The sequence below is a fragment of the Mycolicibacter nonchromogenicus genome, from assembly GCF_002101775.1.
GTDB classification, from domain to species: domain Bacteria; phylum Actinomycetota; class Actinomycetes; order Mycobacteriales; family Mycobacteriaceae; genus Mycobacterium; species Mycobacterium nonchromogenicum.
Map to the genome: position 1 here is coordinate 1 of NZ_LQPI01000053.1, position 112,315 is coordinate 112,315.

Below are 112,315 nucleotides of genomic sequence, written 5' to 3' on the forward strand. Positions count from 1 at the left end.
AGATCACCCATCCAATCTGATTGGGTGGCCTACTTTTCAACCGTCGCGACTGGCCGGGTTCTCAACCGTCGTTAACACGATCTGTGTTGTGCACCCGCCGTGCTGGCCGCCGCATACGGCCACGCAAGGTTGTATCGCGACTTCCACGACGCTGCACGCTTCGCTGTCAAAGACGCCACCCGGATCCTGCGGTGGTGGGCCATCTCAGGCTCCGGGGCGCTGTCGGGGCACCCCACCGACGTCGACGCCTACATCACCGCCTATCCCGACCTGATCGACCTGGCCGGCATCCTCGCCGATGCGCGACAGCACATCTGGAGCCCCAATGCGGCGAGGCTGCCACGCAGTCGTACTGGGGAGGCTGTCTACACCCGCTGCGCCCAACGATTTCCGCAACATCGCGACCGCACCGGGCCCGTCGAGCAGTGGATCTATGACCAGCAACTGATCGCCGAACGCCGCAGCCTGGCCACAGGGACCGATGCTCAAATCAGCAGATGTTAGTCGGCTGGGACCGTCGATGCCTGGTGGTTGTCGAGGGCGCGCTACGCACGGGCTTCAAACCTGCTGCGGACGATCACTGCCGCACGGACCTGTCTGCGGCGCAGGGTCTGTAACTCAGTGACGACCAGCGCGGGCGAATACCCCAGCCAGCGCCTCCAGGGCGGCGGGCACCAGCCGGTAATAGGCCCATTTGCCGCGCTGTGTTCTTTCCAGCAAGCCAGCTTCGACCAGGGTCTTGAGGTGGTGTGACACCGTCGGTTGAGTCAGGCCCACCGGGGCGGTCAGGTCGCACACGCAGGCCTCGGCACCCTCATAGCCCGCGATCAGCGATACCAGCCGCAGCCGGGTCGGCTCAGCCACTGCCTTGAGCACCCCCGCCAGCCGCTCGGCGGTCGCTGTGTCCAACACGCCCTCTGTGAGCGGGCTGCAGCACGCTGCCACGTCGGCCGCCAGCAGCGGGACGGTAGTGGACGTGGTGACAGCGGGCATGATCACAGTATGCCATATGCATTGACAGTCATCGATGGGTCGTGCAGACTGCACCCATAGACATCTGTCGATGAATGGAAGTGAGACGAATGACCACCGAACACAACGAGTTACGTGATCAGGTGCGGGCGAGCTACGGTGCCGCCGCCGACGCGGTGCGCAGTGGCGACACCAACAGCGACGTGCTGAGCGCAGCGAGCTGCTGCGGGTCCAGCGATTCGGCCGATGTCGGTGTCATCTTCGGCGCCGGCCTCTACGGTTCCGATGAGCACTCCGAGCTGCCCATCACGGCCGTTGAGGCCAGCCTGGGCTGCGGCAACCCGACCGCGGTCGCCGACCTGCGCCCGGGCGAACGAGTACTCGACCTGGGGTCTGGTGGCGGCATCGACGTGCTTCTCTCGGCACGTCGGGTCGGCCCGCAGGGGTTCGCGTACGGCGTCGACATGACCGACGAAATGCTCGCCCTGGCCGAGGAGAACAAGATCAAGGCCGGCGCCACCAACGTCGAGTTCCGCAAGGGCACCATCGAGGACATCCCGCTGCCGGACTGCGCCGTCGACGTGGTGATCTCCAACTGCGTGATCAACCTATCGGCCGACAAACCGGCCGTGCTTGCTGAGATGTTCCGGGTACTGGTTCCCGGCGGACGGATCGGGATCTCCGACGTTGTCGCCGAAGACCACCTCAGCGCGGCTGAGCGCGCCGAACGCGGCTCCTACGTCGGCTGCATCGCCGGGGCACTGTCACGGCAGGAGTACCTCGACGGGCTGGCCGCAGTCGGATTCACCTACGCCACTGTCGAGTTCACTCACGAAATCGCCGAAGGAATGCACGGCGCGATCGTCCGCGCCACCAAAGCCGACGCAAGGTGCTGCGGATGAGCGACACCGCCATAGTGACTGCTGCATCCGCAGTGGCCGCCAAAATGTCGACACTGGACCGGTTTTTGCCGGTGTGGATCGGGCTAGCGATGGCCGCAGGCCTGACGCTGGGGCGGGTGGTGCCCGGCCTGGGCGAAGCGCTGGGCGCCGTTGAGATCGATGGGATCTCGTTGCCGATCGCGCTCGGACTGCTGGTGATGATGTACCCGCCGCTGGCCAAGGTCCGCTACGACCGACTAGGCGAGGTCACCGCTGACCGCAAACTGCTGGTGTCCTCGCTGGTGTTGAACTGGCTGGTCGGGCCGGCGTTGATGTTCGCGCTGGCGTGGACGCTGTTGCCCGATCTGCCCGAATATCGCACCGGGTTGATCATTGTCGGGTTGGCCCGTTGCATCGCCATGGTCATCATCTGGAATGACCTGGCGTGCGGGGACCGCGAAGCCGCCGCGGTGTTGGTCGCCTTGAACTCGGTCTTCCAGGTTGTCATGTTCGCCGTACTGGGCTGGTTCTATCTGTCGGTGCTGCCCGGCTGGCTGGGCTTGCCGCAGAGCGGGATCGACGTTTCCGTGTGGCAGATCGCCAAGTCCGTGCTGATCTTCCTCGGCATTCCACTGCTGGCCGGGTATTTGTCTCGCCGCTTCGGCGAACGCGCCAAAGGCCGCGATTGGTATGACTCGCGGTTCCTGCCCCGCATCGGCCCCTGGGCACTGTATGGGTTGCTGTTCACCATCGTCATCCTGTTCGCCCTGCAGGGCCATCAAATCACCTCCCGACCAGGGGATGTGGCCCGAATCGCGGTGCCATTGCTGGCCTACTTCGCTATCATGTGGGCAAGCGGCTACCTGCTCGGCGCTGCCCTAAAAATCGGCTACCCGCGCACCACCACACTGGCGTTCACCGCCGCCGGCAACAACTTCGAACTCGCGATCGCGGTGGCGATCGCCACCTACGGCGTCACCTCCGGGCAAGCCTTGGCTGGGGTCGTGGGACCGCTCATCGAAGTACCAGTGCTGGTCGGTCTGATCTACGTCTCCTTGGCCCTGCGCCGACGCTTCACCCAAATCGTGGCACCCTCGCTGCCGGCGCCGGCCAGGCAGGACCAACGATGACTGACCAGGCCGTCCCCACCGTGCTGTTCGTCTGCGTCGGCAACGCGGGTAAATCCGTGATGGCACAAGCCCTCATGCGCCATAGCGCCGGGTCGCGGGTCAATGCGCTCTCCGCGGGCACCCACGCCAAGACCGGTGTCAACCCACTGTCCGCAGAAGTCATCAACGAAATCGGTGTCGACATCACCGGCCACCAACCGACCCAGCTGACCGACAGCTTGATCCAGTCTGCCGACCTCGTGGTGGTCCTCGGAACCGAAGCCCAACTCGACCCCACCGTCACCACCCCGGTCGAAACCTGGGAAACCGACGAGCCCTCCCACCGCGGCATCGAGGGAATTGAACGTATGCGCCTCGTCCGCGACGACATTGCCAACCGTATCCAGGACCTGATCACCAAACTCGTGCCCAACGACACGAAACCATCGCCGGCATAGGTAATGCCGCCAACCAGGCCACCGCTACAAGCCGGTCTGCCTCAGATCAGGTGACAAAACCGACCCACCGGGATTGTCACCTGATCTGAGGCACCGCAGGTCAAGCGGCCACGGGCGCCTCAGGTAGAACGACAACGGACATGAGGATGCCGGAGCCGGCGCGGCGAGAGTGGAACCTGAATTTCGCGACGACGTTCGGGGTCCCGGCGCCCGCGATCTGTAGGCGCCGATTGACCGGCACTCCCCCTTCGTCAGGCGTATCGTCACAATACGTCACAGTGACGAATTGCTTTGTAGGCCTGCACAGTTCGGGCTGACATCGGAAATGCTCGACTTGAAGCACTTCACCGCGGCGTCTCGCCGGATCTGTCATCGGGGTCGTGTGCCGTGCTACCGCCCACCTGATCGGCCAACTCCAAACCCGCGCCCGCATAGACATTGAATGCGATGTCGACACCGTGCTCTTTGGCCCACTGGACCTCGTCGTCGTACCTGGCGACCGCGGCGACTTTGCCGCCGAATCCCGACTCACGCAGACACGCGAGCGCGGTCACGTTGGCGCCGTGACGCGGCATGGCCAGCACGGCGATGCGTACCGACTCCGAATTCCGCAACCGATGCCAGAAGTCCAGATCTGTGGCATCACCTTCGATGACGCGCAGGCCGTCGGCCGCAAGTCGTTCGACGCGTGGTCCGTCGTAATCGACCCCGACCGCCCGTAATCCGTAGTGTCCGGTCAGTCGTTCATAAGCCGCGAATCCCACCCGGCCCATGCCGATCACCACGACCTCTGCGTCGCCGGCGTCGGCAGGGCGTTCCTCCGGAACAAGGGTGCTCTCATCCTGCGCCGGCAGCCGCGCCGCGATCTTCTCGACCATCAGGTGCCCGCGACCGTTGACCAAAGCCGCGATGACGAAGCTCAATGCCACCGCAATCGACATCTCCACCAGCCATGCCGGTGCCAGCAGTCCGGCCGACACGCCGACCGATACCACGATCAAGCCGAACTCCGAGTAGTTCATCAGGCTCAGCGCGGCGAGTAGTGAGGTGCGATACCGCAGCTTCATGCGCGACAGCAGCAGTACGTACCAGGTGCCCTTGAAGGGCAGCAGCAGCACCATCAACAGGGCGACACCCACGGTGGGCAGATCCGGCAGCCCGGTGAGGCCGATCGACACAAAGAATCCGACGAGCAGTAGTTCCTTGATGTGGAACAACGAGCGTGCCAGCTCGGACGACGCTGAATGCGACGCCAAGAGCACGCCGACGATCAGCGCTCCGAGATCGCCCTTCAGCCCCACCGCCGAGAACAACGCGTACCCGGGCACAAATGCCATCACAATGCCGAACAGCGATTGCATCTCACCGTGGCCCAACCGACTCCAGATCCTGCGTGCGAATCGGGTCAGCGGCCACAGCAGCACCAACGCCAGCGCCCAGGGGCTGGGCAGGTGACCGCTGGTCGCGGTGAGGAAAACGACCGCGACGATGTCCTGCATGACCAGGATGCCGATGGCGACGCGCCCGTACAGTGCGTGAGATTCGCCGCGCTCCTCGAGGACCTTGACTACGAATACCGTGCTGGAGAACGACAAGGCGAAGGCGAGCAGGGCGATGGTTCGCACACTCTGGCCGGACAGCATCGCGACGCCGGCCACGGCGGCCAGCCACAAGGCGATGCTGCCCAGGACAACGCTGACCATCATGTGCACCGTTGTCGTCAACCACACCTCACGTCGCAGCAGGATGCCGGCGTTCAGCTTGAGGCCGATTGCGAAAAGCAGCAGCGTGACACCTAGATCGGCCAGCACATCTAACTGCGGCACGTGCTCGACGTGGAGGGCGTTGATGACGAAACCCGCCGTCAGGAACCCCACCAGAGGTGGCAGGCGCAGCGCCATCGCCAGCCCGCCGAGACCGAACGTGATGATGAGATAGATGGTGACTACTGTCACGCGCGGCCCCTCGCTTTAGGTGTCATGGTTCTCCCAGTATCCCGGCAGCCGGCGGAGTCTTCGTCGGAGAGTCCTCACCGACTCCCGAAGGCAGCGGCTCGCTGAATCACCTGTGCAGGCCCGAGTGACGTTTGACGCGCAGGAATTGGGGTACCCACGACTGCCGGTCGGCGTGGGCGGAAGGCGGCCCATCGGAGAGAAAGAGTTGCCATGGCGGACAACATTTTCGAGGCACTGCGGGAAAGCCACCAGATCCAACGGTCGTTGTGTGACAAGTTGCTGCGATCTGCGCCGCACACCGAGGAACGCGTCGCGCTGTTCACCGAACTGCGGGTGGAACTGGCGGCGCACGCCGCCGCCGAGGAGCGCTACCTCTATGCGCCTGTTCTCATGGCCGACGCCGGGTTGAATTCCTCACGCCATGCTCTGCACGAGCATCATGAGATCGACGAGCTCATCGAAGAGCTGCAAGTCGTCGACAAGAGCCGGGCCGGGTGGCTGAATCGGGCTCGGAAGTTGTCCGAGCAGGTTGATCATCACCTGAGTGAAGAAGAGAAGAAGTTCTTCCAAGTCTCTGGATCGATCCTCTCCGACGCGCAAAAACAGCGACTGGCCGGTCAGTATCGCCGCGATTACGCGCGGATGCGTAAGGTGCTCAACGGCGGCTGATCCAAGCCTGCAGAGGCCTGGATCAGGCGGCAAACAGTGGCGGCAGCACCAGCATCATGACCAACCCCCACACCAGATGAGTCAGAACCGGGGCCAGTACCCCACCGGTCGCGCGTCGCTCGAGGGCGCAGACGGTGCCCAGTACCACCGCAGCAATGCCCAGCGCCGCGTTGCCTGACACCGAGGTCGCCACGGTATAGAGCACGGTCGAATACAGCAGTGGCCGAGTATGTCCCAGCGCGCTGTAGAGCGCTCCGCGGAAGAACAGTTCTTCGGCCACCCCGTTGAGCACGGTGACGACCACCAGCATTCCCAGGTGACCGTCGTGTGCGTAGCTCAGCACGCGCCCGATCGGCTCTGCGATCACCTCGATCTCGCGGGCACCCAGCGATCCCGCGATGAACACTGCCCCAAGCGCTCCGCCGATCCCCACGCCCATCAGGATCGGACGGCGTCGGCGACCCGGAGCACTGACCCAACCCAGCCGCAGCGGCCCCGACACCAGGGCGCCCCCACCCCACACCACCGCCATCGCCGTGGTCAGCCAGTAAAAGCTCGGATCGCCGGGAACGCGGGTCAAGGACACCCCGAGTAACGCTGCCCCCAATACCAACACCACAACCACGATTCTGCGGCGGCGGCGCTGTACGGCAGGCGGTTCGACCGGCTCGCTCGGCCCAGACCTAAAAGCTGAAATCAGCGATGCCAACGCAGCGCCCGTCGAGGTACCGGGCCGGGGAACGTACCGATCATGCTGCCCAGCCTATCCCGGCTGCTCCCGTACAAGATCGAACGCCACTAACATTGTGGCAATGCTGCGTAAAGTGAACGGCCGCTGCGCGTTTTGAGGGTTTTCGCCCAGGTTCTGTTCCGGCTAGATGTGCTCGATCAGGCGCGACCAGACCCCCCGAATCGATTCCACCACTTGGGGCGACTCCCCTGGTGGCGCACCGTTGAGATCCTTGGCCGGTAGCGACAGTTCGATGTCCTCGGGCACCTGCGCGCCGGCGATTGCGAGAGACTTGCGGGCATCCGAATGCGCCCACTGCCCGCCGTAGCGTCCCAGTGCAGAACCGATCACCGCTGCGGGCTTGCCCTTGAGCGCGCTGTTGCCATACGGGCGCGAGAGCCAGTCGATTGCGTTCTTGAGCACGCCGGGCAGGCCACCGTTGTACTCAGGTGTGACCACGAGCAAGGCGTCGCTGGTGCCCACCTCGGAGCGAAGCGCGTGCACCACGGGATCGGCTTCGGCAGTGTCGAGATCTTCGTTGTAGTGCGGCAACTCGCTCAGCCGGTCGAACAGGATCGGCTCGACATGCGCAGGCGCGTGAGTGATAGCCGTCGCCGCCAGTTGGCGATTGAGGGATCCGGACCGCAGACTGCCCACCAGGATGAGAGTTCGCACTTGGGAGATTTCCTGGGTCATAGGTAGCCTTCACTGTTGAGTTGATCTTGATCGTAGCGTCCGTTCTGCACCGTGCGCTGACTCCCCCTGCGGCCCATGATCTCCCCGGTCAACGAAGCGCATCGACGACGTAGAGAACGGCGGTCACGACAGCAAGTGCGCCCAGCGTTGCTCGTAGTGCGGCTTCCGGTAACCGCGGCTGCAGCCGGGCACCGAGATAGCCGCCGGCGAGCCCGCCGGTCCCGGCGAGCAGTCCCGCTGTCCAATGCGGCGCGACCTGCAATCCTGACGTGACGAGCGCCAGGATCGCATAGGTCGCGGCCCCGGCCACCGAGGTGACGAACGTGCAGACCAATGTGGCCGGCGCGACGGTTGCCACCGGCGCACCGTAGCCGACCAGGATAGGGCTCAGCAGCGATCCACCCCCGATGCCGTAGATCCCGCCGATGACACCAACGGTGAACGCGATGGCGATGGTCAGGTTGCGGCCCAGCGGAGTGGCATGTGGCGCCCGCGGCAGGCGACGTCGTCCAAGGAAAAGCCAAATGCCAAGCGGAAGAAGAAAACCCGCCACCAAGAGCCGGAATACGTCAGGGCCGGGAATCAAGAACACCCGGACGCAGGCGCCGAACACGACGCCGGGGATCGTGCCGATGAGCATGGTCGCGGTCAACGCACTGTGTAAGGTCGCCTGGCTGCGGTAACGGGCCAGCGCCCCCGGGACCGCGACGATGTTGAACAGCAAGTTGGTTGGCGTGACGGCCGGGCTGGGAATCTGGAGAACACTGATCTGGATCGGCAGCAGGAACACCGCGCCGGACACACCGACCGGAGCGGTCACCAGTGCGACTGCCAGCCCCGCGACAAAGCTCAGCAGAACCAGATCGGACACGCTCACCCCAGCACTATCGCCGCAGCCTCGTGCCGTCGGCCAGGGTTTGAATCATCGTGCTTGCGTTGCGAACACGGCCCGCCGCTACGCGGAGCGCACCGCCGCAGGATGGCCACCGGTGTCGGGCGCGGCATCCACTAAGTCGTGGTCTATGCCATAGCGCTGTCGTTGATCGGCCATCAACTGCGGATAGTTGGCCAGGGCGCGGCGGGTTCGCAGTTCGTTGACGCCGGGAATACGCGCCAGTACCCGGTTGACCCCGCCGACCGCCGGGCCGATCACCCGCGGCAGGTATTTGAACGGCGTGTCGGCGACACCCAGGCGGCTGGCGTTGGCGTCGCCGAGAAAGGCCCGGGTCATGCCGTTGATGATGTGCACGCCCACGCGGTGCTTCCAGGATCCGCCGAAGGGCAGCAGCTCGGCGATCTCGGGCGCCAAGTAATCGTGCGTCAACGCGCGGACAAAATCACGGTCGTCCTCGTTGGGCTCCACCGCGGTCAGCGCATACAGCTCCGCGATGCGGATCTGATCGGCTTCGGTGGCCGGATTGAGTTCGTGTGCAACACCGTTGAGCAGGCCGACATAGCGCCAGAGGTGGTAGATGTCGTCGAGCTCTTCTCGCGTATAGCGAACCCCCAGCTGGTGCATCGCCGCCAGGGCGATCCGGCCGAACTCGACGATGGTGAACGCCATGTAGCTCTGCGGAATCGGGGTGCCCCACGCATCGCTGTCCCAGTCGGTGTCGGTCAGCAGATGGCGCCGGACGAACGCATGAATCATGCGGACCCGCACTGTCGTGGCCACACCGGCGCCGTAACGCCGCAGCCCGCCGGGAGTCAGGATCGACTGCAGCCACGCGCCGACCTCGATCGACCGGACAGCGGCCTGACTGGTGTAGCGGCCAGTCAGCACCAGCGGCATCCCGGCGACGGAGTTCATGGCCCCGGACGTCAACGACGCTGCCCCCAGGACAGTGCCGTAGGAGGCGGTGTGGCGCACCAGGTGCCCGGCCGCGCGATTCAGGCGGGCGTGGTCGAGCCAGTCCGGTTCGTGATCGATCTCGGCGAACAACGCCCGCAACGACTCTGGCGGCGAGTCGACGGAGGCGATGCCGTGCTGGAGTGCGGCCTGCAGCATGGCCATCCCCGCCCCGCGCGGCATGGTGGCGAAATCGGCGACGACGGCATCGGCGGTCGGATCGGCGAGGCGCGTCCCGGCGATCCAGTCGCGGCCGGCCTGGCCGTATCGTGCAACGGCCAGGTCGGCGTTGGGGATTGTGGGCGCATCTGCCATACAGCTATGGAAACATGAGAACCCCTCACTTACTACTCACTTTTGCGGAGGGCGCGATGTCGGCGCAGACCCGGTCGCGGCCGCAGCAGCAGCGGGCCCGCGAGATGCGCAGTCGCCTGCTCGACACCGCTCGCCAGCTGATTGCGCGCCGCGGTGTGGAATCACTGACCACCCAGATCATCGCCGACGCCGCGCACGTCAGTATCGGCACTGTCTACCGGTACTTTCCGGACCGCGGGGCCATCGTCGCGGAGTTGGTGGATGCCGCAACCCGCGACATCTCCTTCCAACTGGTGCGAAGCGTGGGCCAGGCCATTGACCTCGACGTGGACCAAGGGGCGTTACTGGTCGTCGACACCCTGACCACGGCCTACGAGCAGCACGCCCCGATCCTGCAGGCCGCGCTGACATCCTCATCTTTCGATCTGCCGCCCTACCTCAACCACACCGCGATGGACGAGATCGAACGCAGCCTGCTGCCGCTGGGCAGTGTGATCCCGAGCAGGTCGCGCCCAGACCTGTCGCCGGCAGAGCTGGACGACCTGGTGTTCGTGACCATGGGTGTGACGTCGAGCGCCTGCCTGCGCATCGCACTGCAGCGGCCGGCGAACGCGGATCGCGACGCGATGGTGCGCCTGACGGCGACCATGCTGGCCGCCGCGCTCAAGGCCCCCGGGGCCGCTTGAGCTGCTTTACAAATCTAGGCCAAACTGTCACGCTTGCGGCCGGACTACGGCGGACCCGATCCCATCGGAAGGTCCGCTGCTCCCCACGCATCGACGACAAGGAGTCAGCAGGTGACAGGCACCGAATTCTCCGGCCGCACCATGGTGGTGTCCGGCGCAAGCCGCGGTATCGGATTGGCCATCGGGCTGGGCGCGGCCCGACTGGGCGCCAACGTGGTGTTGCTGGCCAAGACGGCCGAGCCGCATCCACGCCTGCCCGGCACCGTGCACACCGCGGCCGCCGAGATCGAGGAAGCCGGGGGCAAGGCACTGGCGGTCGTGGGCGACGTGCGCAGCGAGGAGGACGTGCAGCGCGCCATCGACGCCGCGGTGGACCGATTCGGCGGCATCGACATCTGCGTCAACAATGCCAGCTCCATTGCCACCGAGCCGACAGAACAGTTGTCTGCCAAGAAGTTTGACCTGATGCAGGACATCAACGTGCGCGGGACGTTCCTGCTGACCAAGGCGTGCCTGCCGCATCTGCGGCGCTCAGCGGCGCCGCACGTGCTGACGATCGCTCCCCCGATCAACCTGAACCCGTACTGGCTGGGTGTGCACCCGTCCTACACGCTGTCCAAGTACGGCATGACGCTGTTGACGCTGGGCTGGGCTGCTGAATACGCCGATGCCGGAATTGCCTGCAACTGTCTGTGGCCGCAGACCTACATCGCCACCTCGGCGGTGGCCAACTCCCCCGACGGGGGTGAGTTACTGCAGAAGGCGCGCAGCCCGCAGATCATGGCGGATGCGGCGGTGGAGATCCTGCGACGCCCAGCCGCCGAGGCCAGCGGCCGGTGCTACATCGATGAAGACGTGCTCGCGGAGGCCGGCGTGACGGACTTCTCCGGTTATGGGGGTGGCCCGGAGCCGTTGCTGGACTTCTTCCTCGACCGGTAGACCGCGCGGCGTCTCCGCGCCGTCAGCGCAGGTATACCTCGGTACCTCTGGGGTAACCGCCGCCGGTGGTGGTGACGTGCACGTGGTCGTAGTGGCCGTAGCCGCCGCGCTGCGCTCCGCCGCCGGGCGTGTAGTAGACGCCGCGCCAGATGGCGTCCTGCAGGCCGAATCGGCCGGCGTTCTCCATCACGTACGCCACGATCGAGTCTCCGAGCGCGATGCCCTCGGCGCTGCCCGGGTTGGGAATCATCACGTCGAGCGCCAACCCGTTGGGGTGCCAGCGCAGCGAGTCGGCCCGTACGCCACCGATCTGCATGATCTGGGGGAAGGCGTCGCTGATGCTGCGAGCGGCCTGGATCGTCCGCACCTGCAGGCCCCGTTCGGGGGCGACTCCTTGGGGCAGGAACCGCGGCACCGTCCGCATTCGTGATGCCACGGCAAACCGCGCGGGGGCCCCCGTTTCCGGGGCTGCCACGGGTGCCGCGACCAGCTGCAATCCGCCTGGTGAATTGTCTTCAGCAACCACCGCAATGGCTTGTTTTGGCGCGGCAGGATTGGCGCTACCTCCCACAGCAAAGAACAATGCAGCTGGTGCGAGGACGGCAGCCATCAATACCGATGATCGTTTGCGCTGGCTGGCTAACTCGTGTCGGCCCACGGGTAGACACAATACGATAAACGTGGCTAATAGTCACAAATTTATAAAGCTCACAAAATTCTTATTGTCATACTCGTCACATCTGAATGGTCGACGGGCGCCGCGTTGCCTGCAATTCGCGCAGGTGAAGCGGCATCAGTCCCCCCGTCCCCGCTGCAAAGGAAGATCACCTAAGCAGATGGGTCTACACTGCATCTCATGAAATCGACGACCCTCGCCGCAGCGGTCCTGGGCTTGGCCGTGACCTTCGCAGCACCCGCTCACGCCGACCCCGACACCGATTTCGCCCGGGAACTGCACACCTACGGCATCTACGGTCCCCGGGACTACAACGCGTGGCTGGGCAAGATCGTGTGCGAACGCCTGGACAAGGGCGTCGACGGTGACGCGGCCAAGTCGGTCCGCTTCATCACCCCGAACCTGCAGAAGGGCACCAACCAGGCGCAGGCCTGGCAGTTCCTCGGCGCCTCGATCCACACCTACTGCCCGGACAAGCTGCCGGTGCTCGAGCGCGCGGCGCAGCAAGGCTGATTGAGGGGCCGTCTCCCCTGGCCCCGGCGGTGAACCCGCCCTAGGGTCGGTGATAACCGATCCGACCGGTGGGAGGGCCCGCAATGGCCGCAGACAAGTACCTCGACAGCTTCGGAACGCGGGGCCGACTCGGCGTCGAGGACACCACGTATCAGATCCGACGGCTCGACCGCGTCGATGGTTCGGCGCGACTCCCCTACAGTCTCAAGGTTCTGCTGGAGAACCTGCTCCGCAATGAAGACGGCCGGCTGGTCACTGCCGAGCAGGTCAACGCGCTAGCCGGGTGGGACCCGAGCGCCGCGCACGGCCGGGAGATCGCCTACACGCCGGCGCGGGTGTTGATGCAGGACTTCACCGGGGTGCCGTGCGTGGTCGACCTCGTCGCGATGCGCGACGCGATCCTCGAGCTGGGCGGTCAGACCTCCCGCATCAACCCGCTGTGCCCGACCGAGCTGGTGATCGACCATTCGGTGATCGCCGATGTCTTCGGCCGTGCCGACGCCTTCACCATCAACACCGAGCTGGAGTTCGAGCGCAACGCCGAGCGCTATCAGCTGCTGCGCTGGGGCCAACAGGCCTTCGATGACTTCTCCGTGGTCCCGCCGGGCACCGGCATCTGCCACCAGGTGAACCTGGAGTATCTGGCACGGGTGGTGTTCACCCGCGACGGTGCCGACGGACCAATGGCCTACCCGGACACCCTCGTGGGCACCGACTCGCACACCCCGATGGTCAACGGTCTGGGGGTTCTGGGCTGGGGTGTCGGAGGGATCGAGGCCGAGGCGGCCATGCTCGGACAACCGATGAGCATGCTGATCCCCCCGGTGGTCGGCCTGAAACTCACCGGTGAACTACAGCCCGGCGCCACCGCCACCGACCTGGTGCTCACCGTCGCCGAGCTGTTGCGCGCCACCGGCGTGGTCGGCAAGTTCGTCGAGTTCTTCGGCCCCGGGGTGGCCAACGTCCCGCTGGCAAATCGCGCCACGATCGGCAACATGAGCCCGGAGTACGGGGCCACCTGCGCGATCTTTCCGATCGACCAGGTCACCTGCGACTATCTGCGCCTGACCGGCCGCTCCGAGCATCAGATCAAGCTGGTGGAGGCCTACGCCAAAGAGCAGGGCATGTGGCACGACCCGGACCGCGACCCGATCTACTCGCAGACCCTGGAACTGGATCTGAGCCGGGTGGAGCCGTCGATCGCCGGCCCCAAACGCCCGCAGGACCGCATCCCGCTGCGGTTGGCCCCGCACACCGTCGCCGCGCTGCTCGACGGCGCCGAAACGACCGCCCAGGCATTGTCGGATCTGGACAAGGCCTCGGCGGACTCATTCCCGGCCAGCGACCCGATCGCCTTCGGGGAATCCCAATCGGAGGGAAAACCCCGGGCGCACTGGGACGGTGGAGACAAGCTCCCCTGGCGGACCGACGCCAAGCCGATCGAACTGGCCGACGGCACCCGCACCGAGATCGACAACGGCGATGTGGTGATCGCGGCGATCACCTCGTGCACCAACACCTCGAATCCCTCGGTGATGGTCGGGGCGGCATTGCTGGCGCGCAATGCCGTCGACAAGGGGCTGTCCCGCAAGCCATGGGTCAAGACCACCCTGGCGCCCGGGTCGCGGGTGGTGACCGATTACTACGAGCGGGCCGGCCTGACGCCCTACCTGGACAAGCTGGGCTTCAACCTGGTCGGTTACGGCTGCACCACCTGCATCGGCAACTCGGGGCCGCTGATCCCCGAGGTGAGCAAGGCCGTCATCGACAACGATCTGACGGTGTGCTCGGTGCTGTCGGGCAACCGGAACTTCGAGGGTCGCATCCACCCCGAAGTCCGAATGAACTTCTTGGCGTCGCCGCCGCTGGTGGTCGCTTACGCACTGGCCGGCACACTGCGGCTCAACCTGGTCACTGATCCGTTGGGCACCGGCAGCGACGGCGAACCGGTATACCTGCGCGACATCTGGCCCACCGCCGAGGAGATCGCCGCCGTGGTCGATGACAACCTGCAGGCCGAGATGTTCACCTCCAGCTACGCCGACGTCTTCACCGGCGATGACCGCTGGCGTTCCCTGGACGTCCCCGACACCGACACCTTCTCCTGGGCACCGGATTCCACCTACGTGCGCCGACCGCCGTACTTCGACGGCATGACCCGCGAGCCGGCGCCGCTCACCGACATCACCGGCGCCCGGGTGCTGGCCAAGCTCGGCGACTCGGTCACCACCGACCACATCAGTCCGGCCGGATCCATCCGATACGACTCGCCCGCGGGAAAGTACCTGTCGGAACATGGAATCGAGCGCAAGGACTTCAACTCCTACGGCTCGCGGCGCGGCAATCACGAGGTGATGATCCGCGGTACCTTCGCCAACGTCCGGCTGCGTAACCAATTGGCACCCGGAACCGAGGGCGGCTTCACCCGCGACTTCACCCGGCCCGACGGACCAGTCAGCACCATCTACGACGCGTCGGTGAACTACCTGTCCGCCGGAACTCCCCTGGTGATCCTGGCCGGCAAGGAGTACGGATCGGGCTCCTCACGCGACTGGGCCGCCAAGGGCACCGTGCTGCTCGGTGTGCGAGCCGTGCTGGCGGTCTCCTACGAACGCATCCACCGCTCCAACCTGATCGGCATGGGCGTGCTGCCGCTGCAGTTCCCCGACGGCGCCGACGCAGACTCGCTGGGCCTGACCGGTGAAGAGACCTTCGACATCACCGGTGTGACCGCACTGAGCGACAGCATCCCCGACACCGTGCATGTCCGGGCCGGCGACATCGAATTCGATGCGACCGTGCGCATCGACACCCCCGGCGAAGCCGACTACTACCGGCACGGCGGCATCATGCAGTACGTGTTGCGGCAACTGCTCGACTGAGGGCGCTCAGCCGATCCGGGCGCCGTCGGCGCCGAAGAAATGCAGATCGGAGAGGTCGAAGCCCAGTGCCAGCCGGGCGCCTCGGTCCACGTCGGTGTTACCGGGAACCCGGGCGACCACCGCGGTCTGCACATCGTCGGTGGTGCCGTACAGATAGGTGTCGGCACCCAGCTCTTCGACGAAGTCCACCGTGACGCCGATCCCGCGCTCGGCGATCCGCAGGTGCTCTGGCCTGATGCCGACCACCAGTTGCGTTGCCGCAGCAGATATCTCCCTCGGCACGTCGATAGGACAGCCGCCCAGCGACACCGTGCCGTCGACGGCCGAGAGCGTGAACAGGTTCATCGCCGGTGACCCGATGAACCCGGCGACGAACACGTTGGCCGGCCTGCGGTAGAGCTCACGCGGCGGGGCGCACTGCTGCAGCACCCCGTCGCGCAGCACCGCGACGCGATCGCCCATTGTCATGGCCTCCACCTGATCGTGGGTGACATAGACGGTGGTGATCCCCAGTCGCCGTTGCAGTTCGGCGATCTGGTTACGGGTCTGCACCCGCAGCATGGCGTCCAGGTTCGACAGCGGCTCGTCCATCAAGAACACCTGCGGACGTCGCACGATCGCGCGGCCCATCGCGACGCGTTGGCGTTCACCGCCGGACAGGTCCTTGGGCTTGCGCCCCAAGAGTTCGGCCAGACCCAGCAGCTGGGCGGCTTCGGCCACCCTGGCCCGGATCTCGGGCTTCGGGGTCTTGGCCACCTTGAGTGCGAACCCCATGTTCTGCGCCACGGTCATGTGCGGATACAGGGCGTAGTTCTGGACTACCATGGCGATGTCGCGATGGCCGGGGTCGGTGGTCGTGACGTCGTGATCGCCGATGTAGATCCGGCCGGCGTCAACCGGTTCCAGGCCGGCCAGCATTCGCAGCGTCGTCGTCTTGCCGCAACCCGACGGCCCGACCAGCACCATGAACTCGCCGTCGGCGACCGCCAGGTCCAACGCCGCCACGGCGGGACGCTCGGCGCCCGGATACTGCCGGGTCACCGAGTCGAAGGTCACTGACGCCATGGATTCTCCTGACTACCGTCCACCGAAGCCTGTGGCCGCGATCCCGCTGACGAAGGCCCGCTGGGCGATCGCGTAGACCACCACCAGCGGCGCCAGCATCAGCATGGCGGCCGCCATCAGCACCGGCCACTCGGCGACGTACTCCCCCTGCATCCACACCAGCCCGAGCGTCAGGGTGGCGATGTCCTTGTGCTGAATCATCAACAGCGGCCACAGGAAGTCATTCCAGACGTTGATCCAGGTCAATACCGCCAGCACCATCACCGCGGGTTTGGCGTGCGGCAACAGAATCCGCCAATAGATCACCCACGGTGAGCACCCGTCCAAGATCGCGGCCTCTTCCAGATCGACGGGCAGGGTGGCGAAGAACTGTCGCATCAGATAGGTGCCGAACGCGCTGCCGAACAGGCCGGGGATGATCATCGCCCACATGGTGTCGGTCCAGCCGAAAACCCGCATCAAGATGAACTGCGGAATCACCGTCACGGTCAACGGCACCATCAGAGTGGCCAGATAGAGCACGAACAGCGTGTCACGGCCGGTGAACGGCAGCCGGGCGAAGGCGTAACCGGCCAGCGAGCAGAAGAAGACCTGTCCGGCGGTCACGCAGCCGGCGTAGAGAACGGTGTTGAACAGCATCCGCCAGAACGGCATTCGGGTGAACACGTCGACGTAGTTCGACCACTGCGGGTGGGCCGGCAACAACATCGGCTGGCTGATCTCGGCTTGACGTTTCAGCGAGCCGGACAGCGCCCACAGGATGGGGAACAACGCGCAGGCGGTGACCGCGGCCAACCCCGCGTAGACGGCCAACAGCCCGGCAATGCGGTGGCGCGCGGGCGGGCCGGTCACTGGTCGACCGCATTTCTGCGTGACAGACGCAGTTGCAGGATGGTCAGCGCCAGCAATATGGCAAACATCACCCAGGCCAGCGCGGACGCATACCCGAAGTCCAAGAAGGCAAAGGCCTGCTGAAACAGCATGATGGCCAACACGTAGGTTCCGGTTTCGGGCCCGCCGCTGCTGCCGGTGAGCACGTACACCAGATCGAATGCCTGGAATGCGTTGATCACCGAGATCACCACCACGAACCACACGGCTCCGCGGATCATCGGCACGGTGATGGACACGAAGCGCCGCACCTCGCCGGCGCCGTCGATGCGGGCGGCCTCGTGCAGGGAGTCGGGCACACCCTGCATGGCCGCCAGCAGGATCACCGTCGCAAACGGCACGCTCTTCCAAACACTGACCAGACACAGCGACGCCATCGCCCAGTGTGGTTCGGTGAGCCACGGCACCGGTGCGATACCCAACCAGCCCAGCATGATGTTGAGCAGTCCGCTGTCGGTGTTGAACACGAACTGCCACACCACCGCGATCACCACCGAGGACACCGCCAACGGCATAAAGGCGATCGCCCGAAACAGGCCGATTCCCTTGATCTTGCGGTTCAGCAGGCCGGCCACCGCCAGGCTGATGAGCACCGTCGGAACCACGGTGCCGACCGTGAACACCGTCGTGTTGCGGACCGCGATGCCGAACAACGGGTCACCGGTGAACAGGTCGCGATAGTTCGCGGCGCCGACGAACTTTGGTGCGCTGAACAGGTCCCATCGCTGGAAGCTCATGTAGAGCGAAAAGGCCAGTGGGAAGGCCATGAACACCGCGACCGCCGCCAGATTCGGGGCGATAAACCATCGCCCGGCGCGTGCTCGTCTGCGGGTGGGATTCATGCGGTGGCCAACAGTTCGTCGATCTGCGGTGCCAGTCCGGTTTTCAGCGTGGTCGCGGACCGCTTGCCGCGCAGCACCGGGCCGATGGCGCGGTCCATCAGAGCGTGGACCTTCTGCCAGTCCGGGGAGATCGGCAGTCCCTCGGAATGTGCCGGGCCGCCGGTCAGCACGGCCAGGTTACGAATCCCGGTGTGGGCGGCGGTGAATCCGGGCGAGTCGATCGCCGAGCGCAGCACCGGCACGAACAGCCCGGACTCCCCGATCAGTGACTGCCCTGCCGGCCCGGCCGCGAATTTGAGGAACTCCCAGGCCTGCCAACGGTGACGGCTGTCCGCGGCGATGGCCAGACCGGTACTGCCGATGGCGGATCGAGCTGCCATGCCCTTGGCGGCGGCAGCCGGACCGGTCGGCAGCACCGCCACATCGAAATCCAGTTCCTCGGCTTGAGCGAAGGTCTGATAGCGCCAGTGCCCGCCGAGCGCCATCGCCGCCTTGCCCGCGGTGAACAGGCCCATCGTGGAGATCGACTGGGTGTCGGCGGCGGCGGGCGCCACCTTATGCACGTTCGCCAGATCCGCGTAGAACTGGATGCCGGCGAGAAAGTCGTCGTCGTCGTAGTTCAGGTGGGTCGGGTTGACTCGCGGCACCGCCCACGGCACGCCGTTGTTCATGCCGAACAGCGCTGCGGAGTAGGGCGGTGACCAGGTGTCGACGAAGCCCCACCGGGTGACCCGGCCATGGCCGTCCCGTTGGGTGAGTGCGGCGGCGGTGGCGAGGAACTCGTCGAACGTCCAGGGGGTGTCCCAGCGACCCGGCGGTGGCGGCACACCGGCCTCGGCGAAGATCCTGGTGTTGTAGAACAGGAACGCACCCGACCACTGCTCCGGGAACGCGTACTGGCCGCCGTTGAAGCCGAACGTCTCATAGAGTGCGGGGATGCTGTCGCCGCGCAACGCGGCGGCGAACTGCTGATCCCGATCCAGCAGGCCATTGAGGTCCAACAGCACACCGCGGTCGGCAAGTCCGGCGTAGTTGAACTCCCACGCCATCAACACATCCGGGCATTTCCCGCCGGCGCAGAACGTCGACATCTGCTGGGTGGGGTCGCCGCCGGCCAATATCGTGCGCACCCGAATGTCGGGGTGTTCGCGCTGGAACGCGTCGACGATCCGCATTCGGGCGTCGGCCTCTTCGGGGTTGGCCGCGAAGAAGAAGGTCAGTGCGTCATCGTCGCTGCCGCACGCCGATGTGGCGGGCAACAGTGTTGCCGCCCCGATCGCCCCGGCGCCGCGCAGCACGCTGCGGCGCGTGAGTGTTCGTGCAGCAGAGGCCCGCACCTGCGAAACCGTCAGACTTCGATCGGCGGGTAGAGGCGTTCGAGGGTGTACTGACGATCTCGCCGCGCAGCCCAGGAGCTGGCCGCCAAGGAGACCACCAGGATCCCGGCCAGGACGGCTACCGACGTCCACAGCCGCTCATCGATACCGCCGACGGTCAGCTGGCGCAGCCCGTTGACGGCGTAGGTCATCGGGTCATAGGGGTGCAAGATCTGGAACGGCTTCGCCGTCGTCTCCACCGGATACACCCCACCGGACGACACCAGCTGGAACATCAGGAACGCCAGGGTGAATACCCGGCCGACGGCCACACCGAGCACGGCGTTGAAGGCCTGGATCATCGCCAGGAATGAGGCGGCGATCAACGCCAGGAAGGCGATCGTGCCCGCGGCGTATCTGGCCTGCAGTCCCACCCCGAAGTGCACCACCGTGTACATCAGCAAGACCTGGCACACGCCCAGCAGCAGGGCCGGCCAGTAGGAGGCGAGCACCACCCGCAGCGCGCCCAGGCCGTTGACGATGGCGCGGGTCTGCAGCGGCGTCAACAACATCCACACGATCAGCGAGCCGATGAACAGTGCCAGCGGCAAGAAGAACGGCGCGAACCCGGTGCCGAAGGTGGCGGCGTGATGGGTGAAGTCCAAGTCGACCCCGACCGGGCTGGCCAGGATCGCCGACACGTCGACGCGTTGCTGGTCGGTGATGGTCGACGCGCGCTGGTCAGCCTCGCCCAGCCCCGAGGCCAACTCGGCGGTACCGTCTTTGAGCTGGTTGCTGCCGTCGGTCAGTTCGACGAGGCCGTCACTGAGCTTGGTGGCCCCGGACACCAATGCGTTGGCGCCGTCGCGCAGCGAGACCACATCCGACCGGAGGTCGCCGTCCAGCGCATGGGTCATGAAGGTGCGCAGCCCGCTGTTGGGATCGGCCAGATCGTTCTCCAACTTTTGGGTGTTGGCGCGCAGTTGGGCCAGGCCCTCGTCGGTGGCCGGATCCAGTCCTTGGACGTCGAGCAGTTTCTGAGCGCCGGCGAGGGTGTCGCCGAGCGCACGCACGGCTGGGTCGGGATTGGCACGCAAACCGTCCACCACCTGATTCACGATCCCGGCGGCCTGCTTGTAGTTGACGTTGAGGGACGCGATCCGGTCGCTGACGCTCTTGAGGTTGCCGCTGAGGCTGGCCGCGGCCGCGCCGGCGGCGTTCGGGTCGAATCCCATAGCGGCCAGGTCATCGGTGGCCTTGAGCAGCGGATCGGTGGCCTGTTGCACACCGTTGGCCAGCCGGCGCGCTCCGTCGGCGAGCGCCGCGGACCCATCGCGTGCGGTACCCATATTGTCGGCCAACGTCTTTGAGCCGTCCGCGAGCTGGCGGGCTCCGTCGGCTGCCTTGTTGACCTCGTCGGTCACCATGGTCAGCGCGGTGCCGATCACTTTTTGGCCGACCTTGGCGCTCACCTCGTTGAGCACCTCGCGCGCGGCGTTCTGTCCCATGACCGAGGCCAGGTAGTTGTTGGCGTCATTGAACCGGAACTGGATCTGCGCCTTTTGGGGGTGCGGGCCCGTCGGGGACACCACCGCCGCGCTGAAGTCGGACGGCAACGTGATGGAGAAATAATACGTTCCGTCGGAAACACCCTTAACAGCTTCGCTTTCCGACACCTGATGCAGATCGAGCTGGCCGGATTCGACCAACGCCCGGGTCACTTCGTCCCCGGCGTGCAACTGCTCGCCGGACACCACAGCGCCGGTGTCCTCGTTGACCAGGGCGACGGGGATCTTGTCGATCGCGGCGAACGGATTCCAGAACGCCCACAGGTACATCGCGCCATACAGCAGTGGCAGCACGATGATGGTGATCAGAGCCAGTCGCGGCATGGTGCCGCGCGAATAGCGTTTGAGGTCGGTTCCCAACGACATTCCGGCGAGCATGGTCAGCGGTTCCCCTTCTCGTGTCGGCCGGGAACGAGCTCGGCGCGTTCAAGATGGTCGACGGTGATCTGAGCGGTGAGCCCGAATCCGTCGGGAATCGGGTTGGCCGATGAGGTGATCACGGTCTGCTGCTCCCCCAGGGCGACCAGCCGAGTGAGTAGGCGGTCGCGATCGTCGCTGTTACGGATCTCGTCGATGCTGCCGACCACCAGTAGTGGCGGACGTGCGGTGTTGGCCAGCGCGATGCGCAACAACAGCCCGGTCAATTCGTCGAGGTGCTCGACGTAGTTGTGCAGCTCGGGCAGCGGGAGATCGCCGAAGACGGGGCCGCAGATCGCGTCGCGCTCGGCCGCACCGGCACGGCGGACCAACCGGTACCAGGGCGAATTCCAGCGGACCTGCTCGGTGATCAGGTCTGCGACCGTCACCGACTCGTAAATCGAGTCGAGCTGTTCGATTCCCGCCAGGGCGGCGATGCCGAAGATGTCACGGGCCCTGCTGTGGCCGAGCACGGTGAGTGTGCCCGACGACGGCTTCATCCGGCCCGCCAGGTTCATCATCAAGGCGGTGCGGCCCGACCCGGGCGGGCCGACCAGCACGGTGGTGCCACCGGCCGGGATGTCCAGATCGAGGGGTCCGAAGACACGTCCCCACGGCCCGGTCATCGTGATGCCGCGGGCCACCACTGCCGGCGGTGCCGGTGTGCTCTCGCCTCCCGGGGTGCTCTCCCCAGCGGCGGCAGACTCGTCTGACATGCAACGCCCCCTTCACTCATCGGTTCGCGTGACCCATCAAAGCAGAACCACCCTGCCCACAACGGCTGTGCGGTGCTGTTGCGGCGAATCAGAGCTCGGGCAGTTGCAGGACTGCGGTGCGCAGCCGCTCGCTATCACCCGCGATATCGATGGTGTGGATGCGCCCGTCGCCGCCGATTCCGATGCGCAGCAGGGCCAGCAGGCGGCCGGCGGGGGCGATCGCGATGCCCGGTGCGCCGTCGATGAGCAGGACGGCGCCGGCTCGTGCGCGCCGGGTGAAGTGCCGGGTCTCGGTGGCGACGTCGGCGGCACCACGCATCTCGGTGGGCACCCCGGCAGGTACCAACACGCGGTCCACCCGCCGCACCACGTCGGGCGCCAACAAGGTCAGCAATGCGGGGATGTCGCCGCCGCGCGAGGCGGCCAGGAACGCGTTGACAATCTCCAGATGCTCAGTGCGGCGTCGCGGCTGCTCGGCCGGCCCAGCCTGAAGCCGGGCTCGAGCGCGGCTGGCCAGTTTCTTGGCGGCGTCCGGCGAGCGGTCCAGTACTGTGCCGATCTGCTCGAACGGCACGTCGAACACGTCGTGCAGCACGAAGGCGACCCGCTGGGCAGGTGACAGCCGGTCCAGCACCACCAGCAGCGCACGACTGACCGCTTCGGAGCGCAGCACCTGTTCGTCGGCGGCCGGTGCAGCCAAGGCGGGGGTGCTGTCTGGCTCGGGTGCATCCGACAGTGACTGTTCGCCGCGACGCGAGCGTGCCCGCAGCTGGTCTATGGCGATGCGTGCGGTGATGGTGGTGAGCCATCCGGGCAGGTTGTCCACCGCCTCGAAGTCGGCGCTGCTGGCCTTCAGCCATGCAGATTGGACGGCATCGTCGGCGTCTGCCGACGAGCCGAGCAGATGAAACGCCACCGAATGCAGATGCCGGCGGTTGTCTTCGAACCGTTGCGCCAAGACGTCGGTGTTGCCCATGGGTCACCTTTCCCGATCGGGAGCCGTCACAGGGGTGGAGCCATATCCATCGACGACAGGAAAGAGCAACACCATGAGCGTACCGACCGTCTACCTGGTCACGGTCGCGATCACCGCGGCCATCACCATCGCTATCGCCATCGCCGACTTCGTTCCGGCGCAGTTCGTCCTGGCCAATTCCGCGCGGGTCGGTGTGCCGCGGTCCTGGCTGCCCCTGCTGGGCGGGCTGAAACTGGCCGGCGGCCTGGGGCTGCTCATCGGGTTGGCGGGAGTCCCGCTTATCGGTGTCGCGGCCGCCGCCGGACTGGTGGCCTTCTTCCTCGGGGCGATCGCCACGCATGTGCGCGCCGGGGTGCTGTCCAACATCGCGTTTCCGGCGTTGTTCCTGGCCGCGGCGACAGCATCGTTGGTGATGCTGGTCTGAGTCAGCCGAATTCGACGGTCGAGTCGGTGTGGCCGGCCGCACCGGCTCGTCGCGGCAGTTCCAGGGCGACGTTGGTGGCCTTGACCGACGCGACGACCAGGCTGCCGGGCTGCAGTTGCAGCTCGTCGGCGGCCTCCCTGCTGACCAGCGACACCAGCCGGAACGGACCGGCTTGGACCTCGACCTGTGCCATCACCGTGTCGCGGGTGACCTTGGTGACCAGCCCGACCATCCGATTGCGCGCCGACTGGCCCACCACCGGGTTGCGCGAGACCGGTTCGACCGCAGCGCGCTCTTGGGCGAACCGGGCCAGTTCGGCACCGTCGACGGTGCGGGGGCCACTGCCCGACGTCAGGGTCAGGCGACCGGAGTCGATCCACCGCCGAACGGTGTCGTCGCTGACCCCGAGGAGCTCGGCGACTTCGGCAATGCGAAAGCTCGGCACGTAGTGAGTTTATCGCCGCGGGCGCGCCGCAACAGCGTCCTGGGAATACCGGATCACCGTGCTCGGAGCCCCGCGGAGCTTGGCATCGCTCATCGGATCGTCTCGATCACCGTGACACCGGCGCTGCGCATCGCCTCCAGCGCCGCGGCTGTCGAGTCGGCCGACACACCCGCGGTCAAAGGCGACAATACGGTGGCGCAGAAGCCCTCGCGCACAGCGTCTTTGGCGGTGGCGGACACGCAGTGCTCGGTCGCGACACCGACCACGTCGACGTCGCTCACTCGGCGTTGCCGCAGCCAGTCGGCCAGGGCTGTGCCGTGGTCGTCGACCCCCTCGAAGCCGCTGTATCCGGCGCTGTAAGCGCCCTTCTTGAAGACCGTTTCGATCCGGTCGGTGTTCAGTGCCGGATGAAACTGCGCACCGGGGCTTTCCGCGACGCAGTGCGGTGGCCACTCGGAGAAGTGCGCGCCGGGGTCGATGTGCCAGTCCTGGGTGGCCACCACGTGCGCGTACCGGGTCGTGGCGGCCGGGCTTTCCAGGTAGCGGCTGATCTGTTGTGCGACGCCCACCGCGCCGGTGACCGGGATCGCCCCGCCGGCGCAGAAGTCGTTCTGCACATCGACGATGATCAGCGCCCGCATACGTTCACAGTATCGGCGGCGCCGCAGCGCTTCTCGCGCACACAGCGCCCAGGACCCGAGGACCGCCACCAGCACCGCGACCTCTATGGCGGTGCTCCACGCGGGTGGGTAGAGCACACCGGTCAGATAGTGGGCGATGAATCCGTCCGGCGGGAGCGCGGCCATTCCGGCGGCGGCACGTGCCCGTCGTTCCAGCCAGGTCAGCGGGCAGTCCAGATGCCCGGCAACGATCAATACCGCCCAGATCGCCGCCGCCCCATGCAGCCAGAGAGTGCGGGGCCAGCGCAGCGCGAGAAAGCCGCCGACCACGACATAGCCGACGAATGCAAGGTGCGACGAAACGATGAGCGCCACCAAGATCTGGTACATCGGTCCGCCGTTTCGCCCTCCGCAGAAACCGCTTCCGGCTCTGTTTGTCACGGTACATTGGCGAACATCCAACGTGGTCAGGAGCGAATCTGATGACAACCGGCGATTTCGGCCCCAACGGTCCTGGCTACGGCCCGGGTTATGGCCAGCCCGGCGGCTATCCGCCGCCGCAGGGCTGGGGACCGCAACCCGGAGGGCGACAGAAGCCCGGCGGGCTGGGCAGGCGCTTTTGGGCACGCGTGCTCGACGGCGTGCTGGTCGGCATCGTGGCGTTCTTCCTGTCGTTGTTCGTGTTCTCCGACGATTACCCGTTCCTGGTGACTGGTTTGTTCTCCGGGGCGCTGACCTTCGGCTACTTCGTGCTGTTCGAGGTGGCGCAGGGGGCCACCCCGGGCAAGCGGCTGCTGGGCCTGGCGGTGCACGGACCCGACGGGGTGTCGAGGCCGACGGCTTCGCAGTCCGCCGTGCGCAATTCGTTCACGCTGCTTGCCGTGGTCCCCTACCTCGGTCCGTTGCTGGCCTTCCTGGCCTACGTCGTGATCGCCGTGACGATCAGCGGCAGCCCCACCAAGCAGGGCAAGCACGACGAACTGGCCGGCGGGACCCGGGTGACGCGGGCCTGATTCAACTCGCCTTCAACTCGCCTTCAACGCGCGCGTTCAACTCGCGAACAGACGCGAAGGCCCCCCATTTGGGCAGTTTTAGGGGGCCTTCACGTCTGCTCGCGGGAGGTTTCGGCGGGTTAGCGGGGGCTAGCGGGGCCTCGCGGGAGGTTTCGGCGGGTTAGCGGGCTAACGAAAAGCCTTGCCAGGCCTTGCGTCGTTCGGGGGCCGGGTCATACTCCAGGCGGGTCCTGCGGTCGAACACCATGACGGCGCGCTGGTCGGCGGTGTAGGCCGGCCAGTTGTCGTCGGGTACCCCCGCCCGGCTGAAGGCTCCCCAGCGCCGCTGCACCTGCTTGCTGACGTGCAACGCCGTCCGGCGGTCCGCGCCGGCGGTGAGCAGCCGCCCGAGCCCGCCGGTGCGGTACACGTCGAACACCGCGAACAGCTCGGTGGCGTGCGTGGCGCCCATGCCCGACCAGCGCAGCATCCGGGGCGCGTAGTCGTAGCGGTAGACGTAGGTGGGGGCGTGCGCGCCATGGGCTTCGGCGATCTGCCACACCGCGGCGTTGAAGGCGAAATCGCCGCCGAGCTGGATGCAGGCCGCCCGCTTCGGGTAATCCGGATAGGCGGCGATGATGCGATCACGCACGTCGGCCTCGACGCCGGCCAGCACGGCCTCGACCGTCGGCTCGTCGACCGGCAGCATCCGCAGGACGCGGGTGAACAGACGTCCCTCGTCGGCGTTGCTGCCCACGATCAGCGGAACCCGGTGCGCTGCCCCCTCCCGCATGGCCTCCACCGGATCCACCGGAAGCACCTCGTCGCCGCAGACCGGGCCGATCGGGAAGGCACCCAGCATGTCCCGGTTGCCGTCGGCGATCAAACGGTTTTGCGCTGCCAGCAGTTCGGCCGGTGTCACCCGCAGCAACGCCTGCGCGCCATCGGAGGGGCGCACGCCGAGCAGCGTGGCGAATCGCTCGGCGAATGCGGCGGCGATGTCGGTGTTACGCACCAACCCCGCGGCCGGGCTTTCGGCGATCGCGCGGGCGAACAGGCCCTCTGCCGCGGGAACCGCCAAGAGAGTGGCCACGGCGTGCGCGCCCGCGCTTTCCCCGAAGATGGTGACATTGTCGGGGTCGCCGCCGAATGTCGCGATGTTCTCCTGCACCCAGCGCAGGGCGAGCACCAGGTCGCGCAGGTAAAGGTTGCTGTCCAAGGTGATCTCAGACGTCGACAGCGAGGACAGATCCAGGCATCCCAGCGCGCCCAGCCGGTAGTTGACCGACACGTACACGCAGCCGCGACGGGCCAGCGCCGCGCCGTCATAGATGGGTGTGGCCGAACTGCCCATGATGTAGCCGCCACCGTGGATGAAGACCATGACCGGCAGCGGGCCCGCCCCGGCGTCCTCCGGAGCCACCACGTTGAGCGTCAGGCAGTCCTCGCTGGTCGGCTGAAACCGGCCGGGGCCCATGGCGGTGTAGAACCGTTCCTGCGGTGCGCAATTGGCGAATCCGTGGCAATGGCGCACCCCCGACCAGGGCTCGGCCGGCTGAGGCGCCCGAAACCGCAACGGGCCGATCGGCGGGCGGGCATACGGGATGGATCGCCATCGGCGCACCCCGTCACGGATGAAGCCCTCCACCACGCCGGTGGTGATCCGGGCCTGCACAGGCTGGTTATGCATGAGCCGAACGGTAGCGAATCACCCGATGGTTAGCGACCCTAGGCGAAGGAGAGGCGCGGCTGGACCGCCGAATCAACCCGGCGGTTAGCAAGCCTCGAACGAAGGAGAGGCGCGGCTGGACCGCCGAATCAACCCGGCGGTTAGCAAGCCCCGACGAAGGAGAGGCGCGGCTGGACCGCCGCACAGACAGAGCCCGATAGCCTAACGGCATGCGTCTCACCGGGCTGATCGCCGTACTGCTGTTGGTAGCGGGATGTTCTGGCGCCAGGGTCGGTGAGCCCGAGCCCACGTCTGCACCGCCGGCCAGCTCAAGCGCAGCGCCGTCGACGTCGGTGACGTCCACCGCGTCGAAGCCGCCGGCTCCCCCGGCGGCCGGCGCGGCGATCGCCGACGTCATCGCCTGGATTGAAGCCGGACAGCCCGTCGATAGCGCCGAGTACCACAAGGTCACCCGCGACGGAGAGGTCACCGACCTCATCGACGATGTCGCCTTTACGGTGGCGGCCGGGCCGCGCCGTGCCACCACCTGCGTCACCGATTCGGATTCCCCCGACAGCGCTCTGGCCTGCGTGGTGGATCTGGCCAACCCGCCGGCGCAGCCCGCCGAGATCTACGGCGAGTGGAAGGGCGGTTGGGTCGACTTCGGTGGCAGCAGGCTGCGGGTGGGATCCGCGCACGGTGACCCGGGCCGGTTCGTGCACGGTGAGGGGGCGCAGCTGCCCGACGGGTCCACCCTGGCGTTCGGCGACTATCGCTGCCGGGCAGACCAGACAGGCCTGATCTGCGTGAACTACGCCCACCGCTCGGCGGTGCTGTTGCGTCCGGCGGGCATCGAAACCTTCGGCTGCCTGCATCCGGTGCCCCCCGCGGCCGACGCCGGCGAAGAGTACAGCTGCGCCAGCTGACGATCAGCGCCAGCGGTCGGCCGCATCGACGGCCTGCAGCAGGATGTCGCACAGCTGTCGCAGCTCGTCGTGGGGAGCGTCTTCGGACAGGGCGGTCGCGATGTCCTCGGCCGCGCATCGCACCTGATAGACCCGGTCGGACAGGGCGGTCGCCTCGTCGGCGGAGAGCACCACGGAGTCGGGCGTCAGGGCGGTCGTCTTTCCGCTGCTGATCAGCGCGCGCTGTTCGTAGGCGCGCTGCCGGCAGGACTGCCGGCAGTACTGCCGTCGCCGGCCGATCCCGGCATCCCCCACGTCACGGCCGCACCATCGGCACGGCTGGGGGCGGGGACTGCGAGCCACGTCGCACACCTTAGTCCGAGGACCGCGAAGATCCCGGTATCATGAGAGGTCGCGCCACCTGCGCCGGGAACTTCACAGGGCCCGCTCGCGTTGTCAATCGCGAGGCAATTTTTTCACCAATAGGCATAAGGAGTGTGGGTCATGGCTGATCGTGTTCTGCGGGGCAGTCGGCTGGGAGCCGTGAGCTACGAAACCGACCGCAACCACGACCTGGCGCCGCGCCGGATGGCGCGCTACCGCACCGAGAACGGTGAGGAGTTCGAGGTGCCCTTCGCCGACGACGCGGAGATCCCCGGCACCTGGATGTGCCGAAACGGTCTGGAAGGCACGCTGCTCGAGGGTGATCTGCCCGAGCCGAAGAAGGTCAAGCCGCCGCGCACCCACTGGGACATGCTGCTGGAGCGTCGCTCGATCGAAGAGCTCGAGGAGCTGCTCAAGGAGCGCCTGGAGCTCATCAAGACGAAGCGGCGCGGCTGAGCTTCGCCGCTGCCTGACGCCAGGCGCGGCCCCTCGGCCGGGCCTGGCGGGTGCGCCCGTGACTAGCCGCGGGCGCCCCGAAGCCGGTTCACCCGGCCGGCGATCCCCCACCGCGCGACCTTGACCATCGCTTCGCGGATGTTCGAGCCGCTCATCTTCGACACGCCCAGCTCACGTTCGGTGAACGTGATCGGCACCTCTTTAATGGTGAATCCGCTGTTCACCGCCCGCCAGGTGAGGTCGACCTGGAAGCAGTAGCCCTTCGATTCGACCGCGTCCAGACCGATCTTCTCCAGCACACCGCGGCGGTAGGCCCGGTAGCCGGCGGTGATGTCGTGGATTCCGACGCCGAGCAACAGACGCGCATACGTGTTGGCGGTCTTGGACAGCACCAGCCGGCGCACCGGCCAGTTTCGCACCGTCCCGCCGTCGACATAACGCGAGCCGATCGCCAGGTCGGCGCCGGCGTCGATGGCGTCCAGCAAACGGTAGAGCTGCTCGGGAGCGTGGCTGCCGTCGGCATCCATCTCCACGATCACCTCGTAGGGGCGCTCCAGCCCCCAGGCGAATCCGGCCAGGTAGGCCGCGCCCAACCCGGCCTTGGAGGTCCGGTGCATCACGTGAATACGCTCCGGGTCCTCGGCCGCGCGCTCATCGGCCAGCTTCCCGGTACCGTCCGGACTGCCGTCGTCGACGACGAGAACGTGCACCTCAGGGCGGGCCTGCTGTAGCCGGTCCAGGATGATCGGCAGGTTCTCCAACTCGTTGTAGGTGGGGATGACCACCAGAGTGTGCAGGCTGGGACGCTCACTCATCGGCGCCGCTCCTCCCGTTCTCCGCATCGGCGCCGGTGCGGCCCCGCTTGAAATGACGTCGCGTAATCCGACCGCGCATGAAGTTTCCATTTTGCCGTATGGCGACCAGCAGGGACGCAACGGCCGCTCCGAGCAACACCCATTGCAGTACCGGCCCCCACCGCGTCGCCGTGGTCAGCGTGGTCTTGAGGCGCACGTGGCTGTCAAGGTAGGCGGGCTCGAAGAAGTCGGTCCGAGCCAGCTCGCGGCCATCGGGGGCGATCACCGCACTGATTCCGGTGGTTCCGGCCACGACGACGTAGCGGTCGTGCTCGACTGCGCGCACCTTGGCAAACGCCAGCTGCTGGTCGCTCATGGTCTCGTCGAAGGTCGCGTTGTTGGTCGGTACCGCCAGGATCTGGGCGCCGGCGAGCACCGACTGACGCGGCGCGCGGTCGAAGATCACCTCCCAGCAGGTGGCCACCCCGACCGGAACGCCGGCCACATGCACCACCCCGTTGCCGCGGCCGGGAACGAAATACCCGGCCCGGTCGGCGTAGCCGGACAGGTGGCGGAAGAAACCGCGCCACGGCAGGTACTCGCCGAACGGCTGCACGATCCGCTTGTCGTGGCTCTCCCCCGGCCCGGTGCGCGGATCCCACACCAGCACCGAATTCGACGCGACCGGATTGTCGCGGCTCCAGCCGGGCGCCGTACGCACCGTGCCCACCAGGATCGGGGCGTCGACCGCTTGGGCGGCGACGGTGATCTGCTGCGCGGCATCGATGTTCGTCAACGGATCGATGTCCGAGGCGTTCTCCGGCCAGATCACGAACAGTGGCTTCGGGGCACGCCCGGTCGTGACATCCTCTGCCAACCGCAAGGTTTCACGGACGTGGTAGTCCAGCACCTCGCGGCGCTGGGCGTTGAAGTCGAGTCCCAGTCGCGGCACATTGCCCTGTACGGCGGCCACGGTGATCGACGGGTCGTCGCCGGCGCCCACCCCGGAGCGGCGGACCCCCGGCCACACCACGACGGCGGTCAGCATCACCAGGCAGATACACAGTCCGGGCACCAGCACCGCCGGCGGGCGGTCGCTCGCGCCGGGTGGCGGTGGATTCCGCAGCCACCGCACGATCTCGATCGACAGGGCGGCTCCGGCGCAACCGATCAGCACCACCCCGGTCGACAGCAACGGAACACCACCGAGCGCGACCAGTGGCAGCAGCGGTCCTGCGGTCTGTCCGTATCCCACTGCGCCCCAAGGGAACCCGCCGAAGGGGAAGATCGACTTCGCCCATTCCTGGGCCGCCCACAGCAGCGCAAACCAGATCGGCCAGCCGGCCAGGGACCGCACCGTCACCGCCGCCGCCCCGAACAGCGCGGGAAACAGTGCACACATCAGCGCCAGGATCAGCCAGGGCAGCGCGCCGACCAGACCGCCCACCCACGGCAGCAGCGGCACATAGAACGCCAGGCCGCACAGCAGGCCATACCCGAATCCTCCGGCAACGGTGGTCTCGCGGCGAATGAGCACCCAACTCAGCAGCCCGAAGGCGACAATCGCCGCCCACCACCAGTTAAGTGGGGGGAAGCTGGACCGCAACAGCATGCCCGCCACCACCGATGCGGCCAGCTGCGCCCAGCGATCCGCCGTGGCGATGCCCAGCCGCTCCAGCCGGTTCGGTCGGGGCGGGCCGGCGTCGGTGACGGTGACGGTGTCGGCAGCCGCTTCGGCGGGTGCGTCATCGGTCGAGTCGGCCGGTACGTCAGCAGGGTCCGCCGGTACGTCAGCAGGGTCGGCAGCCCCGTCACCGGCCGGGTCGTCGGTGGCGATTTCAGCTGCCGGTTCGTCGGTGGGCTCAACCATGCAGGACCACACCACGGTGCACAGTGCGTCGGCATTGGGGACTGACGCCGGACTCGAGCACCGGCAACGCCGGCACCCGGGCGCGCGGATCGGTCGACCACCGCTGCACGGAGTCGCGAGGCGCCTGGACGGCGAGATCGCCGGTCTCCCAGACCGCGTAGGACGCGGGTGCGCCGGCCACCAGGGTCCCGGTGAGGCCATCGTTGATTCCGGCGGCTCGCCAGCCGCCGCGCGTGGATGCGGCGAACGCCGCCCGCGTCGACACCGCGCTGCCGGGCGTGCGGTGGTGCGCGGCGGCGCGCACGGCGGCCCACGGATCCAAGGCGGCCACCGGGCTGTCAGAACCGAACGCGAGGGGCACGCCTTGGGATGCTAACAGCGCGAACGGGTTCAGCCCGGCGGCTCGTTTCGCGCCCAGGCGCTGGGCGTACATGCCGTCCTCGCCGCCCCACAGTGCGTCGAACACCGGCTGCATGCTGGCGATCACGCCCCAGGCACCCAGCTTGGCGGCCTGCTCGGCGGTGACCATCTCCAGGTGTTCCAGCCGGTGCCCGCAGCGCGCCACCGCGGGCACTCCGAACTTCTCCACCACCCGTTCCAGCGCCGCGACCACCGTGGCGACCGCGGCGTCGCCGATCACATGGAATCCGGCGGTCACCTCGGCCTCGGTGCAGGCCAACAGGTGGGCGGTGACCGCGTCGAGATCCAGGTGGCTCACCCCGGTACAACCGGGTGCATCGGCGTAGGGCTCGTGCAGCCACGCGGTGTGCGACCCCAGCGCCCCGTCGACGAACAGGTCGCCGCCGAGTCCGCGCGCACCGGTGTCGGCGATCAGTTCGCGTGCCCGGGCGGCGCTGGTGACCGCTTCGCCCCAGTAGCCGATGACCTCGACGCCGTGGCCGCCTTCGCCCAGGGCCCGCAATTCGCGCCAGTCATCGAGACCGCCGATGTCCGGGCCCGCGCATTCGTGAAGCGCGACGATCCCGGCCGCGGCCGCTGCGTCCAGCGCGGCCGCCCGGGCCTCCGCGCGCTGCCCGGCGGTGAGCAGCGTGCCTGCGGCTGCACGGACCCTGTGATGGGCATCGCCCGTCAGTGGGGTGGCCGCGTCGATCCCGGTGGGCAGTTCCGGCACCAGGTTGCGCAATGCGGTCGAGGCCAGCGCGGAGTGGACGTCGGCGCGAGACAGGTATGCGGGTCGATCGCCGACCACCGCATCAATGGCTGCGGTGTCCGGGGCACGGCCTTCGGGCCAGCCGGATTCGTCCCAGCCGTGTCCGCGGATCGGTTCGCCGGGATGGGCGGCGGCGTAGTCGGCGAGCAGTTGCAGGCAGTGCTGTGCCGACGTCGCCGGCCGAAGGTCCAAGCCGATGCGGCAGAGTCCCGTCTCGGTGATGTGGACGTGGCTGTCCACGAATGCCGGTGTCACCAGCGCGCCGTCGAGTTCGATCACCTCGGCCTGCGGGAACTGCTCACGGCCGACGTCGTCGCTGCCCAGCCAGGCCACCACCCCGTCGCGGACCGCCATCGCAGTGGCATCGGGATGGGTCGGGCTGTGGATTCGCCCACCGAGCAGCAAAGTGGCAGGCCTGGCGGTCACATCGGTCACGACGTAAAAAGTACGGGTTGCTACAGGCTGCCGGTCAGGCGACCGGAAGGGCGCGCTGCCCGGTGTCGGTGACGTCGACGAATTCCGCGTCGATGTAGTCGGCTGTCCGGCCCGTCGCGCGGCGGGTGCTGTACCACTGCCGACCGACCGTGGCCGCCGCCACCAGCGGGGCATGCCTGCCCAGCGCGGTGGCCGCCACCGTCGCCAGCAGCGGGCGGGCGGCGGCCCGAGTCGGGGGCGCCAGCAGCAGCAGACCCGCCAGCGACGTCACCGGCCCCGGAACGAGGACGAGCACGGCTCCGGCCGTGACCAGCCCGCTGTCGGCGAGAACACCCGGATCGGCGGGCTTGCGCAGGCGGCGGATCTGGTGCCTGATCTGTCCGCTTGCCAGCACCAGTCCGGCCGCGAAGATGCCCAGCAGCAGCAACGTCGTCCAACCGAAGCCGAACGCCCAGATCAACGCGGCAACCGCCGCCAGCTCGACCAGGGCGTAGAGACCGAAGATCCGCAGCACACCACTCACCATGCCACTCCAACGTTTGTGCCCCGGATGTGGTTCCAGCCAACCGCGGGGACACGTGGGGAGGGCAATACTGGTGCGATGACGACGATCCAGATCGAGACGCCCGCCGGCCCCATCGATGCGCTGCTGGACACCCCGGCGGGGTCTGGACCGTGGCCCGGTGTGGTGGTGATCCACGACGCGATCGGCTACGGCAGGGACATGCAGGCCATCTCCGAACGCGTCGCGGGCGCCGGTTACCTCGCGCTGTCGCCGAACCTGTACTCGCGAGGCGGGAGGGCGCGCTGTATCACCAGAGTGTTTCGGGAGCTGCTCACCCAGCGCGGCCGTGCCCTCGACGACATCCTGGCCGCCCGCGACCATCTGCTGGGGATGCCCGAATGCTCGGGTGCGGTCGGTATCGCCGGCTTCTGCATGGGTGGCCAGTTCGCACTGATTTTGGCGCCCAGAGGTTTCGGGGCCTCCGCGCCGTTCTACGGCGTGCCACTTCCCCGCCACCTGGAGCAGACCCTCGACGGCGCCTGCCCGATCGTGGCCAGCTTCGGAGCCCGCGATCCGCTCGGTCGCGGTGCCGCCGATCGGCTACGGCGCGTGGTCGAGGACAAGAACATTGCGCACGACATCAAGCTGTATCCGGGAGCCGGCCACAGCTTCGCCAACGAACTGCCGGCGCAGCCCCTGATCCGCATCGCCGGCTTCGGCTACGACGAGGCCGCGACCGCCGACGCCTGGGAACGCGTCTTCGGGTTCTTCGGCGAGCATCTGCACGCCCAGGCCTGAGGGCTCAGGCCGGACTTCCGGCCGCTGCGAGCACCCGCGGGAACAGCACGTTGTTCTCTTTGTGCACGTGCAGATGGATGTCGGACTCCAGGTCGGCCAGGCCCGCCAGCATGGCGGTGTAGCTGGCGCAGGCGTCCACCGGCACGGTGTAGCCGTCGGTGAGTTCGCGCAGTTCGGCCAGCAGGCGACCGGCATTGTCGTGCTCCTGCTGGTTCTCCGCCAGTTCGGTGCGCACCTCGTCGGGCAGTCCGCGCTCGGGGCGCCCCGCATGCAGGCTGATCTGAGGGAACAACAGGGTCTCTTCGGTACGCAGGTGCGGTTCCATGCCGTCGCGGAGCTGATGAAAGACCTCGCGGACCCGGAGCAGTTCGCCGTGCTTGGGACCGTGCACGCGTGCGACCTTGTCCACCAGCTCGGCCAGGCGCGGGAACTCGTCCCACAGGAACCGGTGGTGGGTACTGACAATGTGGGCGATCAGCGAGGTGTCGTCGTAGCCGGCCCAGTCCGCCGGCGCACCGGGTGCGGTGGCGTTGAGCGCGGCCAGCACCTCGTCGACATCGACTCCGTCGGCGGCGCACGCCGCGCCCAGGGTGCGCTGACCGTGGCAACAGAAGTCGATCCCGAACCGGCTCAGGACACGGGTGGACGACGGGTCGGCGGTGACGATGTCGCCCAGGATCTGGTCGGAAGTGACAGTGGCCACGACGGCTCCTAGAGGTGAGGGGGCAGATCCCACAATGCCTATTTCAATGAGCACAGTAAATTATATGTGACGCGCTCATCACGCCGGATCGGCCGGGGTCAAGGCCAACCCGACGTTGGTGTGCATACCGCCCCGCAACCTGCTGAAGAAGGTGAATACCGGGCCGATCAGTTTGTAGCGCTTGTTGATCGCCGCGTAGACAGCAGCATTATGCGACTTGTCCAAGACGGTGGCGACGGCCTCGATGGCCTCGCTCTTCGGCCGTCCGCGCATGTCGCAGATGGCTACGGTCACCCGCGGGGTGTTGCGGATTCGCTTGACCTTCCAGGATGACTCCTGGGTGATCACCAGCAGTCGGTCGCCGTCCGGTGCGGTCCACACCGGCGTCGGCTTGGGCCGCCCGTCCTTGGTGAACGTGGTCAGCAGCACATAGTCGGACTTGGCGATCTGGGCGAAAGTCGGGGCCATGCCCGCGAACCTACCTGCCCGCAGCCCCGACAGCGCGGGTGGTGTGAAACGCGCGCACCCCTACAGCGGCGGGCGGTTCGCGATGGGATGCAGGTCGGCGAGCTTGGGCAGCTCGGCTTTGGGCTGCTCGGCATCCACGAAGTCCGCTACGGCATCCATAGTGATCAGTCCGTAGCGCACCAGCAGATCAACCGCGTTCAGGCCGAAGTGCGTGGCAACCCGGATCAGGTTGTCCGCGGTGATCAGACGACCTTCGTGGGCCGCCTTGTAGTAGGCGGACTTGCGATAGCCGAAGGCTTCGTACACCTCGGTTGCGGGAAGCGGCCTGCCGACCAGGTATGGCAGCACGACCGACGGGTCCTTTTTACGATCGTCCATGGAATTACACACTAGTCCTGTCAGGCGGGACTACGTCAGAGATCTCTGTCGAAACTCTTCGTTAATTCCCACGAGCCGGGTAGGTCGGGTCACGACACATTCTACGTAGTTGCCGGTTCGAACCCCGGCGCGGGGGACCACTTTGTTAACGCGGCATCCGCCGCCACACCGATTGCGGCAACATCCTCAGCACGGCGAACATCGGGCGCAGCGCCCACGGCACCCATACGGTGCGGCGGCCCCTGCGCAGCGCCCGGTCCGCCGCGAGCGCCACCTGCTGCGGGGTGCTCGCCAACGGGGCGGGGTCCATTCCGGTGGTCATCCGGCCGATGACGAATCCCGGGCGGACGATCAACAGGTGCACACCGGTGCCGTGCAGGGCGTCGGCGAGACCGCTGGCGAAGCCCTCCAGGCCGGCTTTGGCCGACCCATAGACGTAGTTGGCTCGCCGCACCCGCACCCCCGCCACCGAGGAGAACACCACCATGCGGCCCCGGCCGGCGGTGCGCATCGCCGCGGCCAGGTGGGTGAGCAGACTGATCTGGGCGACGTAGTCGGTGTGCACGACCGCCACCGCATGGGCAGCATCGGACTCCGCGCGGGCCTGATCACCCAAGACCCCGAAGGCCAGCACGGCGGTGCCGATCGGTCCGTGCTCGGCGATCAACGCCGCCACCAGGGGGCCGTGGCCGGTCAGGTCGTCGGCATCGAACTCTTTCACGTGTACCGCGACCGCCCCCGCGTCGCGCACCGCGGCCACTTCGGCGGCGAGCCGATCGGCGGATCGCGCCGCCAACACGACCGTCGCCCCCGGGGCGAGCTGTCGCGCCAGTTCGACGCCGATCTCACTTCGCCCGCCGAAAATCACCACCGGGCCGTCCACCGTGTCGTTCACGGCTGAGATTATCGCCTGCGCTAGCGTGTGCGGTGATGGCGAACGCGACGACCCGACTCACCAGTGACGCGCTGGCGTTTCTCACCGAACGCCACCTGGCGATGCTGACCACCTTGCGCGCGGACGGTTCTCCGCATGTGGTCGCGGTCGGTTTCACCTTCGACCCGAAGACTCACATCGCGCGAGTGATCACCACCGGCGGGTCGCAGAAGGCAGTCAACGCCGAGCGGGCCGGAGTCGCCGTCCTGAGTCAAGTCGACGGGGCGCGCTGGCTCTCGCTGGAGGGAAGCGCCACCGTCAACGACGCCCCCGCAGCGGTGCGCGACGCCGAGCTGCGCTACGCCCAGCGCTACCGCACACCGCGGGTGAACCCGCAGCGCGTGGTGATCGAAGTCCAGGTGGAGCGGGTGCTGGGTTCTGCCGACCTGCTCGACCGCGGCAACCGCTAGTCAGCCGACTCCGTCACCGGCACCACCACCAGGTCGTGCGGCCGGCTGTTCAGTGATTCCGCGCCGTCGGCGGTGACGATCACGATGTCTTCGATGCGGGCGCCCCACTTGCCGGGAAAGTAGATGCCGGGCTCGACCGAGAACGCCATCCCGGCCCGCAGCGGCTCGTCATTGCCGGCAACGATGTAAGGCTCCTCGTGCACCGACAGGCCGATGCCGTGCCCGGTGCGGTGCACGAAGTAGTCGGCCAGGCCGGCCTCGGCCAGCACGTCGCGAGCCGCCGCGTCGACCTGCTGTGCCGTCACCCCCGGGCGAACACTGGCCACCGCGACACGCTGCGCCTCATGTAACACCGAATAATGTTGCACAACATCGGGATTCGGCTCCCCCAGGCTGTACGTTCGAGTCGAGTCGGAGTTGTAGCCCGGCTCCACCGGCCCGCCGATGTCGACGACCACGATGTCACCGGCCTGCAGCACCCGCTCGGAGCATTCGTGGTGCGGGTCGGCGCCGTGCGGGCCCGAACCCACGATGACGAAGGCCGCCTCCGTATGCCCTTCGGCCACGATCGCCGCGGTGATGTCGGCGGCGACGTCGGCCTCGGTGCGGCCCGGAACCAGGAACTCCGGCACCCGGGCGTGCACCCGGTCGATCGCCGCGCCGGCCCTGCGCAGCGCGTCGATCTCGCTGGGGTCCTTGATCATTCGCAGATCACGAAGGACGCCAGTTGCCAAAACGGGCGTCGTGCCGAGCACATCGGCCAGTGGCAACAGATGCAGTGCCGGCATCGAGTCGGTGACCGCGACCGCCGCCGAGGCTGTCCCCAGCGCCTCACCCACCATGCGATAGGGATCCTCGCCGTCTACCCAGTCCCGCACCGCCACCCCCAGATCGGCCACCGCGGATTCGCGCAGCGCCGCCAACTCCAGTCGCGGCACCACCATGGTGGGTGTGCCCGAGGCCGGCAGCACCAGCGCGGTGAGCCGCTCGAAAGTCTGGGCACGCGATCCGATCAGGTAGCGCAGGTCGTACCCGGGGGTGATCACCAGGCCGGCCAGGCCGGCGTTCCCGGCGGCATCGGCCGCGGCGGTCAGTCGGTGGGCATAGACACTGCTTTCGAACCGGGAAGTCACGCACATCAGGCTATCGGGCGGCAAATAGGCTGGCACCCATGACTGCTCCGGTGTTGCTTCTCGACGGTGCCAGCATGTGGTTCCGCTCCTACTTCGGGGTACCGTCCTCGATCACCGCACCCGACGGCCGGCCGGTCAATGCGGTGCGGGGCTTCTTCGACTCGGTGGCCACGCTGATCACCCGCCAGCGTCCCGGACGGCTGGTGGTCTGCCTGGACCTGGACTGGCGGCCCCAGTGGCGAGTGGACCTCATCCCCTCCTACAAGGCCCACCGCGTGGCCGAGGAGGTGCCCGACGATTCCGACGTCGAAGAGGTGCCCGACGAGCTGAGCCCTCAGGTGGAGATGATCGCCGAGCTGCTCGACGCGTTCGGCATCACCACCGGCGGGGCGCCCGACTTCGAGGCCGATGACGTACTGGGCACCTTGGCCGCCGCCGAACGCCGCGATCCGGTGATCGTCGTCAGCGGCGACCGCGACCTGCTGCAGGTGGTCGCCGATGAGCCCGTCGCCGTGTCGGTGCTCTATCTGGGGCAGGGTCTGGCCAAAGCGACACTGTTCGGCCCGGACGAGGTGGCGCAGCGTTACCGGCTGCCGGCCGAGCGGGCCGGCGCTGCCTACGCCGAAATGGCGTTGTTGCGCGGTGATCCCTCCGACGGGCTGCCGGGGGTGGCCGGGATCGGGGAAAAGACGGCGGCGGGTCTGCTGACCCAGTACGGCTCGCTGGCGGCGGTGCTGGCCGCCGCCGCCGACCCGGGATCGCCGATGGCCAAAGGAGTTCGGGCCAAGCTGCTGGCCGGGCAGGACTACATCGAGGCCGCCGAGCGGGTGGTGCGGGTGGCCACCGATGCCCCGGTCGCCCTGTCGACGCCGTCGGACACCCTGCCCCGGGTGGCCGCCGACCCGGCCCGCGTCGCCGAGCTGGCCGGGCGACTCGGTGTCGCGTCCCCGATTACTCGGCTGCAGCGGGCGCTCGACACGCTGCCTGACTAGCTGGCCTGAACGGACTACTTGGGCCGGCCGACCTCGTAGGTGCCCGAGTTGTCCTGGAAGGTGACGGTCACCTGACGCTTGGTCCCGTCGATGCTGACCTCGCAGTTGAAGGTGTCGCCCTGCTTGACCACCGGGCTCTGCCCGTTGTTGCAGCGGACGTCCTTGACATTCTTGGCGCCGTAGCCGTTGGTCTGGTCGGCCAGGATCTGCTGCACGCCTTCCTGCGCCTTGTCGATGTCGAGCTTGGTGGTCACGAAGAAACCGGGCTTCCAGAAGCCCAGCACCAGCACCGCCAGGACGATGATGCCCACGGTGCCGGCGAGCACAGAGCTGACCAGACTCGACGGGCGCTTGGTCTCGGTGCCCGGACCGGGGTACTGGGCCGGCTGACCGTACGGCGACGGCTGCCCGTACTGACCGGGCTGGCCGTACTGACCCGGCTGGCCGTACTGACCCGGCTGGCCGTACTGACCGGGCTGGCCGTACTGACCGGGCTGGCCGTACTGACCCGGCTGGCCGTACGGCGACGGCTGACCGTACTGCTCGGGCTGCGGGTAACCGGGGTATTGCTGCGGCGCCGAAGGATATGCGCCCTGCTGGGGGTATTGGGGGTACTGCTGCGGCGTGTAGGCCGGGGGCTGCCACTGCTGCTCGGCGCCCGGCACGGGACCCTGTCCGGTGCCCTGGTCCTCGGGCTGACCGGGCTGCTGAGGCTGCCACGGCTGCGTCGGGTCGTATCCCTGCGGTCCGCTCATCGTTGTTCCTCAAGTCCTCTCACATAGCGGGTGCTGATCACCGCCGGCTCTCCACCGTAGCGCCCGGACCAGCCTACCCGGCGTCAACGGCGACGACCCCGCGCAAAACCGTGTCGATCGCCTGTTTTGCTGTGGCACGCAACTCGGGACTGGGTGCGGCATTGCGCAACTGATCCAGCAGGTCGAGCACTTGACGGCACCAGCGCACGAAATCGCCCGCCGACAACGGTGTGCCCCCGCCGGCCGCATCGGAAGCCGCCAGTGCCGAGGCCAGATCGCCGCTGCGCGCCCACCGGTAGACCGCGGCGACAAACCCGTCGTCGGGTTCCCGGGTCGGGTTGATGCCGTGCCGGCGCTCGTCGGCTCGCAACGCCGACGAGAGCTTGCGGGTCTGCTGCAGTGCCCGGCGCACCGCCTCGGTGGGCGCCTGCAAAGTCGGCGGGCCACCGGGGCCGTCAGTGCCGCGCGTCTCGTAGAGCACCGCAGAGACCACCGCAGCCAATTCCGGCGGCTTGAGGCCCTCCCACGCGCCGGTGCGCAGGCACTCGGCAACCAGAAGGTCGCTCTCGCTGTAGATCCGAGCCAGCATCCTGCCGTCCTCGGTGACGCGGGGATCACCATCGGCCGGGGTGATCGCGTCGGTGCCTTCGCCGGCCCGGATGAAGCCGCGTTCGGTCAGCAGGCCGACGATGCGGTCGAAGGTGCGTGCCAGCGAGTTGGTGGCCGCCTCGACTTTCCTGCGCAACTGCGCATTGTCGGCTTCCACTCGCAGGTAGCGCTCGGCGAGGCGCACCTGGGCTTCGCGATCGGGGGCGTCGTGGACGGGATGGTCACGCATGCGCTGGCGCAGCGCGGTCAGCTCCGGATCCGCCGGAGCGTCATCTGCGTCGCCGCGGCGGCGCCGCCCGCTGGGAACGTCCAGGCCTGCAGCCGCGGAGCGCAGTGCCGAGGCCAGGTCGCGGCGAACGCGCGGCTGGCGGTGCTCCACCCGCTTGGGCAGGCTCATGGTGCCGATCGGCGGGACGGCACCCGAATAGTCCGCCGTGGAGATGCGGCCGGCCCAGCGATGCTCGGTGAGCACCAGTGGGCGTGGTTCATCGGAATCCCGATCGGCCTGCAGCACCACCGCCAGTCCGCCGCGACGGCCATGGCTGAGGTTGATGATGTCGCCGCGGCGCAGCGCCGCCAGTGCGTCACTGGCGGCGCGACGGCGTTGCAGCCGCGAGGCCCGCGCCTGGGCGCGTTCACGTTCGGAGATCTTCGCCCGCAACCGGGCGTAGTCGAGCACTGCCGAGTCGCGCCCACCGAACTCGGCGGCGATCTCGTCGAGGGTGCGTTCACCGCGCTCGGCGCTGCGCACCAGTCCGACCACAGAGCGGTCGGCCTGGTATTGCGCGAACGACTGCTCCAGCAGCTGGTGGGCCTGCTCGGGTCCCATGTGCTGCACCAGGTTGATCGTCATGTTGTAGGACGGCGCGAAGGAGCTGCGCAGCGGGAACGTGCGCGTGGATGCCAGTCCGGCTACCTGGTCGGGGTCGGCGGTGCTCTCCCCCGGGTGCCACAGCACCACCGCGTGGCCTTCGATGTCGATGCCGCGCCGGCCGGCCCGGCCGGTCAGCTGGGTGTACTCCCCCGGTGTGAGCGCGGCGTGCTGCTCACCGTTGAACTTCACCAGCCTCTCGAGCACCACGGTGCGGGCCGGCATGTTGATCCCGAGCGCCAGCGTTTCGGTGGCGAACACGGCTTTGACCAAGCCCGCGGCGAACAGTTCCTCGACGGTGTGGCGAAACACCGGCAGCAGCCCGGCGTGGTGGCCGGCCAAGCCCCGCAACAGCCCCTCGCGCCATTCGTAGTAGCCCAGCACGTCCAGGTCGTCGTCGGCCAGATCGCCGCAGCGGTGGTCGATCACCTCGGCGATGCGGGCCCGTTCGGATTCGGTGGTCAGCCGCAGGGGCGAGCGCAGGCACTGCTTGACCGCAGCGTCGCAGCCGGCCCGGGAGAACACGAAGGTGATCGCCGGCAGCAGACCCGCGGACTCCAGGACCGCGATCACGTCCGGGCGCATCGGCGGGCGATAGGTCGGCCGATCTGTGCGGCCGGTGCCACCGCGCCGCGGGCGCCGGTCGCTGCCCCAATCGGTGAGCCGGTCGGCTTCGCGGCGATGGGCGATGTGGCGCAGCAGCTGCGGGTCCACCCGCGGCCGGCCCCCCGCGGCGCCGGCACCCGAATCCGGCCGGGTCTCAAACAGATCGAAGAGCCGCCGACCGACCATCATGTGCTGCCACAGCGGTACCGGGCGATGTTCGTCGACCACGACAGCGGTGTCGCCGCGCACCGTTTGGATCCAGCCGCCGAATTCCTCGGCGTTGCTGACCGTCGCCGAGAGGCTGACCAGCCGCACCTCTTCGGGCAGGTGCAGGATGACCTCCTCCCACACCGCGCCGCGCATCCGGTCCGCCAGGAAGTGCACCTCGTCCATGACGACGTGGGAAAGACCATGCAGTGCTGAAGAATTCGCGTACAGCATGTTGCGCAGCACCTCGGTGGTCATCACCACCACCGGTGCATTCGAGTTGATCGACAGGTCACCGGTCAGAAGGCCCACCCGATCTTTGCCGTTCCGGGCCACCAGGTCGGTGTGCTTCTGGTTGCTCAGCGCCTTGATCGGCGTGGTGTAGAAGCACTTCCCGCCACCGGCCAGGGCGAGGTGCACCGCGAACTCGCCGACGACGGTCTTGCCCGCGCCGGTGGGAGCACACACCAGCACACCCCGGCCGTCCTGCAGGGCCTCGCAGGCCCGACGCTGGAAACCGTCCAGTCCGAACGGCAATTCGGCGATGAAGCGACTCAGCTCGGTCTGTCCGGGCGTCTCCGGCGGACTACTCATGCGGCGCGGTGACCGGGGTGGGCGCCTCGAGGGGCGAGGCTTGGTCGTCGGACAGCGCGGTGGCCGACTCCCGCTTGGCTTTGCGCTTGTCGTGCAACCGGGCGATCTGGATGGCGAACTCCTGCAGCAGGCTCAGCGTGCAGCCCAGCACGATCATCGAGAACGGGTCCGAGCCCGGGGTGAAGAACGCGGCGAACACGAACATCGCGAAGATCAGCCCGCGGCGCCACTCCTTGAGCCGCTCGTAGCTGATCACGCCGACCATGTTGAGCATCACGATCAGCAGCGGGAACTCGAAGCTGATCCCGAAAACCACCAGCAAATTGAGTAGGAACCCGAAATAGCGATCGCCCGATAGAGCGGTCACCTGGACGTCGCTGCCGACGGTCAGCAGGAATCCGAGCGCCTTGGACAGCACCAGGTAGGCCAGGATGGCGCCGGTGACGAACAGCATGGCCGCCGAGACGACGAACGCCACCGCGAAGCGCCGCTCCTTGCGGTACAGGCCCGGGGTGATGAACGCCCACAGTTGGTAGAACCAGACCGGGCAGGCCAGCACGATTCCGGCGGCCAGTCCCACCTTGAGTCGCAGCATGAACTGGTCGAACGGCGCGGTCGCCAGCAACCGGCACTGCCCGTCGTGAGCGATCTCCGCCCGCGACGAGGCCGGCAGCTCGCAGTAGGGATGACGCAGCCACTCGCCGAGGCTGTCCAGCCCGAAGAGCGGCTGGGTGTACCAGATGAAACCGACGATCGTGGTGAGCACGATCGCTGCCATGGAGATCAGCAACCGGGTGCGTAGCTCCCGCAGGTGATCGACGAGCGACATCGTCCCGTCGGGATTCGTGCGGCTACGCCGCTGACGGGGGTCGAGCCGCCGCAGAAATCCGAGCGTGCGCACAGTCGAATGGGGCGCGGTCGCCGCGACGGCGGGACCGGGTTACGCCGACTGGCCGCCGGCTGCCGGCGGATCGACCCGCTCGGACGCGACGGTGGTCGAGGTGGCAGTCGAATCCGGCTTGTTCTCGTTCTGCAGCTCGCGGACCTCGGACTTGAAGATGCGCAGCGACTTGCCGAGCGAGCGTGCCGCATCGGGCAGTCGCTTGGCGCCGAAAAGAATGATCACGGCGACGGCGAGGATCGCCAGGTGCGACGGTCCTAAAGCGTTCACTTTGGTTACCTCCAGACGTCGCCACGATGCTACCGCAGCTCGGGGGCCCGGCGGTTCAGCGAGGCTCGACGAAGGAGAGCCGGAGCTGGAACCGCCGCATGAACCGGGCGGTTCAGCGAGGCTCGACGAAGGAGAGCCGAAGCTGGAACTAACCCGGTGGGGCGTCCCGCGGCCGGGTCTCGTCGGTCCAGCTCTGGCCGTCGAAGTAGCGCAGCTGCTCGGCGTCAGACGGATCGGGATACCAGTCCGGAATCACGGGCAGCTGCTCAGCGCGCGTCACTCTGGCCTTGACCAGAAAAACGATGGCCACCACGATTCCCACCATCACGGCCAGAAAGACGAGGTCGGCCACGAGGGTTCCGGCGGTGTAGGCCGTCACGGGCTGACCTCATACATCGCCAGTGCGGCGGTTGACGCCTCACGCAGCCCGGTGACGACCGATTCCGGCGAGATCACCTGCACTTCATCGCCCATACCCAGCAGCAGCCGGATCAGCCACTCATCGGAGGCGTAGGTCAGACGGGCTTCGCGCCAGCCATCGGCGAGCTCGCTGAGATCCTGCATCGGGTAGTACTCGAACATCCACGCCGCCGACGGCGCCACCCGCACGATGGCGACCGGCAGCGACGGGTCGGCATCGAAGAGCGAGGTGTCGGTTTCGGCCTGCAGCGCCGGCTCCGGCGGTGCCGACGGCTCGTCGAGCAGTCGGACGTCGTCAATGCGGTCGAACCGGAACAACCGCACGCCCTGGGAGTCGCGGCACCACGCCTCCAGGTAACTGTGTGCGCCGATCAACACCACCCGGATCGGGTCCACGACCCGATGCGACATGCTGTCGCGGGACGCCGCGTAGTAGTCGATTGCCAGCGCTCGGTGCTGCTGGACGCCGTCGCGGACCAGGTCGGCGGCCGACGGGTCGTGGGTGACTGAGACGGGCCCTGCCGGTGCTGCGGCGCCGGCGGCCTCCTCGATCTTGGCGATCGCACTGCGGGCGGCCCGTGGGTCGACGATGCCGGGCATGTCGACCAGGGTGCGCAACGCCATCAGCAGGACCGTGGCCTCCCGCGACGTCAGCCGCAGTGGCCGATCGACTCCGGCAGATTGGAACACGTCCAGACGGTCCTCATAGAACGTCACGTCGATCAGATCGCCGGGGTCGTAGCCGGGCAGGCCGCACACGGCCAACTGCTCCAGGTCGCTCTGCAGCTGGCTGAGGCTCACGCCGAGTTCGGCGGCGGCCTGCTTCTTGGTGATCCCGGGGCGGGCCTGCAGGTACGGCACCATGTTCAGTAGCCGCACCAGGCGTTTCGACAGCTGGGTCACACCGGCACCTCCCCCGCGCGGGCGCTCAGGCGCGCCACCACGTCGTCACGTAGGGACGGCGGGTCCAGGACAACGGCATCAGCCCCGTAACCGGCGATCTCCCTGGCCAACCGGTCATAGGTTCCGATGTCGACGCCGATGATGTCGCCGTCACGGCCGGTGAGTGTCTGGCGGGCCAGCACGGTGCCGGCCCGGCGCAGCGCCACGGCCCGGCCATCGGCGACCCAGATGCGTGCCTGCAGCCCGCTGGGCGCATCGCCGACGGCCTCGGCGACGATCGCGCGCAGGTCGGCGTCGTCGGGCCGGGTGACGGCGCCGGCCGGCCCGATCGGCCGAACGTCCGGGCCGATCCTCGACATCCGGAAGGTGCGTACCGCGTTGCGGTCGCGATCGTGGCCGACCACGTACCAGCGGCCGGTGTGGGTGACCACGCCCCACGGTTCGAGGGTGCGGGTGACGTAGGGCTCGACCGGTGAGGGGCGGTGCTCGAACTGCACAGCCTGTCCCGCCTGGACGGCATCCATCAGCGCGCCCAGCGCCGGTTCGGCCCGGTGTATTCCCGGCAGCGCTGTCGGCGGCGCCACCAGCACGTCGGCCTGCTTCGCGTCCACGTCGATACCGGCGGCATGAAGTTTGGCGACGGCGCCCTCGGCGTTGGCGCGCAGCTCCGGTGACTGCCACAGCTGAACCGCGATCGCCACCGCGGCGGCCTCTTCGCGGGTCAGGTCGATGGCCGGCAGGGCGTAGGCGTCGGGGTTGATCCGGTATCCCTCCACCGTCTCGAACGCCGACACCTTGCCGGTCTCCAGCGGAATGCCGAGGTCCCGCAGCTCGTTCTTGTCACGCTCGAACATCCGGGAGAACGCCTCGTCGCTGGGGCTTTCGCCGTAGCCCTTCACGGTGGCGCGGATCTTCTCCGCGGTCAGATAGCGGCGGGTGGCCAGCAACGCGATGACGAGATTGAGTAGTCGCTCGACCTTCGCAGTTGGTGCCATGACAAGACAGAATAAGGCGCGCGGGTTACGCAGGTGTTTAGTTGCAGGTCTCGGGTCCGCTACATGCTGGCGATCAGGCGCTTGACCCGCTCGTCGACCGACCGGAAGGGGTCCTTGCACAGCACGGTGCGCTGGGCCTGGTCGTTGAGCTTGAGGTGCACCCAGTCGACGGTGAAGTCACGGCCGGCCGCCTGTGCGGCACTGATGAATTCACCGCGCAGTTTGGCACGGGTGGTCTGGGGCGGGGTGTCGACGGCCTCGTCGACTTCCTCGTCGGTGGTGACACGGGTGGCCAGTCCCTTGCGCTGCAGCAGATCGAACACGCCGCGGCCGCGCTTGATGTCGTGATAGGCCAGGTCCAGCTGGGCGATCTTGGGATCGGAGAGCTCCATGTTGTAGCGGTCCTGGTAGCGCTGGAACAGCTTTCGCTTGATCACCCAGTCGATCTCGGTGTCCACCTTGGCGAAGTCCTGCGTTTCCACGGCGTCGAGCTGGCGGCCCCACAGATCGATGACCTGCTCGAGCTGGGGGTTGCTGGCCCGGGTCTGCACGTACTCCACCGCCCGCCCGTAGTACTCGCGCTGGATGTCGAGAGCACCGGCCTGACGACCGCCGGCCAGGCGAACCGGCCGCCGGCCGGTGATGTCGTGACTGACCTCGCGGATCGCCCGGATCGGGTTGTCCAACGAGAAGTCCCGGAAGGACACCCCCGCTTCGATCATCTCCAGCACCAGTGCCGCACTGCCCACCTTGAGCAGAGTCGAGGTCTCGGACATGTTGGAGTCGCCGACGATGACGTGCAGGCGCCGGTACTTCTCGGCGTCGGCGTGCGGCTCGTCGCGGGTGTTGATGATCGGCCTGGACCGGGTGGTCGCGCTCGAGACGCCTTCCCAGATGTGCTCGGCACGCTGGGACAGGCAGAACGTGGCGGCTTTGGGGGTCTGCAGCACCTTGCCGGCGCCGCAGATCAGCTGGCGGGTCACCAGGAACGGCAGCAGCACGTCGGAGATCCGGGAGAATTCCCCGGCCCGCACGATCAGATAGTTCTCGTGGCAGCCGTAGGAGTTGCCCGCCGAATCGGTGTTGTTCTTGAACAGGTAGATGTCGCCGCCGATGCCCTCATCGGCCAGCCGCTGCTCGGCGTCGATCAGCAGGTCTTCCAGGACACGTTCGCCGGCGCGGTCGTGGGTGACCAGCTGAATCAGGTTGTCGCACTCGGCGGTGGCGTACTCAGGATGACTTCCGACATCGAGATACAACCGAGCTCCGTTGCGCAGGAACACATTCGAACTACGCCCCCACGACACCACCCGGCGGAACAGATAGCGCGCCACCTCGTCGGGCGACAACCTCCGATGGCCGTGGAAGGTGCAGGTGACACCGAACTCCGTCTCAATGCCCATGATTCTGCGCTGCACGCCATCGAGCGTACTGGTTGAACCAGCGCCGCGGGGCTCAGCTGCAGTTGGTGGCGTGGCGATCAGGCAGGCGGGTTGGCCGGGCTCGCGACGTTTTCCAGCACCACCTCGGCGACCTGGCGCATGGTGGTCCGCTTATCCATCGCGGCGCGCTGGATCCACTTGAAGGCCTCGGGTTCGGTCAGGCCGTGCACGGTCTGCAGCACGCCCTTGGCCCGCTCCACCAGCTTGCGGGTTTCCAGCTGCTCGGACAGGTTGGTGACCTCGCGCTCCAGGGCGGTGATCTCGTCGGCCCGGCTGACCGCCAGCTCGATGGCCGGTACCAGGTCGCCGGCGGTGAACGGCTTGACCAGATAGGCCATCGCCCCGGCATCACGGGCCCGTTCCACCAGGTCGCGCTGGCTGAACGCGGTCAGGATGACGATCGGTGCGATCCGCTTGGCGGCGATCTCGGACGCCGCGTCGATGCCGTCTCGGCGCGGCATCTTCACGTCGAGGATCACCAGGTCCGGTCGCAGCTGTTCGGCCAGCTCGACCGCTTCCTGCCCGTCGCCGGCCTCGCCCACCACCTCGTAGCCCTCTTCGCGCAACATCTCGGCGAGATCCAGCCGGATCAGCGCCTCATCCTCGGCGATCAGCACCCGCCGGGCTGGGCTCGGGCTGCTGTCGGACGTGGGGTTGGTCATACCCCTATTCTGTCGTGGCTGCCGGCTGGGGCAACCCTGAGGGTCATCGTCTAAGGTGGGAAGCCGCAGATACGCGCTGGCCCTCGTATCCCAACTGGCAGAGGAAACGGATTCAAAACCCGTGCAGTGTGAGTTCGAATCTCACCGAGGGCACCACGAATAAAGAGAGCCGCCCGGTCACGGGGCCGTCGGTCAGCATCTACCGTTCAGACCGATTGTTATTGCGCGCGCTGACCATCAGCCGGCTCACTGCGCGATGGTTTGCCATTAGCACCACCCAAGCTCCTTCGGAAACCTAGACTCGGCCACGCCGGGGTTACGGCAGCCGAGGAGGGCCATTGAGGAAGACCGTGCTGGGCGTACTCATTGCGCTGTTGGGCGTCTCGGTCGGCTTTCTCCTGTGGTCGTCGAACCACGCGTCGGACACCAAGCACGTGCCGGCCAAAGCTCGTGCGCAATACGCGGACGCATCACCCGGCCATGACGGCGGCATCGGTGGCAACCTGCTGCTACAGGGCGACCCGCTGCAAGAGCTCGCTGCCGCACCCAGTGACGACGAGGACTGCGAATCGTGCCAGCTGCCCTTTGTGCCGTTTTTCGGGACGCGGGCCGGCATCAACTGCGAAATCACTTACCGGCGAGCGGATCTGCCCGATTCGGCCTATTGCATGACGGTGAATCCGCCGCAGCACGTATCGATGGACAGCGACGGGGAGTTGTCGATCTGCTCGGACAGCGTCGAGTGCCTGTCCGATCCCCCGTACGACCAACCGATTCTTCCCTTCGGCCAGAGCGCGGATGCCGGCCCGTTCAACTGCCAGTCCGAAGCCACCGGCGTGACCTGCACTGTCGACTCATCCGGCCGCGGCTTCGTGATCTCAGGCGCGGGCATCGAACCGGTCGGCTGATGCGCCTCAGCGCGGCCAATACATGATCACGCCCACCCCGATCAGACAGATCAGCGCACCCAGCACGTCGGCCCGGTCGGGTCGGAATCCGTCGAACGCCATTCCCCAGGCCAGCGAGCCGGCGACGAACACCCCACCGTAGGCGGCCAGGATTCGCCCGAATTGGGCCTCGGGCTGCAGTGTTGCCACGAAGCCGTACAGCCCCAGCGCGATGACCCCGGCCCCAGCCCACAGCAGGCCCCGCTGTTCGCGCACCCCCTGCCACACCAGCCACGCCCCGCCGATTTCGGCGATGGCGGCCAACACGAACAGCGCGACGGATCGCATCACCATGAGGCCTGACCCTAGAGGCACAGCTCCCGGCCTGGTGAAACCGCCAACGGCCACGTCGGGCGGATTAGGCTGTCGGTTGTGTCCGTCAAGCGGTTCCTCGCGGTGCCTGCCGAGGCGCAGAGCCCCTACCGGCGCACACACTGCATACCGGCCCGCACTCGGCACTACGCGGCCCGGGTGTCGCAACGACTGCGGATCCTCAAGTTGTCTGCCGGGCTGGCCGCGCTCATCAGCGCGGGCTGGGGATTGCTGGAGATCTGGGTGGACCCCAAGTACTGGTGGATCGGCGCGATCAACCTCGTCGCCGCCGCCGCGCTGGCCCTGACCCCGCTGCTCTACCGCTACGGGGAGCTCATCGCTCCCCTGGCCTTTGTCGGAATCGCCTACCTGACCACCTCCGTCGTCTGCTGGGTGGTGGGAACCGGGTCGGGCATCCAGTTCTACTTCGTGGCGTCCGCCTCGATCAGCGTGTTGATCCTCGGGGTGGACCGAATCAAGCTGGCGGCGGTGGTGGCCGGTATCGGTGCGGCGCTGACGATCGCGCTGCAGTTCTTGGTGCCCCCCGACAACCTGCATCAGCCGCCGTGGCTGCACAACTTGTCGTTTGTGCTGGTTGTGGTCTCGGCGTGTTTCATGATGGTCGCCACCGTCTGGTTCGCGCTGCGCGAGATCGCCCACGCCGAATCGGCGATGGAAGCCGAATACGAGCGCTCCGAAGCCCTACTGGCCAACATCTTGCCCACGACGGTCGCCGACAGGCTGAAAAACCCGGCGGTGGACGTGATCGCCGACAGCTACCCGGACGCCTCGGTGTTGTTCGCCGACATCGCCGACTTCACCCGCCGGGCCAGCCAGACCGACCCCGGCCAGTTGGTCGAATTCCTCAACGAGCTCTACAGCGGGCTGGACCGTCTGGTCGATCAGCACGGCCTGGAGAAGATCAAGACCAGCGGCGACTCCTACATGGTGGTCAGCGGAGTGCCCGATCCACGACCGGATCACCTGCACGCGCTGGCGCGGCTGGCGCTCGACATCGCCGCCACCATCGCCGACCTGCGCGACCCACTGGGCCGGCCCGTGTCCTTGCGGATCGGGCTCGCCACCGGGCCGGTGGTGGCCGGAGTGGTCGGCAATCGCCGGTTCTTCTACGACGTATGGGGCGACGCGGTGAATCTGGCCTCCCGGATGGAATCGACCGGCGTCCCCAACCGCATCCAAGTACCGCAGGAGGTCCACGACCGGCTGCGCGACGACTTCGTGTTCGAGGAGCGCGGTGACATCGACGTCAAAGGCAAGGGCGTCATGCGCACCTGGTTTCTGGTCGACGCCCGTACCCCCGCCGCGCGCGGTCCCGCGGCCCGATCTCTGTCGGCGACCCCAGCGGGCTGACCCGGTGGTTCAGCGAGCCTCGACGCAGGAGAGGCGAAGCTGGGACCGCCGCACAGATCCGGTGGTTCAGCGAGCCTCGACGCAGGAGAGGCGAAGCTGGGACCGCCGCACAGATTCGCTGGTTCGGCCGGTTTCGGTAGGGTGCCGAATCAGGTCGTCCCACAAACGCTGAGGAGCGCAATGCGAAGGCTTTTGGCCGTGCTCGGTTCGCTGGCCGGTCTGGCCAACACCATCAACGGGTATCGCCCGCTGGCAAAGCGTGGATATCCCTCGTTGTACGCCTTCGCCTTCGGCCTGTTCGCCTCGGAGTTGCCGCTGGAGCTCATCGCCGGTCAGTCCGCGGCGTTGGCGGCGATCAGCCGGCGGCTGTCGCCACGGGCCCGGCGGGTCAGTTGGCTGTTGTCGGCGTTGTCGTGGCTGGGGCTTGCGGGGCTGAACTATGCGGGCCGTACCTCCAACAGGCCGTTGACCACGGCACTGGATGCCGAACTCGGTGCGGGACGGCGCACCGAAAGCCGGGATCTGTGGAAGCGGCCGGGGCCGAACGAAGAGATCGCCAAAGCGCCCCGCGGGGTGCGGATGATGCGGGTCTGGAAGGACTACGCCACCGACTCCGACATCCCCTACGGCGAATACGGTGGCCGCAACACCCTCGATGTGTGGCGGCATCGCGACCTTCCCCGCGACGGTCGCGCACCGGTGCTGCTGCAGATTCCCGGCGGCGCCTGGATGGTGGGAAGCAAACGCGGTCAAGCACATCCGCTGATGGCGCACCTGGTGGAACGCGGTTGGGTCTGTGTGTCGATCAACTATCGACTGAGCCCGCGGTCCACCTGGCCCGACCACATCGTGGATGTCAAGCGGGCACTGGCGTGGACCAAGGCGCACATCGCCGAATACGGCGGCGACCCGGACTGGGTCGCGGTGACTGGTGGCTCCGCGGGCGGGCATCTGTGCGCCCTGACTGCGTTGACCGCCAATGATCCCCGGTTTCAGCCGGGCTTCGCCGACGCCGATACCAGCGTGCGCGCGGCGATCCCGTTCTACGGGATCTATGACTTCACCGGCGAGACCGGATTGCACCCGCTGCTGACACCGGCGTTGGGCGCCTACATCTTCAAGCAGAGCCGGCGGCGCTTCCCGGAGACCTACCGCGACGCCTCCCCCATGACCTATATCGCCCCCGATGCACCACCGTTTTTCGTCCTGCACGGGACCAATGACTCGTTGGTGCCGGTGGAGCAGGGCCGCGAATTCGCCGACCGGCTACGAAAAGTCAGCACGAACCCGGTGGTCTATGCCGAGTTGCCCTTGGCCCAGCACGCTTTCGACATCTTCGGCTCGCCAAGAGCCGCACACACGGCGGTAGCCGTCGAGCACTTCCTCGCCGAAATCTATGCGAGGCAGACCACACAAGCCATCTCCGGTCACTGAACGCTGAAATCCCGGCCGCAGCGCGGCATCTGTGTCAGACTGCGGCCCATGGAAATGAACCTGCTGCCGAATCTGTGGAAGGCGACACTGGTTTCCGGTGTCGTGGCCGTCGTCTTGGGTGTACTGGTCCTGGCCTGGCCGGGCCGGACCATCCTTGCCGCCGCTGTGCTGTTCGGGGTGTACCTGGTCGTCACCGGAGTCGCGCAGGTGATCTCCGCTTTCAGCCTTCCCGTCATGTCCGCCGGCGGACGGGTGCTGCTGTTCCTCAGCGGTACCGCATCGGTGATTCTGGCGGTGCTGTGCTTCCGGCACTTCAAGTCGGACGAAGAAGCCCTGGCGGTACTGCTGCTGGCCATCTGGATCGCGGTCGGCTTCATCTTCCGTGGGGTGGCGACTGCCGTGGCGGCCATCAGCGACCCGGCGCTGCCCGGCCGCGGATGGCAGATCTTCACCGGCGCGGTCAGTCTGCTGGCCGGTCTGGTGACGCTGGCGTCGCCGTTCGCGTCGCTGTGGGTGCTGGCGGTGGTCGTCGGCAGCTGGCTGATCGTCATCGGCGCCGTGGAGATCGTCACCGCACTCAGGATTCGCGGCGCGTCCCGCAAGGTGGCCACCGCACTGTCGGCCGGGTAACCGGGGTCCCACAGTCCACGGCCGCCGCCGGCGGGCTGTCGCGGGTACCCTGAGTGCTGGTCCGTTTTCACAACTGCCTGAAGCTCTGATGTGGAGTCTGCTCAATGCCCGAGTCCGGCATGCCCTCGCTGTCGCCTGAGTCTCAGCCGTCCTGGCCCTCGCCCGGCGGTAGCTACCCCCCGCCGGGCTACCCGTACCCGTATCCGGCACCCGGGCAGTACCCCGGTTATCCCGCGCCAGGGGCGCCGGCGGTGCTCAAGAACGGCATGGGCATCGCAGCCCTGATCGTGGCGATTGCCGGCATCGTCACCGCGTTGTCGGTGGTCGGTGGCGTGGGACTGGGCCTGACGGCCATCGTGCTCGGGCTCATCGGCCGCGGCCGCGCCAAGCGAGGGGAAGCCGACAACGGCGGCGTCGCGCTCGCCGGGATCGTCCTGGGCGCGCTGGCGGTGATCGCCGGTATCGGCTGCATCTTCATCTACGTCGGTATTTGGCGGACCGCAGGCGCCGGCGACTACGTGGAGTGCATGAGCAAGGCCGGTTCGGACGCCGCCGCCCAGCAGCAGTGCACCGAGAAATTCCGCGAACACTTCGAAAACACCTTCGGCAGCGGGGCCGACGCCCCCAGGGTGCAGGAGGAGACGGACTCCACGCTGATGCCGGCCTGACGGCCTAGCGTTTGGCGCTCGGGAAGTACTTCAGCACGCCCTCTTGCGTGACGGTGGCCAGCAGCTGCCCGGACCGGTCGAAGAAGTGTCCGGTGCCCAACCCGCGGGAGTCCGCCGCCACCGGTGACGACGTCGAGTACAGCACCCAGTCGTCAAACCGTATCGGCCGGTGAAACCACAGCGTGTGGTTGGCGCTGGCCGCGAAGATCCGGTCGAACCCCCAGGACAGGCCATGGGTGGTGATGATCGAGTCGAGCACCGTGGTGTCCGACGAATAGACCATCATCGCTGCGTGCAGCACCGGGTCCTCGGGGATCGGCCCGTCGGCCTTCACCCAGACCCGGTTGTGGTCCAGCTGACCGCCCTTGTCGCGCATCACCCAGGCGGGGTCGTTGGTGTAGCGCCATTCGATCGGGTGCGGCGCCTTGACGAAGCCCGGGACCACTTCCTCGTAGCCGGTGAGCAGTTCACTCAACCGGGGCAAAGCCTCGGGCTCAGCGACCGTGGGAGCCTCGACGCTGTGTTCCAGCCCCGCCCCACCGGAGAGATAAGAGACCATCGACGTGGCGATCAGGGTGTCACCCTGCAGTGCGTCGACCCGGCGGTTGGCGAACCGGCGTTCATCGCGCAGTCGGTGCACCCGGAATTCGATGTCGCGCGTCGGATCGCCACCATTGATGAAGTGGACCGACAATGCGCCCGGCGGCAGATGCTCGGCGACGGTGCGGCTGGCCGCCACGAACGACTGGGCCATCAGTTGGCCGCCGAAGGTGCGCAACGGCGTCTTGCTCGGGTGCGATCCGACGAAGACGTCGTCGTCGGCATTCGTGAGGGCCAGTACGGCCAACAGCTCCTCGAGATCCGTATTCGGCTCGGACGACACTAGATGTCGTCCTCCCCGATCCGGTGCACGTGAATCATGTTGGTCGAGCCCTCCGTTCCCGGCGGGGCCCCCGCGACGATGACCATCAGATCGCCACGCTCGTAGCGGCCCAGATCGAGCAGTGCCTTGTCCACCTGGCGAATCATGCCGTCGGTGGAGTGTGCCTGCGGGACGATGAAAGTCTCTGTCCCCCAGGTCATCGCCAACTGGCTGCGGACCTCGGGCATCGCGGTGAACGCCAACAACGGCAGCGGGGTGTGCAGCCGAGCCAACCGGCGCACGGTGTCGCCCGACTGGGTGAACGCCACCAATGCCTTGGCGTCCAAGCGCTCACCGATCTCGCGTGCCGCGAAGGAGATCACGCCCCGCTTGGTGCGCGGCACGTGCGTCAACGGTGGTGCCGCCGTGGAATTCTGCTCCACCGCGCAGATGATCCGGCTCATGGTCCGCACCGCATCCAGGGGGTGCTTGCCCACCGCCGTCTCGCCGGACAACATCACCGCGTCGGCCCCGTCGAGCACCGCGTTGGCCACGTCGGACGCCTCCGCCCGGGTGGGCCGGAAGTTCTCGATCATCGACTCCAGCATCTGGGTGGCCACGATCACCGGGCGCGCGTTCTCACGTGCCACCTGGATGACCCGCTTCTGCACCAGCGGCACCTCTTCGAGTGCCAGCTCCACGCCCAGATCGCCGCGGGCCACCATGACGGCGTCGAACGCCAGGACCACGGCCTCAAGGTTCTCGATGGCCTCCGGCTTCTCCAACTTGGCGACCACCGGGACGCGGCGGCCGACCCGGTCCATCACCTCGTGCACCAGCTCCACGTCCGACGGCGAGCGCACGAACGACAGGGCCACGATGTCCACGCCGAGCGTCAGCGCGAACTCCAGGTCCTCGATGTCCTTTTCCGACAGCGCCGGAGCGGAGACCTTCATGCCCGGCAGTGACAGGCCCTTGTTATTGCTGACCGGACCACCATCGGTGACCGTGCAGACCACGTCGTCACCGTCGATGTGCTCCACCACCAGGCCGACCTTGCCGTCGTCGACCAGCACCCGGTCGCCCGGTGCTGCATCAGCGGCGAGCTGCTTGTAGGTGGTCGACACCCGATCGTGGTCGCCGGGGCAGTCGGCGACGGTGATCCGCACCGTCTCGCCGTTGGCCCAGTACACGGGGCCGTCAGCGAAACGTCCCAAGCGGATCTTGGGACCCTGCAGGTCGGCGAGGACACCGACCGCCCGCCCGGTCGCATCCGACGCGGCGCGCACCCACTCGTAGGACGCCTGATGGTCCTCGTGGTCACCGTGGCTGAAGTTCAGCCGGGCCACGTCCATGCCCGCGTCGACCAGAGCCCGGACCATCTCCGCGGAGTTGGTCACGGGACCAAGAGTGCAGACGATCTTTCCGCGTCTATTCACGTCGCCAGCATAGTCGGGCCGGCTGAGCTGAGTTCCTCAGGAATGGTTGCGGGTAACGAAAATCCATGTGACGCACGGGTGCGGCGCGCGGTCAGGTGCCGTCGCGCAGCGGTAGCCCCTGCTTGTCGTGCACGCGTCCGGTGAGCATCAGGATCGCGTCGATGACACCCCAGACGAACGGCACGGTGATGCCGAGCCCGTAGGTGGTGATGGTCGCCAGCACCCCGATCACCAGCTGCACCAGGCCAAGTCGGGTCTGGCCCAGGTAGATGCGGCCGAAGCCGAGGAAACCGAAGAACCCCAACAGCTGCAGCAGCGCGGCCGTGACTTTCGACTTCGACGAATACGGTTGCCCCGTCTTCGGATGACGGCCGTAAGGCGCCCACGCGTCCGGGTAGCCCGGATAGCCCGGCGGGGGGTAGGGCTGTCCCCCGCCCTGCGGCCCGGGCGGCGGCCACGATGGAACGCTCATGTCTGCAGCATGCCAGAAATGCCCGATACGGTGCCGGGCCCGCTGTCAGCGCTGGTCAGACTGGTCAGCGGCGTCCTGTTCGGCTGACTCGTCTTCCACAGACTCGTCGGCGCCGTCTGGTTCAGCCGCGTCGTCCGCTGCGGCTTCGGGTTCCTCGGTGGTCTCGTCAGGCTGGTCGGCTTCGGCGGTGTCTGAGGCTTCGGTCACGCTGTCGGGCTCGGCTTCGTCGTCGACGGCATCGACCGCCCCGTCCGGCTCGGCCGCCACGTCACTCAGTTCGTCCGCTTCCTGCTGCTCGGTGGCCTCTGGCTCGTCGGAACTCTCCGCGTCGCCGTCCCCGGCCTTGTCGACAGCCTCGTCGGGCGCCTCTTCAGGCGTCTCGTCAGGGGCCTCTTCAGGGACCTCAGCGTCGTCCTGGGCATCGGGCTCGGCGAGCAGCTCCTGCTCGTCGGACGGCTCAGGTTCCTCATCGATGTCGTGATCGGCCGATTCGGCGTCCCCGGTAAGCCTTTTCGGCACCCGAACCACCGTGCCGACACCCGCCACCAGTTCTTTGTCGTCCGAGCCGTCGTGCGCTGGCGGCTCGGCCTCAGACTCGGCCGGTGCGCCTGCGTCGCCGTCGGTGATCTCCGCAGGCTGCCAACCGCGACGGATGACTTCGGGATCCTCTCGCCCCTTGGTGGCAAGCAGGATGTACACCACCGCGCCAATGAACACGAAGGTCGATGTGAAGGAGTTGACCCGGATTCCGGCGATATGGGTCGCCGCGTCGTCACGGAGCAGCTCGATCCCGAAGCGGCCGATGCAGTAGCCGGCCACGTAGAGCGCGAACAACCGCCCATGCCCCATGCGGAACCGTCGGTCGGCGTAGATCAACACCAGGAACACCACGAGGTTCCACAACAATTCGTACAAGAACGTGGGCTGGACGATCTTGTAGAGCTCTCCGGTGGACACACCGTCGAGCAGATGCGGGTCGCGGACCCCGGCAGCGTCTTCGCGCCAGAAGATCTCCAGGCCCCATGGCAGGGTGGTCTCCCGGCCGTAGAGTTCCTGATTGAAGTAGTTGCCGATGCGCCCGATCGCCTGCGCCAACACGATCCCGGGGGCAATGGCGTCGCCGAACGCCGGCAGCGGGATCCCCCGGCGTCGACATCCGATCCACGCCCCGACCCCGCCGAGCGCCACCGCACCCCAGATCCCCAGGCCGCCGTCCCAGATCCGTGGCGTGGCCTCCCATCCGACGCCGCCCTCGCCGAAGTAGGTCCGCCAGTCGGTCATCAGGTGATAGAGCCGGCCACCGATCAGTCCGAACGGGACCGCCCACAGCGCGATGTCGTAGATGACGCCCGGTTCGCCGCCGCGAGCCCGCCACCGGCGATCACCGAGCAGCAGGGCGACAACGATGCCGAAGATGATGCACAGCGCGTAGGCCCGGATCGGCACCGGACCGAGGTGCCACACACCGCGCGCAGGACTGGGGAAATACGTGAGCCAATCCAACGTCATCGCGTGGAAACCTTTTGCCGCACACCGGAAGCCAACTCTTGTGTCAACGCCCGAAGCTCGGGCAGTCCGGCCGCGAGCGCGGTGACCAGCGCCGAGCCGACGATGACACCGTCGGTGTAGGCGCCGATCTCGGCGGCCTGCGCCCCCGAGCGCACACCCAGCCCCACCCCGACGGGGATGTCGGAGATCTCCCGCACCCTGGCCACCAGTTCCGGCGCCGCATTCGACACGGTGTTGCGGGCGCCGGTGACGCCCATGGTGGAAGCGGCGTAGACGAATCCGCTGGTCGCCTTGACGGTCTCGGACAGGCGCTGCGGTGTCGAGGAGGGCGCCACCAGGAAGATCCGATCCAACGCGTGCTGTTCGGAGGCGGCCAACCAGTCATCTGCTTCGTCGACGATCAGATCCGGGGTGATCAGACCCAGTCCACCGGCCGACGCCAGATCACGGGCGAACGCATCCACGCCGTAACGCAGCACCGGATTCCAGTAGGTCATGACCACGGCACGCCCGCCGGCGTTGGTGATGGCCTCGACCGCGGTCAGTGTGTCGCGCACCCGAACCCCGCCCTGCAAGGCGGTTTCGGTGGCGCGGGCGATGGTCGGGCCGTCCATTCCCGGATCGGAATAGGGCACTCCGACTTCGATGAGGTCACACCCGGATTCGACGAGGGCGGTCAACGCGGCGATGGAACCCGCTACGTCCGGGTAGCCGGTCGGCAGATAGCCGATCAGCGCAGCGCGGCCCTCGGCTCGGCACGCGGCGAACATCGGGGCCAGCCGGTCGCCGGCGTGATCGCTCACGACGCGTCTCCTGATTCGTCGAAGAGACCGAACCACTTGGCCGCCGTCTCCACGTCCTTGTCGCCACGACCGGACACGTTGACCACGATGACCTTGCCGGGTCCCAGCTCGGTCGCCAGCTTCAGCGCACCGGCCACTGCGTGTGCAGATTCGATTGCCGGAATGATTCCCTCAGTGCGGCAAAGGATTCCGAAAGCATCCATGGCCTCGGTGTCGGTGATCGGTCGGTACTCGGCGCGCCCGATCTCTCGAAGAAAGGCGTGCTCCGGGCCCACTCCCGGGTAATCCAGCCCGGCGGAGATCGAATGCGACTCGATGGTCTGACCGTCGTCGTCCTGCAGCAGGTAGGAGAACGATCCCTGGAAGGCGCCGGGTGATCCCCCGGCGAATGTCGCCGCGTGCCGGCCGGTGTCGACGCCGTCGCCGCCGGCTTCGAAGCCGATCAACCGGACCGTGGGGTCGTCGAGAAAGGCGTGGAAGATGCCGATGGCGTTCGATCCGCCACCCACGCATGCCACCACGGCGTCGGGCAGTCGGCCCGCCATCTGCTGGATCTGGACACGGGTCTCCAGGCCGACGATCCGCTGGAAGTCGCGCACCATGGTCGGAAACGGGTGGGGTCCAGCGGCCGTGCCGAAGCAGTAATAGGTGCGATCAGCGTTGGTCACCCAATCACGGAACGCCTCGTTGATGGCGTCCTTGAGGGTCTGCGAACCGGATTCGACCGAGACAACCTCGGCGCCCAGCAGTCGCATTCGTGCCACGTTGAGCGCCTGCCGGCGCGTGTCGACGGCACCCATGTAGATCACGCACTCCAGGCCGAGCAGGGCGCAGGCGGTGGCGGTGGCGACTCCGTGCTGACCGGCGCCGGTCTCGGCGATCACCCGGGTCTTGCCCATGTGACGGGCCAGCAGAGCCTGGCCGAGCACGTTGTTGATCTTGTGGGAACCGGTGTGGTTCAGGTCTTCTCGCTTCAAGAAGATGCGGGCCCCGCCGGCGTGCGCGGTCAGGCGCTCGGCCTCATACAGCGGCGAAGGACGGCCGGTGTAGTGCGTCTGCAGGTTGTCGAGGGTGTCCAAGAACTCCCGGTCGTTGCGCACCTTGTCGTAGGCGGCGGTGACCTCTTCGATGACGGCCATCAGTGCTTCGGCGACGTAACGGCCACCGTAGACACCGAAGTGCCCACGAGCATCCGGATCGTGTGCGGTCGGTTCAGCCACTCCGGCGCTGGCGCGCGGAAGACTCGGGGGCGAGGTGTCTGACATTTAGCGGGCCGGCTTCGGGCAGGACGGATGCTTACCCGCACTGACCAAATCGGCAACGGCCGCCCGCGGGTCGCCACTGGTGACCAGTCCCTCACCGACCAGGACGGCGTCCGCGCCGGCACCGGCGTAGCCCAGCAGGTCCGCGGTGCCCCGCACCCCGGACTCGGCGATCTTGACCACCTCGGTGGGCAGTCCGGGAGCGATCCGCGCGAAGCAGTCGCGGTCGACCTCCAGCGTGGTCAGGTCACGCGCATTGACGCCGATCACCTTGGCGCCGGCGGTCAACGCACGGTCAGCCTCTTCCTCGGTGTGCACCTCGACCAGTGCGGTCATGCCGAGTGACTCGGTGCGGTCCAGCATCGACTCCAGTGCCTGCTGCTCGAGCGCGGCCACAATCAGCAGCAGCATGTCTGCGCCGTGGGCCCGAGCCTCGTGAATCTGGTAGGGACTGACGATAAAGTCCTTGCGCAGCACCGGGACCGACACCGCAGCACGCACGGCGTCCAGATCGGCCAGCGAGCCGTTGAACCGGCGCTGTTCGGTCAGCACGCTGATCGCACGGGCTCCGCCGTCGGCGTAGGAACTGGCCAGTTCCGCCGGGTCGCCGATGGGTGCCAGCTGGCCCTTGGACGGACTGGCGCGCTTCACCTCGGCGATGACCGCGATGCCGGGCTCGCGCAGCGCCGCCATCACATCCAGTGGCGGCGGCATGGCTTCGGCCGCTGCCTTGACTTCCGCGAGCGGAACCAGGGCCTCCCGGGCGGCAAGGTCGGCGCAGACTCCCTCGATGATGGAATCGAGAACGGATGCCGAAGTCATGACTGCCGCTTCCTCTCCCGCGTCCGGTGGACCTTCGTCGAAGACCTTTATCGAAGGGTAACGACCGTCGCCGCCCGAGGTGTCACCGGCCCTCGACGTCCGGCTCGGCGGACCCGTTTTCGGGGTCCCCGGTGGGGTCGCGGCCCTCGTCGAGCGCGTCCCACATCATGCGTTCCGACAACTGCGAGCCGGCCGGGCCGCCGCGGTTGCCCGACTGCGGATCACGCGCAGCCGCCCGGCGCTCCGCAGGGGCCGAATATTTGGTGAGGCGGCCGGTGTTGTGTGCCGCCACGCGCATCAACAGCACCGCCGCAGCCAGGACAGCCAGGGCCGCGACCAGGCTCAACACGGCGCCGATGAACCGGCGCTCGGTGCCCAGCAGCGAAGTCAGCGGGATTTCGGCGATGTCCAGGGCCCTCAGGGTGATGTCGCGGGCAACCCACAGGCTGGTGGCCAGATATCCGCACGCCAGGCTCACCGCGGCCAGCACCACCGCCAGCACCCGTAGTTGCCATCCGCGCGCCGCCATCGCGGCGACGGCGGAGGCCAGGCACAGCAGCGCCAGGGGCAACAGCGCCGTCGACCAGGACGCGCCGGTGAGGGTGATCTGCTTGGGCTGCCCGAGCCCGTCGAACGAGCGGATCAGGACCCACGGCAGCCGAGCGGCGCCCCAGAGTCCCCCGGCGGCCGCCACCATCAGCAGTTGGGCCCCGCGCAGCGCGCGGGTGTCGTTGCGTTCCCGACCGTCAGCCATCGGACCCGGGCGGCGCCAGGGTCTCGGCGGCGGCGATCGCGGCCAACACTGCCCGGGCCTTGTTGGATGCCTCGGTGTATTCATAGGGGCCGTTGGAATCGGCCACCACCCCGCCGCCGGCCTGGACGTAGGCGGTGCCGTCGCGCATCAACGCGGTGCGGATCGCGATGGCGAAGTCGGCGTTGCCGGCGAAGTCCAGATAGCCGACGACGCCGCCGTAGAGGCCGCGCCGGGTCTTCTCGACCTCCTCGATCAGCTCCATGGCACGCACCTTGGGCGCTCCGGACAGGGTGCCGGCCGGGAAGCAGGCCGTCACCGCGTCCAGCGCGGTCCGGTCTTCGGCGAGCCCTCCGGTGACGGTGGACACCAGGTGCATGACGTGGCTGTAGCGCTCGATGTGGCTGTAGTCGCTGACCCGCACGCTGCCCGGAACGCACACTCGGCCCAGGTCGTTGCGGCCCAGATCGACCAGCATCAGGTGCTCGGCGCGTTCCTTCTCGTCGTTCAGCAGGTCCTTGGCCAGCAGCTGGTCTTCGTCCTCGGTCGCGCCACGCCACCGGGTTCCGGCGATCGGGTGGGTGGTCGCCCGGCCGTCCTGCACGGTCACCAGCGCCTCGGGGCTGGAGCCCACGATGGAAAAGGCCAATCCCCCGTCGTCGTCGGGCACCTGCAGCAGGTACATGTACGGGCTGGGATTGGACACCCGCAACATTCGGTAGACATCGAGCGGGTCGGCCGCGGTCGTCATCTCGAAGCGCTGCGACGGAACCACCTGAAACGCCTCGCCGGCCTCGATCTCGCCGACCAGGCGTTCGACGATCTCCCCGTATTCCTCTGGGGTGCGCTGGCCGCGGTAGACCGGGTCGGGCCGATCGAAAATGGCGACGCTGGACTCCAGCGGCTGACTCAGCGCCTTGGCCATCACCTCGAGGCGGGCGACCGCGTCGTCGTAGGCCTCATCGACGCGCTCGTCGGTGCCGTTCCAGTTGACCGCGTTGGCGATCAGCGTGATGGTGCCCTCGTGGTGGTCGACGGCGGCCATGTCGGTGGCCAGCAGCAGCAGCATGTCGGGCAGCGCCAGGTCATCGACGGCCAGCTCGGGAAGCCGCTCCAGGCGGCGCACCAGGTCGTAGGTGAAGAATCCCACCAGGCCACTGGACAGCGGGGGCAGGCCCGCGATGGCGGCGGTCTCCAGCAGGGTCAGCGTCTGGCGCAGCGCCTGCAAGGGGTCACCGCCGGTGGGGGCATCCTGCGGCGCAGCACCCAGCCACACCGCTTCGCCATCGCGCACCGTCAGCGCCGAGGTCGTGCCGGCGCCGATGAACGACCACCGCGACCACGACCGGCCGTTCTCGGCCGACTCCAGCAGGAAGGTTCCGGGGCGGTTGGCGGCCAGCTTGCGGTACGCCGACAGCGGGGTCTCGGCGTCGGCCAGCACCTTGCGGGTCACCGGGACCACACGGTGCTCAGCCGCCAGCGCCCGGAAGTCCGCCCGGGAGGTGACGCCGACCGTAGAGGTGCTCGTGGTTTGCACGCGCCCATCTTCCCAGACCCAACAGCGGCTCATCTGCGCCCACCACTATCGCCGCCGCGACACGCGCACCCGGAGTAGCCTAACCGCCATGAAAACCGGTGACACCGTGGCCGACTTCGAGCTCCCCGACCAGAGCGGGGCGCCGCGCCGGCTCAGCGACCTACTGGCCGACGGGCCGGTGGTGCTGTTCTTCTATCCGGCCGCCATGACGCCGGGATGCACCAAGGAGGCCTGCCACTTCCGCGACCTGGCCGGCGAGTTCGCCGCCGTCGGGGCCACCCGGGTGGGGATCAGTGCTGACGCGGTGGCCAAGCAGGCCAAGTTCGCCGACCAACAGGGCTTCGACTACCCGCTGCTGTCCGACACCGAAGGCACGGTGGCCAGCCAGTTCGGTGTCAAGCGCGGACTACTGGGCAAGCTCCTGCCGGTGAAACGCACCACGTTCGTCATCGACACCGACCGCACCGTGTTGGACGTCATCGCCAGCGAGTTCTCGATGGACACCCACGCCGACAAGGCGCTGGAGGTGCTTCGGGCCCGCTCGTCGGCCTAGCGGGAACTGCTAGCGCGGCGAAGCCGGGCGAAGCAGGTTCCCGCCATTGGCCCAGCGGGAAGCAGGTTGGTCCAGCGGCGAAGAGTCGCCCCCACCTCCGGCGGGTCAGGCGGGTTTGCGGAACGTGTAAACCCGGTACTGAAGAAGGCCGACCTTGGACAACCACTTCATCCATCGGGTGCCGACCATCATGGTCTTGCGGGTATCTGCTGAGCCGTGAGCCCGCAAGAACGTGAGCAGGAATGGGTAGGTGGGCATGGTGTTCTTCCGGATGTCGCGCTGGGTTTCCAGTTGTAGTCCCGCACGTGAGCCCATGGTCTTGTAGGACCGAAGTGGCACTTTGCCGAGCGTTCCGTAGGACTTGGCGATCCGGGCGCGGATAGCCATCCAGATCGGCGTCTTGCCGAAGAACATCATGATCGGCACAAAATCGGAAACAGCCAGGTAGCCACCGGGTTTGAGCACCCGCGACGCCTCCTCGAGGAAGCGCTCCCGGGATGGAAAGTGGAAAATGCACTCGACCGCCAGGACGCGATCGAAGGAGTTGTCCTCGAAGGGCAATTGGCAGGCGTCGGCTTCGACCCAGGACATCGCATTCCCGCGGGAAGGCGTGCTCTGCGTTTTGGCGATTGCGAGCTGGCGCGGGTCGATGTTCAGGCCCGTCAGATCCATCGCGTTATGCGTGGCATTGATCTGGCGGATGGTGCCGCCGAACCCGCAGCCGACATCCAGCAGTGTTTGCCCGTCGGCCACTTTTCCGGCGTCGAAAAGCAGCGCGTTCATCCGTTCCATGGCAGTGACGTAGTCGGCCAAGGTGCCGTCGGCGACCTCGGGGCTCTCCCAATAGCCCCAGTGCACCTGGTCCTCCCACAGCTGAGAGAGTTTGCCGCGGTTGGGGCGATCATCCATCAGCAGGTCAAAATAAGGCAGGTCAGGCATTCGCCGGACGCTATCACGGCTGGGGTTCGGGCGTGGAAGATTATTAGCCGGGGCGCCTACCTATCGCCGGGAGCCGGCGCGCTCGCTAGTCCGCGTCCTGCTGAGCTTCGGGGACGTCTGCGGCCTCAGCGGCAGGCTCATCGGGCAGATCGGCCATCGGGAGGCTGCCTCCGACCGTGGTATCGATCCAGTTCTTGATTTCGCTGAGGTGGGTGACGATCCCGGCCCGCTCGCGCTTGAGCAGTTCCACTTCGGCCGCCGTGCGCTCGGTGATCACCTTGGCTTCCCGCTTGGTGCCGGCGATCAAAGAGGAGGCCTCCAGGCGGGCCTCCTCGTCGAGCTTGGCGATGTTGGCCTCGGCCTGCTCCCACGCCGCCTTCATCTTCTGGTCCAGGCGGTGCTGGGCATCTCGGCGGTTGCGTTCGTCCTCTTCCCAGGCCAGCTTGATCTGTTCGTCGAGGGATTCCTGGGCCGCCCGGCGGTTGCGTTCGTCCTCTTCGGCCAGTCGCTGATACAGCTCGCGCCGGGAGCGTTCGGCCTCCTCGATCTCCCGAATGATCCGGCTGCGCTCCTCGTGCGCGAGCTGCAGGATCTGCTCGGCTTCCTGGGTCGCGGTTTCGAGGATCTTCGCCCGGCGGGCGTTGGTGGAGGCCTGGAACTCGGCAAGCGCCTCAGTGCCGGCGATCCGGTCGTATTTGGCGGCCTCAAGCTGTTCGCGGAGTTCTTCGGTCAGCGCTTCGGCGTCTTGGCGGGCCAGTTCCTTGGTGCGTCGCGCCTCCTCAGAGGCGATGCGCATCATCCGCGCGATGCGATCGGACATACCCTCGACAGAGTCCACCGGCCCGGTGACCTGCTCGAACTGCGAGCGCAGTTGGGCCAGCTCCGCAGTGAGACGCTGGCGTTCCGCCTCCGCTTCGGCGGTCATCCGCTTCACATCGTTGTGCAGTCGGGTGACTTCGGCGACGAGCTGTTCGCGGTCGATGAGCGTCTGCGCCTTGGACGCTTCGAGGGATTTGCTGCGGTCCGCCAACAGATCGATTTCGTGTTGCAGGCGGGCGATGTAGTCGGCGACTTCATTGCGATCGAATCCGCGTATCTGCGTTTCGAATTCGGGAATCTCTAGTGCCATCGGCGTACTCCTAAGCACCTGACGGTTTCGGTTTCGGTTCGACGAGCATCAGACCGACGTGTCATCGGCCTCGTAATGGGCAAATCCCCTTGAGCGCGGGCGCTTTTCACCATTGGGGGAATCTTGGGATCAAGGCGCCTAACGGGTATTGATCCAGTTCTTGATCAGCTTGAGGTCGGCGACCAGTTCGGTGCGCTCCTGCTCCAGCTGTTCGACTTCCGCCTGTGCACGCTCGTCGATCTCTTTGACTTCGTGTTGAGCGGCCGCAACCAGTGTGGTGGCCTCCCAGTGCGCCTCCGTGTCGAGCTTGGCGATGGCGGCTTCGGTCTGCTCCCACGCCGCCTTCAGGTTCTGGTCCAGCCGGCGTTGCGCCTCGCCGCGGTGGCGCTCGCTCTCCTCCCAGGCCGTCTTCAACAGCTCGTCGAGAGTCTCGTGCGCCGCCAATCGATGGCGCTCTTCTTCCTCGGCCAGGCGCTGGTACACCTCACGGCGGGTTCGCTCGGCCTCTGCGGTCTCGTCGGTGATGCGGTCGCGCTCCTCATGCGCCAGCCGGAGAATCTCCTCGGCCTGTTCGGTTGCGATCGCCAGGATTTTCTCCCGGCGAGCGTTGGCGGAGGCCTGCAATTCGGCCAGCTCCGCGGCGGCAGCCGCCCGGTCGGCTTTGGCGGCCATCAACTGCTTGCGCAGGTCCCCGCTCAGCGACTCCGCTTCCTGCTGGGCCAGCTCCTTGGTGCGCCGGGCCTCTTCCGAGGCGATGCGCATCATCCGCGCGATGCGGTCGGACATTCCTTCAACGGTGTCGACCGGCGCCGTGATCTGCTCGAACTGGCTGTGCAGTTGCGTCATTTCGGCGATCAGTTTCCGGCGCTGCTCCTCTGCGTCGGCAGTTCGCTGCGCGAGTTCATTCTGCAGCCGGGCCACCTCGGCGGTGAGTCGTTCACAGTCAGACCGAGCGTGCCCTCTGGCCGTGTCGAGCGATCTGGTTCGATCGCGCAGAAGCTCAACTTTATGGTGCAATCGCCCAAGGTAATCGAGGACCTCATTGCGATCGAAACCGCGAAGCTGAGTTTCAAACTCAGGAATGTTCAGCACCGGCGACTGACCCCTTCTCCCGACAAGACCTGGTCGTCTGCCGGGCATTACCCGGCTTCTGGCCGCAAAATCGCTGATGAAAGCAGGTCGGCTATACCAAGCCGCCGCGCGAGGAATCGTAGCAGAACTGCAGAAACGTGTCACCGATGAATCAAATGGCGACGCAAGCGTTCAGTACGGGCGATTTTCGCGAAACCAGGTTTCTCGGGCAGACAAAGCGGATTCACGAGCAGCCCCGCGTGAGGCGTTCGCGTGAGTGTCAGCGTTAACTTGTTTCGCGCGATTAACTTGACCCGTTGAGCGTTCTATCCGGCCCACAATTTTCACGCGCGCATCGACGAGTTCAGCCAGGCGGCGCTGGGCGTCGGCGACGTGACTGGTGCTGGCCTCGTTCATCTCGGTTAAGATCGCCGACGCATGGCTCTCGGCTTCCTTCATGATCTCGGCCGCACTCATGACGGCCTGTCGTCGCAGGTACACAGCCTGCGTCCGCAACTGCTGGTGCTGGGTTTCCAGCTCGGCCCGCAACTCCGCCGCCTCCCGGCGCTGGTCATCGGCGTCGGCGAGAATGGCGGCTTCGTTTTCGGCGGCGGCACTCGGCGAAGTGCTGCGCCGCCGCACGGATATCATCTGCTTCGGCAACCGCGCCGTTGAGGATTCCGGACAGCCGATCACTTAGATCGACGATATCGCCCGGAATGGCGGAGGCCACCTCATTGAACTTCGCCGATGCGGACTCCAGATTCGCCTGCGATTCACCGAGCTGGTTTGTCAGCGCTACTATCCGCCACCCCTGGGGGTTGCTCGGCCTCCAACCGGTACCGGTCGTCAGACTCGTCGGAGTCCACAGTCGGCCAGATACCGACACGCCGTTATGGGCGAATCAATCTGCGGGACCGAGCAACACGTCCGCGTCGAAGCAGCTGTGGTCTCCGGTATGGCAGGCACCGCCGGTCTGATCGACGGTCAGCAATACCGTGTCGCCGTCACAGTCCAGCCGTACCGCGTGCACGTACTGGGTGTGCCCGGAGGTGGCACCCTTGATCCACTGTTCGTTTCGTGATCGCGAAAAATACGTCGCTTCGCGGGTCGCCAGGGTGCGGGCCAATGCGTCGTCGTCCATCCACGCGACCATCAGTACGTCGCCGGTACCCCTCTCCTGCACCACCGCGGCGATCAGACCGTCGGCGTTGCGCTTGAGCCGGGCCGCGATCGCCGGATCCAATCCGCTCTCGGCACTCATCTGACCGTGATCCCCTCGGCCGCCATCGCGGCCTTGACCTGGCCGATGGTCAGTTCCCGGAAGTGAAACACGCTGGCCGCCAGCACGGCATCGGCACCCGCGGCGACCGCCGGTGCGAAATGCTCCACCGCACCGGCTCCGCCGCTGGCGATCACCGGCACACTCACCGCAGCCCGCACCGCATGGAGCATGGGCAGATCGAACCCGGCCTTGGTGCCGTCGGCGTCCATCGAATTCAGCAGGATCTCCCCCACACCGAGCTCCACGCCGCGCACAGCCCACTCGACTGCGTCGATACCGGTGCCCTGCCGGCCACCGTGGGTGGTGACCTCCCATCCCGAAGCGGTGGGCGGCGATCCGGCCGGGACGGTGCGGGCATCGACCGAGAGCACGATGCACTGGGAGCCGAATTGGCGGGACAACTCCGCCAGCAGTTCCGGGCGGGCGATGGCGGCGGTGTTCACCGACACCTTGTCGGCGCCGGCCCGCAGCAGAGCGTCGACATCGGCGACCGTGCGCACGCCGCCGCCGACGGTGAGCGGGATGAACACCTGATCGGCGGTGCGCGCGACGACCTCGAGCATGGTGGCCCGGCCCGACGACGACGCCGTCACGTCGAGGAAGGTCAGCTCGTCGGCGCCTTCGGCGTCATAGGCCGCGGCGAGCTCGACCGGGTCGCCCGCATCGCGCAGGTTCTCGAAGTTGACGCCCTTGACGACCCGGCCGCCGTCGACGTCCAGACACGGGATGACCCGTACCGCCACATCACTGTGCTTATGCATCGGTCCCAGCTTCGCCTCTCCTGCGTCGAGCCTCGCTGAACCGCTGTGCTTGTGCATCGGTCCCAGCTTCGCCTCTCCTGCGTCGAGCCTCGCTGAACCGCTGTGCTGTTCCATATCAGTAGTCCCCCGGTGCGCCGACTCGCTTGAGGATGTCGAGAATCTGCTCGTGCGCCCCCGGTGCGGCGACCAGCGCCCCCGTCGAGTGGGCGGTCCACGGTGCGCCGGCCAGGTCGGTGACGACGCCACCGGCCGCACGCACCATGGCCACACCGGCGGCGTGGTCCCAGATGTGGTCGCCGAAACTGATCGCACCACCGAGAGTTCCGTCGGCGACGTATGCCAGGTCGATTCCGGTGGCGCCGTGCATCCGCATCCGCGAGGTCACCCGGGTCAGGCCTTCGAACACCGCAAGCCGGTAGCGGCCGGGGAACCGGCCCCGCCACTCCACGTTGAAGGTGCCGATGCCGACCAACGAGTGGGCCAAGTCCACGGGCTGCAGTGGCGGCTGGGTCACCCCGTTGCGGATCAGCGGGCCGCCGGCGACCGCGGTGTAACGCTGGCCGACGAACGGCAGCCAGGTCAACCCGGCGACCGGTTCGCCGTCGCGCAGCAGTCCCAGCAGGATGGCGGACATCGGCGATCCGGCGGCGTAGTTGAAGGTCCCGTCGATGGGGTCGAGCACCCACACCAGAGGTGAATCGATCGGGGGCCCGCCGAACTCCTCGCCGTGCACCCCGATTCCGGTCTCCGCCACCAATGCCTCGGTGATCTGGCGTTCCAAGGCGAGGTCGACCTCGGTGGCGAAGTCGTTGGCGCCCTTGCGGACCGCGGAGTCGGCGCGGTGGCCGGCCAGGAAAGGCTCGGCGGCGACATCGAGGATCTTCGACGCCGCTGCGACCAGCGCGTCGAGATCCGCGGTGTCCAGCGCCATGTCGGAACTAGCCCCGCACCGTGGACAGCGCCTCGGGCAGCGTGAAGCGACCCGCGTAGAGGGCCTTGCCCACGATGGCGCCCTCGACGCCGCGACCGACCAGTGTGGCGATGGCCCGCAGGTCGTCCAGGCTCGACACTCCCCCGGAGGCGATCACCGGGGCGTCGGTGCGGTCGGCGACGGCGCCGAGCAGCTCCAGGTTGGGGCCGCCGAGTGTGCCGTCCTTGGTCACATCGGTGACCACGTAGCGTGAACAGCCTTCTCGGTCAAGACGTTCCAGAACCGGCCAGAGGTCACCGCCGTCGGTCTCCCAGCCACGGCCCCGCAGCCGGTGGATGCCCTCGGGGTGACTGGGATCGATCTGCACGTCCAGCCCGACCGCGATCTTCTCGCCGTGTTCGGCGATCGCCCGGGCGCACCACTGCGGGTTCTCCAGGGCCGCTGTGCCCAGGTTCACCCGGGCGCAGCCGGTGGCCAACGCCGCCGCCAGCGACTCGCCGTCGCGGATGCCACCGGAGAGTTCGACCTTCACGTCAAGGCGCCCAACGACATCGGCAAGCAGTTCGCGGTTGGATCCGCGCCCGAACGCGGCGTCCAGGTCGACCAGATGGATCCACTCCGCCCCGTCGCGCTGCCAGCCCAGAGCGGCATCCAGCGCCGAACCGTATTCGGTCTCGCTGCCGGCCTTGCCCTGTACCAGGCGTACCGCACGGCCGTCGACCACGTCGACCGCCGGCAGCAGAACCAACGCGTTGTTCACAGCAGTGCTCACAGTGCCTCCACCCAGTTACTCAACAGTGTCGCCCCGGCATCCCCACTCTTTTCGGGGTGAAACTGGGTGGCGGCCAACGGCCCATCCTCGACAGCCGCCACGAACGGTACCTGATGGGTCGCCCAGGTCACCAAAGCCTCCGGACGGCCCTCCCACCGCTGTGCGGCATAGGAGTGCACGAAGTAGAACCGGGTGTCGGCGTCCAGACCTGCGAACAGGGTGCTGCCGGGCGCGGCATCGACGAGGTTCCATCCCATGTGCGGGATCACCGGGGCGTCCAGCCGGGTGACCGCCCCCGGCCACTGGCCGCAACCGGCGGTGTCCACCCCGAACTCGACTCCGTGGGCGAACAGAATCTGCATCCCGACACAGACGCCGAGCACCGGCCGGCCGGCCTGCACGCGTTCGGCGATGATCTTGTCGCCGTTGACGTTGCGCAGCCCGGCCATGCACGCCGCGTACGCCCCGACCCCGGGCACCAGCAGACCGTCGGCGGCGGCGGCGGCACCGGCGTCGGCGGTCACCTCCACCTGGGCGCCGACCCGCTGCAGGGCCCGTTGAGCGGAACGCAGGTTACCCGAACCGTAGTCCAGGATCACCACTGTGGGAGAGCTGCTCACAAGGCTCCTTTGGTGGAAGGCACACCGGTCACCCGGGGGTCGGGCTCCACTGCCTGGCGCAGTGCACGCGCGACCGCCTTGTACTGGGCCTCGGTGATGTGGTGCGGGTCGCGCCCGTAGAGCACCCGCACATGCAGGGCGATGCGTGCGTTCGACGCCAGCGTCTCGAACACGTGCCGGTTGATCACCGTGTGATAGGGCGCCTGTGTGCCGGCGATCGTGGTGTGCGCCAGGTGATCCGGTTCCCCGGTGTGCACGCAGTACGGTCGGCCGGACACATCGACGGCGGCGTGGGCCAGCGTCTCGTCCATCGGGATGAACGCGTCACCGAATCGCCGAATGCCCTTCTTGTCGCCGAGCGCCTCGCCCAACGCCTGCCCGAGCACGATCGCGGTGTCCTCGACGGTGTGGTGGGCCTCGATCTCGACGTCGCCGCGCGCGCGCACCGTCAGATCGAAGCTGGCGTGACTGCCCAGGGCGGTCAGCATGTGATCGAAGAACGGCACGCCGGTCTCGATGTCGACGATGCCGGTGCCGTCCAGGTCGAGTTCGACGGTGATGTCGGATTCGCGGGTGGCGCGTTGCACCCTGGCGCGGCGGGTCATGATGCTCCTAATGAGGGTTGGGCGAGTTCGGTGGCCGCCAGCTCCCGGCTGGCGGCGAGCAGTGCGTCGTTCTCCTCCGGAAGCCCGGTGGTGGCCCGCAGGTAGCCGGGGATGCCGACATCGCGGATGAGAATGCCGGCGTCCAGATAACGCTGCCACGTTGCGGGGGCGTCGGCGAACTGACCGAACAGCACGAAGTTGGCATCGCTGGGAATGACCCGAAATCCCATGGCCGACAGCTCAGTTGAGACGCGGTCCCGTTCGGAGATCAACTGTGCGACGCTGCCGAGGGTGTCATCGGCATGCCGGAGCGCGGCGCGCGCGCCTTCCTGGGTGAGCACCGACAGGTGATACGGAAGACGGACCAGCAACATCGCGTCGATCACCGCCGGGGCCGCGATCAGGTAGCCGAGCCGGCCGCCGGCGAACGCGAACGCCTTGCTCATCGTGCGGCTGACGATCAGCTTCGCCGGGTAGTCCGCGATCAGCGCGATCGCGCTGAGCTGCGACGAGAACTCGCCGTAAGCCTCATCGACGATCACGATCCCCGGCGCGGCATCGAGCAGGCTCCGCAGGTCCGCGAGCGCAATGCTCTGCCCCGACGGGTTGTTCGGCGATGCGACGAACACCACATCGGGGTGGTGCTCGGCGATGGCGGCGCGAGCCACCTCGACGTCGAGCCCGAAATCGGCGGCCCGATTGGCGGCCAGCCACCGCGTCTGGGTGCCGTCGGAGATGATCGGGTGCATCGAGTAGGACGGCACGAATCCGAGCGCGCTGCGGCCCGGGCCGCCGAAGGCCTGCAACAACTGTTGCAGGATCTCGTTGGAGCCGTTGGCCGCCCACACGTTGTCCGGCCCCACCTCGACGCCGGTCTGGGAACTCAGATAGGCGGCCAGGTCGGTGCGCAGTGCCACCGCGTCGCGATCGGGATAGCGGTGCAGCTGTGCTGCGGCCGCACGCACCGAGCGCGCCACGTCGTCGATGAGCGCCGCGCTCGGGGGGTGCGGGTTCTCGTTGGTGTTGAGCCGCACCGGAACCTCCAGTTGCGGTGCACCGTAGGGCGACTTGCCCCGCAGGTCGTCGCGCAGTGGCAGGTCGGCCAGGGTGATCTGCGCGCCCGGCCGGGCCGTGGTGCCGCTCACTGCTCGAACCTCCGTCGGACTGCTTCGCCGTGTGAGGGCAGATCTTCGGCGGTGGCCAGTGCGATCACGTGCGCGCTGACATCTTTCAGGGCCGCCTCGGTGTACTCGACGACGTGGATGCCGCGCAGGAAAGTCTGCACCGACAGTCCGCTGGAGTGCCGCGCACTGCCCGCGGTGGGCAGCACGTGGTTGGAACCGGCGCAGTAGTCGCCGAGGCTGACTGGCGCGTATGGGCCGACGAAAATCGCACCGGCGGAACGGATCCGAGAAGCCACAGCGGCGGCATCGGCGGTCTGGATCTCGAGGTGCTCGGCGGCGTAGGCGTTGACCACGCGGATACCGGCGTCCAGGTCGTCGACCAGGACGATCGCCGACTGCGGACCCGAGAGCGCGGTGGTGACCCGCTCGCGGTGCACCGTGGTCTGCAACTGGGCGGTCACCTCGCGGTCGGTGGCATCGGCCAGTTCGGGGCTGGTGGTGACCAGCACGCTGGCCGCCATTTCGTCATGCTCGGCCTGACTGATGAGATCGGCGGCTAGGTGCGCCGGCTGCGCGGTGTGGTCGGCGAGGATCGCGATCTCGGTGGGTCCGGCCTCGGCGTCGATCCCCACCTGCGAGCGGCACAACCGCTTGGCGGCGGTGACGTAGATATTGCCGGGCCCGGTGACCATGTCGACCGGCGCCAGCTCGGCCCCATCGGTGTCGGTGCCGCCGTAGGCCAACAACGCCACCGCCTGCGCACCGCCCACCGCCCAGACCTCGTCGACGCCGAGCAACCGGGCCGCGGCCAGGATCGTCGGGTGCGGCAGACCGTCGAAGGCGGCCTGGGGCGGGCTGGCGATCACCAGGGACTCGACACCGGCGATCTGGGCCGGAACGACGTTCATCACCACGCTGGACGGGTAGACCGCGTTGCCGCCGGGCACATACAGGCCCACCCGCTCGACGGGAAGCCAGCGCTCGGTGACGGTGGCGCCCGGGGCCAGCGCGGTGGTGGTGTCGGTGCGCCGCTGATCGGAGTGGACCGCCCGGGCGCGGCTGATCGCAACTTCCAGGGCGGCACGGACGGCGGGGTCCAGTTCGGCCAGCGCGCGCGCCAATGCCGCATCCGGCACCCGGATCGCGGTCGGTCGTACCCGGTCGAACGATTCGCCGTACTCCAGGGCGGCGGCCGCCCCACGTTCGGCGACCGCCTCGACGATCGGGCGCACCCGCGGCAGGACCGCCTCGACGTCCACACCGCCGCGCGGCAGGGCGCCGCGCAGCTGGGCCTTGGACAGGTCCGACTGTTCGGTGCCGCGCAGGTCGATGCGTGCCATCAGGCCGGTGTTCACGCTCTCCATTGTCCCAGAGGGCCCAAGTCAATTTCGCAGCGCCGGGATCACCGCTCGCGGCTAGGGTGGTGTGCAGTGTGACATCGGCGAACATCGATCGCCGTCAGTCGCGTCACCTCCCATGACGAACGGAGTTGCCATGGCGTCCGATCAGGGTTCCGCGGAGCCGTCCACGCTGCCGGCGGTGTTTCCGGCGTGGCTGGATCGCCTGCAGATCAAGTACGTGAACCCGGTGGTCAAGCCGCTGTCGAAGTTCATTCCCGGCACATCGGTGATCACCCATCGGGGGCGCAAGTCCGGCAAGCCCTACGAGACGGTGGTCACCACCTACCGCAAAGACAACATGCTCGCGATCGCGCTCGGACACGGCAAGACCGACTGGGTCAAGAACGTCCTGGCCGCCGGCGAGGCCGACGTCCGGCTGTCGCGCAGGCAGCTGCACGTGGTCAATCCGCGGATCCTGCCCGCCGGGTCGAATGACTCGTCGCTGCCGTTGTTGCTGCGGGTGCAGAACCGCAAGGTGGCGGTGCTCGTCACCGATATCGCCTGAGATCGGGCTACATGTCCAGGCCGATGTCGAGCACCCGCACCGAATGGGTGAGGCCGCCCACGGCCAGGTAGTCGACTCCGGTGGCCGCATAGGCGCCCGCACAGTCCAGGGTGAGCCCCCCGGACGACTCCAGCAGTACCCCGGGGGCGCGGGCGTCGCGGCGCTGTACCGCCATCTGGGTCTGCCAGACCTCGAAGTTGTCCAGCAGCACCAGCTCAGGGCCCTCGGCGAGCACCTCGTCGAACTGCTCGAGCGAATCCACTTCGACCTCGCAGGGCACGTCCGGCGCTGCCGCACGCACTGCCCGCAGCGCTGCTGCCACAGAGCCCGCGGCGGCCACATGGTTGTCCTTGATCAGGGCGGCGTCGCCCAGCCCCATCCGGTGATTGACCCCGCCGCCGACGCGCACCGCGTACTTCTGCAGCACCCGCAGGCCCGGCAGCGTCTTGCGGGTGTCGCGGATGCGCGCCGACGTGCCGTCCACCGCGTCGACCCAGGCCGCGGTGGCCGTGGCGATCCCGGACAGATGGCACACCAGGTTGAGCATGGTGCGTTCGGCGGTCAGCAGGCCGCGGGTGTCGGCCTTGAGGCTCAACACGGGTGCGCCGGCCGAAAGCCGGTCCCCGTCGGCCACCCGGTCCAGCACCTGGTAGCCGTCGGCTCCCAGGACCTCGTCGAGCACCAGCAGGGCCAGATCGACCCCGGCGATCACCCCGGGCACCCGAGTGACCATGGCCGCTTCGGCGGTCACCCCGGCGGGGACCGTGGCAGCGGTGGTGACGTCGGGCCCGTAGCGCAGATCTTCGTCGAGCGCGCGGGCGATGACCTGGCGCGCCTCGGCGAGTTCGGTGTCGGACAGCATCACGATGCGACTCCCGCGGGTGTTTCGAGCGCGACAACTCCGTCGCGCAGCCGGATGGTGGAACTGCGGGCCTGACCGGGGTCGGTGGCCGGGTAGTCGGCGCGATGGTGGCAGCCCCGGCTTTCGGTGCGAGCCGCCGCCGCAACCGCGATGACCCGGGCGGCCAAGGTCAGTGCGGCGTCCTCGACACCGGCCCGGTCGGCGAGCCGGCGTGAACCGGCGCCGGCCAGCAGCTCCTGCAGCCGGGCCAGACCGTGCGCGTCGCGGACCACCGAGGCGTTGCTCGACATCGCGTCCTGCAGCAGCTGTCGGTCCAGCACCGCGCGGTGCACGGGTTCGGACACCGCGGCGTCGGCATGGCCCACTGATGCCGCGTGCGCCGAGGCGGCGGCGCCCGCGCGGTCACCGACCACCAGACCCTCCAGCAGGCTGTTGGAGGCCAACCGGTTGGCACCGTGCATGCCGGTTCGGGCCACCTCCCCCGCGGCGAACAGCCCCGGCAGCTCGGTGCGGCCGGTGACGTCGGTGATCACCCCACCGCAGCTGTAATGCGCGCCCGGAACCACCGGAATCGTTTGGCGCACCGGGTCGATTCCGGCATCGCGGCAGGCCGCGGTGACGGTCGGGAAGCGTTCTGCGAAGCCGTCGATCCCGCGCGCGTCGAGATAGGCGCACTGGTCGCCGGATTCGCGCAGGCGCGCGTCGATGGCCCCCGCCACCACATCGCGCGGAGCCAGATCGCCCATCGGATGCACCCCGTCGGTGATCGACGCGCCACGGGCATCGATCAGCTTGGCGCCTTCCCCACGCACCGCCTCGGTGATCAGCGGCCTGCGTCCGCCGGTCGCGCTGCCGTTGGATCCGGAGAACAGCATGGTCGGATGGAACTGGATGAATTCCAGGTCGCCGACCGCGACGCCGGCCCAGAGCGCCAGGGCCACCCCATCACCGGTCGCGCCACCGGGGTTGGTGGTCGCCCGGTACAGGTGGCCGAGGCCGCCGGTCGCCAGCACCACCGACGGGGCGTGGATCACGCCGATTCCGTCGGCGTTGGCCACCAGTACTCCGGTGACGCGCTCGGCGTCGCGCAGGATCTGCAGCACCATCTGGCCGCAGCGCACATCGAGTTCGGCCGCGGCCTGGTCCAGCGCACGTTGTACTTCGGCCCCGGTGGCGTCGCCGCCGGCATGAATGATGCGGCGCCGGGAGTGGCCGCCTTCGCGGGTGAGCGCCCAGTTGCCGTCCGAGCCCCGGTCGAACACCGCACCCGCGCCGGCCAGATCGCAGACCGCGCGATAGCTGTCGGCCACGATCGAGGTCACTGCGTCGCGGTCACATAGTCCGCCACCCGCGGCCAGCGTGTCGGCGACGTGGGCCTCCACCGAGTCGTCGTTGCCCGGCAGCACCACCGCGATCCCGCCCTGGGCGTAGTGCGTGGCCGTTGCCGCCGATCCCGCGGCGGACTTGCTGAGCACCACGACTGTGCGCCCGGCACGGTGGGCGGCTCGCGCCGCCGCCAGTCCGCCGACACCCGTGCCGATGACGATGACGTCGGCCCGCTGCTGCCAGCTGGGACCAGCGGTCACTTGCTGACCGGGACGGAGTGTCCGATCGCGATCATCCGCTGCACGCTGCGGGCCGCCAGGCGTGCCGTCTCGGGGTCGACGTGGATTTCGTCGGCTCCCTCGGTCAGGCTGCGCAGCAGGGCCGCCGGAGTGATCATCTTCATGTACTTGCAGGCGGCCTTGCGGTTGACCGCCTCGAAGTCGACCTGCGGCGCAGCCTTGCGCAGCTGGTGGATCATGCCGATCTCGGTGGCGACCAGCACCTTGCGGGCCCCGGTACGCGCCGCCTCCTCGAGCATGCCGCCGGTGGACAGGATCTTGACCTGCTCCTCGGGGAAATGGCCCTCGCCGACCAGGTAGAGCGATGACGTCGCGCAACCGCACTCGGGGTGCACGAACAGTTCGGCGTCGGGGTTGGCGCGCGCCTTCTCGGCGAGCTCGTCGCCGTTGATGGCGGCGTGCACGTGGCACTCGCCGGCCCAGATGTGCAGGTTCTCGCGGCCGGTGACCCGTTTGACGTGTTGGCCCAGGAACTGGTCGGGCAGAAACAGCACCTCGCGGTCCGGGTCGATCGCGTTGACCACATCGACGGCGTTCGAGGAGGTGCAGCAGTAGTCGGTCAGCGCCTTGACCGCCGCGGTGGTGTTCACGTAGGACACCACGACCGCGTCCGGGTATTCGCTGCGCCAGACCTGCAGCTCCTCGGCGGTGATCGAGTCGGCCAGGGAGCAGCCCGCCCGGGTGTCGGGCAGCAGCACCGTCTTGTCCGGAGACAAGATCTTGGCCGTCTCGGCCATGAAGTGCACCCCGCAGAACACGATGGTGTCCTCGTCGGCGGTGGCCGCGACCCGGGCCAGCGCCAGGGAGTCCCCGACGTGGTCGGCAATGTCCTGGATCTCCGGCAGTTGGTAGTTGTGGGCGAGGATCGTCGCGTTGCGTTCCTTCTTGAGCCGGAGAACCTCGGCCACCCACTCCTCGTCGGGTTCGATTCCGCTGTAGCCGGCCGGCGAGTTCACGATGCGGTCGGCCAGGCTGCCTGCCTGAACACCGCGGTCGGTGAGGGTGGTCATGAGTGACTCCTTCTCAAAACAGGTTTTCGACTTACAATCGAAAACATGGTTCATACTAGCACCGCGCATGAAGTGCTCACCGTGGTCTTCCAGGTTGGCGGCCTTGACCAGCGCCGTCCCCGCCTCAACGTGCTGTTGTGGGAACGCGCGCGTGAACCGCAGTCGGGACGCTGGTCGCTGCCCGGCGGCCTGCTGCGCAACGACGAGGATGTGACGGCGTCGGCTCGGCGCCAGCTGGCCGAAAAGGTCGATCTCCGTGAGATTGCCCACCTTGAGCAGCTCGCTGTGTTCTCCGAACCGGGCCGGGTTCCGGGCGTACGCACCATTGCCTCGACATTTCTGGGCTTGGTGCCCTCCCCCGCCGACCCGGAGCTGCCCAGCGACACGCACTGGCATCCGGTCGATGATCTGCCGCCGATGGCGTTCGACCACGGCCCGATGGTGGCGCACGCCCACAGTCGCCTGGTCGCCAAGATGTCGTATACCAACATTGGATTCGGTTTGGCGCCAACGGAATTCATTCTGTCGACGCTGCGCGACATCTACAGCGTGGTGTTGGGCTACCAAGTCGATGCGACCAATCTTCAGCGAGTGCTGGTTCGCCGCGGGGTGATCACCCGCACCGGTACCACCGCCCGTTCGGGCCGCAGCGGGGGCCGTCCGGCGGCCCGATATCGGTTCACCGACTCCGAGCTTCGAGTCACCGACGAATTCGCCGCCTTGCGGCCTCCCGGGTGAGTCGACTGGATTCTTAATGCCCTCTTAAGCAAGAATGCGGGGATGGACGCCGACAGCCTGGCCCGCGAAACATCTGTCGAGTGGATCGGACAGGCCCCACACCAGACGCTGCAACACGGCGAACGCCCCCTGCACCCGGCTGACGACCCCTTCTACGAGCCGCCGGCGGGTTTCCAGCACGCCGTGCCCGGCACCGTTCTGCGCTCGCGCGACGTTGAACTGGCCTTTTTGGGCCTGATCCCGCAAAAGCTACAGGCCACCCAGCTGCTGTATCGCACTGTCGACCGCAACAACGTCCCGCAGGTCACGGTGACCACCGTGGTGGTGCCCACTGACCGCGATCGGACCCGGGCCTGCCCGATCGTGTCGTATCAGTGCGCCATCGACGCGGTGGACGGCCGGTGCTTCCCGTCGTTCGCGCTGCGCCGCCGCGCCCGGGCACACGGGTCTTTCACCCAGCTCGAGTTCGTGCTGATCGCCGCCATCCTGTCGCAGGGCTGGGCGGTGTCGATCCCCGACCATGAGGGCCGCTTCGGCCACTGGGGGGCGCCGCTCGAGCCCGGCTACCACGTGCTCGACGGGCTGCGGGCCGCGCTGGGCACCGAGCGGCTGGAACTGTCCCCCGAGTCCCCGGTGGGCCTGTGGGGCTATTCCGGCGGCGGTCTGGCCACCGGCTGGGCGGCGGAGGTCTGCGGCGATTACGCCCCCGAACTCAACATCGTGGGTGCGGTGCTCGGGTCGCCGGTGGGTGACCTCGGGCACACGTTCCTCGGGTTGGACGGGACGTTCTTCTCCGGGTTGCCCGCGGTGATGATCGCCACCCTGGCGAAGGTCTACCCCGACCTGCAGAAGGTGATCGACGAGCACGCCACCGCCGAGGGCAAGGCTCTGCTGCGTTCACTGGAATCGATGACGACGCTCGGCGCCATCATGCGGATGCGCCACAAGTCGCTCGAGAATTTCATCGACCAGCCGCTGCAGGACGTGGTGGAACTCCCTGCGGTGCAACACGTCTTCGACGACACCAAGCTTGGCTTCCATGCGCCGAAACCGCCGGTGCTGATGGTGCAGGCCGTTCACGACCAGGTGATTTCAGTCGTGCACATCGACCACTTGGCCGAGGCGTATGAGAACGGCGGCGTGCGGCTGACCTACCATCGCGATCTGCTCAGCGAGCATGCGACGCTGCATCCGCTGTCGGCACCGATGGTGCTGGACTGGTTGGGTGACCGGTTTGCCAACCGGCCGCTGCCGCAGACCCGGACGAGCCGCGCATGGCCCGCGCTGCTGAACCCCAAGACCTACCTCGGGCTGTTGCGCCTGGGTGTGGTCGCCGGCCGGGTCATCACCGGCGGGGCGGTACGACGCCTTCCGCTGTGACGGCCGGCTGCGGTACCCGGCCGGGTTCGGGCGGATAGCCGCCGAGGTCATCACGCGTGCTCCAGGTGGCGCACATGCCATACACCAGCGCCGCGATGGTCGCAGGCAACAGCAGCGAGGCCGCGATCTGTAGCGGCGAGTGCCCGAAGAACACCGGCGGCCCCTCGGCGAAGTAGTACACCCGGTGCTCGGGACTCACCGGTGCGGCGTCGATGTCGACGGAGCCGTAGCGGCGCTGCACCAGGACCGCGCCGGTCAGCAGCGCCAGTGCTGCCCCGGTGCCCAGCCCCGCCGACAGGCCGGCGATCATGCCCGGCCCCCGATGCGCCCGCCACTGCCAGGCCAGGGCGGCGGCCACCACCGCCACCGCGCTCAGCAACCCGAGCAGCAGGGACGGCGCGATGAAGAAGTGTTCGGCTTCGTTGCCCAGATAGGCCTGCACCCGTTCGCCGCTGCGGGTCAGTGCCACCACCCCGTGGATCGGCGGGGCGACCCACGCCCACAGTGCGCCGATCGGCATGCCGGCGACCGTCAGTCCGGCGGCGATGGTCAGGTACGCGCGTCCCCGCGTGATCCGCGGGGCGCCGGGAGGCCTCACCGCTGCGCGTCCAGTTCGGTCGAGTCCACCAGGCCGTGCCGCGAACACTTGGCCCACCAGCCGTCAGGCCGGACCTGCACCGTCATCCGGCGCCCGCAGGAGGCACAGAACCGTGGCGGCTCCAGACCCAACTGGGCCGCGGTGGGCAGCGACGTGCCGGCCGGATCGTCGATCTGCACGCCGGTGTAGACGTTGTAGACACCGGCTCCCACCGGAACGGGCAGGTCGCGAACCATCACAGGGTGGCGTTGAGTGCCTTGATCGGCATCTGCAGGTCGTCGAGAAGTTCCAGGTCGGTCTCGGCCGGCCGGCCCAGGGTGGTCAGGTAGTTGCCGACGATGATGGCGTTGATGCCGCCCAGGATGCCCTGCTTGGCGCCCAAGTCGCCCAGGGTGATCTCCCGGCCGCCCGCGAAACGCAACATGGTGCGCGGCAAGGCCAACCGGAACGCGGCGACAGCCCGCAGCGCGTCGGCGGCCGGCAGCACCTCCAAGTCGCCGAAGGGGGTGCCCGGGCGCGGGTTGAGGAAATTCAGGGGCACCTCGTCGGGGTTCAGCTCAGCCAGGTCCGCGGCGAACTCCGCGCGCTGCTCCAGCGTCTCGCCCATGCCGAGAATGCCGCCGGAGCACACCTCCATGCCGGCATCGGCGACCATGCGCAGCGTGTCCCACCGCTCTTCCCAGGTGTGGGTGGTCACGACATTGGGGAAATGCGATCGGGCGGTCTCCAGGTTGTGGTTGTAGCGGTGCACGCCCATGGCGGCCAGCTGGTCCACCTGGTCCTGGGTCAGCATGCCCAGCGAACAGGCGATCTGGATGTCGACCTCGTTGCGGATCGCCTCGATACCCGCGGCGACCTGCGCCAGCAGCCGCTCATCGGGTCCACGTACCGCAGCGACGATGCAGAACTCGGTGGCACCGGTCTTGGCAGTCTGCTTGGCCGCCTCGACCAGGCTGGGAATGTCCAGCCAAGCGCTGCGCACCGGTGAGGAGAACAGGCCCGACTGCGAGCAGAAGTGGCAATCTTCCGGGCAGCCACCGGTTTTCAGGCTGATGATGCCCTCGACCTCGACCTCCGGGCCGCACCAACGCATCCGCACCTCGTGGGCCAACGCCAACAGCTCATCGAGGCGGTCGTCGGGCAGCTGCAGCACTTCGAGAACCTGATCCCGCCGCAATGCCTCGCCGCGCTCGAGTACCTGTTCCCGGGCCAGCGCCAGGATGTCGTCAGTCATGCGCGCCGCTCCTCCTCATCGCTTCGCTTCTGCATCGTCGCCGCCGCGGGTCACGCGTGCTCCCCTCAAGACTTGAACGGTGTTCAGGTTAGGCTAGCGGGGTGCAGCTGCACAAACCTGACGTGGTCGCCGCGGCGACCACCATCCTGGACGACTACGGCATCGCCGATCTGTCGATGCGCCGACTGGCGCGCGAGCTCAACGTCAGCCCCAGCGCGCTGTATTGGCATTTCGCCAACAAGCAGCAACTGCTGGGTGCGGTAGCCGATCGCGTCTTGGCCCCCGCCTGTGCCGACCCCGGGCCGGGCAGCTGGCAGTGGCGGATCCAGACCGTCGGCGAACGACTGCGCGATGCGCTGCTGTCGCACACCGACGGCGCCGAACTGGTGTCGGCCAGCATGGCGGCCGGCCAGTCCCAGGCGGCTACCGCCATCCTGGCGCTGCTGGCGGAGTCGGCAACGGCCGCGGGTGTGCATCCAGATCAGGCCGGACAGGTCGCCCGCACCGTCGTCTACTACGTCTTGGGGTTCACCGCCGACGAGCAGTCCCGCCTGCAGTGGGATGCCGCCGGGGCCGCCGAGATCACACCCGAGGCGGACCCGAGCAGCGCCTTCGCGTTCGGGCTGGGTCTGCTGATCGACGGGCTCGCGATGCGGGCCGGGCTGGCGGTCGGCGGCCCTTCGCGGTGGCCTGCCGACTAGATCGGATATTCCTTGCCCGCGTTGCCATCCCAACGCCGCAGCCCGACAAACCGACCGCTGATGTCGCCGCGCCCGGCGATGCGCTGAGCCCGGCCCAGCTGGGCCGGGCCGACCCGGCGGGCCAGCGTGGTGTGAGCCGTCCACTGGCCGGGCGAGACGTTGGGCAACGGGCCGGGCACCAGGTGCTCCGCGCACAACCTGTACACCTGCTCGTGCAGCTCCAGCAGTGCCATGGTCGGCACCACCAGCCGTGCCAGTACCCCATGCGAACGGCCGAAGATCAGAGTCGCGCCGAGGGTGCAGTCGATCGGCAGCCGGGCAGCGATCGAGGCCAGCACGTCGTCGACCTGCGGATCGATGCGCTGGGAGACCACCAGAGTGACGTGTGGTCGGGCCGCCGGCGCCTGGCTGGGCACCCCGGCGGCGGCCAGATCAGCCCAGATCCGCCGGACCTCGGATTCGGTGTCGGCGTCGAAGACCAACTCGATCGAGTGCACCATCGCTACCCCGCCAGGGTGCGCACCCAGTCGATGTCGAAGGCGGCGGCACTCATCACGGCGAACTCCGCCTTACCCAGCGCCGCGGCGCCGGCCGGCAGCACGGCACGTACCGGCGCCAGCCGTGCCAGCGCCCCGCGGTTGCTGGCGGCGGCCGGTCCGGGCTGCTCCGGCCAGCTGCCGATCACCAGACCGGCGCACGAGAGACCTTGCCCGGCAAGCGATTCCAGGGTCAATGCGGTGTGGTTGAGAGTGCCCAGTTCGGCGTCGACCACCACCAGCACGGGGGCTTTGAGGTCGACGGCCAGATCACGCAGGGTGACTCCGTCGGCGCCCAGCTCAACCAGCAGGCCACCGGCGCCCTCCACCAGGGTCAGCCGTCCCGGCCGGTCGGCGGCCCGGATCGTCGCCAGCAGGTCGCTGCGGGTCGGCAGGGCCGTCCCGGCCTGCTCGGCCGCGGCCACCGGGGCCAGCGGTGCGGGGTACCGGGCGGCGCCGAAGAGTTCGCTGACCCCCGAGAGCCGCCCGACTTCGGCCAGGTCGTCGTCGCCGTCGGCGGTGCCGGTCTGAACCGGTTTGCACACCGCCACGTCTCGGCCCGCCTGTCGGGCCGCCCCGGCCAGCGCGGCGGTGGCGATCGTCTTGCCCACCCCGGTGCCGGTGCCGGTGATGAACAGCACCGTCATGGCGACACGGCGGGATAGTCGCCCAGCACGTCGCTGAGCACCCGTCGCGCCAGTTCCAGATCGTCGGCGGTCAGCGACGCCCGCGCGGTCAACCGCAGCCGCGAGGTGCCGGCCGGCACGGTGGGCGGGCGGAAGCAGCCCACCCGCACCCCGGCGTCCAGGCATGCGGTGGCGGCGGCCACCGCCACCTCGGCGTCTCCGAGGATGACCGAGACCACCGCGGATTCCGGCTGGTGGCGCAGCCCGCAGACTTCGGCCAGCACGCCGGCGTGCCGCAGTACGTCGGTGGCGCGGGACGGCTCGGCAGCCAGCACATCCAGAGCGGCCGATGCGGCGCCCAGTGCCGCAGGCGCCAGACCGGTGTCGAAGATGAACGTGCGAGCGGCGTCGATGAGGTGGTCGCGAACCTCGACGGGACCCAGCACCGCACCGCCCTGGCTGCCCAGCGCCTTGGACAACGTCGTGGTGATCACCACGTCGGGTGCCCCGGCCAGCCCTACCTCGTGTACCAGCCCGCGGCCGCCGGCGCCGCGCACACCCAGCGCGTGGGCCTCGTCGACGAGCAGCAATGCGCCATAGCGGCGACACACCTCGTGCAGCTCGCGCAGCGGGGCCAGCGCGCCGTCGGTGCTGAACACCGACTCGGTGAGCACTACGGCCCGTTCCTCGGTCCGGCCGGCCAGTGCGGCGGCCACCGCGTCCACGTCACGGTGCCCGGTGACGACGACCCGTGCCCTCGACAGCCGGCAGCCGTCGACCAGAGATGCGTGGCAGTATGCGTCGGAGACCAGCAGTGCCCCCGGCCCGGACAGGCTGACCACGGCGCCCAGGTTGGCGGTGTAGCCCGAGGAGAACACCAGGCCCGCCGGTGCCCCGACGAAGTCGGCCAACTGCTGCTCGAACTGCTGATGCAGTTCGGTGTTGCCGGTCACCAGGCGCGATCCGCCGGCTCCGCCACCCCAGGTCTGCAGCGCCTCGACACCGCCGGCGATCACGGCCGGGTGGGTGGCCAGGCCCAGGTAGTCGTTGGACGCCAGGTCCAGTTCGGCTGCCACGACGGGCCGGGTCCGCAATGAGCGTCGCAGGCCGGCCTGCCGACGCCGCTGCTCCACTTCGGCCAGCCAGGCCAGTGGCGAGACATCGGTGCGGGTCACGCGGCGCTCCCTGTGCGGTCTTGAGACGACTTGAACACCGTTCAGGTTAAGGCATGCACGGCGCCCACCATCGCGCTGCCGATCTTGGCGATCTCCTCGGGGGTGCACACGTAGGGCGGCATCGCGTAGATCAGGTTGCGGAACGGGCGCAGCCACACGCCGCCGGCCAGCGCGGCGTGCGTGGCGACGGCCAGGTCCACCGGCTCGTGGCACTCGATGACTCCGATGGCCCCGCAGATCCGGACATCGGCGACTCCGGGCAGGTCGCGGGCGGGTTGCAGGGCGGTGGTCAACCCGGCTTCGATCGCGCCGACCATCGCGCGCCAGTCCTGGCGCAACAACAGCTCCGTGCTGGCGACCGAGACCGCGCAGGCCAGGGGGTTCGCCATGAACGTCGGCCCGTGCATCAGTGCGCCCGCCTCGCCGGCGCTGATCGTGTGCGCGATCTCGGTGCTGCACAGGGTGGCGGCCAGGCTGAGGTAACCGCCGGTCATGGCCTTGCCGACACACATGATGTCGGGGCTAACGCCGATGTGGTCGGCGGCGAACAGCTCACCGGTGCGGCCGAAGCCGGTGGCGATCTCGTCGAAGATCAGCAGCACGCCGTGGCGGGTGCAGGCATCGCGCAGGTCGGTCAGGTAGCGCGGGTCGTGAAACCGCATACCGCCGGCGCCCTGTACCACCGGTTCCACGACCACGGCCGCCACCTCATCGCGGTGGCGCTCCAGCTGCTCCTCGAACGCGGCGCTGTAGGCCGGGTCGTAGTCGCGCGGCACCTGCGGGGCGAACAGCTGGGCCGCCAAAACGTCGCGCCACAGCGAGTGCATGCCGCCCTCGGGGTCGCAGATGCTCATCGGGGTGAAGGTGTCGCCGTGGTAGCCGCCGCGCCACGTCATCAAGCGGTGTTTGGCGCCGCGGCCGCGGGCGCGCCAGTACTGCAGCGCCATCTTGACCGCGACCTCCACCGACACCGACCCCGAGTCGGAGAAGAACACGGTGTCCAGCCCGGCCGGGGTGATCTCCACCAGCAGCTGGGCCAGCCGTGCGGCGGGTTCGTGGGTCAGGCCGCCGAACATGACGTGGCTCATGGTGCCCAGTTGTGCGGTGAGGGCGGCGTCCAGTTCGGGGTGGCCGTGACCGTGGATCGCCGTCCACCAGGAGCTCATCGCGTCGAGCACGTCGACCGGTCGGTCGCCGAGGGACAGTGTCAGGTAGGCGCCCCGGGCGGACAGCGCCACCGTCGGCGCAGGAGATTCGGCGCCGATCGTGCTGTACGGGTGCCACACGTGTGCGGCGTCGATCGCGCTGATCTGGTCGGGAGTCAACGCGGGCATGCCTGACGACAGTAGTGGTCGGCGGCGTAACCGTTGGGTCACAGGTTGTGCAATTTCTCTTCCGCGGCGGTTGGCGGCCGGTAAACGCCGGTAGTCTCTGTGACAGAAGTGACGAGTGATGCTGCCGTGAATATCGGCCGAAAGGGGTTGTTCTGATGAAACGCGTCTGCGTTACCGCGATCGCATTGGCGGCGGCCCTGGCCCCGGCGCTGAATGCCGCACCTGCCTTCGCCGACCCGCTGGCACAGACCGGCCAGAACCAGCTCATCGAGCGCGTGATCGCACGCGCGCTGTCCCAGCGCGGCGTGCCGTTCGTCTACGGCGGCGGCGACGTCAACGGGCCCACCAACAGTGCGCGGGCCCGGGCGGCCACCACCCGCAGCTCGCTGAGCGACATCGGCCGCGCCGGACTCCCCGGCACCCCCAGCAGCCCGTTGCTGCCGGGCAGCGCCACCCCGGGTCTGCCTGGCACCTCGCTGCTGCCCACCGATGACTTCGCCGACACCACCACCGTCGGTTTCGACGCATCCGGCCTGATCCAGTACGCATTCGCCGGCGCCGGGATCAGGATGCCGCGCACCTCCGGCGAGCAGTGCAGCGTTGGCCAGAAGGTCCCGCCCGCCCAGGCTCGCCCCGGCGATCTGCTGTGCTACGGCCCCGGTGGAAGCCAGAGCGTCGCGCTCTACCTCGGCAACAACCAGATGATCGAGGGCACCAGTCCCGCGGTCACGGTGTCGCCCGCTCGCACCACCAACATGGTGCCGTATCTGACCCGCGTGCTGCCCTCCTGAACCGACTCGGAGGGACATCACAGTGCTTGAGAATGCGATTTTGCCAGGCTGTTAGGTAGATTGTCGGGCGATCATGATTGCCCTGTCCCCGCCCCGACCGGCAACAACACCTGTTGCGGAATCCGCATCCGGATCGGTTTCGACCCCAGCGTCGGCCGCCATGATGGGCACCCGCAAGGCGGGCTTCTACCGCCACGACCTCGACGGATTGCGTGGCGTGGCCATCGCGTTGGTGGCGGTGTTCCATGTTTGGTTCGGACGGGTCTCCGGCGGTGTCGACGTCTTCCTGACGCTCTCGGGTTTCTTCTTCGGCGGCAAGCTGCTGCGGGTCGCACTCAACCCGACCTCGTCGCTGTCACCGGTCCCCGACTTGGTCCGGCTGGTCCGCCGCCTGCTGCCTGCCCTGGTGGTGGTGCTGGCCGGCTGCGCGCTGCTGACCATCTGGATCCAGCCGCAGACCCGCTGGGAGACCTACGCCGATCAGAGCCTGGCCAGCCTCGGTTATTACCAGAACTGGGAACTGGCCCGCAGCGCCGCCGACTATCTGCAGGCCGGTGAGGCGGTCAGCCCCCTGCAGCACATCTGGTCGATGTCGGTGCAGGGCCAGTTCTACCTGAGCTTCCTCCTGCTGGTGTTCGGCTTCGCCTACCTGTTCCGGCGGGCGCTGGGCCGGCACCTGCGGGCCGCCTTCATCGTGCTGCTGACGGCGCTGACGGTGGCCTCCTTCTGGTATGCGATCGACTTGCACCAGACCAACCAGTCGCTGGCCTATTACAACAGCTTCGCCCGGGCCTGGGAGCTGTTGGTCGGCGCGCTGATCGGCGCGCTGGTCCCCTATATCCGCTGGCCCATGTGGCTGCGCACCGTGGTGGCCACGGTGGCACTGGCGGCGATCCTGAGCTGCGGGGCGCTGATCGAGGGCGTGCGGGAGTTCCCCGGACCGTGGGCGCTGGTGCCGGTGGGTGCCACGGTGGCGTTCATCCTGGCCGGGGCCAACCGGCAGGCGCGCCCGAGTACCAGCGCCGGCCTGCCCTGGCCCAACCGGTGGCTGGCGGCGGCACCGCTGGTGACGCTCGGCTCGATGGCCTACTCGCTGTACCTGTGGCATTGGCCGCTGCTGATCTTCTGGCTGTCCTACAGCGGGAATCGGGATGCCGGCCTGCTGGACGGGGCGGTGATCCTGCTGATCTCCACGGGGTTGGCCTACCTGACCATGCGGTTCGTCGAGGATCCGCTGCGCTCGCGCAAACCGGCCGCCGCCGCCTCGGCGCCGGTGGTGCGGCCGCGGTGGCGCAAACCCGCCGCCGGCTGGTGGCGCCGCCCGACGTCGGTCCTGGGCTCGACCGTGGTGCTGCTCGGCGTCGCCCTGACGGCGACGTCGTTCTCCTGGCGCGAGCACGTCACCGTGCAGCGCGCCAGCGGTACCGAACTGGTCAAGCTCAGCAAGGACGACTACCCCGGGGCCCGTGCGCTGCTGAAGCACCGCCGGGTGCCCAAGTTGCGGATGCGCCCCACCATCCTGGAGGCCAAGAAAGATCTGCCGCGCTCCACCCGGGAGGGCTGCATCAGCACCTTTACCAATCCGGCGCTGATCAACTGCACCTACGGCGACCCGGAGGCCACCCGGACCGTGGCGCTGGCCGGCGGATCGCACGCCGAGCACTGGCTTCCCGCACTGGACATCCTCGGCCAGCGGCACCACTTCAAGGTGGTCACCTATCTCAAGATGGGCTGCCCGTTGTCCACCGAGAAGGTGCCGCTGATCATGGGCAGCAACGCCCCCTACCCGCAGTGCTACGAATGGGTGGGCAAGACGATGAAACAGCTGATCGCCGACCGCCCGGACTTCGTATTCACCACCGCCACCCGTCCGTGGAACATCAAGCCCGGCGACGTGATGCCCGGAACCTACATCGGAATCTGGAAAGAGCTGTCGGACAACCACATTCCCATCCTGGGTATCCGAGACACCCCGTGGCTGTTGCACGACGGCATCCCCTACCAGCCGGCGGACTGCCTGGCGTCGGGCGGCGACGCGGATTCGTGCGGCGTCAAGCGATCCGAGGTGCTCGTCGATCGTAACCCCACCCTGGAGTTCGTCGACCGATTCCCGCTGCTCAAGCCGCTGGACCTCTCCGACGCCGTCTGTGACAAGGAGATCTGTCGGGCGGTCGAGGGGAATGTGCTGATCTATCACGACTCTCATCACCTGTCGGCGACCTATGCGCGCACCATGGCCGGAGAACTCGGCCGCCAGATGGGTGCGGCCACCGGCTGGTGGTGACCCCGGACACGCGCGGCGGCGGACGCCGAAAAAGCCGATAAGGTCAAGCGGTGTCGTCGGCTGAGTCGGGTCCCGAACCCACCCCGGAGCCGTCCGCGCCCGCGGTCTGGCCCGGAAACGCCTATCCGCTGGGCGCGGTGTACGACGGAGCCGGCACCAACTTCGCGGTGTTCTCCGAAGTTGCCGAGCGTGTCGAACTGTGCCTGATCGACGACCGCGACCACACCGAGACCCGGATCGGTCTTGATGAGGTGGACGGCTACGTCTGGCACGCCTACCTGCCCGGAATCGGCCCCGGCCAGCACTACGGCTTCCGCGTGCACGGACCGTTCAACCCTGCCGCGGGCCACCGCTGCGACCCCAGCAAGCTGCTGTTGGACCCCTACGGCAAGGCTTTCGACGGCGCCTTCGACTTCGGTCCGGAGTTGTTCTCCTACGACCTGGCCGATCCCGACAGCGATGCCGCTCCCCCGGGCCTGGACTCGCTGGGTCACACCATGACCAGCGTGGTGATCAACCCGTTCTTCGACTGGGCGTCCGACCGGTCACCGCGCACCCCGTACCACCAGACGCTCATCTACGAGGCGCACGTCAAGGGCATGACCCAGACCCACCCGGGCATCCCCGCCGAACTGCGGGGCACCTATGCCGGGCTGGCGCATCCGGTGATCATCGATCACCTCAAGTCGTTGAACGTCACCGCCATCGAGCTGATGCCGGTCCACCAGTTCCTGCATGATCAGCGGCTGCTGCAGCTGGGGCTGCGGAACTATTGGGGGTACAACACCTACGGCTTCTTCGCCCCGCACAACGAGTACGCGGCCAGCCGACAGCCCGGCGGTGCGGTGGCCGAGTTCAAAGCGATGGTGCGCGCATTCCACCAGGCCGGTATCGAGGTGATCCTCGATGTGGTATACAACCACACCGCCGAAGGCAACCACCTGGGCCCGACGCTCAATTTCCGGGGTATCGACAACGCCGCCTATTACCGACTCGACGAGAACGACCGACGGCGTTACACCGACTACACCGGCACCGGCAACAGCCTCAACGCCCGCCACCCGCACACCCTGCAGCTGATCATGGACTCATTGCGTTACTGGGTGACCGAGATGCACGTCGACGGCTTCCGATTCGACCTGGCCTCCACCCTGGCCCGGGAGCTGCACGACGTCGATCGACTGTCCGCGTTCTTCGACCTGGTGCAACAGGATCCGGTGGTCAGCCAGGTGAAGTTGATCGCCGAGCCGTGGGACGTCGGCGAAGGCGGCTACCAGGTGGGCAACTTCCCGGGGCTGTGGACGGAATGGAACGGCAAATACCGCGACACGGTGCGTGACTACTGGCGGGGCGAGCCGGAGACCCTCGGCGAGTTCGCCTCGCGCCTGACCGGCTCCTCGGACCTGTATGAGGCGACCGGGCGGCGGCCCAGCGCCAGCATCAACTTCGTCACCTGCCACGACGGCTTCACACTCGCGGATCTGGTGTCCTACAACGAGAAACACAACGAGGCCAACGGCGAGGACAACCGCGACGGCGAGAGTCACAACCGCTCGTGGAACTGCGGTGTGGAAGGACCGACCGACGACCCCGAGATCCTGGCGCTGCGGGCCCACCAGGTCCGCAACATCATGGCCACCCTGCTGATCAGCCAGGGCACGCCGATGATTCTGCACGGCGACGAGTTCGGCCGCTCCCAGCGCGGCAACAACAATGTCTACTGCCAAGACTCCGAACTGTCCTGGATGGACTGGACGCTGGCCGAACGCAACGCCGACCAATTCGCCTTCACCCGCGCGATGACCGCCCTGCGCACCGCGCACCCGGTGTTCCGGCGGCGGCGGTTCTTCGACGGCAGACCCATCCGCGGCGGCGACGAGGTGCGCGACATCGCCTGGCTGACACCGGCCGGACACGAGATGACCCAGCAGGACTGGGACAGTGAATTCGGCAGGTGCGTCATGGTTTTCCTCAACGGCGAGTCGCTGCCGGAGCCGGATGCGCGCGGGCAGCGGATCATCGACGACTCATTCCTGTTGTGCTTCAACGCCGGTGAGACGCCGGTGGACTTCATCACGCCCAATGCCGAATATGCACGGGTCTGGACCGCGGTGATCGACACCGCCCATCCAGACGGCAGCACTGATCTGGTGGTCGACGCCGGCCAGGCGGTGACGGTGACGGGACGCTCGCTGACCATAATGCGCAAGAGCAAGTGAGCTAGGAGGCACGGCGCCCGAAGTAGCGGATGCCGGCGAGTTGTGGGATGCGGTAGGGGCTGCGGATGCGACGTGTCGCCCGGCCGCGGCCGCGCAGGTGATAGCGGCTGAGTTCGCGCCGCACCGACGGCGCCAGCAGCGGTCCCAACACCGCGCCGGCACCCAGCGCCAGCGCCAGCCCCACCGCCATCCCAAGTGAACCGCCCGCGTTGGGCTGGCCGTTGACCAGTTGCACGAAGCCCCGGAACAGGGTCAGCCCCGGAACCAGCGGAATGATGCCGGCCATGATGATCACCAGCGGCGTGACCCGCAGCCGGGGCGCCAGCAGGGTGCCGACCAGACCGGTCGCCGCGGCGGCCGCGAAGGAACTCACGATCGGGTTGGCCTGCACCTGTTGCAGCCCGAAGAACAGCAGGGCGGCGGTCGCCCCGGCCAAGGCGGCGGCCAGGGCGGCCTTGAGCTGCGCATAGCCCGCAATCGCAGCGGCGGCGGCACCGAGTGCGCCGGCCAGTAAGTACACCGGCACGCTCAGCGCCGCGACCGGCATCTCGGGGCTCACCCGAACATGCAATCCGAACGCTCCGCCGATCTGCACCGCGATCGAGACGCCGACCAGGATGCCGACCGACAGCAGCAGGATGTCCATAGCGCGCGAGACGGCGGTGAGTTGGTAACCGGTGATGGCGTCCTGCACCGAGCCGACCATGGCCAGCCCGGACAACAGCACCACGATGTTGGCGGCCACCACCGGTGAAACCGATGTCCCGGCGGGCAGCCAGCCAACCGCGTGCAGACCGATCGCGACCGCGGTGGCCACCGCAGCGGCGACGACCTGTTGAAACAGCAGCGGCAGGTGCCAACCGTTGAGCACGCGGCCGATCCGGTCGATCAGCGCGGTGGTGACCGCCGAAATCAGCGCGACCAGCGGCCCGGCGCCGATCAGGACAGCGAAGCTGCCGGCCATCACGGCCCAGCCGATCGTGGCGACCCAGCGAGGATAGGGATGGGCGGACCGGTTCACGATGTCCAGCTGCTGTTGCACCCACTCCGGATCGGGCGTGCTGTTCACCACCTGCTCGGCGAGATCGGTGGCCAGCTGCAGGCGCGTGTAATCCAGCGAGCGCGACTGCACCAGATACATCGCAGTGACCGGGGCGCCCGGCACCCCACGCGGAACCGACACCCGGATCGAGTTCCCGGTGATGTCCACCTGGGTCTGGGGCAGCCCGTAGGCGGTGGCGACGGCGAGCATGCTCGAGGCGACGTCCGCGGTTCCTGCCTGTGAGCCCAGCAGCAGCTGCCCGAATCGCAGGGCGATATCGAGAACCCGACGGACGTCGGTCTCATCCAAGCGCGTTGTCTCCGAGGACGCCATCACGGTCGACTACCCGTTCGGCGCGCGAAGCTCACCCGCTGCGGCGGATCCCGGCGCTACAGCAGGTAACGGTAGGCCGGAGAACCGGGCTCCAGCGGCTCGACGTGGATCTCGGAGGTACGCATGCGCTCCAACAACCCATCGAGGTCGGCAGCCGACCCCAGCTGTATGCCGACCAGCGCCTCGCCGGTCTCGCGGTTGTTGCGTTTGACGTACTCGAACAGGGTGACGTCGTCGCCGGGACCGAGGACCTCGTCGAGGAAGCGCCGCAGCGCGCCCGGCTCCTGGGGGAAGTCGACCAGGAAGTAGTGCTTGAGGCCCAGGTGCACCAGCGAGCGCTCCAGGATCTCGCCGTAACGGGACACATCGTTGTTGCCACCGGAGATCAGGCACACCACCGTGGCACCCGGGGCGACATCAGCCTCCATCAGGGCGGCCACCGACAGGGCGCCCGCGGGCTCGGCGATGATCCCCTCGTTCTGATACAGGTCGAGCATCGCCGTGCAGACCGCACCTTCGTCGACGGTGGTCATCGACACCATGTCACCGGCCGCGGACAGCACCGCGAACGGCAGCGCCCCGGCGCGTCGGACGGCCGCACCGTCCACGAACTGGTCGACGTGCTCCAGGCTCACCAGCTCCCCCGCCGACAGCGCCGCCATCATCGAGGCGGCCCCGGCCGGCTCCGCGCCCAGCACAGCACTTTTGGTGGTCCGCTCGGCCAGGTAGGTGGTGATGCCCGAGATGCACCCGCCGCCCCCGACCGGCACCACCACCAGGTCCGGCTCGGTGTCGAGTTGGTCGAGTATCTCCACCGCGATCGTGCCCTGACCCGCCATGGTCCGCAGGTCGTCGTAGGGCGGCACCAGAGTGGCACCGGTGCGGGCGACATCGGCCAGGGCCGCCTCCGCGGCCAGGTCGTAGGTCGCGCCGCCGACGATCAGTTCGATGAACTCGCCGCCGTGGTAGCGGATGCGGTCGCGCTTCTGTTTCGGGGTTTTGGCCGGCACATAGACCCGGCCGTGGACACCCAGCGACCGGCAGGCGAACGCGAATCCCTGTGCGTGATTGCCGGCCGACGAGCACACCACGCCGGCGGCGAGTTCGGCTTCACTGAGCTGGACCAGCAGGTTGTAGGCCCCGCGCAGCTTGTAGGAGCGCACCGACTGCAGGTCTTCGCGCTTGAGATAGACGTTGGCGCCGGTCAGCTCGGAGAGCCGGTCGTTGTACTGCAACGGGGTGGGCGTGACCACACCGGCGATCCGGTCGGCCGCCGCGTCAATGTCGGCCGCGGTCAACGGACCCTTCAACCGGCCCTGCGAGGGGCCCGACGTGGAGGCACTTCGGTTCTGGCGCAGTTCGGCGGACACCGCAATATGGTGTCACCCAGTGGGGCGTTCAGCCCACCGGGGTCAGCACGAACACCGGGATCTGGCGGTCGGTCTTCTCCTGATACTCGGCGTAGTACGGGAAAGCCTCGACCGCCCGCTCCCACCACTGCGCCTTTTCCTCGCCGAATACCTCCCGGGCGTCGTAGTCGCCGGTGACGGGCCCGTCCTGCAGCTCTACGCGCGGGTTGGCGGCCACGTTGTAGTACCAGACCGGGTTCTTCGGGGCCCCACCCAGCGACGCGACGATCGCGTACTCACCGTCGTGTTCCACCCGCATCAGCGGGATCTTGCGCAGCTTGCCGGTCTTGGCTCCGACCGTGGTCAGCAGCACGACCGGTTTGCCCTTCATCTCGATTCCCTCGGTACCACCGGAGGCCATGTACTTCTCGGCGTTCTCGCGGGACCAATCCAACGGGCTGGGTGCATATTCTCCGCTCAGAGGCATGCGGCCAGCCTAGTCGCGTTACCCGACACTACGATCCGACCAGCAGATTTCGGCTGGCCTAACAATTGGTTGTCGCGTACCGTTAACTACATGACCACCGCCGGGCGCTTCGGGCAGCATGTGCTGATCGCCGGTGTGCCCTGGCCGGCCTACAAGCTGGTCGCGCTGGCCGTCGGCCTGATAACCCTGCTGATCGTCGGTGTCGTGACGTCCAGCGCCGCGGCCGCGGTTCTGACCGCTGCGGGCACCTGTACGGCGGTGTGGCTCGCCTTGGGCGCTCAGCATCCGTCACGACGCTGACAGCTATTCGGGCTCGGCCGGCAGGCGGTCATAGATCAGCACGTCGCCGGCAACGCGGGCTTCGGCGGTGGGCCGGTGATCGTGCAGCCTGCCGTCGTGCATCAGGTGCCGGACCTCGACGCCCCGCACCAGGGTGAGGTGATCGGCGATCAGTTTGCGATGGCATCGCCACCAGAGGCTCTCGGCGCACATCACCGCCACCTGTTGATCTGCCGTCAGCAGCTCGTCGATTCCGGCCTGGAAGTCCTCAGACCGCATGTAGCCCGCGTAGGACCGAAACGAGACATTGCGCAGCCCGATGTCGGGGCTGTTCCCCGTGGCCCGTCGCCAGCCGCCGAGCCGCGGCTCCCACCGATATCCCACCCCGGCTTCCGGCAGCCAGCGCTGCATCTCTTCTCGCGCAGTGTCCGGATTGCGCCGGCTTCCCGGAGCGCTGCGGACGTCGACCAGGGCTTGAACACCGGCGCCCGAGAGCAGCGCGGCGATCTCGGCTCGGTCCGCGGTGCCGTGGCCGAACGTCAAAACCGTTGGCGACGTGGCGTTCTCCTGTCAGGCTCGCTCGTGGCCGGCTCAGCGGCCGCCGACCCGTTTCAGATATGCCATGGCCGAGGCCTGCGACTCCGGATCGTGCACCGCGGTGACCAGAGCATCGGCGTCGTTCCAGCTGCGCGTGGTGCCCACCATGCCGTCGGTCACCGCGTTGACCTGCCGCTTGGTGCCGCCCAACGTGAGCGCGGACTTGCCGACCAGCTGTCCGACCAGCTCCTGCACCGCCACCTCAAGGCCGGCCTCGGGCACCACCCGGTTGAGGAAGCCGATCGCCTGGGCCTCAGCGGCACCGAACGGGCGGCAGGTCATCACCAGTTCTTTGGTGCGCGCCGGCCCGATCTCGCGGACCAGTCGCGGGATACCGCCCCAGGCCAGCGGAATTCCCAGGTCGACCTCGGGAATCGAGAACCGGGTGTCCTCGGCGGCCACCCGCAGATCGCACGCGGCGGCCAACACGACACCGCCACCGACACAGTGCCCGTGCAGCCGCGCCACCGTCACCGCTCGCATGGCCTCGATCGCGTCGGCCATCCGCCGTCCGGCGTCGGCGGCCTCCCGCAGCCCTCCGGCGCCGTCGGCGGCGGCGGTGAACGCGGCCAGATCGGCCCCGGCGGAGAACGCCCGGCCGCTGCCGGCCACGACCACCACCTTGACCGCCGGCCGGGCGTCGAACCAGCGGGCCGCCGCCACCAACTCGTCGAGCGTCAGCGTGCTCAGTGGGTTGAGTTTGTCCGGACGGTTCAAGGTGATGGAGCCGAGCGCGCCGTCGGCCGCAACCGTGATGGTCGAGGCCTGCAGTGTCTCGGTGCCGGCTTGCATGGCGTCGACGTTAGTGGCGCCGCGCCGGTCAAGGCGCGGGATTGCGGTTACGGGCTCCGACCCTCGACATCGCCTACGGTGAGGCCATGTCGATTGCCGTCACCGAGTTCAGTCTGGTCGAGCAGACCGCTTTCCTCACGGCGTATGCCCGGGCACTGGACTGTCGTGCGCCCGTCCCGATCCTCGGCGACGAGTTCTCCGACCGCGTCGTCGGCCTGATCGACTACGACTTCCCGGCATTCCGGATCCCGGCGAGCGTGGTGCGCCAAACCGCCCTGCGCGCGAAGATGCTCGACGAGCGTGTGCGCACGTACACCGCTGCGCACCCCGATGCGGTGGTGATCGACCTGGGCGCCGGGATCAACGAGCCGTTGGCCCGGGTGAAGCCGCCGGCCGGTGTCGACTGGTACAGCATCGATCTGCCGCGCGTGATCGCACTGCGCGAGAAGGTGGTGCCGGCCCAGCCCGCCGAGCACAACATCGCCGCCGATCTGACCGGCACGGACTGGACAGCCGCTGTCCCCGTCGGCCGACCGACCATGGTGATCGCCGACGGTCTGTTCGCCTTTCTCACCGAGGCTGAAGTCATCGCGCTGATCGGGCACGCCATAGACCATGTGGGAACCGGCGAATTGGCGTTCAACGACTACGGCCGGGTCGGGATGTTCAGCTGGCTGGGCATGAAGCTGGCGCCCCGGGGAATGTTCAGCGTGCTGCGCCACGTCTGGGCCAATCCCGGCTTCACCGATCCGCGCACGCCGCAGCGGTGGGATCCGCGCCTGCGTCTGGTAGAGCAGGCCTGTCTGGCACATGCCGCCGAGGTGGACTCATTTCCCGGCCCGGCCCGCCGAATGACCCGGCTCGCCGGCCGGTTCAAGTCATTGGCCGGCAAGGCCCGGGTGCTGCGCTACAAGTTCTGAGAGTCTTGGGGTTACAGGGCGCCGAACACGTCGCCGAGATACTGCGACGGGTCGAAATCGAGGCTGGCGAACGGGTCGTTGGGAACGAGGTAGTCCGGCACCTCGGGGATCCACGAGTGGAACAGGCTGTTCCACAAGAACATCGGGTCGTTGTCGCCGATCGTCAGGTAGGCGGCCGACGCGAAGTTGATCGGGTCGGTCACCACCGTGTAGCCGAGGTCGCCGGCCGACATCACCCAGTAGTTCAGGTCGTGCGGTCCCACGCCGTTGATGGTCAGGTTGGTGAAGTCACCGACGTTGACCTCATAGATCGAGGATCCGGACAGGTAGGCGAAGTTGCCCAGGCTGCTGAGGTCGAAGTCGTCCGCCAGGCTGGGGTTGATGTCGAACTCACCGAATTGGTAGGCCCGGGTGGAGAAGAACGAGTTCCAGTAGTCCTCGATCTTGATGGTGTACGTCCCGGCGTCGATCGTGTTGTCGCCGTCGGTGTAGATGATGTTGTAGGGCTGGTCGCCCTTCCAGTCGGTGATGAACGGGCGGACGCCCTGATACGTCCACCCGCCGTCCAGGATGTCACCCATCACCATGCAGACCGCACCATCGCAGGTCTCATAGGGTCCGCCGTCGAGGAACGGGTCCCCGGCCGCATTGGCGTTCGACGCCGGAATCACCAGCGCGGCGAACGCGGCGGCAGCGCCCATCCCCACCAGGTTGAGAAGACGACGCGAAACCCCCATGACTGCCCTCCGTGTTGTTCAAGCTCTACAGCGCTGTGAATCAACAGGCGTCAATCATTACGCCTGCGATATAGCATAGGTAGACTATGCTAATGGTACTCATGGGTAAAGTTCGATTTTCTGCCATGAGTTCCCCGCCGGAATCGGCTCCGCAGTGAGCCCAACCGTCCCCACCTCCCCCCGAGGCCACACCTGTTGCGCGAGAAGTTCCAGACGTTACACCAGTTAAGCGGTGTTGCAATCAGGAACGAATCTCACCGTTCCGCTGACATTCAGACTCTGGGTGGATGAATTCCACACGTGCACGAATCCACGGATGGACAAGTGCACCGCATTCCCCACTCGATGACCGCACGCGCCCGCGACAACGACTCCAACTGGGCATCGATCTCGGCGAGTTTCGCCCGGGCCAGCGCCTTGCTCGCCGGCCGCCCGGGCGCGTCGTCGGCGAACAGCAGCGCAATCTCCTCGAGGGCGAACCCGGCCGTCTTGCACAGGCCGATCACCTCGAGTCGGGCCAGCACCGCCTCGTCGTAGCGGCGCTGACCGCCGATTCGGGCCGGGGGCGCCAGCAGGCCGATCCGCTCGTAGTAGCGCAGGGTGGTCGCGGCGACGCCACTGCGATGCGCCACCTCGCCGATGCTCAACCGGCCGGACACCGCCACCTCCGGAGGACTTGACTTGAAGTCAACTCTAAGTTGTTCCCTGGGAAGTATGCACCTCCGACTGTTCAACGAGCTACAAGACGCCCGCTACGCACTGCTGCGCACCTTCCGCGGCGACGGCACCCCCGTCGACACCCCGATATGGTTCGCGATCGACGACGACACCCTGGTGTTTCGGACCAAACTCGGACCCAAGACGCGCAGGCTGGCCTCGCGCCCAGAGGTCGAGTTGATCGCCTGCGACTACCGCGGCCGGCCCCGAGACCAGGCGAGGGCGCTACCCGGCCGGGCCACCGTGCTGTCCGGCGACGAGGCCGAGGCCGCCAACCGCACCCTGCACCGGCGCTACGGCTGGCAGTGGAACGTTGTGCCGATGCTCTCGGTGCCCGGCGTGACGAACGTGCACCGGGATCTGCCGTTGCGGGAGAAGTTACGGCGCACCCGAACCCGCAACCTGTGGCCCGACAGCGTGATCGTCCGGGTCGATCCGCTCCCGCACTAGGCCGCACTCCCGCGCAAGACGTCAGCCGCCCAAGCAGCCGGGACCGAGCAGTGCCTTCAGATCCCCCATCAGCGCCGACGACGGCGTCACCCGCAGTGAGGGATCCAGCTCCAAGACGGTGATGCGCTCCCCGCTGATCAGCCGCAGCTGCACCTGCGCGGTCCCGGGATGGCGGGTCAGCACCTGCTTGAGCGCGCTGACCTTGTCCATGGTGCACTGCCGGGTCGGCAGACTCACCGCCAGCGGACGATCCGCGGCATTGGCGGAGAAGTCCGGCACCACCAGCTCGTTGGCGATCAACGAGATCCGGTCGTCGCGGATGTTCACCTTGGCGCTGACCAGCACCACGGCGTCGTCGGCGATGTCGGCGCCGTATGCCGAGTAGGTCTGCGGAAAGAACATCACCTCGATGCCACCGGTGAGATCCTCCAATTGCGCCGAGGCCCAGGGCAACCCGTTCTTGTTGACCCGACGGTTAACCGATGCCAGGATGCCGCCGACTCGTACCTGCGTGTCGGCGGCGACCTCGCCCTCCAAGATCGCCGGAATCTGGGTGTCGACCTGGGCGGCCAGCAGATGCGCGATGCCGTTGAGGGGATGCCCGGACACATACAGCCCGAGCATCTCTCGCTCCAGGGCCAGCTTGTGCTTGTCCGTCCACTCTTCGTCGGGCACCTTGATGCCGAAAACGGCGTCGGCCCCGGTACTTTCGCCGTCTCCCCCGCCGAACAGGTCGAACTGCCCCACCGCCTCGGCCTTCTTGGTGCCCAACACCGAGTCGACCGCGTCGGTGTGCACCAGGAACAACCCCTTGCGCGGATGCCCCAGCGAGTCGAAGGCACCGGCCTTGATCAGAGACTCGGTGACCTTCTTGTTGCAGGCCGCGATGTCGATCTTGTTGAGGTAGTCGGAGAAGTCGGTGAACCGGCCCTTCTGATTCCGGGTGTTGATCAGTGAGCCGACGACATTGGCGCCGACATTGCGCACCGCCCCCAGCCCGTAGCGGATGTCCTCGCCCACCGAGGCGAAGTTCAGCTCGGATTCGTTGACATCCGGCGGCAACACGGTGATCCCCAACCGGCGACAGTCGGCCAGGTAGACCGCGGCCTTGTCCTTGTCGTCACCGACCGAGGTCAACAGCCCGGCCATGTATTCGGCCGGGTAGTTGGCCTTGAGGTACGCCGTCCAGTACGACACCAGGCCGTAGCCGGCCGCGTGCGACTTGTTGAACGCGTACCCGGCGAACGGAAGGATGGTGTCCCACAACGCCTTCACGGCCTTCTCGGAGAACCCGTTGGCCGTCATGCCCTCGTAGAAGCCCTTGTACTCGGCTTCGAGCACCTCGAGTTTCTTCTTGCCCATGGCTTTACGCAGCGCATCGGCTTTGCCCATGGTGTAGGAGGCCACCTTCTGGGCGATGAACATGATCTGCTCTTGGTAGACGATCAGGCCGTAGGTCTCCGAGAGGATGTCGCGCAGCGGCTCTTCGAGCTCGGGGTGAATGGGTTTGATGGCCTGGCGGTTGTTCTTGCGGTCGGCGTAGTCGTTGTGGGCGTTCATGCCCATGGGGCCGGGCCGGTACAGCGCCAGCACGGCCACGATGTCGTTGAACTCGGTGGGCTGCATGCGCCGAAGCAGGTCGCGCATCGGGCCGCCGTCGAGCTGGAACACCCCGAGGGTGTCACCGCGGCCCAGCAGTTCGTAGGTGGCCGGGTCGTCGAACGGCAGGCTGTCCAGATCCAGGTCGATGCCCCGGTTGGCCTTGATGTTCTCCAGGCAGTCGCCGATGATCGTCAGGTTGCGCAGGCCCAGGAAGTCCATCTTCAGCAGGCCGATTTCTTCACATGACGGGTAGTCCCAGCCGGTGATGATCGCGCCGTCCTGGGGACGCTTCCACAACGGGATCGCGTCGATCAGCGGCTCGGAGCTCATGATCACCGCGCAGGCGTGCACGCCGGCGTTGCGGACCAGGCCCTCCAGACCTCGCGCCGTCTCGTAGATGGTGCGAACGTCGGGGTCGGTGTCGATCAACGCCCGAACCTCGGCGGCCTCCTTATACCGCTCGTGGTTGGGGTCGGTGATGCCCGACAACGGAATGTCCTTGGCCATGATCGGCGGCGGCAGCGCCTTGGTGATCCGGTCTGCGATGGCATAGCCGGGCTGGCCGTAGTTGACGCGAGCTGCATCTTTCAGCGCCGCTTTGGTCTTAATGGTGCCGAAGGTGATCACCTGGGCCACCCGGTCACTGCCCCACCGCTCGGCGGCGTAGCGCACCATCTCGCCGCGACGGCGGTCGTCGAAGTCGATGTCGATATCGGGTGCCGACGGCCGCTCCGGGTTGAGGAAGCGTTCGAACAGCAGGCCGTGCGGGATCGGGTCGATATTGGTGATGCCCAGCGCATAGGCCACCAGCGACCCGGCAGCCGATCCGCGGCCCGGGCCCACCCGGATGTTGATCGAGCGGGCGTAGTTGATCAGGTCCGCGACGATCAAAAAGTACGACGGGAATCCCTTGCCGCAGATGACGTCGATCTCGTAGGAGGCGCGGTCGGTGTACTCCTGCGGGACCCCCGCCGGAAAGCGCCGCTGCAGACCGGCCTGCACCTCGTGGCGCAGCCAGGAACCCTGATCATGACCCTCGGGGACGGGAAACACCGGCATCCGGTCTCGGGGAGTCCACACGTCGGCGTAGGACTGCACCCGCTCGGCGATCAACAGGGTGGAGTCACAGGCCCCGGGCAGCTGGTCGTCCCAGAGCGCGCGCATCTCGGCGGCTGACTTCAGGTAGTAGCCGTCACCGTCGAACTTGAACCGGGTGGGATCCGACAGCGTCTTGCCGGTCTGCACACACAGCAGTGCCTCGTGGTTGGAAGACGCGTCGCGGGTGACGTAGTGACAGTCGTTGGTGGCCACGGTGGGGATGCCGAGCTTGCGCCCGACCTCCAACAGCCCCTCACGGACCCGGCGCTCGATGGACAGCCCGTGGTCCATGACCTCCAGGAAGTAGTTCTCGGGGCCGAAGATCTCCCGCCATTTGGCTGCCGACTCCAGCGCCTCGCGCTCCTGGCCGAGGCGCAGCCGCGTCTGCACCTCCCCGGACGGGCAGCCGGTGGTGGCGATGATGCCCTCGGCGTACTCGGCGATGATCTCGGCGTCCATCCGCGACCACTTGCCCAGCTGGCCCTCGAACGAGGCCAGCGACGACAGCTTGAACAGGTTGCGCAGCCCGGTGGCGTTCTCGGCCACCATGGTCAGGTGGGTGTAGGAGCCGCCGCCGGACACGTCGTCGCTCTTCTGGCTCGGGTCGCCCCAGTGCACCCGGCGGGTGTCGAACCGAGAACCGGGGGCGATGTAGGCCTCCACCCCGATGATCGGCTTGATTCCGGCCTTGGTCGCCGCGTTGTAGAACTCGCTGGCGCCGAACATGTTTCCGTGGTCGGTCATCCCGATCGCCGGCATCTCCAGGCGCTGCGCCTCAGCCAGCATCGGGGCGATCTTCGCCGCGCCGTCGAGCATCGAGTACTCGGTGTGGTTATGCAGGTGCACGAAGGACCGCGACGATGAACTGTCCATAGGACCGCCAGTCTATGGCCGAGCACCGACGCTTCTCGGCGTGTCGTCACCCGTGTCTCTTCGGCTGCCGTTTCCCGGGACAGCGGCCGCCGCCGTGCACTACGTTGAGGTTCGCCCTAAGCGGAGGAGAGGCAAATACATGAGCGTGTACCGGGTGATCGACATCATCGGGACCAGCCCGTCGTCCTGGGAGAACGCCGCGGCTGAAGCAGTGCACCGGGCCAAGCAGACCATCGACGACATCCGGGTCGCCCAGGTCGTCGAGCAGGACCTCACCCTCGATGACAAAGGCGGCATCGTCTACCGCACCAAGCTGCGCATCTCCTTCAAGATCCGGCCGCCGAAGGCCAAGCCGGCCGCAGAGCCGACGGAGTAAGACCGCGCAGCTTCGACGAAATGGTGGCCCGCCCTGACGCCGCGTTCGGGGCGCCCACTCAGCGATGCAGGACGTCCAGCGCGTGCTGCAGGTCGGCGGGGTATTCGCTGGTGATCTCGATGCGGCGCCCGTCGCCGGGGTGGGCGAAGGCCAGCGAGCGGGCGTGCAGCCATTGGCGTTCCAGCCCGAGCTTGCGCGCCAGCGTCGGGTCGGCCCCGTAGGTGAGGTCGCCGCAGCAGGGATGCCGCAGGGCCGAGAAGTGCACCCGGATCTGGTGAGTGCGGCCGGTCTCCAGGTGGACGTCGAGCAGGCTCGCGGCGACGAACGCCTCCAGCGTGTCGTAGTGGGTGATGCTGTGCCGCCCGTCGGCGGTCACGGCGAATTTCCAGTCCGGTCCGTGATGGCGGCCGATCGGTGCGTCGATGGTGCCGCTGGACGGATCCGGGTGGCCCTGTACCAGGGCGTGGTACCGCTTCTCCACCGTGCGCGCCTTGAACGCACGTTTGAGCGCGGTGTAGGCGCGCTCGGAGATCGCCACCACCATCACACCCGAGGTCCCGACATCCAGGCGGTGCACGATGCCCTGGCGCTCCGGAACCCCGGAGGTCGTGATGCGGTAGCCGGCTGCGGCCAGACCGCCCAGCACGGTGGGCCCGGACCAGCCCACGGACGCGTGCGCAGCGACCCCGGCGGGTTTGTCGACGGCCACGATGTCGGCGTCGGAGTACAAGATCGTCATGCCCTCGACCTCGACCGGGGTGTTCTCCAGCGGCGGCGGCGCCTGCGGCAGCCGCACCGACAGCCACGCACCGGCGACCAGCCGATCTGACTTTCCGGCCGTCACGCCGTCGAGCTCCACGTCGCCGTTCTCGGCCAGGGTCGCCACCACGTTGCGCGACAGCCCCAGCAGGCGGGCCAGCCCGGCGTCCACGCGCATGCCGGCCAGCCCCTCAGGGACCGGCATGGATCGTTCGGTCACAGCCGCATCAGGCCTGCTCGCCGTCGCCGGCACGGCGACGGCCGACCGAGTCGAAGTCGAAGCCGAACACTGACAGCACCACCAGCAGGATCGCTCCGCCCACCACGGCCGGGTCGGCGACGTTGAACACCGGCCACCAGCCGATCGACAGGAAGTCGACCACGTGGCCCTGCAGATGCCCGGGGGCCCGGAAGAACCGGTCCACCAGATTGCCCAGCGCCCCACCCAGGATCATTCCCAGCCCAATCGCCCACCAGGGCGACACCAGGCGACGCGACATCCAGATGATGCCGAGCACCACCGAGCTGGCGATCAGCGTCAACACCCAGGTGTAGCTGGTGGCCATCGAGAACGCGGCGCCGGAGTTGCGGACCAGGGTCCAGGTCACGGTGTCGCCGATGATCGACACCGGCTGGCCGGGGGTCAGCATCTTCACCGCGAGCACCTTGGTGACGACGTCGGTCACCAGCACCACCGCGGCCACCGAGAGCAGCAGCCCCAGCCGGCGCGGCGGGGCGGCCGGCTCCGCCTTCGGCGCCGGGACGGGGTCCACCTCCGTCTCGGTCGAGTCGGTTGTCTCGTCAGTCACGCTTCCATCATCCCTTAACCCGGGTGCGGCATGATCGCGGCATGCGCTCCACCCGCCTGACCGTCATCACCACCGGCGGCACCATCTCCTGCAGTACCCACAACGATGGGGCACTACGCCCTGCCCGCAGCGGCTCAGACCTGCTCGCCGGCACCGGCGCCGCGGATGTCACCGTGGTGGACCTGATGGCGCACGACAGTTCGGAACTGGGTCCGGCCGACTGGGCCGCGCTGCTCGCCGCGGTCAATGCCGCAGTCGACGGCGGCGCCGACGGCGTGGTGGTCACCCACGGTACCGACACCTGCGAAGAGGGCGCACTCTGGCTGGAGCTCGGCTACTCCGGCGACGCGCCGGTCGTGCTGACCGGGGCTCAGCGCGGCGCGGACGCCCCCGACGCCGACGGGCCGGGCAACCTGCGTGACGCCCTGGCGGTGGCCTCGGATCCGGCCGCCCGGGGGCTGGGCGTCGTGCTGTGCTTCGCCGGCCGGGTGCTGGCCCCGCTGGGGCTGCAGAAGGCCACCATCACCGGGCTCACCGGCTTCACGGGCCCCCTGCTGGGCAGTGTGACCGACGGCCGGGTCAGCCTGTCCGGCGCCAAGACCCGGCCCTACCTGGGCGCACCGACCACGGTGCCGCGGGTGGACGTGGTGGCGCTGTACGCGGGAGCCGACACGGTCGCCCTGGACGCCTGCGCCGCCGCCGGCGCGCGCGCGGTGGTGCTGTCCGCGCTCGGGTCGGGCAATGCCCCGACCGCCGTGATCGAGGGTGTGCGGCGGCACTGTGCGGCGGGGCTCGTGGTGGCGGTGTCCAGCCGGGTTCCCGACGGGCGTATCGGCGCGGACTACGGCCCCGGACGAGCCCTGGCCGAGGCCGGGGCGCTGATAGTGCCGCGGCTGCGGCCACCTCAGGCACGGATTCTGCTGATGGCGGCGCTTGCGGCCGGTCAACCGGCCCGTGACGTCATCGACCGGTGGGGCTGATCGCCTCCGACCCGGCCCCCTAGCCCGCCGGGTGTCCGCTCGGGTGGCCGGGCTCCTCCGGGCGGGCGACGTAGTCCGGCCAGTCCAGGCTGGCCAGCGGGTCGGCGCGGCTGATCCCGGGCTCATCCTCGGGAAACGTCCGCACCGGGCCGGGGCCGGAGCCGCGCGTCTCGAAGCGGATGGTCATCACCCCGTGGCCGGCGCCCTGCACCCAGCCATGTCCGAGTTCGGGGTGGCTGACGTCGTCGCCGACTCGCCACGATGCCGTAGTGGGCACCGGAAGTCGTTCGGGCGCAGTCACTTCCGGTGAGGTGGTTCCTGCGTCGGGAAGCTCCAGATCCGGGAACAGTGACTCCTGACGAACATCGGTCAGCCCGGAGAACCCCACGCCGAGCAGCCGGATCGGGCCGATCTCCTGCGGATCGAGCAGCAGCCGGCCGGCGGCCGCGGTGAGCGCGGCGGCGTCGGTGGTCGCATAGGGCAGGGTGGCCGAGCGGGTCAGCACACTCATGTCGGCCTTTTTGAGTTTCACCGTCACGGTGCGAGCGCCGCGCCCGTCGCGCAGCAGCCGGCGATGGGCGTGCTCACCGATCGGACCGATCGCGGCCCGCAGCTGGTCCAGGGTGGTCAGGTCGACAGCGAACGTCGACTCGGCGCTGATCTGTTTGGCCTCAGCGCGTTCGGCGACCCGGCGGTCGTCGATCCCCCTGGCCAACCGGTGCATGGCGGGACCGATGGTGGCACCCAGAATGTCGGCGACCTCGGTGTCGGTCAGCGCAGCGAGCTGACCGATGGTGTCGATTCCGAGGCGGTGCAGCTTCTCCTCGGCGACCGGACCGATCCCCCACAGCCGGCGCACCGGCAGGCCGTCCAACAGCAGTCGCTCTTCGGAACGGCTGACGACCCGTACCCCGTTCGGCTTCGCCAGATCGGAGGCGATCTTGGCGATCTGCTTGCCCGACCCCGCCCCGACCGATGCCACCAAGCCGGTCTCCTCGAGCACCCGTCCGCGCAACCGTTCGCAGAACCGAAGCACCTCTGCGTCGCCTGCCCCCGCCAGCTCTGCAGGTTCGCCGAAGGCCTCATCGAAGGAGAGCTGCTCAACCACCGGGATCATCGCCCGCACGGTCTCGAAAACCCGTCGGCTGGCCATGCCGTAGACGGCGCCGCGGGGCGGCAACACCACCGCCGGCGCCCCGACCAGTCGGCGTGCCTGGTGCATCGGCATCGCCGAGCGGGCGCCGAAAACCCGGGCCTCGTAACTGGCGCCGGCCACCACGCCCCGGCCCCCGAGCCCACCGACCAGCACCGGTCGCCCCCGCAGCGTCGGGCGGGTCAATTGCTCGACGGAGGCGAAGAACGCGTCCATGTCCAGGTGCAGGACCCATCGGCCGTCCACGGCGCCAAGCCTATTGGGCGCCGCGACCACCGCCCGGATGAGGCAGCGCTACTTCGACCCTCCGCCACCCTTTTTGAGTTGGTGCGGGCAGTAGGTTTTTGCCGCGATGGTGGCGAACCGCGCCGCGTCGGCGACCGTCAGGTCGGGATTGGCTTCGGTGACGTCGTTGAGCAGTTCCATCGTCGTCTCGCCGTTGGCAGCCAGCCCGCACAGCGCCTCGGCGGCGGCCACCGCTTGGTCCGGGTGGTCGAAGATGATTCCGACCTGGGTCAGCGAGTTGATGAATTCCGCGCTGTCAACGGTCTCTTCCGAGTTGGGCTCAGCGTGGCAGGGCGCGGCGAACGCCAGCGCGCTGACAGCGACGAGTGAGGCGAACAACAGCTTCATCGGGTCCTCCTGGAGTAGCCGAAATCAGACATCCGGATCGCGTCAGCCGAGCGCGGTGTTCGATCCGGCGAGCGCACTGCCCTCCTCCTCGAGGACGTGCACCGCGTGAATGCCCGGCTTCAGGGACAGCTTGGCGACCAGCTCATCCAGGCCGGCCGCATCGATGTTCCAGTGCTGCACCACCTCCGGCGTCTGCTGCAGTTGCGCGATCACCTGGTCGAGCGGGACGGGCGCCTCACGGTCCTTGATGTTGGTCGACACCACGCGCGCGACCGGCGCAACCGTTCGGGTGCGCGCCGCCGACGCGCCCAGTGCACCACCGGCAGCGCTGCCCATGGCCGCGGGCGCGAGCATGCCGGGCACGGTACCGGCGGCAGGTGCGGCAGCCAGGGCCGACTCGGGCAGCGACGTGGAGGCCAGCTGAATGGCCGCCGTGGCACTGGCCCAGTTCGGCGGTACCGACAGCGCCCCGACCCGCATCGCGCTGCCGGAGGCGGCGCTGGCCGTCGAGGAGAGGCTGGCGCCCGCGGTCAGGCCGCCGCTGTGCAGCCCGCCCAGCGCCGACTTCGGAATCACCGGGACCGCCGCCTTGTAGCCGGCCCGGAACTGGGTGATGCCGAGGTTGGTACTGGCATGCACCGCGTTGACCCACCCGGTCTGGCCACTGACTCCGCTGGCCAACGACAGGTGGCTCTCCCACAACTCATGCGGGTAGGTGTTGCCGACGAAACCGTCGATCAGGTTCTGCCAGCCGGTGTTGTAGGCCTTGGTCCACGAGTTGATCTCCTTGGTGATCAACTGGATCAGGTCGTCTTCGGCGGTGGCGTCCGCGCTGCCCGGATCACCGTTGGTGGTCCGCGGGGCCGCGGTGAACGAGGTCAGATTGGTGGCCTCCGCCGAAGCGGCGGCGTAGCCGAGCATGGCGGCGACATCCTGGGCCCACATCCGGCCGTACTCCGCTTCGACGGCGGCGATCGCGGTGCTGTTCTGCCCGAGAATGTTGGTGGCCACCAGCGAGGCCAGCTGGCTGCGGTTGGCCGCGATCGCCGGCGGCGGCACGATCCCGGCGAAAGCCGATTCGTAGGCGGCCGCGGCGGCCGACGCCTGGGCGGCGGTCTGTTCGGCCTGCGCTGCCGTGGTCGAAAGCCAGCTCACATACGGCGCTGCGGCAGCCGCCATCGCCGCCGCCGCCGGCCCCTGCCAGCCACCGCTGAGGCTGGCCAGGGTCGCCTCATACGTGGAGGCGGTGGCGCGCAACTCGGCGCCCAGCCCCGACCAGGCCGCCGCCGCGGCGAACAACGGGTCGGCACCCGGTCCCGAATACATCTGCCCGGAGACGACTTCCGGCGGCTGTGCTGCGAAGCTCTGAAAAACCATGAACGCGACCTACTTCCGCTATTTCGCGATCGGGGGGATGACGATGACGGTGGCGGTGGTGGCGATATCCGGCCCCGTCTGGGTGTTGGTGACATGGCTGATCGCACTGATCGCCCGGGTGGCGGTGGCTCCCGCGGCCTGACGCACCGGGGTCCCGATCGCACGCCCGGCCAAGCTCGCCAGCGCCATCTCGCCGGCCAGCAGGCTCTCGCCGTTGGCGGCCAGGACCGGAGCCGCCTCGAGTACTGAGGCCTGCAGTGCCACGGTGGCGGTCTTGACCGCCGGAACGGCGGTGGCCCAGGTCGAGGGCACCGACAGCGATCCGATCAGCCCGGCCCGGCCGACCGCGCTCGACACCGACGCCGGAACGGCTTGCGCGCCGGTCAGCAGCGGGCTGGACAGCAACGGCGACAGGGCGCCGACGACCGGCTTGGGGTTCAGCGTGCTGGTCAGGTTCCCGAGCCCGTTGGCCACGGACGGGATACTGATCGACATCTGGTAGATGCCGCGTGCCGAGCTCGCGATATTCATGCCGTAGGGCCCGTTGGCCGTGCTGATCAGGCTGGTGATGGTTTTGATGATCGCCTGGTAGTCGTCCACCATCTGGGTGGGCGTCAAGGGTTTCGTGACCATGTTCAGCAGGGCGTTCGGGATCTTGCTGAGGGTGTCGGACAGGGTGGACTCCGCGTTGGAGGCCACGGCGGACTGGGCGGCGTTGGCGACGGCCGCCGATTGGCCGGCCTGCCCGCTGCCGTTGGTGGTCGCCGGCGGGGTGTTGAACGGCTCCAGCTGGCTGGCGGTCGCCGACGAGCCGGCGTAGGCGTACATCGCGGCCGCATCCTGCGCCCACATTTCGGCGTACTGCGCCTCGGTCGCGGCGATCGCCGGGGCGTTCTGCCCCAGCAAGTTGGTGGCCACCAGCGTGGCCAGCAGGGTCCGGTTGGCGGCGATCACCGGCGGCGGCACGGTGGCGGCGAAGGCGGCCTCATAGGCGGCGGCGGCCGCCGTGGCTTTCAGCGCCGTCTCCTCAGCCCCCACCGCCGTGGCCTTCAGCCACGCCGCATACGGGGCCGCGGCGGCCGACATCGTCGCCGCCGAGGGCCCGTGCCACGCCGAGTCCGCCAGGTCGGTGATCACCGAGGCGTACGACGTGGCGGTGTAGGTCAGCTCGGTGGCCAGCGCCGACCAGCTGGCGGCCGCGGCCAGCAGCGGCGCCGAACCCGGGCCGGCATACATTCGCGCGGAGTTGACCTCCGGTGGAAGTGCCCCGAAATCCATGAATGCCCTGTCCCTCCAGCCAAGTAATGAACGAACCCACCCGAGTTGCGTGATGTCACGCAACGGCTTGCCAGGGCTCTGGCAATTCGGGTGGGTCAGGACCAACCGCAGACAACCGTGTCTATGTCGTGAAGGCTAACCGGGGACGAATCGGCGTCGAATTCACCGACTGGGCGGATCCGCAGGACTGCGCCCGGGTCAACCCGGTCACACCGACCGGGGTGGTGCTGCCGGCGCGCACGCGTGGCGGGGCTTGGTACCACCGCACAGTGCACAAACAGCGTTCGCAGGCATTTCGCAGTTAATGGCGCGATGCCCGTTCACAGGTATTGACAGGTTGGGTCCGACATAAAAATCTCTGCGCAAAAAAGTCGCCCCTGGCTGGAGCGCTAAATTTTCGGCGGCCGGGACCTCAATTCTTGGCGATGGACACCCGCACCCCGTCCCCGATTTCCACCGGATCGGCCGGGTCTCCGAACTCGAAACGGGTCGCCAAGATCTCGCCGGCAATCAACTCCGCATGATTCTCGGCCCACTGCAGCCGCTCCGCGGGTACCGCGATCACCACGCTGATCCGATCGGAGACGTCCAAACCGCTGGTCTTGCGCAGTTCCTGCAGTTCCCGGATCCGGTCCTTGGCCCAGCCCTCGGCCTCCAGCTCGGGGGTCACCGCGCTGTCGAGCACCACCAGGCCGGCGCCGTCGGGCAGCGCCACGGTGTATTGCGGGTCAGCGGCCACCAGTTTGGAGGTGTATTCGCCCTCGAGGAGCACCACCGGCCCCGCGCTCAGGGAGCCGTCCGGGTTGACGACGCCCTCGCCGGCTTTGACCGCTTTGATCGCGGCCTGGACATCCTTGCCCAGGCGGGGACCGGCCACCTTCGCATTGACCGCCAGATCGAATCGCCCGTACCGCGCGATGTCATCGGTCAGCTCGACGGCCTTGACGTTGAGCTCGTCGGCGATCAGGTCGGTGAACGGCGCCAGGCGCTGCGGGTCGTCGACGGCCACCGTGAGTTTGGGCAGCGGCAGCCGGACCCGCAGCTGGTGCGCCTTGCGCACCGACGACCCCGCGGAGCAGACCTCGCGGACCTGGTCCATCGCCGCCACCAACTCGGCGTCCGCGGGCAGGCTGCCGGGCTCGGGCCAATCGGTCAGGTGCACCGAGCGCTCCCCGGTGACACCGCGCCAGATCACCTCGGTGGTC

117 protein-coding genes, 1 tRNA gene and 1 pseudogene (1 of these 119 cut by a window edge) are annotated in these 112,315 nt (G+C 67.9%); 35 read left to right on the forward strand and 84 right to left on the reverse strand.

Annotation, left to right across the window (positions count from 1 at the left end; genetic code table 11):
• Positions 1-99: 99 nt before the first annotated feature.
• Positions 100-504 (forward strand): hypothetical protein, encoded by a 405-nt coding sequence (locus AWC18_RS21685; RefSeq protein WP_064999376.1) that lies wholly within the window; start codon positions 100-102, stop codon positions 502-504.
• A 114-nt stretch (positions 505-618) separates the two neighbouring features.
• On the opposite strand, the gene AWC18_RS14555 is transcribed toward AWC18_RS21685, so the two are convergent.
• Complete coding sequence (locus tag AWC18_RS14555) at positions 619-993, reverse strand: ArsR/SmtB family transcription factor (RefSeq protein ID WP_064999456.1); 375 nt, start codon at positions 991-993, stop codon at positions 619-621.
• Positions 994-1,082: 89 nt separating this feature from the next.
• Here AWC18_RS14555 and AWC18_RS14560 point away from each other — a divergent pair, with 89 nt between their 5' ends.
• From AWC18_RS14560 to AWC18_RS14570, 3 genes are read left to right on the forward strand one after another with little or no spacing between them, the layout of a single operon-like run.
• Positions 1,083-1,874: an arsenite methyltransferase gene (locus tag AWC18_RS14560; RefSeq protein ID WP_064999375.1), complete on the forward strand. Its 792-nt coding sequence runs from the start codon at positions 1,083-1,085 to the stop codon at positions 1,872-1,874.
• Positions 1,871-2,983: an ACR3 family arsenite efflux transporter gene (arsB, locus tag AWC18_RS14565; protein WP_207504865.1), complete on the forward strand. Its 1,113-nt coding sequence runs from the start codon at positions 1,871-1,873 to the stop codon at positions 2,981-2,983. Before AWC18_RS14560 ends, arsB begins: the two co-directional genes overlap by 4 nt.
• Complete coding sequence (locus AWC18_RS14570; protein WP_064999374.1) at positions 2,980-3,420, forward strand: arsenate-mycothiol transferase ArsC; 441 nt, start codon at positions 2,980-2,982, stop codon at positions 3,418-3,420. Before arsB ends, AWC18_RS14570 begins: the two co-directional genes overlap by 4 nt.
• A gap of 344 nt (positions 3,421-3,764) precedes the next feature.
• Here AWC18_RS14570 and AWC18_RS14575 read toward each other — a convergent pair whose 3' ends face one another.
• The gene (locus tag AWC18_RS14575) at positions 3,765-5,375 is read right to left on the reverse strand and encodes a cation:proton antiporter domain-containing protein (RefSeq protein ID WP_082961245.1); all 1,611 of its coding nucleotides are present in this window, start codon (positions 5,373-5,375) and stop codon (positions 3,765-3,767) included.
• A 210-nt stretch (positions 5,376-5,585) separates the two neighbouring features.
• On the opposite strand from AWC18_RS14575, the gene AWC18_RS14580 reads away from it, so the two are divergent.
• Complete coding sequence (locus AWC18_RS14580) at positions 5,586-6,044, forward strand: hemerythrin domain-containing protein (RefSeq protein ID WP_085139190.1); 459 nt, start codon at positions 5,586-5,588, stop codon at positions 6,042-6,044.
• A gap of 22 nt (positions 6,045-6,066) precedes the next feature.
• Here AWC18_RS14580 and AWC18_RS14585 read toward each other — a convergent pair whose 3' ends face one another.
• The 4 genes from AWC18_RS14585 to AWC18_RS14600 all read right to left on the reverse strand — a co-directional run bounded on the left by AWC18_RS14585 (position 6,067) and on the right by AWC18_RS14600 (position 9,634).
• Entirely contained in the window at positions 6,067-6,744 is a 678-nt protein-coding gene (locus AWC18_RS14585; protein ID WP_420093347.1) for a CPBP family intramembrane glutamic endopeptidase, read from the reverse strand.
• A 174-nt stretch (positions 6,745-6,918) separates the two neighbouring features.
• Positions 6,919-7,470, reverse strand: a complete 552-nt coding sequence (locus AWC18_RS14590; protein ID WP_234784553.1) for an NAD(P)H-dependent oxidoreductase — start codon at positions 7,468-7,470, stop codon at positions 6,919-6,921.
• A gap of 88 nt (positions 7,471-7,558) precedes the next feature.
• Positions 7,559-8,347: a sulfite exporter TauE/SafE family protein gene (locus AWC18_RS14595; protein WP_337333730.1), complete on the reverse strand. Its 789-nt coding sequence runs from the start codon at positions 8,345-8,347 to the stop codon at positions 7,559-7,561.
• A 78-nt stretch (positions 8,348-8,425) separates the two neighbouring features.
• Positions 8,426-9,634: an oxygenase MpaB family protein gene (locus tag AWC18_RS14600; RefSeq protein ID WP_085139191.1), complete on the reverse strand. Its 1,209-nt coding sequence runs from the start codon at positions 9,632-9,634 to the stop codon at positions 8,426-8,428.
• A 56-nt stretch (positions 9,635-9,690) separates the two neighbouring features.
• On the opposite strand from AWC18_RS14600, the gene AWC18_RS14605 reads away from it, so the two are divergent.
• Both AWC18_RS14605 and AWC18_RS14610 read left to right on the forward strand, forming a co-directional pair.
• Positions 9,691-10,320 carry a TetR/AcrR family transcriptional regulator gene (locus AWC18_RS14605; protein ID WP_234806535.1) on the forward strand — a complete coding sequence of 210 codons (630 nt, stop codon included), beginning with the start codon at positions 9,691-9,693 and terminating at the stop codon, positions 10,318-10,320.
• A gap of 111 nt (positions 10,321-10,431) precedes the next feature.
• On the forward strand, positions 10,432-11,259 hold the full coding sequence (locus AWC18_RS14610) for an SDR family oxidoreductase (RefSeq protein WP_085139192.1): 828 nt from the start codon (positions 10,432-10,434) through the stop codon (positions 11,257-11,259).
• A gap of 22 nt (positions 11,260-11,281) precedes the next feature.
• Here AWC18_RS14610 and AWC18_RS14615 read toward each other — a convergent pair whose 3' ends face one another.
• Complete coding sequence (locus AWC18_RS14615; protein ID WP_109560096.1) at positions 11,282-11,917, reverse strand: VldE C-terminal domain-containing protein; 636 nt, start codon at positions 11,915-11,917, stop codon at positions 11,282-11,284.
• 198 nt (positions 11,918-12,115) lie between these two features.
• Between AWC18_RS14615 and AWC18_RS14620 the strand changes: the two genes are divergently transcribed.
• Complete coding sequence (locus tag AWC18_RS14620; RefSeq protein ID WP_064999366.1) at positions 12,116-12,448, forward strand: DUF732 domain-containing protein; 333 nt, start codon at positions 12,116-12,118, stop codon at positions 12,446-12,448.
• Positions 12,449-12,531: 83 nt separating this feature from the next.
• Positions 12,532-15,330, forward strand: a complete 2,799-nt coding sequence (locus AWC18_RS14625; protein ID WP_085139194.1) for an aconitate hydratase — start codon at positions 12,532-12,534, stop codon at positions 15,328-15,330.
• A 6-nt stretch (positions 15,331-15,336) separates the two neighbouring features.
• On the opposite strand, the gene AWC18_RS14630 is transcribed toward AWC18_RS14625, so the two are convergent.
• The 7 genes from AWC18_RS14630 to AWC18_RS14660 form a co-directional block, all read right to left on the reverse strand.
• Complete coding sequence (locus AWC18_RS14630) at positions 15,337-16,395, reverse strand: ABC transporter ATP-binding protein (protein ID WP_085139195.1); 1,059 nt, start codon at positions 16,393-16,395, stop codon at positions 15,337-15,339.
• Positions 16,396-16,407: 12 nt separating this feature from the next.
• Positions 16,408-17,247, reverse strand: a complete 840-nt coding sequence (locus AWC18_RS14635; RefSeq protein WP_064999363.1) for a carbohydrate ABC transporter permease — start codon at positions 17,245-17,247, stop codon at positions 16,408-16,410.
• A complete protein-coding gene (locus AWC18_RS14640; RefSeq protein WP_085139196.1) occupies positions 17,244-18,128 on the reverse strand; it encodes a carbohydrate ABC transporter permease in 885 nt (294 codons plus the stop codon). The genes AWC18_RS14635 and AWC18_RS14640 overlap by 4 nt, the downstream gene beginning before the upstream one ends.
• Entirely contained in the window at positions 18,125-19,465 is a 1,341-nt protein-coding gene (locus AWC18_RS14645) for an ABC transporter substrate-binding protein (protein WP_234806536.1), read from the reverse strand. The genes AWC18_RS14640 and AWC18_RS14645 overlap by 4 nt, the downstream gene beginning before the upstream one ends.
• Positions 19,466-19,476: 11 nt before the next feature.
• Entirely contained in the window at positions 19,477-21,390 is a 1,914-nt protein-coding gene (locus AWC18_RS14650; RefSeq protein ID WP_085139197.1) for a YhgE/Pip domain-containing protein, read from the reverse strand.
• 2 nt (positions 21,391-21,392) lie between these two features.
• Complete coding sequence (locus AWC18_RS14655) at positions 21,393-22,145, reverse strand: ATP-binding cassette domain-containing protein (RefSeq protein WP_085139198.1); 753 nt, start codon at positions 22,143-22,145, stop codon at positions 21,393-21,395.
• 88 nt (positions 22,146-22,233) lie between these two features.
• Positions 22,234-23,121 (reverse strand): sigma-70 family RNA polymerase sigma factor, encoded by an 888-nt coding sequence (locus AWC18_RS14660; RefSeq protein WP_085139199.1) that lies wholly within the window; start codon positions 23,119-23,121, stop codon positions 22,234-22,236.
• Between the two features lie 73 nt (positions 23,122-23,194).
• Between AWC18_RS14660 and AWC18_RS14665 the strand changes: the two genes are divergently transcribed.
• Positions 23,195-23,545, forward strand: a complete 351-nt coding sequence (locus AWC18_RS14665; protein WP_085139200.1) for a DoxX family protein — start codon at positions 23,195-23,197, stop codon at positions 23,543-23,545.
• Position 23,546: 1 nt separating this feature from the next.
• On the opposite strand, the gene AWC18_RS14670 is transcribed toward AWC18_RS14665, so the two are convergent.
• From AWC18_RS14670 to AWC18_RS22045, 3 genes and pseudogenes are all read right to left on the reverse strand, one after another.
• Positions 23,547-23,990, reverse strand: a complete 444-nt coding sequence (locus AWC18_RS14670) for a TOBE domain-containing protein (protein ID WP_085139201.1) — start codon at positions 23,988-23,990, stop codon at positions 23,547-23,549.
• Between the two features lie 89 nt (positions 23,991-24,079).
• Positions 24,080-24,631, reverse strand: coding sequence for an isochorismatase family protein (locus AWC18_RS22040; protein ID WP_165758011.1), 552 nt, complete (start codon positions 24,629-24,631; stop codon positions 24,080-24,082).
• Positions 24,632-24,685: 54 nt separating this feature from the next.
• Positions 24,686-25,000 (reverse strand): annotated as a pseudogene (locus tag AWC18_RS22045) (DUF2784 family protein); the annotation flags it as partial.
• A 92-nt stretch (positions 25,001-25,092) separates the two neighbouring features.
• On the opposite strand from AWC18_RS22045, the gene AWC18_RS14680 reads away from it, so the two are divergent.
• The gene (locus AWC18_RS14680) at positions 25,093-25,623 is read left to right on the forward strand and encodes an RDD family protein (RefSeq protein ID WP_085139203.1); all 531 of its coding nucleotides are present in this window, start codon (positions 25,093-25,095) and stop codon (positions 25,621-25,623) included.
• Between the two features lie 160 nt (positions 25,624-25,783).
• On the opposite strand, the gene AWC18_RS14685 is transcribed toward AWC18_RS14680, so the two are convergent.
• Positions 25,784-27,292 carry a carboxylesterase/lipase family protein gene (locus tag AWC18_RS14685; protein ID WP_085139204.1) on the reverse strand — a complete coding sequence of 503 codons (1,509 nt, stop codon included), beginning with the start codon at positions 27,290-27,292 and terminating at the stop codon, positions 25,784-25,786.
• A 209-nt stretch (positions 27,293-27,501) separates the two neighbouring features.
• Between AWC18_RS14685 and AWC18_RS14690 the strand changes: the two genes are divergently transcribed.
• The gene (locus tag AWC18_RS14690; RefSeq protein WP_085139205.1) at positions 27,502-28,197 is read left to right on the forward strand and encodes a hypothetical protein; all 696 of its coding nucleotides are present in this window, start codon (positions 27,502-27,504) and stop codon (positions 28,195-28,197) included.
• 3 nt (positions 28,198-28,200) lie between these two features.
• Here the strand turns inward: AWC18_RS14690 and AWC18_RS14695 are convergent, their stop codons facing one another.
• Positions 28,201-28,539 (reverse strand): hypothetical protein, encoded by a 339-nt coding sequence (locus AWC18_RS14695; RefSeq protein WP_085139262.1) that lies wholly within the window; start codon positions 28,537-28,539, stop codon positions 28,201-28,203.
• Positions 28,540-28,680: 141 nt separating this feature from the next.
• Here AWC18_RS14695 and AWC18_RS14700 point away from each other — a divergent pair, with 141 nt between their 5' ends.
• Positions 28,681-29,016: an RNA polymerase-binding protein RbpA gene (locus AWC18_RS14700; protein WP_064996141.1), complete on the forward strand. Its 336-nt coding sequence runs from the start codon at positions 28,681-28,683 to the stop codon at positions 29,014-29,016.
• Between the two features lie 62 nt (positions 29,017-29,078).
• Here the strand turns inward: AWC18_RS14700 and AWC18_RS14705 are convergent, their stop codons facing one another.
• The 4 genes from AWC18_RS14705 to AWC18_RS14720 form a co-directional block, all read right to left on the reverse strand.
• Complete coding sequence (locus AWC18_RS14705) at positions 29,079-29,831, reverse strand: polyprenol monophosphomannose synthase (protein ID WP_208858372.1); 753 nt, start codon at positions 29,829-29,831, stop codon at positions 29,079-29,081.
• Entirely contained in the window at positions 29,824-31,680 is a 1,857-nt protein-coding gene (lnt, locus tag AWC18_RS14710; protein WP_085139207.1) for an apolipoprotein N-acyltransferase, read from the reverse strand. The genes AWC18_RS14705 and lnt overlap by 8 nt, the downstream gene beginning before the upstream one ends.
• Positions 31,673-33,205 carry an amidohydrolase gene (locus tag AWC18_RS14715; protein ID WP_085139263.1) on the reverse strand — a complete coding sequence of 511 codons (1,533 nt, stop codon included), beginning with the start codon at positions 33,203-33,205 and terminating at the stop codon, positions 31,673-31,675. Before AWC18_RS14715 ends, lnt begins: the two co-directional genes overlap by 8 nt.
• 115 nt (positions 33,206-33,320) lie before the next feature.
• A complete protein-coding gene (locus AWC18_RS14720) occupies positions 33,321-33,812 on the reverse strand; it encodes an FxsA family protein (protein WP_085139208.1) in 492 nt (163 codons plus the stop codon).
• Between the two features lie 75 nt (positions 33,813-33,887).
• Here AWC18_RS14720 and AWC18_RS14725 point away from each other — a divergent pair, with 75 nt between their 5' ends.
• Positions 33,888-34,589, forward strand: a complete 702-nt coding sequence (locus tag AWC18_RS14725; RefSeq protein ID WP_085139209.1) for a dienelactone hydrolase family protein — start codon at positions 33,888-33,890, stop codon at positions 34,587-34,589.
• A 4-nt stretch (positions 34,590-34,593) separates the two neighbouring features.
• Here AWC18_RS14725 and ric read toward each other — a convergent pair whose 3' ends face one another.
• From ric to AWC18_RS14745, 4 genes are all read right to left on the reverse strand, one after another.
• A complete protein-coding gene (gene ric / locus AWC18_RS14730) occupies positions 34,594-35,292 on the reverse strand; it encodes an iron-sulfur cluster repair di-iron protein (RefSeq protein WP_085139210.1) in 699 nt (232 codons plus the stop codon).
• A gap of 78 nt (positions 35,293-35,370) precedes the next feature.
• Positions 35,371-35,760: a PPOX class F420-dependent oxidoreductase gene (locus AWC18_RS14735; RefSeq protein WP_085139211.1), complete on the reverse strand. Its 390-nt coding sequence runs from the start codon at positions 35,758-35,760 to the stop codon at positions 35,371-35,373.
• 60 nt (positions 35,761-35,820) lie between these two features.
• A complete protein-coding gene (locus AWC18_RS14740) occupies positions 35,821-36,138 on the reverse strand; it encodes a hypothetical protein (RefSeq protein WP_064996147.1) in 318 nt (105 codons plus the stop codon).
• A 145-nt stretch (positions 36,139-36,283) separates the two neighbouring features.
• A complete protein-coding gene (locus AWC18_RS14745; protein ID WP_085139212.1) occupies positions 36,284-37,033 on the reverse strand; it encodes an SDR family NAD(P)-dependent oxidoreductase in 750 nt (249 codons plus the stop codon).
• Positions 37,034-37,068: 35 nt separating this feature from the next.
• Here AWC18_RS14745 and AWC18_RS14750 point away from each other — a divergent pair, with 35 nt between their 5' ends.
• Positions 37,069-37,482, forward strand: a complete 414-nt coding sequence (locus tag AWC18_RS14750) for a F420-dependent biliverdin reductase (RefSeq protein WP_064996149.1) — start codon at positions 37,069-37,071, stop codon at positions 37,480-37,482.
• Here the strand turns inward: AWC18_RS14750 and AWC18_RS14755 are convergent.
• Positions 37,479-38,621, reverse strand: a complete 1,143-nt coding sequence (locus tag AWC18_RS14755) for a M24 family metallopeptidase (protein ID WP_085139213.1) — start codon at positions 38,619-38,621, stop codon at positions 37,479-37,481. The genes AWC18_RS14750 and AWC18_RS14755 overlap by 4 nt on opposite strands.
• A gap of 32 nt (positions 38,622-38,653) precedes the next feature.
• On the opposite strand from AWC18_RS14755, the gene AWC18_RS14760 reads away from it, so the two are divergent.
• On the forward strand, positions 38,654-39,607 hold the full coding sequence (locus AWC18_RS14760) for a 5'-3' exonuclease (protein WP_085139214.1): 954 nt from the start codon (positions 38,654-38,656) through the stop codon (positions 39,605-39,607).
• Positions 39,608-39,621: 14 nt separating this feature from the next.
• Here AWC18_RS14760 and AWC18_RS14765 read toward each other — a convergent pair whose 3' ends face one another.
• The 9 genes from AWC18_RS14765 to AWC18_RS14805 all read right to left on the reverse strand — a co-directional run bounded on the left by AWC18_RS14765 (position 39,622) and on the right by AWC18_RS14805 (position 48,842).
• The gene (locus tag AWC18_RS14765) at positions 39,622-40,362 is read right to left on the reverse strand and encodes a DUF4333 domain-containing protein (protein ID WP_085139215.1); all 741 of its coding nucleotides are present in this window, start codon (positions 40,360-40,362) and stop codon (positions 39,622-39,624) included.
• A gap of 73 nt (positions 40,363-40,435) precedes the next feature.
• Positions 40,436-43,249: a DEAD/DEAH box helicase gene (locus tag AWC18_RS14770; protein WP_085139216.1), complete on the reverse strand. Its 2,814-nt coding sequence runs from the start codon at positions 43,247-43,249 to the stop codon at positions 40,436-40,438.
• On the reverse strand, positions 43,242-44,150 hold the full coding sequence (gene tatC / locus AWC18_RS14775) for a twin-arginine translocase subunit TatC (RefSeq protein ID WP_085139217.1): 909 nt from the start codon (positions 44,148-44,150) through the stop codon (positions 43,242-43,244). Before tatC ends, AWC18_RS14770 begins: the two co-directional genes overlap by 8 nt.
• Positions 44,151-44,189: 39 nt before the next feature.
• Positions 44,190-44,420, reverse strand: a complete 231-nt coding sequence (tatA, locus tag AWC18_RS14780; RefSeq protein ID WP_085139218.1) for a Sec-independent protein translocase subunit TatA — start codon at positions 44,418-44,420, stop codon at positions 44,190-44,192.
• A 148-nt stretch (positions 44,421-44,568) separates the two neighbouring features.
• Positions 44,569-44,799, reverse strand: coding sequence for a DUF2510 domain-containing protein (locus AWC18_RS14785; RefSeq protein ID WP_085139219.1), 231 nt, complete (start codon positions 44,797-44,799; stop codon positions 44,569-44,571).
• Positions 44,796-45,743: a helix-turn-helix transcriptional regulator gene (locus AWC18_RS14790; RefSeq protein WP_085139220.1), complete on the reverse strand. Its 948-nt coding sequence runs from the start codon at positions 45,741-45,743 to the stop codon at positions 44,796-44,798. Before AWC18_RS14790 ends, AWC18_RS14785 begins: the two co-directional genes overlap by 4 nt.
• Positions 45,740-46,738: a helix-turn-helix transcriptional regulator gene (locus AWC18_RS14795; protein WP_085139221.1), complete on the reverse strand. Its 999-nt coding sequence runs from the start codon at positions 46,736-46,738 to the stop codon at positions 45,740-45,742. Before AWC18_RS14795 ends, AWC18_RS14790 begins: the two co-directional genes overlap by 4 nt.
• Before the next feature lie 59 nt (positions 46,739-46,797).
• Complete coding sequence (pafA, locus tag AWC18_RS14800) at positions 46,798-48,156, reverse strand: Pup--protein ligase (protein ID WP_109470253.1); 1,359 nt, start codon at positions 48,154-48,156, stop codon at positions 46,798-46,800.
• Between the two features lie 62 nt (positions 48,157-48,218).
• Positions 48,219-48,842 (reverse strand): two-component system response regulator PdtaR, encoded by a 624-nt coding sequence (locus AWC18_RS14805; RefSeq protein WP_064996159.1) that lies wholly within the window; start codon positions 48,840-48,842, stop codon positions 48,219-48,221.
• 79 nt (positions 48,843-48,921) lie between these two features.
• On the opposite strand from AWC18_RS14805, the gene AWC18_RS14810 reads away from it, so the two are divergent.
• A tRNA-Leu gene (locus tag AWC18_RS14810) sits at positions 48,922-48,998 on the forward strand.
• 182 nt (positions 48,999-49,180) lie between these two features.
• Entirely contained in the window at positions 49,181-49,750 is a 570-nt protein-coding gene (locus tag AWC18_RS14815) for a hypothetical protein (RefSeq protein WP_131810615.1), read from the forward strand.
• Between the two features lie 6 nt (positions 49,751-49,756).
• Here AWC18_RS14815 and AWC18_RS14820 read toward each other — a convergent pair whose 3' ends face one another.
• Complete coding sequence (locus AWC18_RS14820; protein WP_064996161.1) at positions 49,757-50,083, reverse strand: YnfA family protein; 327 nt, start codon at positions 50,081-50,083, stop codon at positions 49,757-49,759.
• 78 nt (positions 50,084-50,161) lie between these two features.
• Here AWC18_RS14820 and AWC18_RS14825 point away from each other — a divergent pair, with 78 nt between their 5' ends.
• The 4 genes from AWC18_RS14825 to AWC18_RS14840 all read left to right on the forward strand — a co-directional run bounded on the left by AWC18_RS14825 (position 50,162) and on the right by AWC18_RS14840 (position 54,204).
• Positions 50,162-51,472 (forward strand): adenylate/guanylate cyclase domain-containing protein, encoded by a 1,311-nt coding sequence (locus AWC18_RS14825; RefSeq protein ID WP_064996162.1) that lies wholly within the window; start codon positions 50,162-50,164, stop codon positions 51,470-51,472.
• A 180-nt stretch (positions 51,473-51,652) separates the two neighbouring features.
• Positions 51,653-52,906, forward strand: a complete 1,254-nt coding sequence (locus AWC18_RS14830) for an alpha/beta hydrolase (RefSeq protein ID WP_109470254.1) — start codon at positions 51,653-51,655, stop codon at positions 52,904-52,906.
• A 48-nt stretch (positions 52,907-52,954) separates the two neighbouring features.
• A complete protein-coding gene (locus tag AWC18_RS14835) occupies positions 52,955-53,536 on the forward strand; it encodes an HdeD family acid-resistance protein (RefSeq protein ID WP_085139222.1) in 582 nt (193 codons plus the stop codon).
• A gap of 104 nt (positions 53,537-53,640) precedes the next feature.
• Positions 53,641-54,204 (forward strand): DUF4190 domain-containing protein, encoded by a 564-nt coding sequence (locus tag AWC18_RS14840; protein ID WP_064996164.1) that lies wholly within the window; start codon positions 53,641-53,643, stop codon positions 54,202-54,204.
• Positions 54,205-54,208: 4 nt separating this feature from the next.
• Here the strand turns inward: AWC18_RS14840 and AWC18_RS14845 are convergent, their stop codons facing one another.
• The 9 genes from AWC18_RS14845 to AWC18_RS14885 form a co-directional block, all read right to left on the reverse strand.
• Positions 54,209-55,087 carry an acyl-CoA thioesterase II gene (locus tag AWC18_RS14845; protein WP_064996165.1) on the reverse strand — a complete coding sequence of 293 codons (879 nt, stop codon included), beginning with the start codon at positions 55,085-55,087 and terminating at the stop codon, positions 54,209-54,211.
• Positions 55,087-56,505: a pyruvate kinase gene (gene pyk, locus AWC18_RS14850; protein WP_085139223.1), complete on the reverse strand. Its 1,419-nt coding sequence runs from the start codon at positions 56,503-56,505 to the stop codon at positions 55,087-55,089. Before pyk ends, AWC18_RS14845 begins: the two co-directional genes overlap by 1 nt.
• Before the next feature lie 91 nt (positions 56,506-56,596).
• Positions 56,597-56,977, reverse strand: a complete 381-nt coding sequence (locus AWC18_RS14855) for an NINE protein (protein ID WP_064996167.1) — start codon at positions 56,975-56,977, stop codon at positions 56,597-56,599.
• Between the two features lie 45 nt (positions 56,978-57,022).
• The gene (lgt, locus tag AWC18_RS14860) at positions 57,023-58,486 is read right to left on the reverse strand and encodes a prolipoprotein diacylglyceryl transferase (protein ID WP_085139224.1); all 1,464 of its coding nucleotides are present in this window, start codon (positions 58,484-58,486) and stop codon (positions 57,023-57,025) included.
• On the reverse strand, positions 58,483-59,256 hold the full coding sequence (trpA, locus tag AWC18_RS14865; RefSeq protein ID WP_234806540.1) for a tryptophan synthase subunit alpha: 774 nt from the start codon (positions 59,254-59,256) through the stop codon (positions 58,483-58,485). The genes lgt and trpA overlap by 4 nt, the downstream gene beginning before the upstream one ends.
• Before the next feature lie 29 nt (positions 59,257-59,285).
• Positions 59,286-60,554, reverse strand: a complete 1,269-nt coding sequence (trpB, locus tag AWC18_RS14870; protein ID WP_064996169.1) for a tryptophan synthase subunit beta — start codon at positions 60,552-60,554, stop codon at positions 59,286-59,288.
• On the reverse strand, positions 60,555-61,373 hold the full coding sequence (gene trpC, locus AWC18_RS14875; protein WP_064996170.1) for an indole-3-glycerol phosphate synthase TrpC: 819 nt from the start codon (positions 61,371-61,373) through the stop codon (positions 60,555-60,557).
• Between the two features lie 82 nt (positions 61,374-61,455).
• Complete coding sequence (locus tag AWC18_RS14880) at positions 61,456-62,127, reverse strand: TIGR02234 family membrane protein (protein ID WP_085139226.1); 672 nt, start codon at positions 62,125-62,127, stop codon at positions 61,456-61,458.
• The gene (locus AWC18_RS14885) at positions 62,120-63,694 is read right to left on the reverse strand and encodes an anthranilate synthase component I (RefSeq protein WP_420093345.1); all 1,575 of its coding nucleotides are present in this window, start codon (positions 63,692-63,694) and stop codon (positions 62,120-62,122) included. Before AWC18_RS14885 ends, AWC18_RS14880 begins: the two co-directional genes overlap by 8 nt.
• A 55-nt stretch (positions 63,695-63,749) precedes the next feature.
• Here AWC18_RS14885 and AWC18_RS14890 point away from each other — a divergent pair, with 55 nt between their 5' ends.
• Positions 63,750-64,214, forward strand: coding sequence for a peroxiredoxin (locus AWC18_RS14890; protein ID WP_064996173.1), 465 nt, complete (start codon positions 63,750-63,752; stop codon positions 64,212-64,214).
• A 105-nt stretch (positions 64,215-64,319) separates the two neighbouring features.
• Here the strand turns inward: AWC18_RS14890 and AWC18_RS14895 are convergent, their stop codons facing one another.
• The 12 genes from AWC18_RS14895 to hisD all read right to left on the reverse strand — a co-directional run bounded on the left by AWC18_RS14895 (position 64,320) and on the right by hisD (position 74,815).
• Positions 64,320-65,153 carry a class I SAM-dependent methyltransferase gene (locus AWC18_RS14895; protein WP_085139227.1) on the reverse strand — a complete coding sequence of 278 codons (834 nt, stop codon included), beginning with the start codon at positions 65,151-65,153 and terminating at the stop codon, positions 64,320-64,322.
• 85 nt (positions 65,154-65,238) lie between these two features.
• A complete protein-coding gene (locus AWC18_RS14900) occupies positions 65,239-66,282 on the reverse strand; it encodes a coiled-coil domain-containing protein (protein WP_064996175.1) in 1,044 nt (347 codons plus the stop codon).
• Between the two features lie 138 nt (positions 66,283-66,420).
• Positions 66,421-67,374 carry a coiled-coil domain-containing protein gene (locus AWC18_RS14905; RefSeq protein WP_064996176.1) on the reverse strand — a complete coding sequence of 318 codons (954 nt, stop codon included), beginning with the start codon at positions 67,372-67,374 and terminating at the stop codon, positions 66,421-66,423.
• Positions 67,375-67,545: 171 nt separating this feature from the next.
• Positions 67,546-68,049 (reverse strand): hypothetical protein, encoded by a 504-nt coding sequence (locus tag AWC18_RS14910; protein ID WP_208858373.1) that lies wholly within the window; start codon positions 68,047-68,049, stop codon positions 67,546-67,548.
• Positions 68,050-68,257: 208 nt separating this feature from the next.
• A complete protein-coding gene (gene hisI, locus AWC18_RS14915; protein WP_064996177.1) occupies positions 68,258-68,617 on the reverse strand; it encodes a phosphoribosyl-AMP cyclohydrolase in 360 nt (119 codons plus the stop codon).
• Positions 68,614-69,399 carry an imidazole glycerol phosphate synthase subunit HisF gene (hisF, locus tag AWC18_RS14920; protein ID WP_085139264.1) on the reverse strand — a complete coding sequence of 262 codons (786 nt, stop codon included), beginning with the start codon at positions 69,397-69,399 and terminating at the stop codon, positions 68,614-68,616. Before hisF ends, hisI begins: the two co-directional genes overlap by 4 nt.
• A gap of 115 nt (positions 69,400-69,514) precedes the next feature.
• Positions 69,515-70,330, reverse strand: a complete 816-nt coding sequence (locus AWC18_RS14925) for an inositol monophosphatase family protein (RefSeq protein ID WP_064996179.1) — start codon at positions 70,328-70,330, stop codon at positions 69,515-69,517.
• A gap of 7 nt (positions 70,331-70,337) precedes the next feature.
• A complete protein-coding gene (gene priA / locus AWC18_RS14930) occupies positions 70,338-71,078 on the reverse strand; it encodes a bifunctional 1-(5-phosphoribosyl)-5-((5-phosphoribosylamino)methylideneamino)imidazole-4-carboxamide isomerase/phosphoribosylanthranilate isomerase PriA (RefSeq protein WP_085139265.1) in 741 nt (246 codons plus the stop codon).
• A gap of 20 nt (positions 71,079-71,098) precedes the next feature.
• Positions 71,099-71,722: an imidazole glycerol phosphate synthase subunit HisH gene (gene hisH, locus AWC18_RS14935; RefSeq protein ID WP_085139229.1), complete on the reverse strand. Its 624-nt coding sequence runs from the start codon at positions 71,720-71,722 to the stop codon at positions 71,099-71,101.
• Entirely contained in the window at positions 71,719-72,327 is a 609-nt protein-coding gene (hisB, locus tag AWC18_RS14940) for an imidazoleglycerol-phosphate dehydratase HisB (RefSeq protein WP_046301192.1), read from the reverse strand. The genes hisH and hisB overlap by 4 nt, the downstream gene beginning before the upstream one ends.
• Complete coding sequence (locus AWC18_RS14945) at positions 72,324-73,472, reverse strand: histidinol-phosphate transaminase (RefSeq protein ID WP_085139230.1); 1,149 nt, start codon at positions 73,470-73,472, stop codon at positions 72,324-72,326. Before AWC18_RS14945 ends, hisB begins: the two co-directional genes overlap by 4 nt.
• Positions 73,469-74,815, reverse strand: coding sequence for a histidinol dehydrogenase (gene hisD / locus AWC18_RS14950; protein ID WP_085139231.1), 1,347 nt, complete (start codon positions 74,813-74,815; stop codon positions 73,469-73,471). The genes AWC18_RS14945 and hisD overlap by 4 nt, the downstream gene beginning before the upstream one ends.
• Positions 74,816-74,945: 130 nt before the next feature.
• Between hisD and AWC18_RS14955 the strand changes: the two genes are divergently transcribed.
• Positions 74,946-75,356 (forward strand): nitroreductase family deazaflavin-dependent oxidoreductase, encoded by a 411-nt coding sequence (locus tag AWC18_RS14955; RefSeq protein ID WP_085139266.1) that lies wholly within the window; start codon positions 74,946-74,948, stop codon positions 75,354-75,356.
• A gap of 7 nt (positions 75,357-75,363) precedes the next feature.
• On the opposite strand, the gene nadC is transcribed toward AWC18_RS14955, so the two are convergent.
• The 3 genes from nadC to nadA are packed head-to-tail and all read right to left on the reverse strand — an operon-like array spanning position 75,364 to position 78,853.
• Positions 75,364-76,218, reverse strand: a complete 855-nt coding sequence (gene nadC, locus AWC18_RS14960) for a carboxylating nicotinate-nucleotide diphosphorylase (RefSeq protein WP_085139232.1) — start codon at positions 76,216-76,218, stop codon at positions 75,364-75,366.
• Positions 76,218-77,804, reverse strand: coding sequence for an L-aspartate oxidase (locus AWC18_RS14965; RefSeq protein ID WP_085139233.1), 1,587 nt, complete (start codon positions 77,802-77,804; stop codon positions 76,218-76,220). Before AWC18_RS14965 ends, nadC begins: the two co-directional genes overlap by 1 nt.
• Positions 77,801-78,853, reverse strand: coding sequence for a quinolinate synthase NadA (nadA, locus tag AWC18_RS14970; RefSeq protein ID WP_085139234.1), 1,053 nt, complete (start codon positions 78,851-78,853; stop codon positions 77,801-77,803). Before nadA ends, AWC18_RS14965 begins: the two co-directional genes overlap by 4 nt.
• Positions 78,854-78,898: 45 nt before the next feature.
• On the opposite strand from nadA, the gene AWC18_RS14975 reads away from it, so the two are divergent.
• Together AWC18_RS14975 and AWC18_RS14980 are read left to right on the forward strand one after the other, a co-directional pair.
• A complete protein-coding gene (locus tag AWC18_RS14975; protein WP_085139235.1) occupies positions 78,899-79,591 on the forward strand; it encodes an NUDIX hydrolase in 693 nt (230 codons plus the stop codon).
• A gap of 42 nt (positions 79,592-79,633) precedes the next feature.
• Positions 79,634-80,971 carry a lipase family protein gene (locus tag AWC18_RS14980; RefSeq protein ID WP_085139236.1) on the forward strand — a complete coding sequence of 446 codons (1,338 nt, stop codon included), beginning with the start codon at positions 79,634-79,636 and terminating at the stop codon, positions 80,969-80,971.
• Here AWC18_RS14980 and AWC18_RS14985 read toward each other — a convergent pair.
• From AWC18_RS14985 to bioB, 3 genes are read right to left on the reverse strand one after another with little or no spacing between them, the layout of a single operon-like run.
• Complete coding sequence (locus tag AWC18_RS14985; RefSeq protein ID WP_420093346.1) at positions 80,937-81,569, reverse strand: DUF2567 domain-containing protein; 633 nt, start codon at positions 81,567-81,569, stop codon at positions 80,937-80,939. The two genes, AWC18_RS14980 and AWC18_RS14985, sit on opposite strands and share 35 nt — an antisense overlap.
• Positions 81,566-81,805, reverse strand: a complete 240-nt coding sequence (gene bsaP / locus AWC18_RS14990) for a biotin synthase auxiliary protein BsaP (protein ID WP_234784321.1) — start codon at positions 81,803-81,805, stop codon at positions 81,566-81,568. The genes AWC18_RS14985 and bsaP overlap by 4 nt, the downstream gene beginning before the upstream one ends.
• A complete protein-coding gene (bioB, locus tag AWC18_RS14995) occupies positions 81,805-82,803 on the reverse strand; it encodes a biotin synthase BioB (RefSeq protein WP_076048485.1) in 999 nt (332 codons plus the stop codon). Before bioB ends, bsaP begins: the two co-directional genes overlap by 1 nt.
• 101 nt (positions 82,804-82,904) lie before the next feature.
• Here bioB and AWC18_RS15000 point away from each other — a divergent pair, with 101 nt between their 5' ends.
• Entirely contained in the window at positions 82,905-83,504 is a 600-nt protein-coding gene (locus AWC18_RS15000; RefSeq protein WP_085139237.1) for a TetR/AcrR family transcriptional regulator C-terminal domain-containing protein, read from the forward strand.
• Here the strand turns inward: AWC18_RS15000 and AWC18_RS15005 are convergent.
• The 4 genes from AWC18_RS15005 to bioA are packed head-to-tail and all read right to left on the reverse strand — an operon-like array spanning position 83,501 to position 87,175.
• Positions 83,501-84,004 (reverse strand): 2'-5' RNA ligase family protein, encoded by a 504-nt coding sequence (locus AWC18_RS15005; protein ID WP_085139238.1) that lies wholly within the window; start codon positions 84,002-84,004, stop codon positions 83,501-83,503. The two genes, AWC18_RS15000 and AWC18_RS15005, sit on opposite strands and share 4 nt — an antisense overlap.
• Positions 84,005-84,006: 2 nt before the next feature.
• On the reverse strand, positions 84,007-84,687 hold the full coding sequence (bioD, locus tag AWC18_RS15010; protein ID WP_064999195.1) for a dethiobiotin synthase: 681 nt from the start codon (positions 84,685-84,687) through the stop codon (positions 84,007-84,009).
• Positions 84,684-85,841, reverse strand: coding sequence for an 8-amino-7-oxononanoate synthase (gene bioF / locus AWC18_RS15015; protein WP_064999194.1), 1,158 nt, complete (start codon positions 85,839-85,841; stop codon positions 84,684-84,686). The genes bioD and bioF overlap by 4 nt, the downstream gene beginning before the upstream one ends.
• Before the next feature lie 41 nt (positions 85,842-85,882).
• Positions 85,883-87,175, reverse strand: coding sequence for an adenosylmethionine--8-amino-7-oxononanoate transaminase (gene bioA, locus AWC18_RS15020; RefSeq protein WP_085139239.1), 1,293 nt, complete (start codon positions 87,173-87,175; stop codon positions 85,883-85,885).
• A 155-nt stretch (positions 87,176-87,330) separates the two neighbouring features.
• Here bioA and ripD point away from each other — a divergent pair, with 155 nt between their 5' ends.
• From ripD to glgX, 3 genes are all read left to right on the forward strand, one after another.
• Entirely contained in the window at positions 87,331-87,966 is a 636-nt protein-coding gene (gene ripD, locus AWC18_RS15025; protein ID WP_064999192.1) for an NlpC/P60 family peptidoglycan-binding protein RipD, read from the forward strand.
• 73 nt (positions 87,967-88,039) lie between these two features.
• Positions 88,040-90,250 (forward strand): acetyltransferase SucT, encoded by a 2,211-nt coding sequence (gene sucT / locus AWC18_RS15030; RefSeq protein ID WP_208858374.1) that lies wholly within the window; start codon positions 88,040-88,042, stop codon positions 90,248-90,250.
• Between the two features lie 50 nt (positions 90,251-90,300).
• On the forward strand, positions 90,301-92,469 hold the full coding sequence (glgX, locus tag AWC18_RS15035) for a glycogen debranching protein GlgX (protein ID WP_085139240.1): 2,169 nt from the start codon (positions 90,301-90,303) through the stop codon (positions 92,467-92,469).
• A gap of 1 nt (position 92,470) precedes the next feature.
• Here the strand turns inward: glgX and AWC18_RS15040 are convergent, their stop codons facing one another.
• From AWC18_RS15040 to AWC18_RS15050, 3 genes are all read right to left on the reverse strand, one after another.
• A complete protein-coding gene (locus tag AWC18_RS15040) occupies positions 92,471-93,820 on the reverse strand; it encodes a threonine/serine exporter family protein (protein ID WP_064999190.1) in 1,350 nt (449 codons plus the stop codon).
• Between the two features lie 80 nt (positions 93,821-93,900).
• Entirely contained in the window at positions 93,901-95,214 is a 1,314-nt protein-coding gene (gene ilvA / locus AWC18_RS15045; RefSeq protein ID WP_082961225.1) for a threonine ammonia-lyase IlvA, read from the reverse strand.
• 28 nt (positions 95,215-95,242) lie between these two features.
• Complete coding sequence (locus AWC18_RS15050) at positions 95,243-95,680, reverse strand: nitroreductase family deazaflavin-dependent oxidoreductase (protein ID WP_064999189.1); 438 nt, start codon at positions 95,678-95,680, stop codon at positions 95,243-95,245.
• Between the two features lie 90 nt (positions 95,681-95,770).
• Here AWC18_RS15050 and AWC18_RS15055 point away from each other — a divergent pair, with 90 nt between their 5' ends.
• Positions 95,771-95,980 carry a hypothetical protein gene (locus AWC18_RS15055; RefSeq protein ID WP_076048476.1) on the forward strand — a complete coding sequence of 70 codons (210 nt, stop codon included), beginning with the start codon at positions 95,771-95,773 and terminating at the stop codon, positions 95,978-95,980.
• A 3-nt stretch (positions 95,981-95,983) separates the two neighbouring features.
• Here the strand turns inward: AWC18_RS15055 and AWC18_RS15060 are convergent, their stop codons facing one another.
• Positions 95,984-96,502, reverse strand: coding sequence for a DUF488 domain-containing protein (locus tag AWC18_RS15060; RefSeq protein WP_085139241.1), 519 nt, complete (start codon positions 96,500-96,502; stop codon positions 95,984-95,986).
• A gap of 48 nt (positions 96,503-96,550) precedes the next feature.
• Positions 96,551-97,348 carry an enoyl-CoA hydratase/isomerase family protein gene (locus tag AWC18_RS15065; RefSeq protein ID WP_085139242.1) on the reverse strand — a complete coding sequence of 266 codons (798 nt, stop codon included), beginning with the start codon at positions 97,346-97,348 and terminating at the stop codon, positions 96,551-96,553.
• Positions 97,349-97,434: 86 nt separating this feature from the next.
• On the opposite strand from AWC18_RS15065, the gene AWC18_RS15070 reads away from it, so the two are divergent.
• On the forward strand, positions 97,435-98,268 hold the full coding sequence (locus AWC18_RS15070) for a class I SAM-dependent methyltransferase (RefSeq protein ID WP_085139269.1): 834 nt from the start codon (positions 97,435-97,437) through the stop codon (positions 98,266-98,268).
• An 11-nt stretch (positions 98,269-98,279) separates the two neighbouring features.
• On the opposite strand, the gene AWC18_RS15075 is transcribed toward AWC18_RS15070, so the two are convergent.
• Positions 98,280-99,005, reverse strand: coding sequence for a hypothetical protein (locus AWC18_RS15075; RefSeq protein WP_131810684.1), 726 nt, complete (start codon positions 99,003-99,005; stop codon positions 98,280-98,282).
• Positions 99,006-99,277: 272 nt separating this feature from the next.
• Positions 99,278-99,664 carry a MerR family transcriptional regulator gene (locus AWC18_RS15080; RefSeq protein ID WP_064999201.1) on the reverse strand — a complete coding sequence of 129 codons (387 nt, stop codon included), beginning with the start codon at positions 99,662-99,664 and terminating at the stop codon, positions 99,278-99,280.
• 55 nt (positions 99,665-99,719) lie between these two features.
• Here AWC18_RS15080 and AWC18_RS15085 point away from each other — a divergent pair, with 55 nt between their 5' ends.
• The gene (locus AWC18_RS15085; RefSeq protein WP_064999184.1) at positions 99,720-100,172 is read left to right on the forward strand and encodes a PPOX class F420-dependent oxidoreductase; all 453 of its coding nucleotides are present in this window, start codon (positions 99,720-99,722) and stop codon (positions 100,170-100,172) included.
• 21 nt (positions 100,173-100,193) lie between these two features.
• Here AWC18_RS15085 and dnaE read toward each other — a convergent pair whose 3' ends face one another.
• The gene (gene dnaE, locus AWC18_RS15090) at positions 100,194-103,745 is read right to left on the reverse strand and encodes a DNA polymerase III subunit alpha (protein ID WP_064999183.1); all 3,552 of its coding nucleotides are present in this window, start codon (positions 103,743-103,745) and stop codon (positions 100,194-100,196) included.
• A 139-nt stretch (positions 103,746-103,884) separates the two neighbouring features.
• Here dnaE and AWC18_RS15095 point away from each other — a divergent pair, with 139 nt between their 5' ends.
• On the forward strand, positions 103,885-104,121 hold the full coding sequence (locus AWC18_RS15095) for a dodecin family protein (protein WP_064999182.1): 237 nt from the start codon (positions 103,885-103,887) through the stop codon (positions 104,119-104,121).
• 58 nt (positions 104,122-104,179) lie between these two features.
• Here AWC18_RS15095 and AWC18_RS15100 read toward each other — a convergent pair whose 3' ends face one another.
• Together AWC18_RS15100 and lspA are read right to left on the reverse strand one after the other, a co-directional pair.
• Positions 104,180-105,100 carry an RluA family pseudouridine synthase gene (locus AWC18_RS15100; RefSeq protein ID WP_064999181.1) on the reverse strand — a complete coding sequence of 307 codons (921 nt, stop codon included), beginning with the start codon at positions 105,098-105,100 and terminating at the stop codon, positions 104,180-104,182.
• Between the two features lie 7 nt (positions 105,101-105,107).
• On the reverse strand, positions 105,108-105,689 hold the full coding sequence (gene lspA, locus AWC18_RS15105) for a signal peptidase II (RefSeq protein ID WP_085139243.1): 582 nt from the start codon (positions 105,687-105,689) through the stop codon (positions 105,108-105,110).
• Positions 105,690-105,730: 41 nt separating this feature from the next.
• On the opposite strand from lspA, the gene AWC18_RS15110 reads away from it, so the two are divergent.
• Complete coding sequence (locus tag AWC18_RS15110; RefSeq protein WP_109560098.1) at positions 105,731-106,669, forward strand: asparaginase; 939 nt, start codon at positions 105,731-105,733, stop codon at positions 106,667-106,669.
• Positions 106,670-106,688: 19 nt separating this feature from the next.
• Here AWC18_RS15110 and AWC18_RS15115 read toward each other — a convergent pair whose 3' ends face one another.
• From AWC18_RS15115 to ileS, 5 genes are all read right to left on the reverse strand, one after another.
• The gene (locus AWC18_RS15115) at positions 106,689-108,068 is read right to left on the reverse strand and encodes a DNA polymerase IV (protein ID WP_085139245.1); all 1,380 of its coding nucleotides are present in this window, start codon (positions 108,066-108,068) and stop codon (positions 106,689-106,691) included.
• Between the two features lie 48 nt (positions 108,069-108,116).
• Complete coding sequence (locus AWC18_RS15120; protein ID WP_085139246.1) at positions 108,117-108,455, reverse strand: DUF732 domain-containing protein; 339 nt, start codon at positions 108,453-108,455, stop codon at positions 108,117-108,119.
• Between the two features lie 42 nt (positions 108,456-108,497).
• Positions 108,498-109,832 (reverse strand): PPE family protein, encoded by a 1,335-nt coding sequence (locus tag AWC18_RS15125; protein ID WP_085139247.1) that lies wholly within the window; start codon positions 109,830-109,832, stop codon positions 108,498-108,500.
• Positions 109,833-109,850: 18 nt separating this feature from the next.
• Positions 109,851-111,110: a PPE family protein gene (locus tag AWC18_RS15130; protein ID WP_085139248.1), complete on the reverse strand. Its 1,260-nt coding sequence runs from the start codon at positions 111,108-111,110 to the stop codon at positions 109,851-109,853.
• 412 nt (positions 111,111-111,522) lie between these two features.
• On the reverse strand, positions 111,523-112,315 hold the final stretch of the coding sequence (ileS, locus tag AWC18_RS15135; protein ID WP_085139249.1) for an isoleucine--tRNA ligase. It continues 2,366 nt past the right edge of the window; only the last 793 of its 3,159 coding nucleotides appear in the window; the start codon falls outside the window, past its right edge; its stop codon occupies positions 111,523-111,525.

Bases quoted from the DNA above. Each gene is read 5' to 3' on its own strand.
- AWC18_RS14725 (WP_085139209.1), top strand. From the start codon at position 33,888: ATGACGACGATCCAGATCGAGACGCCCGCCGGCCCCATCGATGCGCTG.
- AWC18_RS14750 (WP_064996149.1), top strand. From the start codon at position 37,069: ATGGCGAACGCGACGACCCGACTCACCAGTGACGCGCTGGCGTTTCTC.
- AWC18_RS14620 (WP_064999366.1), top strand. From the start codon at position 12,116: ATGAAATCGACGACCCTCGCCGCAGCGGTCCTGGGCTTGGCCGTGACC.
- AWC18_RS14735 (WP_085139211.1), bottom strand. From the start codon at position 35,760: ATGGCCCCGACTTTCGCCCAGATCGCCAAGTCCGACTATGTGCTGCTG.
- AWC18_RS14570 (WP_064999374.1), top strand. From the start codon at position 2,980: ATGACTGACCAGGCCGTCCCCACCGTGCTGTTCGTCTGCGTCGGCAAC.
- AWC18_RS14830 (WP_109470254.1), top strand. From the start codon at position 51,653: ATGCGAAGGCTTTTGGCCGTGCTCGGTTCGCTGGCCGGTCTGGCCAAC.
- dnaE (WP_064999183.1), bottom strand. From the start codon at position 103,745: ATGGACAGTTCATCGTCGCGGTCCTTCGTGCACCTGCATAACCACACC.
- AWC18_RS14700 (WP_064996141.1), top strand. From the start codon at position 28,681: ATGGCTGATCGTGTTCTGCGGGGCAGTCGGCTGGGAGCCGTGAGCTAC.
- AWC18_RS15050 (WP_064999189.1), bottom strand. From the start codon at position 95,680: ATGCCTCTGAGCGGAGAATATGCACCCAGCCCGTTGGATTGGTCCCGC.
- hisB (WP_046301192.1), bottom strand. From the start codon at position 72,327: ATGACCCGCCGCGCCAGGGTGCAACGCGCCACCCGCGAATCCGACATC.
- trpB (WP_064996169.1), bottom strand. From the start codon at position 60,554: ATGTCAGACACCTCGCCCCCGAGTCTTCCGCGCGCCAGCGCCGGAGTG.
- hisI (WP_064996177.1), bottom strand. From the start codon at position 68,617: ATGAGTGCCGAGAGCGGATTGGATCCGGCGATCGCGGCCCGGCTCAAG.
- AWC18_RS14770 (WP_085139216.1), bottom strand. From the start codon at position 43,249: ATGAGTAGTCCGCCGGAGACGCCCGGACAGACCGAGCTGAGTCGCTTC.
- bsaP (WP_234784321.1), bottom strand. From the start codon at position 81,805: ATGGTTCGCGACCTGCCCGTTCCGGTGGGAGCCGGTGTCTACAACGTC.
- AWC18_RS14580 (WP_085139190.1), top strand. From the start codon at position 5,586: ATGGCGGACAACATTTTCGAGGCACTGCGGGAAAGCCACCAGATCCAA.
- AWC18_RS15055 (WP_076048476.1), top strand. From the start codon at position 95,771: ATGACCACCGCCGGGCGCTTCGGGCAGCATGTGCTGATCGCCGGTGTG.
- AWC18_RS14705 (WP_208858372.1), bottom strand. From the start codon at position 29,831: ATGAGTGAGCGTCCCAGCCTGCACACTCTGGTGGTCATCCCCACCTAC.
- AWC18_RS14715 (WP_085139263.1), bottom strand. From the start codon at position 33,205: ATGGCGGTCCGCGACGGGGTGGTGGCCTGGCTGGGCAGCGACGACGTC.
- AWC18_RS14890 (WP_064996173.1), top strand. From the start codon at position 63,750: ATGAAAACCGGTGACACCGTGGCCGACTTCGAGCTCCCCGACCAGAGC.
- trpA (WP_234806540.1), bottom strand. From the start codon at position 59,256: ATGTTCGCCGCGTGCCGAGCCGAGGGCCGCGCTGCGCTGATCGGCTAT.
- AWC18_RS14665 (WP_085139200.1), top strand. From the start codon at position 23,195: ATGAGCGTACCGACCGTCTACCTGGTCACGGTCGCGATCACCGCGGCC.
- AWC18_RS15125 (WP_085139247.1), bottom strand. From the start codon at position 109,832: ATGGTTTTTCAGAGCTTCGCAGCACAGCCGCCGGAAGTCGTCTCCGGG.
- AWC18_RS15130 (WP_085139248.1), bottom strand. From the start codon at position 111,110: ATGGATTTCGGGGCACTTCCACCGGAGGTCAACTCCGCGCGAATGTAT.
- bioD (WP_064999195.1), bottom strand. From the start codon at position 84,687: ATGACGGTGCTGTTCATCACCGGCACCGGCACCGGGGTGGGCAAGACG.
- AWC18_RS14840 (WP_064996164.1), top strand. From the start codon at position 53,641: ATGCCCGAGTCCGGCATGCCCTCGCTGTCGCCTGAGTCTCAGCCGTCC.
- AWC18_RS14760 (WP_085139214.1), top strand. From the start codon at position 38,654: ATGACTGCTCCGGTGTTGCTTCTCGACGGTGCCAGCATGTGGTTCCGC.
- AWC18_RS15085 (WP_064999184.1), top strand. From the start codon at position 99,720: ATGCACCTCCGACTGTTCAACGAGCTACAAGACGCCCGCTACGCACTG.
- lgt (WP_085139224.1), bottom strand. From the start codon at position 58,486: ATGACGTTGGATTGGCTCACGTATTTCCCCAGTCCTGCGCGCGGTGTG.
- AWC18_RS14795 (WP_085139221.1), bottom strand. From the start codon at position 46,738: ATGGCACCAACTGCGAAGGTCGAGCGACTACTCAATCTCGTCATCGCG.
- AWC18_RS14885 (WP_420093345.1), bottom strand. From the start codon at position 63,694: ATGAGCCGCTGTTGGGTCTGGGAAGATGGGCGCGTGCAAACCACGAGC.
- AWC18_RS14895 (WP_085139227.1), bottom strand. From the start codon at position 65,153: ATGCCTGACCTGCCTTATTTTGACCTGCTGATGGATGATCGCCCCAAC.
- AWC18_RS15120 (WP_085139246.1), bottom strand. From the start codon at position 108,455: ATGAAGCTGTTGTTCGCCTCACTCGTCGCTGTCAGCGCGCTGGCGTTC.
- arsB (WP_207504865.1), top strand. From the start codon at position 1,871: ATGAGCGACACCGCCATAGTGACTGCTGCATCCGCAGTGGCCGCCAAA.
- AWC18_RS14685 (WP_085139204.1), bottom strand. From the start codon at position 27,292: ATGCATAACCAGCCTGTGCAGGCCCGGATCACCACCGGCGTGGTGGAG.
- AWC18_RS15110 (WP_109560098.1), top strand. From the start codon at position 105,731: ATGCGCTCCACCCGCCTGACCGTCATCACCACCGGCGGCACCATCTCC.
- AWC18_RS14690 (WP_085139205.1), top strand. From the start codon at position 27,502: ATGCGTCTCACCGGGCTGATCGCCGTACTGCTGTTGGTAGCGGGATGT.
- nadA (WP_085139234.1), bottom strand. From the start codon at position 78,853: ATGACCACCCTCACCGACCGCGGTGTTCAGGCAGGCAGCCTGGCCGAC.
- AWC18_RS22040 (WP_165758011.1), bottom strand. From the start codon at position 24,631: ATGCGGGCGCTGATCATCGTCGATGTGCAGAACGACTTCTGCGCCGGC.
- AWC18_RS15065 (WP_085139242.1), bottom strand. From the start codon at position 97,348: ATGCAAGCCGGCACCGAGACACTGCAGGCCTCGACCATCACGGTTGCG.
- AWC18_RS14660 (WP_085139199.1), bottom strand. From the start codon at position 23,121: ATGGGCAACACCGACGTCTTGGCGCAACGGTTCGAAGACAACCGCCGG.
- AWC18_RS14855 (WP_064996167.1), bottom strand. From the start codon at position 56,977: ATGAGCGTTCCATCGTGGCCGCCGCCCGGGCCGCAGGGCGGGGGACAG.
- AWC18_RS14740 (WP_064996147.1), bottom strand. From the start codon at position 36,138: ATGGACGATCGTAAAAAGGACCCGTCGGTCGTGCTGCCATACCTGGTC.
- AWC18_RS15005 (WP_085139238.1), bottom strand. From the start codon at position 84,004: ATGGTGCACTCGATCGAGTTGGTCTTCGACGCCGACACCGAATCCGAG.
- hisF (WP_085139264.1), bottom strand. From the start codon at position 69,399: ATGCATAAGCACAGTGATGTGGCGGTACGGGTCATCCCGTGTCTGGAC.
- AWC18_RS14765 (WP_085139215.1), bottom strand. From the start codon at position 40,362: ATGAGCGGACCGCAGGGATACGACCCGACGCAGCCGTGGCAGCCTCAG.
- AWC18_RS14650 (WP_085139197.1), bottom strand. From the start codon at position 21,390: ATGCTCGCCGGAATGTCGTTGGGAACCGACCTCAAACGCTATTCGCGC.
- AWC18_RS14590 (WP_234784553.1), bottom strand. From the start codon at position 7,470: ATGACCCAGGAAATCTCCCAAGTGCGAACTCTCATCCTGGTGGGCAGT.
- AWC18_RS14630 (WP_085139195.1), bottom strand. From the start codon at position 16,395: ATGGCGTCAGTGACCTTCGACTCGGTGACCCGGCAGTATCCGGGCGCC.
- AWC18_RS14555 (WP_064999456.1), bottom strand. From the start codon at position 993: ATGCCCGCTGTCACCACGTCCACTACCGTCCCGCTGCTGGCGGCCGAC.
- AWC18_RS14975 (WP_085139235.1), top strand. From the start codon at position 78,899: ATGGTTCATACTAGCACCGCGCATGAAGTGCTCACCGTGGTCTTCCAG.
- trpC (WP_064996170.1), bottom strand. From the start codon at position 61,373: ATGACTTCGGCATCCGTTCTCGATTCCATCATCGAGGGAGTCTGCGCC.
- AWC18_RS14680 (WP_085139203.1), top strand. From the start codon at position 25,093: ATGACAACCGGCGATTTCGGCCCCAACGGTCCTGGCTACGGCCCGGGT.
- AWC18_RS14640 (WP_085139196.1), bottom strand. From the start codon at position 18,128: ATGAATCCCACCCGCAGACGAGCACGCGCCGGGCGATGGTTTATCGCC.
- nadC (WP_085139232.1), bottom strand. From the start codon at position 76,218: ATGCTGTCCGACACCGAACTCGCCGAGGCGCGCCAGGTCATCGCCCGC.
- AWC18_RS14755 (WP_085139213.1), bottom strand. From the start codon at position 38,621: ATGTGCGTGACTTCCCGGTTCGAAAGCAGTGTCTATGCCCACCGACTG.
- AWC18_RS14605 (WP_234806535.1), top strand. From the start codon at position 9,691: ATGTCGGCGCAGACCCGGTCGCGGCCGCAGCAGCAGCGGGCCCGCGAG.
- AWC18_RS14720 (WP_085139208.1), bottom strand. From the start codon at position 33,812: ATGGTGAGTGGTGTGCTGCGGATCTTCGGTCTCTACGCCCTGGTCGAG.
- bioA (WP_085139239.1), bottom strand. From the start codon at position 87,175: ATGCCCGCGTTGACTCCCGACCAGATCAGCGCGATCGACGCCGCACAC.
- AWC18_RS15070 (WP_085139269.1), top strand. From the start codon at position 97,435: ATGTCGATTGCCGTCACCGAGTTCAGTCTGGTCGAGCAGACCGCTTTC.
- AWC18_RS14835 (WP_085139222.1), top strand. From the start codon at position 52,955: ATGGAAATGAACCTGCTGCCGAATCTGTGGAAGGCGACACTGGTTTCC.
- AWC18_RS14655 (WP_085139198.1), bottom strand. From the start codon at position 22,145: ATGTCAGACGAGTCTGCCGCCGCTGGGGAGAGCACCCCGGGAGGCGAG.
- AWC18_RS14880 (WP_085139226.1), bottom strand. From the start codon at position 62,127: ATGGCTGACGGTCGGGAACGCAACGACACCCGCGCGCTGCGCGGGGCC.
- sucT (WP_208858374.1), top strand. From the start codon at position 88,040: ATGATTGCCCTGTCCCCGCCCCGACCGGCAACAACACCTGTTGCGGAA.
- AWC18_RS14955 (WP_085139266.1), top strand. From the start codon at position 74,946: ATGGCGTCCGATCAGGGTTCCGCGGAGCCGTCCACGCTGCCGGCGGTG.
- ripD (WP_064999192.1), top strand. From the start codon at position 87,331: ATGAAACGCGTCTGCGTTACCGCGATCGCATTGGCGGCGGCCCTGGCC.
- lnt (WP_085139207.1), bottom strand. From the start codon at position 31,680: ATGGTTGAGCCCACCGACGAACCGGCAGCTGAAATCGCCACCGACGAC.
- AWC18_RS14560 (WP_064999375.1), top strand. From the start codon at position 1,083: ATGACCACCGAACACAACGAGTTACGTGATCAGGTGCGGGCGAGCTAC.
- AWC18_RS14900 (WP_064996175.1), bottom strand. From the start codon at position 66,282: ATGGCACTAGAGATTCCCGAATTCGAAACGCAGATACGCGGATTCGAT.
- bioB (WP_076048485.1), bottom strand. From the start codon at position 82,803: ATGACTGACGACATCCTGGCGCTGGCCCGGGAACAGGTACTCGAGCGC.
- AWC18_RS14600 (WP_085139191.1), bottom strand. From the start codon at position 9,634: ATGGCAGATGCGCCCACAATCCCCAACGCCGACCTGGCCGTTGCACGA.
- AWC18_RS14925 (WP_064996179.1), bottom strand. From the start codon at position 70,330: ATGGCGCTGGACACCGCGGATCTCGACGCGCTGGTCGCAGCGGCGTCG.
- AWC18_RS14820 (WP_064996161.1), bottom strand. From the start codon at position 50,083: ATGGTGATGCGATCCGTCGCGCTGTTCGTGTTGGCCGCCATCGCCGAA.
- AWC18_RS14805 (WP_064996159.1), bottom strand. From the start codon at position 48,842: ATGACCAACCCCACGTCCGACAGCAGCCCGAGCCCAGCCCGGCGGGTG.
- AWC18_RS14625 (WP_085139194.1), top strand. From the start codon at position 12,532: ATGGCCGCAGACAAGTACCTCGACAGCTTCGGAACGCGGGGCCGACTC.
- AWC18_RS15075 (WP_131810684.1), bottom strand. From the start codon at position 99,005: ATGGGGGTTTCGCGTCGTCTTCTCAACCTGGTGGGGATGGGCGCTGCC.
- AWC18_RS15095 (WP_064999182.1), top strand. From the start codon at position 103,885: ATGAGCGTGTACCGGGTGATCGACATCATCGGGACCAGCCCGTCGTCC.
- AWC18_RS14980 (WP_085139236.1), top strand. From the start codon at position 79,634: ATGGACGCCGACAGCCTGGCCCGCGAAACATCTGTCGAGTGGATCGGA.
- hisD (WP_085139231.1), bottom strand. From the start codon at position 74,815: ATGGAGAGCGTGAACACCGGCCTGATGGCACGCATCGACCTGCGCGGC.